General features: G+C 62.3%; 104 protein-coding genes, 1 tRNA gene, 4 pseudogenes and 1 riboswitch (1 of these 110 cut by a window edge). Of the genes and pseudogenes, 54 read left to right on the forward strand and 55 right to left on the reverse strand.

Going from position 1 to position 112,555, the window contains the following annotated elements:
- Positions 1 to 142, forward strand: a pseudogene (locus HEP69_RS01205) (IS5/IS1182 family transposase); the annotation flags it as partial.
- 104 nt (positions 143 to 246) lie between these two features.
- A complete protein-coding gene (locus HEP69_RS01210; protein ID WP_290556693.1) occupies positions 247 to 423 on the forward strand; it encodes a hypothetical protein in 177 nt (58 codons plus the stop codon).
- Here the strand turns inward: HEP69_RS01210 and HEP69_RS01215 are convergent.
- Both HEP69_RS01215 and HEP69_RS01220 read right to left on the reverse strand, forming a co-directional pair.
- Positions 408 to 1,136, reverse strand: coding sequence for an RlmE family RNA methyltransferase (locus HEP69_RS01215; protein WP_290556694.1), 729 nt, complete (start codon positions 1,134 to 1,136; stop codon positions 408 to 410). The genes HEP69_RS01210 and HEP69_RS01215 overlap by 16 nt on opposite strands.
- 69 nt (positions 1,137 to 1,205) lie before the next feature.
- Positions 1,206 to 2,318, reverse strand: coding sequence for a Ppx/GppA phosphatase family protein (locus HEP69_RS01220; RefSeq protein ID WP_290556695.1), 1,113 nt, complete (start codon positions 2,316 to 2,318; stop codon positions 1,206 to 1,208).
- A gap of 244 nt (positions 2,319 to 2,562) precedes the next feature.
- Between HEP69_RS01220 and HEP69_RS01225 the strand changes: the two genes are divergently transcribed.
- The 4 genes from HEP69_RS01225 (at position 2,563) to HEP69_RS01240 (ending at position 5,623) form a co-directional block, all read left to right on the forward strand.
- Positions 2,563 to 2,865, forward strand: a complete 303-nt coding sequence (locus HEP69_RS01225; protein ID WP_290556696.1) for a virulence factor — start codon at positions 2,563 to 2,565, stop codon at positions 2,863 to 2,865.
- Positions 2,866 to 2,913: 48 nt separating this feature from the next.
- Positions 2,914 to 3,858 (forward strand): methylenetetrahydrofolate reductase, encoded by a 945-nt coding sequence (locus HEP69_RS01230; RefSeq protein ID WP_290556910.1) that lies wholly within the window; start codon positions 2,914 to 2,916, stop codon positions 3,856 to 3,858.
- On the forward strand, positions 3,855 to 4,916 hold the full coding sequence (locus HEP69_RS01235; protein WP_290556697.1) for a methyltetrahydrofolate cobalamin methyltransferase: 1,062 nt from the start codon (positions 3,855 to 3,857) through the stop codon (positions 4,914 to 4,916). The genes HEP69_RS01230 and HEP69_RS01235 overlap by 4 nt, the downstream gene beginning before the upstream one ends.
- Positions 4,917 to 5,272: 356 nt before the next feature.
- Positions 5,273 to 5,623, forward strand: a complete 351-nt coding sequence (locus HEP69_RS01240; protein ID WP_290556698.1) for a hypothetical protein — start codon at positions 5,273 to 5,275, stop codon at positions 5,621 to 5,623.
- Positions 5,624 to 5,973: 350 nt separating this feature from the next.
- Here HEP69_RS01240 and HEP69_RS01245 read toward each other — a convergent pair whose 3' ends face one another.
- Both HEP69_RS01245 and HEP69_RS01250 read right to left on the reverse strand, forming a co-directional pair.
- Positions 5,974 to 7,437 carry a M81 family metallopeptidase gene (locus HEP69_RS01245; protein WP_290556699.1) on the reverse strand — a complete coding sequence of 488 codons (1,464 nt, stop codon included), beginning with the start codon at positions 7,435 to 7,437 and terminating at the stop codon, positions 5,974 to 5,976.
- Positions 7,434 to 9,053 carry an amidohydrolase gene (locus HEP69_RS01250; protein WP_290556700.1) on the reverse strand — a complete coding sequence of 540 codons (1,620 nt, stop codon included), beginning with the start codon at positions 9,051 to 9,053 and terminating at the stop codon, positions 7,434 to 7,436. The genes HEP69_RS01245 and HEP69_RS01250 overlap by 4 nt, the downstream gene beginning before the upstream one ends.
- A gap of 152 nt (positions 9,054 to 9,205) precedes the next feature.
- Between HEP69_RS01250 and HEP69_RS01255 the strand changes: the two genes are divergently transcribed.
- The 13 genes from HEP69_RS01255 (at position 9,206) to HEP69_RS01315 (ending at position 24,855) form a co-directional block, all read left to right on the forward strand.
- Entirely contained in the window at positions 9,206 to 10,792 is a 1,587-nt protein-coding gene (locus tag HEP69_RS01255) for an ABC transporter substrate-binding protein (protein WP_290556701.1), read from the forward strand.
- A 74-nt stretch (positions 10,793 to 10,866) separates the two neighbouring features.
- Positions 10,867 to 11,811, forward strand: coding sequence for an ABC transporter permease (locus HEP69_RS01260; RefSeq protein ID WP_290556702.1), 945 nt, complete (start codon positions 10,867 to 10,869; stop codon positions 11,809 to 11,811).
- Positions 11,811 to 12,692: an ABC transporter permease gene (locus HEP69_RS01265; protein WP_290556703.1), complete on the forward strand. Its 882-nt coding sequence runs from the start codon at positions 11,811 to 11,813 to the stop codon at positions 12,690 to 12,692. Before HEP69_RS01260 ends, HEP69_RS01265 begins: the two co-directional genes overlap by 1 nt.
- Entirely contained in the window at positions 12,692 to 14,293 is a 1,602-nt protein-coding gene (locus HEP69_RS01270) for an ABC transporter ATP-binding protein (RefSeq protein ID WP_290556704.1), read from the forward strand. Before HEP69_RS01265 ends, HEP69_RS01270 begins: the two co-directional genes overlap by 1 nt.
- Positions 14,294 to 14,652: 359 nt before the next feature.
- The gene (locus HEP69_RS01275) at positions 14,653 to 14,985 is read left to right on the forward strand and encodes a hypothetical protein (protein WP_290556705.1); all 333 of its coding nucleotides are present in this window, start codon (positions 14,653 to 14,655) and stop codon (positions 14,983 to 14,985) included.
- Between the two features lie 281 nt (positions 14,986 to 15,266).
- Positions 15,267 to 17,069 carry a methyl-accepting chemotaxis protein gene (locus HEP69_RS01280; RefSeq protein WP_290556706.1) on the forward strand — a complete coding sequence of 601 codons (1,803 nt, stop codon included), beginning with the start codon at positions 15,267 to 15,269 and terminating at the stop codon, positions 17,067 to 17,069.
- A gap of 499 nt (positions 17,070 to 17,568) precedes the next feature.
- Entirely contained in the window at positions 17,569 to 17,760 is a 192-nt protein-coding gene (locus tag HEP69_RS01285) for a hypothetical protein (RefSeq protein ID WP_290556707.1), read from the forward strand.
- Between the two features lie 583 nt (positions 17,761 to 18,343).
- Positions 18,344 to 19,105 carry an SDR family NAD(P)-dependent oxidoreductase gene (locus tag HEP69_RS01290; RefSeq protein WP_290556708.1) on the forward strand — a complete coding sequence of 254 codons (762 nt, stop codon included), beginning with the start codon at positions 18,344 to 18,346 and terminating at the stop codon, positions 19,103 to 19,105.
- On the forward strand, positions 19,102 to 20,292 hold the full coding sequence (locus tag HEP69_RS01295) for an acyl-CoA dehydrogenase family protein (RefSeq protein ID WP_290556709.1): 1,191 nt from the start codon (positions 19,102 to 19,104) through the stop codon (positions 20,290 to 20,292). The genes HEP69_RS01290 and HEP69_RS01295 overlap by 4 nt, the downstream gene beginning before the upstream one ends.
- Before the next feature lie 127 nt (positions 20,293 to 20,419).
- A complete protein-coding gene (gene dctP, locus HEP69_RS01300) occupies positions 20,420 to 21,454 on the forward strand; it encodes a TRAP transporter substrate-binding protein DctP (RefSeq protein ID WP_290556710.1) in 1,035 nt (344 codons plus the stop codon).
- A gap of 14 nt (positions 21,455 to 21,468) precedes the next feature.
- Positions 21,469 to 21,987, forward strand: a complete 519-nt coding sequence (locus HEP69_RS01305) for a TRAP transporter small permease (protein WP_290556711.1) — start codon at positions 21,469 to 21,471, stop codon at positions 21,985 to 21,987.
- Between the two features lie 5 nt (positions 21,988 to 21,992).
- The gene (locus tag HEP69_RS01310; protein ID WP_290556712.1) at positions 21,993 to 23,300 is read left to right on the forward strand and encodes a TRAP transporter large permease; all 1,308 of its coding nucleotides are present in this window, start codon (positions 21,993 to 21,995) and stop codon (positions 23,298 to 23,300) included.
- Positions 23,301 to 23,307: 7 nt separating this feature from the next.
- Positions 23,308 to 24,855, forward strand: coding sequence for an AMP-binding protein (locus HEP69_RS01315; protein WP_290556713.1), 1,548 nt, complete (start codon positions 23,308 to 23,310; stop codon positions 24,853 to 24,855).
- 37 nt (positions 24,856 to 24,892) lie between these two features.
- Here the strand turns inward: HEP69_RS01315 and HEP69_RS01320 are convergent, their stop codons facing one another.
- Entirely contained in the window at positions 24,893 to 25,846 is a 954-nt protein-coding gene (locus tag HEP69_RS01320) for a nitronate monooxygenase (RefSeq protein WP_290556714.1), read from the reverse strand.
- 225 nt (positions 25,847 to 26,071) lie between these two features.
- Here HEP69_RS01320 and HEP69_RS01325 point away from each other — a divergent pair, with 225 nt between their 5' ends.
- Entirely contained in the window at positions 26,072 to 27,631 is a 1,560-nt protein-coding gene (locus tag HEP69_RS01325) for an AMP-binding protein (protein WP_290556715.1), read from the forward strand.
- Positions 27,632 to 27,689: 58 nt separating this feature from the next.
- Positions 27,690 to 28,424 carry a hypothetical protein gene (locus HEP69_RS01330; RefSeq protein ID WP_290556716.1) on the forward strand — a complete coding sequence of 245 codons (735 nt, stop codon included), beginning with the start codon at positions 27,690 to 27,692 and terminating at the stop codon, positions 28,422 to 28,424.
- A gap of 40 nt (positions 28,425 to 28,464) precedes the next feature.
- Here HEP69_RS01330 and HEP69_RS01335 read toward each other — a convergent pair whose 3' ends face one another.
- The gene (locus HEP69_RS01335) at positions 28,465 to 29,076 is read right to left on the reverse strand and encodes a TetR/AcrR family transcriptional regulator (protein ID WP_290556717.1); all 612 of its coding nucleotides are present in this window, start codon (positions 29,074 to 29,076) and stop codon (positions 28,465 to 28,467) included.
- Positions 29,077 to 29,181: 105 nt separating this feature from the next.
- Here HEP69_RS01335 and HEP69_RS01340 point away from each other — a divergent pair, with 105 nt between their 5' ends.
- Positions 29,182 to 29,985, forward strand: coding sequence for an enoyl-CoA hydratase/isomerase family protein (locus tag HEP69_RS01340; RefSeq protein ID WP_290556718.1), 804 nt, complete (start codon positions 29,182 to 29,184; stop codon positions 29,983 to 29,985).
- 128 nt (positions 29,986 to 30,113) lie between these two features.
- Here HEP69_RS01340 and HEP69_RS01345 read toward each other — a convergent pair whose 3' ends face one another.
- Genes HEP69_RS01345 through HEP69_RS01355 form a run of 3 tightly spaced genes read right to left on the reverse strand, consistent with a single transcriptional unit; the run spans position 30,114 to position 33,593 of the window.
- Positions 30,114 to 31,370, reverse strand: coding sequence for a thiolase family protein (locus tag HEP69_RS01345; protein ID WP_290556719.1), 1,257 nt, complete (start codon positions 31,368 to 31,370; stop codon positions 30,114 to 30,116).
- Entirely contained in the window at positions 31,363 to 32,355 is a 993-nt protein-coding gene (locus tag HEP69_RS01350; protein ID WP_290556720.1) for a zinc-dependent alcohol dehydrogenase family protein, read from the reverse strand. The genes HEP69_RS01345 and HEP69_RS01350 overlap by 8 nt, the downstream gene beginning before the upstream one ends.
- On the reverse strand, positions 32,352 to 33,593 hold the full coding sequence (locus HEP69_RS01355) for a cytochrome P450 (protein WP_290556721.1): 1,242 nt from the start codon (positions 33,591 to 33,593) through the stop codon (positions 32,352 to 32,354). Before HEP69_RS01355 ends, HEP69_RS01350 begins: the two co-directional genes overlap by 4 nt.
- Positions 33,594 to 33,979: 386 nt before the next feature.
- Here HEP69_RS01355 and HEP69_RS01360 point away from each other — a divergent pair, with 386 nt between their 5' ends.
- On the forward strand, positions 33,980 to 34,939 hold the full coding sequence (locus HEP69_RS01360; RefSeq protein ID WP_290556722.1) for a hypothetical protein: 960 nt from the start codon (positions 33,980 to 33,982) through the stop codon (positions 34,937 to 34,939).
- A 188-nt stretch (positions 34,940 to 35,127) separates the two neighbouring features.
- On the opposite strand, the gene HEP69_RS01365 is transcribed toward HEP69_RS01360, so the two are convergent.
- The gene (locus HEP69_RS01365) at positions 35,128 to 35,694 is read right to left on the reverse strand and encodes a YSC84-related protein (RefSeq protein ID WP_290556723.1); all 567 of its coding nucleotides are present in this window, start codon (positions 35,692 to 35,694) and stop codon (positions 35,128 to 35,130) included.
- A gap of 142 nt (positions 35,695 to 35,836) precedes the next feature.
- Positions 35,837 to 36,838 (reverse strand): porphobilinogen synthase, encoded by a 1,002-nt coding sequence (hemB, locus tag HEP69_RS01370; protein ID WP_290556724.1) that lies wholly within the window; start codon positions 36,836 to 36,838, stop codon positions 35,837 to 35,839.
- Positions 36,839 to 36,956: 118 nt separating this feature from the next.
- On the opposite strand from hemB, the gene HEP69_RS01375 reads away from it, so the two are divergent.
- Positions 36,957 to 37,484 carry a component of SufBCD complex gene (locus tag HEP69_RS01375; RefSeq protein WP_290556911.1) on the forward strand — a complete coding sequence of 176 codons (528 nt, stop codon included), beginning with the start codon at positions 36,957 to 36,959 and terminating at the stop codon, positions 37,482 to 37,484.
- Positions 37,485 to 37,517: 33 nt separating this feature from the next.
- Entirely contained in the window at positions 37,518 to 40,988 is a 3,471-nt protein-coding gene (mfd, locus tag HEP69_RS01380) for a transcription-repair coupling factor (protein ID WP_290556725.1), read from the forward strand.
- 22 nt (positions 40,989 to 41,010) lie between these two features.
- Here mfd and HEP69_RS01385 read toward each other — a convergent pair whose 3' ends face one another.
- From HEP69_RS01385 to HEP69_RS01405, 5 genes are read right to left on the reverse strand one after another with little or no spacing between them, the layout of a single operon-like run.
- Positions 41,011 to 42,675: a hypothetical protein gene (locus HEP69_RS01385; protein ID WP_290556912.1), complete on the reverse strand. Its 1,665-nt coding sequence runs from the start codon at positions 42,673 to 42,675 to the stop codon at positions 41,011 to 41,013.
- 23 nt (positions 42,676 to 42,698) lie between these two features.
- Positions 42,699 to 43,943, reverse strand: a complete 1,245-nt coding sequence (locus tag HEP69_RS01390; RefSeq protein WP_290556726.1) for a multidrug effflux MFS transporter — start codon at positions 43,941 to 43,943, stop codon at positions 42,699 to 42,701.
- A gap of 17 nt (positions 43,944 to 43,960) precedes the next feature.
- On the reverse strand, positions 43,961 to 44,314 hold the full coding sequence (locus HEP69_RS01395) for a potassium channel family protein (RefSeq protein WP_290556727.1): 354 nt from the start codon (positions 44,312 to 44,314) through the stop codon (positions 43,961 to 43,963).
- Positions 44,311 to 44,964 (reverse strand): DsbA family oxidoreductase, encoded by a 654-nt coding sequence (locus tag HEP69_RS01400; RefSeq protein ID WP_290556728.1) that lies wholly within the window; start codon positions 44,962 to 44,964, stop codon positions 44,311 to 44,313. The genes HEP69_RS01395 and HEP69_RS01400 overlap by 4 nt, the downstream gene beginning before the upstream one ends.
- Positions 44,957 to 46,477, reverse strand: coding sequence for a class I adenylate-forming enzyme family protein (locus HEP69_RS01405; RefSeq protein WP_290556729.1), 1,521 nt, complete (start codon positions 46,475 to 46,477; stop codon positions 44,957 to 44,959). The genes HEP69_RS01400 and HEP69_RS01405 overlap by 8 nt, the downstream gene beginning before the upstream one ends.
- Positions 46,478 to 46,541: 64 nt before the next feature.
- Between HEP69_RS01405 and HEP69_RS01410 the strand changes: the two genes are divergently transcribed.
- On the forward strand, positions 46,542 to 47,165 hold the full coding sequence (locus tag HEP69_RS01410) for an XRE family transcriptional regulator (RefSeq protein WP_290556730.1): 624 nt from the start codon (positions 46,542 to 46,544) through the stop codon (positions 47,163 to 47,165).
- Positions 47,166 to 47,212: 47 nt separating this feature from the next.
- Here the strand turns inward: HEP69_RS01410 and HEP69_RS01415 are convergent, their stop codons facing one another.
- From HEP69_RS01415 to HEP69_RS01430, 4 genes are read right to left on the reverse strand one after another with little or no spacing between them, the layout of a single operon-like run.
- The gene (locus tag HEP69_RS01415) at positions 47,213 to 47,875 is read right to left on the reverse strand and encodes an MIP/aquaporin family protein (protein WP_290556731.1); all 663 of its coding nucleotides are present in this window, start codon (positions 47,873 to 47,875) and stop codon (positions 47,213 to 47,215) included.
- The gene (locus tag HEP69_RS01420; RefSeq protein ID WP_290556732.1) at positions 47,872 to 48,354 is read right to left on the reverse strand and encodes an arsenate reductase ArsC; all 483 of its coding nucleotides are present in this window, start codon (positions 48,352 to 48,354) and stop codon (positions 47,872 to 47,874) included. The genes HEP69_RS01415 and HEP69_RS01420 overlap by 4 nt, the downstream gene beginning before the upstream one ends.
- A gap of 27 nt (positions 48,355 to 48,381) precedes the next feature.
- Positions 48,382 to 49,215, reverse strand: coding sequence for a helix-turn-helix domain-containing protein (locus HEP69_RS01425; RefSeq protein WP_290556733.1), 834 nt, complete (start codon positions 49,213 to 49,215; stop codon positions 48,382 to 48,384).
- Between the two features lie 32 nt (positions 49,216 to 49,247).
- Entirely contained in the window at positions 49,248 to 51,026 is a 1,779-nt protein-coding gene (locus HEP69_RS01430; RefSeq protein ID WP_290556913.1) for an extracellular solute-binding protein, read from the reverse strand.
- A 528-nt stretch (positions 51,027 to 51,554) separates the two neighbouring features.
- Between HEP69_RS01430 and HEP69_RS01435 the strand changes: the two genes are divergently transcribed.
- Positions 51,555 to 52,328 (forward strand): 3-hydroxybutyrate dehydrogenase, encoded by a 774-nt coding sequence (locus HEP69_RS01435; protein ID WP_290556734.1) that lies wholly within the window; start codon positions 51,555 to 51,557, stop codon positions 52,326 to 52,328.
- Between the two features lie 44 nt (positions 52,329 to 52,372).
- A complete protein-coding gene (locus HEP69_RS01440; protein WP_290556735.1) occupies positions 52,373 to 53,425 on the forward strand; it encodes a patatin-like phospholipase family protein in 1,053 nt (350 codons plus the stop codon).
- Positions 53,426 to 53,466: 41 nt separating this feature from the next.
- On the opposite strand, the gene HEP69_RS01445 is transcribed toward HEP69_RS01440, so the two are convergent.
- On the reverse strand, positions 53,467 to 54,117 hold the full coding sequence (locus tag HEP69_RS01445) for a PAS domain-containing protein (RefSeq protein ID WP_290556736.1): 651 nt from the start codon (positions 54,115 to 54,117) through the stop codon (positions 53,467 to 53,469).
- A gap of 249 nt (positions 54,118 to 54,366) precedes the next feature.
- Between HEP69_RS01445 and HEP69_RS01450 the strand changes: the two genes are divergently transcribed.
- The 8 genes from HEP69_RS01450 (at position 54,367) to phoU (ending at position 60,292) form a co-directional block, all read left to right on the forward strand.
- A complete protein-coding gene (locus HEP69_RS01450) occupies positions 54,367 to 55,257 on the forward strand; it encodes a YicC/YloC family endoribonuclease (protein WP_290556737.1) in 891 nt (296 codons plus the stop codon).
- 10 nt (positions 55,258 to 55,267) lie between these two features.
- Positions 55,268 to 55,909, forward strand: coding sequence for a guanylate kinase (gene gmk, locus HEP69_RS01455; protein ID WP_290556738.1), 642 nt, complete (start codon positions 55,268 to 55,270; stop codon positions 55,907 to 55,909).
- Positions 55,906 to 56,427: a gamma carbonic anhydrase family protein gene (locus HEP69_RS01460; RefSeq protein ID WP_290556739.1), complete on the forward strand. Its 522-nt coding sequence runs from the start codon at positions 55,906 to 55,908 to the stop codon at positions 56,425 to 56,427. Before gmk ends, HEP69_RS01460 begins: the two co-directional genes overlap by 4 nt.
- Positions 56,428 to 56,430: 3 nt before the next feature.
- Positions 56,431 to 56,754 carry a hypothetical protein gene (locus HEP69_RS01465; RefSeq protein WP_290556740.1) on the forward strand — a complete coding sequence of 108 codons (324 nt, stop codon included), beginning with the start codon at positions 56,431 to 56,433 and terminating at the stop codon, positions 56,752 to 56,754.
- Positions 56,751 to 57,932 (forward strand): PLP-dependent transferase, encoded by a 1,182-nt coding sequence (locus HEP69_RS01470; RefSeq protein WP_290556741.1) that lies wholly within the window; start codon positions 56,751 to 56,753, stop codon positions 57,930 to 57,932. The genes HEP69_RS01465 and HEP69_RS01470 overlap by 4 nt, the downstream gene beginning before the upstream one ends.
- A 4-nt stretch (positions 57,933 to 57,936) precedes the next feature.
- Complete coding sequence (locus HEP69_RS01475) at positions 57,937 to 58,980, forward strand: ATP-binding protein (protein WP_290556742.1); 1,044 nt, start codon at positions 57,937 to 57,939, stop codon at positions 58,978 to 58,980.
- A gap of 77 nt (positions 58,981 to 59,057) precedes the next feature.
- Complete coding sequence (locus HEP69_RS01480) at positions 59,058 to 59,567, forward strand: ATP-binding cassette domain-containing protein (protein WP_290556743.1); 510 nt, start codon at positions 59,058 to 59,060, stop codon at positions 59,565 to 59,567.
- Positions 59,568 to 59,578: 11 nt separating this feature from the next.
- Complete coding sequence (gene phoU, locus HEP69_RS01485) at positions 59,579 to 60,292, forward strand: phosphate signaling complex protein PhoU (protein WP_290556744.1); 714 nt, start codon at positions 59,579 to 59,581, stop codon at positions 60,290 to 60,292.
- Here the strand turns inward: phoU and HEP69_RS01490 are convergent.
- Positions 60,289 to 61,194: a LysR substrate-binding domain-containing protein gene (locus tag HEP69_RS01490; protein ID WP_290556745.1), complete on the reverse strand. Its 906-nt coding sequence runs from the start codon at positions 61,192 to 61,194 to the stop codon at positions 60,289 to 60,291. The genes phoU and HEP69_RS01490 overlap by 4 nt on opposite strands.
- Before the next feature lie 142 nt (positions 61,195 to 61,336).
- On the opposite strand from HEP69_RS01490, the gene HEP69_RS01495 reads away from it, so the two are divergent.
- The 8 genes from HEP69_RS01495 (at position 61,337) to mdoH (ending at position 72,265) form a co-directional block, all read left to right on the forward strand.
- Positions 61,337 to 62,569, forward strand: a complete 1,233-nt coding sequence (locus tag HEP69_RS01495; RefSeq protein ID WP_290556746.1) for an acyl-CoA dehydrogenase — start codon at positions 61,337 to 61,339, stop codon at positions 62,567 to 62,569.
- Positions 62,570 to 62,754: 185 nt separating this feature from the next.
- Complete coding sequence (locus tag HEP69_RS01500) at positions 62,755 to 63,222, forward strand: DUF302 domain-containing protein (protein WP_290556747.1); 468 nt, start codon at positions 62,755 to 62,757, stop codon at positions 63,220 to 63,222.
- A gap of 82 nt (positions 63,223 to 63,304) precedes the next feature.
- Positions 63,305 to 64,918 (forward strand): thiamine pyrophosphate-binding protein, encoded by a 1,614-nt coding sequence (locus HEP69_RS01505; RefSeq protein ID WP_290556748.1) that lies wholly within the window; start codon positions 63,305 to 63,307, stop codon positions 64,916 to 64,918.
- Positions 64,905 to 66,092, forward strand: coding sequence for a CoA transferase (locus HEP69_RS01510; RefSeq protein WP_290556749.1), 1,188 nt, complete (start codon positions 64,905 to 64,907; stop codon positions 66,090 to 66,092). The genes HEP69_RS01505 and HEP69_RS01510 overlap by 14 nt, the downstream gene beginning before the upstream one ends.
- Before the next feature lie 192 nt (positions 66,093 to 66,284).
- Positions 66,285 to 67,655, forward strand: a complete 1,371-nt coding sequence (locus tag HEP69_RS01515; protein WP_290556750.1) for a tetratricopeptide repeat protein — start codon at positions 66,285 to 66,287, stop codon at positions 67,653 to 67,655.
- Between the two features lie 58 nt (positions 67,656 to 67,713).
- Positions 67,714 to 68,916 carry an OpgC domain-containing protein gene (locus HEP69_RS01520; protein ID WP_290556914.1) on the forward strand — a complete coding sequence of 401 codons (1,203 nt, stop codon included), beginning with the start codon at positions 67,714 to 67,716 and terminating at the stop codon, positions 68,914 to 68,916.
- A complete protein-coding gene (locus HEP69_RS01525; RefSeq protein WP_290556751.1) occupies positions 68,913 to 70,418 on the forward strand; it encodes a glucan biosynthesis protein G in 1,506 nt (501 codons plus the stop codon). The genes HEP69_RS01520 and HEP69_RS01525 overlap by 4 nt, the downstream gene beginning before the upstream one ends.
- Positions 70,406 to 72,265 carry a glucans biosynthesis glucosyltransferase MdoH gene (mdoH, locus tag HEP69_RS01530; protein WP_290556752.1) on the forward strand — a complete coding sequence of 620 codons (1,860 nt, stop codon included), beginning with the start codon at positions 70,406 to 70,408 and terminating at the stop codon, positions 72,263 to 72,265. Before HEP69_RS01525 ends, mdoH begins: the two co-directional genes overlap by 13 nt.
- Here mdoH and HEP69_RS01535 read toward each other — a convergent pair whose 3' ends face one another.
- From HEP69_RS01535 to HEP69_RS01550, 4 genes and pseudogenes are all read right to left on the reverse strand, one after another.
- Positions 72,266 to 73,087: a PHB depolymerase family esterase gene (locus tag HEP69_RS01535; RefSeq protein WP_290556753.1), complete on the reverse strand. Its 822-nt coding sequence runs from the start codon at positions 73,085 to 73,087 to the stop codon at positions 72,266 to 72,268.
- Complete coding sequence (locus tag HEP69_RS01540) at positions 73,084 to 73,545, reverse strand: rhodanese-like domain-containing protein (protein ID WP_290556754.1); 462 nt, start codon at positions 73,543 to 73,545, stop codon at positions 73,084 to 73,086. Before HEP69_RS01540 ends, HEP69_RS01535 begins: the two co-directional genes overlap by 4 nt.
- Positions 73,546 to 74,015: 470 nt before the next feature.
- Positions 74,016 to 74,255 (reverse strand): annotated as a pseudogene (locus HEP69_RS01545) (integrase); the annotation flags it as partial.
- A 125-nt stretch (positions 74,256 to 74,380) separates the two neighbouring features.
- Positions 74,381 to 75,595 (reverse strand): MFS transporter, encoded by a 1,215-nt coding sequence (locus tag HEP69_RS01550; protein ID WP_366111290.1) that lies wholly within the window; start codon positions 75,593 to 75,595, stop codon positions 74,381 to 74,383.
- 4 nt (positions 75,596 to 75,599) lie between these two features.
- Positions 75,600 to 75,682: riboswitch (ZMP/ZTP riboswitch) on the reverse strand.
- Between the two features lie 24 nt (positions 75,683 to 75,706).
- On the opposite strand from HEP69_RS01550, the gene HEP69_RS01555 reads away from it, so the two are divergent.
- Positions 75,707 to 76,006: a hypothetical protein gene (locus HEP69_RS01555; RefSeq protein WP_290556755.1), complete on the forward strand. Its 300-nt coding sequence runs from the start codon at positions 75,707 to 75,709 to the stop codon at positions 76,004 to 76,006.
- Between the two features lie 109 nt (positions 76,007 to 76,115).
- Here HEP69_RS01555 and HEP69_RS01560 read toward each other — a convergent pair.
- The 7 genes and pseudogenes from HEP69_RS01560 to HEP69_RS01590 form a co-directional block, all read right to left on the reverse strand.
- Positions 76,116 to 77,315: pseudogene (locus HEP69_RS01560) on the reverse strand (IS91 family transposase).
- A gap of 12 nt (positions 77,316 to 77,327) precedes the next feature.
- Positions 77,328 to 78,215, reverse strand: a complete 888-nt coding sequence (locus tag HEP69_RS01565; protein WP_290556756.1) for a site-specific integrase — start codon at positions 78,213 to 78,215, stop codon at positions 77,328 to 77,330.
- Positions 78,216 to 78,286: 71 nt separating this feature from the next.
- A complete protein-coding gene (locus tag HEP69_RS01570; RefSeq protein ID WP_290556757.1) occupies positions 78,287 to 78,415 on the reverse strand; it encodes a hypothetical protein in 129 nt (42 codons plus the stop codon).
- Positions 78,416 to 78,974: 559 nt separating this feature from the next.
- Positions 78,975 to 79,892 (reverse strand): annotated as a pseudogene (locus HEP69_RS01575) (ISNCY family transposase); the annotation flags it as partial.
- Between the two features lie 178 nt (positions 79,893 to 80,070).
- Complete coding sequence (locus HEP69_RS01580; protein ID WP_290556758.1) at positions 80,071 to 80,844, reverse strand: 5-oxoprolinase subunit PxpA; 774 nt, start codon at positions 80,842 to 80,844, stop codon at positions 80,071 to 80,073.
- Positions 80,841 to 81,866 (reverse strand): biotin-dependent carboxyltransferase family protein, encoded by a 1,026-nt coding sequence (locus HEP69_RS01585; protein ID WP_290556759.1) that lies wholly within the window; start codon positions 81,864 to 81,866, stop codon positions 80,841 to 80,843. The genes HEP69_RS01580 and HEP69_RS01585 overlap by 4 nt, the downstream gene beginning before the upstream one ends.
- Positions 81,863 to 82,606 (reverse strand): allophanate hydrolase subunit 1, encoded by a 744-nt coding sequence (locus HEP69_RS01590; RefSeq protein WP_290556760.1) that lies wholly within the window; start codon positions 82,604 to 82,606, stop codon positions 81,863 to 81,865. Before HEP69_RS01590 ends, HEP69_RS01585 begins: the two co-directional genes overlap by 4 nt.
- A gap of 470 nt (positions 82,607 to 83,076) precedes the next feature.
- Between HEP69_RS01590 and aroQ the strand changes: the two genes are divergently transcribed.
- Positions 83,077 to 83,526, forward strand: a complete 450-nt coding sequence (aroQ, locus tag HEP69_RS01595; RefSeq protein WP_290556761.1) for a type II 3-dehydroquinate dehydratase — start codon at positions 83,077 to 83,079, stop codon at positions 83,524 to 83,526.
- Positions 83,523 to 84,278: a LuxR family transcriptional regulator gene (locus HEP69_RS01600; RefSeq protein WP_290556762.1), complete on the forward strand. Its 756-nt coding sequence runs from the start codon at positions 83,523 to 83,525 to the stop codon at positions 84,276 to 84,278. The genes aroQ and HEP69_RS01600 overlap by 4 nt, the downstream gene beginning before the upstream one ends.
- A 363-nt stretch (positions 84,279 to 84,641) precedes the next feature.
- On the opposite strand, the gene HEP69_RS01605 is transcribed toward HEP69_RS01600, so the two are convergent.
- The 6 genes from HEP69_RS01605 to HEP69_RS01630 form a co-directional block, all read right to left on the reverse strand.
- Positions 84,642 to 84,977, reverse strand: a complete 336-nt coding sequence (locus tag HEP69_RS01605; protein ID WP_290556763.1) for a multidrug efflux SMR transporter — start codon at positions 84,975 to 84,977, stop codon at positions 84,642 to 84,644.
- A gap of 521 nt (positions 84,978 to 85,498) precedes the next feature.
- On the reverse strand, positions 85,499 to 86,374 hold the full coding sequence (tsf, locus tag HEP69_RS01610; protein ID WP_290556764.1) for a translation elongation factor Ts: 876 nt from the start codon (positions 86,372 to 86,374) through the stop codon (positions 85,499 to 85,501).
- 84 nt (positions 86,375 to 86,458) lie between these two features.
- Positions 86,459 to 87,259, reverse strand: coding sequence for a 30S ribosomal protein S2 (gene rpsB, locus HEP69_RS01615; protein ID WP_290556765.1), 801 nt, complete (start codon positions 87,257 to 87,259; stop codon positions 86,459 to 86,461).
- 195 nt (positions 87,260 to 87,454) lie between these two features.
- On the reverse strand, positions 87,455 to 88,330 hold the full coding sequence (locus HEP69_RS01620; protein ID WP_290556766.1) for a lysophospholipid acyltransferase family protein: 876 nt from the start codon (positions 88,328 to 88,330) through the stop codon (positions 87,455 to 87,457).
- Positions 88,327 to 89,088, reverse strand: a complete 762-nt coding sequence (locus tag HEP69_RS01625) for a GNAT family N-acyltransferase (RefSeq protein WP_290556767.1) — start codon at positions 89,086 to 89,088, stop codon at positions 88,327 to 88,329. Before HEP69_RS01625 ends, HEP69_RS01620 begins: the two co-directional genes overlap by 4 nt.
- A 139-nt stretch (positions 89,089 to 89,227) precedes the next feature.
- On the reverse strand, positions 89,228 to 89,410 hold the full coding sequence (locus tag HEP69_RS01630) for a DUF3553 domain-containing protein (protein WP_290556768.1): 183 nt from the start codon (positions 89,408 to 89,410) through the stop codon (positions 89,228 to 89,230).
- 68 nt (positions 89,411 to 89,478) lie between these two features.
- Between HEP69_RS01630 and HEP69_RS01635 the strand changes: the two genes are divergently transcribed.
- Positions 89,479 to 90,078: a histidine phosphotransferase family protein gene (locus HEP69_RS01635; protein WP_290556769.1), complete on the forward strand. Its 600-nt coding sequence runs from the start codon at positions 89,479 to 89,481 to the stop codon at positions 90,076 to 90,078.
- A 290-nt stretch (positions 90,079 to 90,368) separates the two neighbouring features.
- On the opposite strand, the gene HEP69_RS01640 is transcribed toward HEP69_RS01635, so the two are convergent.
- The 10 genes from HEP69_RS01640 to HEP69_RS01685 form a co-directional block, all read right to left on the reverse strand.
- Positions 90,369 to 91,634: a glutamate-5-semialdehyde dehydrogenase gene (locus HEP69_RS01640; RefSeq protein ID WP_290556770.1), complete on the reverse strand. Its 1,266-nt coding sequence runs from the start codon at positions 91,632 to 91,634 to the stop codon at positions 90,369 to 90,371.
- A gap of 68 nt (positions 91,635 to 91,702) precedes the next feature.
- The gene (proB, locus tag HEP69_RS01645) at positions 91,703 to 92,809 is read right to left on the reverse strand and encodes a glutamate 5-kinase (protein ID WP_290556771.1); all 1,107 of its coding nucleotides are present in this window, start codon (positions 92,807 to 92,809) and stop codon (positions 91,703 to 91,705) included.
- A complete protein-coding gene (obgE, locus tag HEP69_RS01650; RefSeq protein WP_290556772.1) occupies positions 92,797 to 93,831 on the reverse strand; it encodes a GTPase ObgE in 1,035 nt (344 codons plus the stop codon). The genes proB and obgE overlap by 13 nt, the downstream gene beginning before the upstream one ends.
- Before the next feature lie 35 nt (positions 93,832 to 93,866).
- The gene (locus HEP69_RS01655) at positions 93,867 to 94,403 is read right to left on the reverse strand and encodes a GNAT family N-acetyltransferase (protein WP_290556773.1); all 537 of its coding nucleotides are present in this window, start codon (positions 94,401 to 94,403) and stop codon (positions 93,867 to 93,869) included.
- A complete protein-coding gene (locus tag HEP69_RS01660) occupies positions 94,400 to 95,008 on the reverse strand; it encodes a LysE family translocator (RefSeq protein ID WP_290556774.1) in 609 nt (202 codons plus the stop codon). The genes HEP69_RS01655 and HEP69_RS01660 overlap by 4 nt, the downstream gene beginning before the upstream one ends.
- Positions 95,005 to 95,505, reverse strand: coding sequence for a GNAT family N-acetyltransferase (locus tag HEP69_RS01665; RefSeq protein WP_290556775.1), 501 nt, complete (start codon positions 95,503 to 95,505; stop codon positions 95,005 to 95,007). Before HEP69_RS01665 ends, HEP69_RS01660 begins: the two co-directional genes overlap by 4 nt.
- Positions 95,506 to 95,586: 81 nt before the next feature.
- Positions 95,587 to 95,856 (reverse strand): 50S ribosomal protein L27, encoded by a 270-nt coding sequence (rpmA, locus tag HEP69_RS01670; protein WP_290556776.1) that lies wholly within the window; start codon positions 95,854 to 95,856, stop codon positions 95,587 to 95,589.
- A 12-nt stretch (positions 95,857 to 95,868) separates the two neighbouring features.
- Positions 95,869 to 96,507: a 50S ribosomal protein L21 gene (locus HEP69_RS01675; protein ID WP_290556777.1), complete on the reverse strand. Its 639-nt coding sequence runs from the start codon at positions 96,505 to 96,507 to the stop codon at positions 95,869 to 95,871.
- A 207-nt stretch (positions 96,508 to 96,714) separates the two neighbouring features.
- Positions 96,715 to 97,548 (reverse strand): DUF2059 domain-containing protein, encoded by an 834-nt coding sequence (locus HEP69_RS01680; protein ID WP_290556778.1) that lies wholly within the window; start codon positions 97,546 to 97,548, stop codon positions 96,715 to 96,717.
- Positions 97,545 to 98,402, reverse strand: a complete 858-nt coding sequence (locus HEP69_RS01685) for a DUF2059 domain-containing protein (RefSeq protein WP_290556779.1) — start codon at positions 98,400 to 98,402, stop codon at positions 97,545 to 97,547. The genes HEP69_RS01680 and HEP69_RS01685 overlap by 4 nt, the downstream gene beginning before the upstream one ends.
- Positions 98,403 to 98,524: 122 nt before the next feature.
- On the opposite strand from HEP69_RS01685, the gene HEP69_RS01690 reads away from it, so the two are divergent.
- Positions 98,525 to 98,614, forward strand: a tRNA-Ser gene (locus HEP69_RS01690).
- Positions 98,615 to 98,754: 140 nt separating this feature from the next.
- On the opposite strand, the gene HEP69_RS01695 is transcribed toward HEP69_RS01690, so the two are convergent.
- The 3 genes from HEP69_RS01695 to HEP69_RS01705 are packed head-to-tail and all read right to left on the reverse strand — an operon-like array spanning position 98,755 to position 103,587.
- Positions 98,755 to 99,882, reverse strand: coding sequence for an ABC transporter permease (locus tag HEP69_RS01695; protein WP_290556780.1), 1,128 nt, complete (start codon positions 99,880 to 99,882; stop codon positions 98,755 to 98,757).
- A 1-nt stretch (position 99,883) separates the two neighbouring features.
- A complete protein-coding gene (gene rbbA / locus HEP69_RS01700; RefSeq protein WP_290556781.1) occupies positions 99,884 to 102,607 on the reverse strand; it encodes a ribosome-associated ATPase/putative transporter RbbA in 2,724 nt (907 codons plus the stop codon).
- On the reverse strand, positions 102,604 to 103,587 hold the full coding sequence (locus HEP69_RS01705; protein WP_290556782.1) for an HlyD family efflux transporter periplasmic adaptor subunit: 984 nt from the start codon (positions 103,585 to 103,587) through the stop codon (positions 102,604 to 102,606). Before HEP69_RS01705 ends, rbbA begins: the two co-directional genes overlap by 4 nt.
- 703 nt (positions 103,588 to 104,290) lie before the next feature.
- Between HEP69_RS01705 and urtA the strand changes: the two genes are divergently transcribed.
- From urtA to urtE, 5 genes are all read left to right on the forward strand, one after another.
- Complete coding sequence (gene urtA / locus HEP69_RS01710; protein ID WP_290556783.1) at positions 104,291 to 105,571, forward strand: urea ABC transporter substrate-binding protein; 1,281 nt, start codon at positions 104,291 to 104,293, stop codon at positions 105,569 to 105,571.
- Positions 105,572 to 105,635: 64 nt separating this feature from the next.
- Positions 105,636 to 107,567, forward strand: a complete 1,932-nt coding sequence (urtB, locus tag HEP69_RS01715) for an urea ABC transporter permease subunit UrtB (RefSeq protein ID WP_290556784.1) — start codon at positions 105,636 to 105,638, stop codon at positions 107,565 to 107,567.
- 3 nt (positions 107,568 to 107,570) lie between these two features.
- Positions 107,571 to 108,734: an urea ABC transporter permease subunit UrtC gene (gene urtC, locus HEP69_RS01720; protein ID WP_290556785.1), complete on the forward strand. Its 1,164-nt coding sequence runs from the start codon at positions 107,571 to 107,573 to the stop codon at positions 108,732 to 108,734.
- Positions 108,734 to 109,483 carry an urea ABC transporter ATP-binding protein UrtD gene (urtD, locus tag HEP69_RS01725; protein ID WP_290556786.1) on the forward strand — a complete coding sequence of 250 codons (750 nt, stop codon included), beginning with the start codon at positions 108,734 to 108,736 and terminating at the stop codon, positions 109,481 to 109,483. Before urtC ends, urtD begins: the two co-directional genes overlap by 1 nt.
- A complete protein-coding gene (gene urtE, locus HEP69_RS01730) occupies positions 109,476 to 110,171 on the forward strand; it encodes an urea ABC transporter ATP-binding subunit UrtE (protein ID WP_290556787.1) in 696 nt (231 codons plus the stop codon). Before urtD ends, urtE begins: the two co-directional genes overlap by 8 nt.
- A 172-nt stretch (positions 110,172 to 110,343) precedes the next feature.
- Here the strand turns inward: urtE and HEP69_RS01735 are convergent, their stop codons facing one another.
- The 3 genes in view from HEP69_RS01735 to HEP69_RS01745 are tightly spaced (at most 11 nt apart) and all read right to left on the reverse strand, a layout consistent with a single transcriptional unit that may run on beyond the window.
- Positions 110,344 to 110,763: a thioesterase family protein gene (locus tag HEP69_RS01735; protein WP_290556788.1), complete on the reverse strand. Its 420-nt coding sequence runs from the start codon at positions 110,761 to 110,763 to the stop codon at positions 110,344 to 110,346.
- An 11-nt stretch (positions 110,764 to 110,774) separates the two neighbouring features.
- A complete protein-coding gene (locus HEP69_RS01740) occupies positions 110,775 to 112,244 on the reverse strand; it encodes a carboxypeptidase M32 (protein WP_290556789.1) in 1,470 nt (489 codons plus the stop codon).
- Between the two features lie 3 nt (positions 112,245 to 112,247).
- Positions 112,248 to 112,555 carry the end of a COX15/CtaA family protein gene (locus HEP69_RS01745; protein WP_290556790.1) on the reverse strand. Its footprint extends 1,015 nt past the window's final position, so only the last 308 of its 1,323 coding nucleotides appear in the window; its start codon lies off the right edge, out of view; its stop codon occupies positions 112,248 to 112,250.

The following is a 112,555-nucleotide window of genomic DNA, read 5'->3' on the forward strand; positions in this document are numbered from 1 at the left end:
AATGTACAAATGGGCGAAATCGGTCGAGAATTTCTTTTGCGATCTGAAAGACTTCCGACGGATCGCCTTGCGAACCGACAAAACCGACCTCAGCTTCGCAGCAATCATCAACGCTTGCGCAGCACTGCTCAACTCAAAGTGAATCTCAACAGACCCTAGGGCGCCATCTGAAAACCGCAGAAAAACCATGTGGGCACCACATTTATCTGCCAGGGTGACACGACCTTCGCGCAGACCGGGCAGTCCATGAGACCCACACCCCCCTATCGCCGCCTCTTTGAACTCTTGCGCCAGCGCAGCTTATCGGACCTGTCGGTCAGTCGAACCGCGCTGGGATTGAGCGACGCCGTTGCGCCCGATGTCGCACGGGACCTCTTGCGGCGCGCGGCGCGCTCCTGGGGCGAGCCCTATTCGGAGGGTTGACCGCGAAACCCGGTTGCGACGACGAATTTCTCGGAGCTGTCGGCACGAGAAGCGGGCGGTTTCATATTGTAGACCTTGGTGAATTTCTGTTTGAGCAGCTTTTGCAGCTCGCCCTCGGCGCCGCCGGCCAGAACCTTGGCGACGAAGGTTCCCCCCTCTTCGAGCACGTCAAAGGCAAAAAAGGCCGCCGCCTCGCACAGCGCGATGATCCGCAAATGGTCGGTCTGTTTATGCCCGGAAGACGCCGCCGCCATATCCGACATCACCACATCGGCCTTGCCGTCCAGCCATTCCTTGATCTGGACATCGGCGTCCTCAGCCATGAAATCGAGTTGATGAAGCTCGACCCCCGCGATCGGCTCGACCTCTTGCAGATCGACACCGATGATACGGCCCTGGGCCTTGCCGGGCCGTTCCGCCAGCGCATTGATCCGCTTGACCGCCACCTGGCACCAGCCTCCTGGTGCACATCCCAGATCGACGACGCGCGCACCGGGGACCAGAAACCGATACTTGTCATCAAGCTCCATGATCTTGAATGCCGCGCGCCCGCGATACCCCTCGGCCTGGGCGCGTTTGACATAAGGGTCGTTCAATTGGCGCTGCAGCCACCGGGTCGAAGACAGCTTGCGCCCGCGCGCGGTCTTGACCTTGACTTTCAGATCGCGCTGCCCGCGTCCGGATGTGTTTTTGCCAGAAGGTGTCTTGGCCATCAGATCTGTTCTTTCATCGTGTCAGATTGGGTGCGGGCCGCGCCCGCAAGGCGAGGGCGGCGAGCGCCGCTAATACGGGCCGCCTTCCAGCACCCCATCCGCCGACATCTGCGCATAAAGAAGCCCTTCGCGCAGCCCCCGGTCCGCAACCGAGAGGCGGTCGGTCGGCCAAAGGCGCATCAGCGCTTGCAGGATCGCGGATCCCGACATGATCAGCGCATGCCGATCTTCGCCGATACGCGGATCGCGGCGCCGGCCGGTCGGTCCCATTGTCAGATAGCGCCGGATCACCGTGTCGATCTGGTCCGTACTCATGCGCAGCCCATCCACCTTGGTGCGGTCATAGCGTTTCAGCCCCAGATGGCTGGCCGCCACCGTGGTCACCGTGCCGGAGGTGCCCACAATCTGAAACCGCTCCTTGCCATGCTCGATCTTGTAGGGTGCGAACTCCGCCAGGTTTTCCTCGAAAAACCAGCTCATCAGGGCAAAGCGGGCGGCGTCGTCCTCCACATCCGAGAACTGATCGCGCAATGTCGCCACGCCCAGTGGCACGGAAATCCAGTCGACGACCTTGGCCGCGGGAAACGGGCTGTCGGTGCTGTGAAACCCCGCATGCAGCCGCATCAGCGCAGGCGGGCGATCCCGGCGCGGCACCGATGACAGATCAATCCACACCAGCTCGGTCGAGCCGCCGCCGATATCGACCACCAGCAACTGCTCGGTCTTGACCGAGACCAGCGGCGCGCAGGAGATCACCGCCAGCCGCGCCTCCTCCTCGGGCTGGATGATGTCGAGCTGCAACCCCGTCTCACGCCGCACATGGTCGACGAAACTGCGCGCGTTGCGTGCCCTGCGACAGGCCTCGGTCGCCACCAGCCGCATGCGCCGCACCTTGTGGCGCTTGAGTTTTTGCTGGCAGATCCGCAGGGCCTGGATCGTGCGCCCCATCGAGGCGCGCGAGAGTTGCCCCGTCCGCTCCAGCCCGGCGCCGAGTTGAACGGATTTCGAGAAACTGTCGACCACGTGAAACCCACCGCCCGAGGGTTGGGCAATGAGCATACGACAGCTATTTGTGCCCAGATCCAGTGCCGCATAGAGATCGGTCGGATCGGACGACTGAGGCGCGGGTGGCTCAACCGCTTTGGGGAACGCGCCCGCACCGTTGGGACGCTTGGGCGCCATCTGTCACGCCCTCCATTTCGAGTTAGCGCTAAGCTAAGCGCTCTGTGGCGTTCACGCAAGGGATCTGTCCATGGCTCCGGCTCATGTTTGACATGAGACTTTCTGGACCGGGTCGCTGTGGCCTCCGCTGATCGCTGCGCCTATGCTCAAGGTCGCTGATTGCGCCTTATCTGTCGAAAACCGGCACCGTCTGGCGCGGTCCGTGGCTTAGAGAGGACGAAACGAAACGTGGGGGGAATCATCCATGCCTGACGTCACAATCGTGTATTGGCGCGACATCCCGGCCCAGGTCATCGTGGGCAAGGGGCGGCGCGGGGCCAAGAAACAACTGACCGAGCGGTTTGAACAGGCCATCGACCGGGCCGCAATGAAGGTCGGCGCGCAGGACACCGACGCCTATCTCGCCGAATGGCGCAAGGCCCCGGCCTATGTCATGGAGGGCGATCCGCACCAGATCGTCGCGGCCGAGGCGACGCGGCTGGAAACCGAATACGACACCGACCGCATCAAGGCCCTGATCGCCAATGATGGGTGGGCCAACGGGTAACGGGCCCGGGGAATGACCTCTGGACCCCGCAAGCTATGGGAGGCCGCGATGGCTTTGCTGAATTTCAAACGGCGCGAGACGCAATCGGCAGGTCTGGTCGACGGGCATGTCGAGGCGTTCCTGGAGAATTACTCGATCGAGGTGATGCCGCGGACCGCCGAAAAGGTCGCGGATTTCCGCGCGCTGCTGCCCGAAGGCACGCGCGTCTACATCGCCCATATAGACGGCACGCCGATCGAGGATATGGTCGCCACCGCGCGCCGCCTGGCCGCTGACGGTTTCCCGGTCATGCCACATTTTCCCGCGCGCATCATTCAGGATGCCAAGACGCTGGAAAACTGGATCGCGATGTATCAGGGCGAGGCGGGCGTCGATCAGGCGCTGTTGCTGGCAGGCGGCGTGGCCAAGCCGCATGGCGATTTCGACAGCTCGATGCAGTTGATGGAGACGGGGCTTTTCGACAAGGCGGGCTTCAAGCGGTTGCATGTGGCAGGCCACCCCGAAGGCAACAGGGATATCGACCCCAAAGGCGGGATGGCCAATGTCGAGGCGGCGCTGCGCTGGAAACAGGCGTTTTCCACCCGCACCGATGCTCAGATGGCGATTGCCACGCAGTTCGCGTTCGAGGCGGATCCCATCATCAAATGGGCGAATGCGCTCAAGGCCGCAGGCATCGACCTGCCCATTCACATCGGCATTGCCGGGCCAGCCAAGCTGCAAACGCTGATCAAATTCGCCATCGCCTGCGGAGTCGGCCCATCGCTGAAAGTGTTGCAAAAGCGCGCCCGCGACGTCTCCAAACTGCTTTTGCCGTTCGAGCCGGTCGATATCATCTCCGAGCTTGCCGCGCACAAGGCCGCCAACCCCGATTTCAACATCACCAATGTGCATTTCTTCCCGCTGGGCGGCATCAAGACCAACGCCACCTGGGCCATTGAGAACGGGGGCGCCTCAGGCCGCCCCGCCAACGCAGACGGAAAGGCCGGTTCATGACCCGCACCATTGTCGAGAGCAAATCCAAGACCGCCATTATCGGCTTTGACCAGCCGTTTTGCGTGATTGGGGAGCGGATCAATCCCACGGGCCGCAAGAAACTGGCCGCCGAGCTGGAGGCGGGCGATTTCTCGACCGTCGAAAAAGATGCGCTGGCGCAGGTGGCGGCGGGGGCCACGGTGCTGGATGTGAACGCAGGCGTTGTCTATAACTCGAACCCCGATCCCAACGAGACCGAGCCGCCGCTGATGCGCAAGGTGATCGAACTGGTGCAGGGGCTGGTCGATGTGCCGCTGTGCATCGACAGCTCGGTGCCCGGCGCGCTGGAGGCGGGACTGGAGGTCTGCGAGGGCCGCCCGCTGCTGAACTCTGTCACCGGGGAAGAAGAGCGCCTGGAGCAGATCCTGCCATTGGTGAAGAAATACAACGTGCCGGTCGTGGCGATCTCGAACGACGACACGGGGATTTCCGAAGACCCCGATGTGCGCTTTGCGGTGGCCAAGAAGATCGTGGAACGCGCCGCCGATTTTGGCATTCCGGCCCATGATATCGTGGTCGATCCGCTGGTGATGCCGATCGGGGCTATGGGCACGGCCGGCTTGCAGGTTTTCACCCTGGTGCGGCGCCTGCGCGAGGAACTGGGCGTGAACACCACCTGCGGCGCATCGAATATCTCGTTCGGGCTGCCCAACCGGCACGGCATCAACAATGCGTTTTTGCCGATGGCGATGGGCGCCGGGATGACCAGCGCGATCATGAACCCCGTCACCTTGCCCATCACGCAAACCAAGATCGCCGAGAAAAAGGCCGAGGTGGAGGCCGCGGGCATCGTGATACCGGCTGATATGGATGACGAGACATTCGTTCAGCTCTTCGGTCTGGGTTCGACCAAGCCGCGCCCGGGCAAGGAGATGGAGGCCATTCGCGCCGCGAATTTCCTGACCGATAACGATCCGCACGGGTCCGAGTGGATCAAGTTCAACAAGGTCGCGCCAAAGGCAGGCCAAGAAGGCCGGGGCCGGGCAGGCCGTTCGGGCGGTCGGCGCAGACGCGCCTGATCCAGCCGTACAGGCGGAGGCGCGCACGCCTGCCGATTGCCAAGAGTGGGGCAGGCCGGTCATCCGGGCCTGCCCCTTCTTTTGCCGCCGACAAGATGACGATTTGGCGCCTGCATAGGTGCGTCTGGGGCCACAAGGCCGGGACAAGAGGGATGCGCATGTGGATCTTCAGCGCTTTCCTACCGGACGGTGCGCCGATACAGCGTTTTTGGGCGCGTTTTGACTGCCGGTCCGATTTGTCCATCCCTGAATGATCAACCAACAGTTGCTGATATAGTGTCGCAGGCAAACATCATTTGGTTGCACGACCATTTCTTTCCGACCAGCTTGGACGCCCGAATAAAGGGGAGTGGAGTATGAGTAAGTTAGCCTTGGTTTTGTCTTGCACCATGGTGCTGGCCGCATGCGCCCAGCAACCGGCTTCAATTCAACCGGTTTCGTTTGCAGGGGCATATGATGAGGTGTCGTGCGCACGCGCGCAAACGCTTCATCAACAGGAGGCCGCCAGGGTACCGGCTCTGGTCGCGAGCCAGAAACAGGCGGTGACGGGGGATGCGGTTGGTGTGCTCCTGCTGGGCGTTCCGATGTCGTCTTTGACCGGTGCGGATCTGGAAGGCGAGATTGCCGCGACAAAAGGCAAGCTGATGGCGCTCGAATCGCGCCTGGACGTGTGCGGGCGCACCACAACGCCCGTCGACTGGGCCTGACAGTGATTCTGGCGCGGCGCGGTCGTCCTTGCAGGGCCGTGCCCTCATCCATAGACCGGCGTTACATTTGGCTGTGCCTTCGCACGAGAGTGTTTTTGTACAGGGCGTGACCTGATCCTCGGGTCAGTTTTGGTGTTTCAGCAAGTGCCCCGCAACCGGGGACCCCTGGTTGCGCCACGGACGCTCTGCGGTAGTGATCCCTGTCACAGCCGACAGAGCATGACGCAGCCGTCATGGATGCCGCCTGGAGTGTTCGCCGGGCGGAGCTGCACAGTGCCCGGACCGCTTCTTGCGCTCAGTTGAGCGAGGCCGTCGTATTGCGATGGCCAGGAGAGCAGGCCGGGTCATCGTCACATGCCGGAGAGAGGTCCGCCCGGCCCAAGACGCACGCCCGGTCGCAACCGCTCATAGGGCAATGCGTCGAAATGGCAGGGATTTGCGCCCGGCGCTTCGGCAAACAGGATCCGATCGCTGATCCGCAGGTAATCGGCCATGAAATGCACCCCGGATTTGACGCACACGATCGCATGATCGGCAGGCTCGATCCCGACCACCCGAAACATCTCCTGATCCGCGTTCTGGCCTCGGCGACTGCCGACCACGACCGTGACGCCGGTGCCGATCAGCCTGAGCCGTGCAACCGGCCCCAGATGCGCCCTGGCGCCGCCGAACATCGGTCCGGTGAAATCGAACACCCCGTCCGAGAGGCGTTCGACCCTGGCGCGCGCGGGCAGGGGGGCGGAATACTGATCAAAGGCGCCGCCCAGGACAATCTCGATTTCGGCCCCTTCGCCCGCCGCATGGGCCGCCGCCGCCGCCTTGGGGTCGTAAAGCATGGAAAGCACCGCGTCCGGCACCTCGTTCTCGATCAGCGCACGCAGCACGCCCGTGGTGTCACCTGTGCCGCCCGCGCCGGGATTGTCCTGGGGGTCGGCGATCACCACCGGCGCCTTGAGGGTGAGGGCGCGCGCCACACAGTCCGAGGCTGCCTCCAGCCGTGCATCGAACTGGTGTTCTGCCGCCATTATTGCGGCAGCGATCCGGTCCACGGCCGCCTGCGCCTTGGCCGGATCGGGATCGTAGGCAAACACACTGGGGCCGCAATCGGGGATATCGGCGGGTGGAAAGCCCATGGCGATATCCGCCGACAGCACGTCCAGCTCGGTCAGGGAGGCGTAGAGATCCTTGGCCGGGGCAAACTCGGTCGATTGCGCGGTGATCGGAACGATCAGGCCAACTTGGGCATAGGCCTTGGCCAGCGGCGTGTGCAGCAGCGTATCCAGCAGCTGCGAGGCGCGCGCCCCGGTATCGGCCAGATCGGTATGCGGATAGGTCCGGTAGAGCGTGACGCCATCGGCGATCTCGGCCACAGCGGGCGAGAGGTTACCGTGCAGATCAAAGCTCGCCACGATGGGCACATCCGGGCCGACAGCGGCGCGCACTCGGGCCAGGATCTCGGCCTCTGCGTCATCATGGGCGCGGGTGACCATGGCGCCATGCAGATCCAGATAGACGGCGTCAGGGTCGCTCTGGGTGATGGTCGAGACGATCTCACCGACGATGCTTTCAAACGCGTCCGGATCGACATAACCGCCCGGTTCCGCGCTGCACCACAGGATCGGGATCATCTCATGGGGGCAGGCGGCCATGAAGCCCGAAAGCGGGATGTTGAGCCCCGCCATCACCTCATGAAGCGCATCCCCGCGCGTGAGTGTCGGCCAGGAGCCGCCGGTTTCGAACAACTCCAACGTGGTCGGAAAGGGGGCAAAGGTATTTGTTTCATGCTGAAAGCCTGCAACGGCGACGCGGGTCATTGCGTGACCTCCCCGCCCAGGACGGTGGCCACGATTTCGATATCGCGCAGGGCCATGGGATCGACGGTCAGAGGGTCTTCCGCCAGCACGCAGAAATCGGCATGTTTGCCGGTCTGGATCGACCCGATTTGATGATCCAGCTTGAGCACATGCGCGGCCCCCAGTGTGATGCAGTGAAGCGCCTGCGGCACGGTGATCTGCTGGCTGGTGCCCAGAACCCGACCGGTTTCGGTCACCCGGTTGACGACGGCCCAGGCGGTGACAAGCGGCGCCATGGGGGTGATCGGTGCGTCGGAATGGATCGCGAACTCATTGTCGAAGATCTCGACCGCGTCGCGGCAGGCGTTCATGCGGCTGGCCCGATCGGGGCCGAGCGTCCTGGTCCAGTGGATATCGCCGAAGTAATGGATGTGATTGCCAAAGATGTTGCAGGTCAGTCCCAGCGCCTTCATGCGTTTGAATTGGTCGCGGGTGGCCAGCTGCACATGTTCCAGTGTGTGGCGCAGATCGGGGTTGGGGTATTTGAGCAAAACCTCTTCATAGACCTCGATGGCCAGTTCCGACGCGGCATCGCCATTGGTATGGATATGCGTCTTGACGCCCGCCTTGTGCAACGCCTCGACCGCGCGCCGATAATAATTCAGGTCCATGTTCCAGATGCCGTGATCCTCGCCGGTGAAATACCCCGGCGCCTTGAGCTTGGCGGTGAACCCCTGGATCGCTCCATCGGTAAAGAGCTTGGCCCGGCCCAGCGACAGCTTGTCGGTCGAGCGCGCGCGCAAGGCAATGGCGCGCGCTGCTTCGTCCTCGGGGTCGCCAACCATGGCGTTCATGATCGGGACATAGCGCGCAGGAAAGGCCGGGTCATGCACGACCCGTTCGATCATCGAGACCTCGTCGTCCTTGAGATCGGAGAGCAGTTCGGCCACCGTGGTCACCCCGCAGAGCCGTGCCACCTGCCCATAGGCACGCAGGCTGGATTCGGTCGCGAGATTCAGGAAATCAAAGCCGGTGGCATCGATCATCGGCTGCATCGCGGCAAATTCCTGCAATTCGCCGTTCAAGCTGCCATCGGCACCCTTCATCACGCCTTCGATATTCGTGCCTGCATCAAACCCGGCCAGCGCAAGCGCGGCCGAATTGACCGTCATCAGGTGAAAGTTGGAATGCGCCACGATCACCGGATGATCCGTCGAGACCTGGTCGAGGTGGTCCTTGTCAAAGCGGCGGCCGTCCAGAAAGTTCGGGTCGAGGCCCCATCCGATTACCGGCTGCCCCTTTGGCGTGTCCTCTGCCACGGCCCGCAAGCGCGCAATAACCGCATCGTAATCCTTGACACCGTCCCACACGTGCCCCTGCGGATCTGTGCGCGCATAGTGGCCGCAATAGGTGAACTCCCAGATTCCCCCCGCCATGACATGGGCATGCGCTTCGATCAGACCGGGCAGGATCACGTTGCCTGAAAAACGATCATCCAACGTCGCAGTGCCCCATCCTTGGGCACAGTCTGCATCGCCAACCGCCAGAACCCGGCCATCGCGCACCGCGACATGGGTCGCTTCGGGGCGATTGGGATCCATTGTGATGATTTTTGCAGCACTGAATACCGTAATCATGGAACGTCCTTTCTCCGGGTATCGGAATGAGGGTTGCCGAGATCTGGACCGATAAAAAGACACGCTCTGCAATTGACATCGTGTCTTTCAACGGGCCTGATCACGCCTGCGTACAGCAAATCGTTAAAAAAGCAACAATAGGGAGTCTTTGCATGCTTGGTTACATAATGCGTCGCAGCCTGCTTGCCGCAGCGCTCGCCGTTCCTTTGGCATTTGGGGCGTTGCCCGGCCTGGCCAAAGCGGAAACAGTCCTGCGGGTGATACCGCACGCGGATCTCAAGAATCTCGATCCGATCTGGACCACGGCCTATATCACACGCAACCATGGCTATATGATCTATGACACACTGTTTGCGATGAATGAGGACTTCAAGCCTCAGCCGCAGATGGTGGATACGTGGTCGACCTCCGAAGACGGTCTGACATGGACATTCGTGCTGCGGGACGGGCTGATGTTCCACGACGGCGCGCCGGTTACGGCCACCGATGTCGTTGCGTCGCTGGAGCGCTGGGGCAAGCGCGACGGTATGGGACAGCAGCTTTTTGCCAATATGGCAAGCCTTGAGGCGCAGGACGACAAGACCGTCGTCATGACACTGGCCAATGAATACGGTCTGGTGCTGGAATCCATCGGCAAGATCTCGTCCAACGTTCCGTTCATCATGCCCGCGCGGGTCGCGGCCACGGACCCTTTCGAGCAGATCACCGATTTCACCGGATCGGGGCCATTTGTATTCCAGGCCGATGAGTGGGTGCCCGGCAGCACGGTCGTCTATACCAAGTTCGACGATTACGTTCCGCGCGACGAGCCTGTCTCGGCGGCGGCCGGCGGAAAGATCGCCAAGGTCGACAAGGTCGTCTGGACCTATTTCCCGGATCAGACAACCGCCATGAACGCTTTGATGGCCGGTGAGGTCGATTTCTTCGAGCAGCCCGCAAACGATCTGGCGCCACTGCTGGAAACCAATCCCGATGTCACGGTCGAGGTGAACGATCCTCTGGGCAATATCGGTTTTGCGCGGTTCAACCACCTGTTGCCGCCCTTCGACAACGCCGATGTGCGCCGCGCGGCGATCAAGGCGATGAAGCAGGAAGATTACATGGCGGCCGCCATTGGCGATCCCAAGTTCTGGAGGACCTGCTATTCGGTCTTCCCCTGTGGCACGCCACTGGACAACGATACCGGGTCAGATGTGATGGCGACCGGCGATGTCGAGGCCGCCAAGGCCGCGCTGGAAGCGGCCGGATATGACGGCACGCCCGTTGTCATCATGCAGCCGACCGATATCCCGGTGCTTTCGGCCTTCTCGCTGGTGACGGCCGAAAAGCTGCGCAATGCGGGTTTCGACGTCGATCTTCAGGCGATGGACTGGTCCACGCTGACCTCGCGCCGCGCCTTGCGGGATCCGGTCTCTGACGGTGGCTGGAACATCTTCCACACCTGGTGGATCGGCGCCGATGTGATCGACCCGATGGCGATCGCGTTCTCGGGCAACCCGGATGCGGGCTGGTTCGGCTGGGCAGAGGATGCCGCCCTGGAAGAGGCCCGCGCGGCCTATGCCGTGGCCTCCACAGCCGAGGAGAAGATGGCCGCGGCCACCATGGCCCAAGACCGTCTGTGGTCGATTGGCGCATCGGCGCAGCTGGGGCAGTTCTTTACCCCGGTGGCCTACCGGAACAATGTGCAGGGCCTGATCAAGTCGCCTGTTCAGTTCTTCTGGAACATCTCGGTCGAGTAATCCGACCCTGGCGCGGCGCGGTCGCCCGACTGCGCCGCCCTTGACCCTGGTCCCCACATCCGCTGGAGGAATTCATGACGCGCTACATCATCATGCGTGTACTCTCGACCATTCCCGTCATGGTTCTCGTGGCGCTTTTTGTCTTCTTGATGTTGCGGCTCGCCCCCGGCGATCCGGCCTCGGTCATCGCGGGCGATTATGCGACCGCCGAAGACGTCGCCCGCATCCGCGAACAGCTGGGCCTTTCGGACCCGATTGTCGTGCAGTTCCTGCGCTGGGTCGCATCGCTGGTGCAGGGCGATCTGGGCACCTCGATCTTTTCCGGCAAGCCGGTGACCGAGCTGATCGGTCAGCGTATTGAGCCGACGCTGATGCTGGCTTTGACCACAATCACCTTCGCTGTGGTTGTCGCCGTTCCGCTGGGCACCCTGGCGGCGTTTCGCGCAGGATCGCTGGTGGATCGTTTTGTCATGCTCTTTTCGGTGGGTGGGTTTTCGGTCCCGGTCTTTGTGTTGGGCTATATCCTGATCTACATCTTCTCGATGACGCTGGGCGTCTTGCCGGTGCAAGGCTACAAGTCCCCCTTTACCGAAGGGATTGGCCCGTTCCTCTACCACATCACCTTGCCAAGTGTGACGCTGTCGGTGATCTTTATCGCGCTGATCGCGCGGATGACCCGTGCCTCGGTCATCGAGGTTCTGGAAGAGGATTACATCCGCACCGCCCGCGCCAAGGGCCAGTCCGAGATGAAGATCCTGACCCGGCACGCGCTGCGCAATGCGGCCGTTCCGGTGGTCACGGTGATCGGTATCGGCATCGCGTTGCTGATCGGCGGAGTGGTCGTTACCGAAAGCGTGTTCAACATCCCCGGTCTGGGCCGGCTGGTGCTGGATGCGGTGCTGGCGCGGGATTACCCGATCATCCAGGGGCTGATCCTGTTCTTCAGCTTTGTCTACATCTTCATCAACCTGATCATCGACCTCAGCTATACGCTGCTCGACCCTAGGATTCGCTACTGATGACCGATCAAGCCACACAGCCCGCGCCCGGAGCGGCGGCGGCGAAAGACATCAGCCTGGCGCGCATCGCGCTGCGCAATCGCGGTGTGTTCTGGGGCGGTGCAGTGCTTTTGGTGATCGCTCTGTTCGCCATCTTCGGTCCGTTCTTTGTGCAGGACCCAACCGCGCTGAACCCGATCAACCGCCTGAAGCCACCCGGAAGCGAGGGGCTTTTCGGGACCGATATGCTGGGGCGTGACGTCTTCTCGCGTGTGATCAACGGCGCGCAGGTATCGCTCGTCGTGGGATTGTTTGTCGCGGTGATTGCGGTGGCGCTTGGCCTCTTTCTGGGGCTGATTGCGGGCTATATCCGGCTGATGGACGCGTTGATCATGCGTTTGATGGACGGGTTGATGTCGATCCCCGCGATCCTTTTGGCGATCGCGATGATCTCGCTTGCCGGGGCCACGCTGACCACGGTCGTGATCGCGATCGTGATCCCGGAAATCCCGCGTGTGGTTCGCCTTGTGCGCTCGGTCGTGCTGACCGTGCGCGAGGAGCCCTATGTGGAGGCCGCGATTTCCGCGGGCACGCGTGTGCCCACGATCCTGGTGCGCCATGTGCTGCCCAATACCATCGCACCCCTGATTGTGCAGGCAACCTATATCTGCGGCTCTGCGATGCTGACGGAATCCATTCTGGGGTTTCTGGGCGCTGGTATCCCGCCCGAGATTCCGTCCTGGGGCAACATCATGTCCGAAGGGCGCACCTTCTTTCAGTTGACCCCTTGGATCATCTTTTTCCCCGGGATCTGCCTGGCCGTGACCGTGCTGGCGGTGAACGTGGTAGGCGACGGCCTGCGCGACACGCTTGATCCCCGGATTGCAAGGAACATGCGCTGATGAGCATTCTTGAAGTCACCAATCTGACCGTCAAGCTGCCTGACGGGGCCGACCGGCCTTTTGCCATCGAAGATGTCACCCTTAAGGTAGAGAAGGGCCAGATCCTCTGCATCGTCGGGGAAAGCGGCTCGGGCAAGTCTGTCACCGCGTTTTCGGTGATGGGCCTGGCCGATCGTCGCGCGCTGACCCCAGTGTCGGGCACGATCAAGCTGGACGGCGAGGATATCCTCGACATCGACGACGCGCGTCTGCGCAAGCTGCGCGGTGAGAAGATGAGCATGATCTTTCAGGAGCCGATGACGGCCCTGAACCCGGTCCTGCGGGTCGGCGACCAGATCTCCGAGATGCTCGAGATCCACACCGATCTGACCCGCTCCCAGCGCAAGACACGGGTGATTGAGGCGATGACCGATGTCCGTCTGCCGGACCCCGAGAAGATGTACCGCTCCTATCCGCATCAGCTCTCCGGGGGTCAACGCCAGCGCATCATGATCGCCATGGCCCTGACGTTGGAGCCGCAGTTGCTGATCGCCGATGAGCCCACGACCGCATTGGACGTCACGACGCAGGCGCAGATCCTCAAACTGATCAAGGACATCCAGCGCCGCAAGGGCATGGGCGTGATGTTCATCACCCATGATTTCGGTGTCGTGGCCGAGATCGCCGATCATGTCGCGGTGATGAAACATGGCCGCATCGTGGAGCAGGGCAGCGTGGCCGAGGTGCTGGGTGCGCCAAAGGACCCTTATACCCAGAAACTGATCGCCGCCGTTCCGTCGATGATCCCGCCCGAGCGCGAGGTGGCCACAGGGCAGATTGCGCTGGAGACGGACGATCTGGTCAAGACCTATGGGCAGGCGGGCCTTCTGGGTCAGGGCCGCGTCGTCAAGGCCGTGCGCGAGGTCGATCTGACGGTGCGCAGGGGCGAGACGCTGGGCATTGTCGGCGAAAGCGGCTCGGGCAAATCCACCGTCGCGCGCTGCATCATGCGCCTTGTCGATCCAACCTCGGGAGAGGTGCTGATCAACGGCGAAAACATCGCCAGCCTGCGCGAAGGTCAGTTGAGATCGCATCGGCGCGATATCCAGATCGTGTTTCAGGATCCGTACCGGTCCCTCAACCCGCGCCGCACCGTCGGGCAGAGCATCGTCGAAGGGCCGGTGAATTTCGGCCTGTCCATGAATGAGGCCAAGGCCCGCGCCGCCGAGCTGATGCAGGTCGTGGGTCTGTCTCCCGATGCGCTGGAACGATTTCCGCATCAGTTCTCGGGCGGGCAACGCCAGCGGATCTGCATCGCTCGCGCACTGGCGATGGAACCGATGATCCTGATCGCGGATGAAGCCGTTTCGGCCCTTGATGTGTCGGTCCAGGCACAGGTTCTCGATCTGCTGGACGATGTACGCAAGCGATTCGATCTGGCGATGTTGTTCATCACCCATGATCTGCGGGTCGCGGCGCAAATCTGCGATCGGATCATGGTGATGAACAAGGGAGAGGTGGTCGAATCCGGCTTTACCTCCACCGTCTATGCCAATCCCCAGCATGATTATACGCGCGCCTTGCTTGCGGCGGCACCGGGGCAGATCGGTCCCGCCGCGTAACGGGGCGGGCAGTCCGGCCCGAAGGGTGCAGCCGGTGCGATGTGATCGCATCGGCTGCCTCGAACAGGCGCGATGGGGTGGGAATTCCCGCCTTGATCCAAGCGATCCCGTTCTGACCCGTGGCTCACAAGAGTGCCCTCAGTCGGGGCCCTCACCATCCCTCGCTCAGCCGTGCCGGCGGGCGCGGCCCGCCTCCCGCGTGCCATTCGCGTGGGCGCCGCTCGCCTCGAAGGGACGTTTCAAGACCTCCTCTGGTGCGGACCGACAGTCGCTCTGATCGGACTGCCGATATCCTCGTGTATTGAAATCAGAACGAGCCTCCCCATGTGTTACTCACAATCCGATAATGGAGCCCGCATATGTTGTTACGTCTTGTCGGTGCCGTTGCCGTTTCGCTTGTCACCAGTGCCGCGTTGGCCGACATCACACCGATTGCTGACGTGAAACGTGGCCAGTCGGTTGTCGTCGAAGGCGTCGTGGATCGCTTCTTTGACACCGATGAGATTCGCCTGCGCGACGACAGCGGAACCCTGCGGGTCTATCTCGGATCCCAAACGCTTCCCCTTCGGTCCGGTGAACGGATTGTGATCGAGGGCATCATGGATGACAGTCTTGTGATGAACGAGCTCTATGCCCGTGAGATCACACGCGAAAACGGCGAGAAAATCAGCGTGTCGAACACCTATGACTAGTCTGCCGGGCGGGTAGGGGATCTTGTTCCTCACCGTCCTGTCCTGGCCCCCGAAACGTCGGTTACATCAACGTCGATGCTCGTGACGGTCGACGGGCTTGCCAGGCTGTGCCGGGTCGGGGCGCTTTATCGGTGATCCGATCACACAGACCGGTAGAACGCGTTCGGCGCTTTCATCTTCATTCAATTGTTCGCAAGTTTTGCCTGTCAGCATTGGCGTTCATAACCGTTTGTTCAGAGACGCTGCCGTAGGCAAGAGCAAAATGACAGATTGGGTGACCCATGAAGAACGCTTTCAACAGACTTGGTTTTCAGATCGGAATGGGCGTCGGACTGCTGTTATGCAGCTTGGCGGCCGCACTCTTTATCGTCTTGTTCAGTCAGTCCAGAGCCGCGCTGATGGATGCTGCCGAGAACCGGCAAGCCATGTCGATGAAGATCCTCGTAAACGAGTTGGCGGGCCTTCAGGACCTCGATGTGACCACCGCAGCGAACGGCGATGTGGTGAGGGTAACGGCCCAGTCCATCGCGGACTTTGAATCCCATGACTTGATCGACACCGTCGGCTCGATTTCCGGCGAAACCGCGACAGTCTTTGTGTGGGATCCTGCATTGCGGGATTTTGTGCGGCGCACGACAAACATCATCAAAGACGATGGTGCCCGCGCGGTCGGCACGGTGTTGGGGCAATCGAACCCGGTCTATTCTGCAATGCTCGAAGGTCAGAAGTTCCGGGGTGAGGCCGTTATTCTGGGCAAGGCGTATTTCACCACCTATGTCCCTGTCGCGACGGCTGCGGGCGATCCAGTGGGGATCCTTTACGTCGGTGTCGCCAAGAAGGCGGTGAATTCGGCGATTACCACGATGTTGATCCAGGGGTTGGCCATGGTGGGCGGCGGGTTGTTGGTTGCACTTGGCCTGACTGTGCTGGCCTTGCGGTTCATGCTGAGGCCGATTCAAACGCTCGAGGTCGCTGTCAATGCCATTCGGGACAAGGAATTTGACACCATTGTGCCCTATACAGCGCGCCCAGACGGCATTGGCAGTTTTGCGCGCAGTGTGGATCAGTTTCGCCAGAAACTGGCTCTTGCGGCAGAGGCCGAGCAGAGCGCGGTGGCACAACGTGCCAGCCAGGACAGGGCGGTTTTGCGGCTACAGGAGGGGCTTGAGCGTCTGGCCAACCGCGATCTCTCCCACCGGATTGGGGAGAACTCGGGCTTTCCGGAGGAGTACGAAGGCCTGAGACGAAACTTCGACGCGGTCGCGCATAACCTGTCCGGCGCAATGGGCGAAATCGTCGGGGTGGCCGGAAACCTGCGCGGATCGGCCAGCGAGGTCGGCACGATTTCGTCGGATCTGTCCAGGCGGGTCGAGTTGCAGGCCGCGACCCTCGAAGAAACCGCCGCCGCACTGGAAGAACTCAATCGCAGCGGTCAAAACGTCTCGGAACGCGTCATCGAAGCCAATCAGCTTGCCACGAAAAGCACAGAGGTATCGCGCCGCAGCGGCCAGGAGCTTGACAAGGCGGTCGCGGCCATCGGCCTGATCGAGAAGGCATCCGAGGAAATTGATAAGATCGTCGATCTGATCGAAGATATCGCGTTTCAGACCAATCTTCTTGCTTTGAATGCCGGGGTCGAAGCTGCGCGCGCAGGGGATGCCGGAAAAGGCTTTGCGGTCGTTGCAACAGAAGTGCGGGGTCTTGCGCAACGTGCATCCGATTCAGTCGCCGAGATCCGCAATCTGACCCAAGGCAATATGCAGCAGGTGTCGGAAGGATCGCGCCTTGTTACCACCACGGGCGAGTCTATCCGCGCGGTGCTGGACCAAATCAATGATCTTGGCACGCTGGTATCCGAGATCACCACCGAGGTTCAAAACCAGACCCAGCGAATGAACGAAATCAACGTGGGCATGCGTGAACTGGATACCGCGACCCAGAAAAACGCCGCTGTCGCAAGCAATGCAGACACAGCAAGCGGTGGGTTGATGATGGAGGCCGAGCGGTTGGCTCAAACCGTTTCCATGTTCGGCATGACGGAGGTAAACGTGATGCCTCCACGTGGTGGCATTGCAGCCGAATAGGTGTGTTCGGGCCGCGGCCCATGCGTCCGCGATGGCCAGCGCGGTCCGTCAGCCCCTGGCTACCATCGCCCCGCGCGGTATTTCCAAGGCTGATGGGCCCTACCGCGCCTGATCCCACGGGCATAGAGACCGGTGATGTTGGAGGTTTGGAAATCAGTTTGTGGCCCGGGACAGGCCGGACAAATGCGCAGAGGTGCTTTGGATCCTCCCAAGACGGTGTCATCAGGCTCATGGACGTCCCAAGACGAGCAAGTCCCCATCAACCGCGTCTTGCGGTGAGGCAGGAGCGCTTGGCTTTCAACCGGCTCTGGCCATTGCCTGTGGACATTCGGCCCTGTTGCCGTCCCGCTCCCTACGCTTGCGGACGGGCGAGATTGGGACAGATGGGTCGTTTGATCCCGACCATGCGAAAGAGGGGGCCGTCCTTTGCGCGGGAGCATGTCCGATACCGAGGAGGCGGCGGCCATTTTGAAACGGTGCTGCTGCGACAACAGGGCTGATGTTCGGTGAACTCCGTCAACTGTCACGCGCTGTTCTGTCCAACGATCCCGCACCGGGCCTGCTCAGTCGTCAGCGCACGCGACTGATCGCGGCGCTGCGTGGCATGGTCGCAGGGTTTGGGGTCGGGTTGCCCGAACTCTGGCGAGGGCCGTCGGTCGGATGGAAAACCGCCAAGCCACGCGCCACGTAGTCTCCCGCATCACCGGAAGGTCCCCGTGCACGCACCGCCGCAAGACTGGGCCTTTGCGACGGTGAGCCGCCGAGACGAAGCCGTCGCTTGTGTCCGGTTTGTGAGGTCGCTTGTGTCCGGTTTGTGAGAAGGTGACCGGGCAGGTGGCTGGTGTGGATCTGGGTGAGCGCCGCACCTCTGCGGTGGCAAAACCACTCTGGACCCTACTGAGTAAGGGCCGCTGACATTGGTTGCGACTCTGATTTACAGCGCCGATGACAGGATTTGCACATCCGTTGCAAAGCCTGGGCAAGGCCCGATGTACCCAATCCGGCACAGGGGCTCCAGGCGTTCCCCTTGCTGGATGGACATCTGCGCATCTCGTCAGCCGCGCCCTGACACCGACCGGCCAAATCTCATCATCGCATATGCCGCCACACAAGAAGCCCGAACGCTGCGGCTTGCCGTGCATCGGGCGGTTCACCCCAATGGTGGGCCCGTGGCAGATGCCGGACGGCCAAACCAAACAATCGTTAGAACAGTGGTTTTGATTTCCCGAAACCCGCGTTAAGACTTTTCGCATTCGACAAATTGGGAGGTCAGAATGCGAATCGAGGGAGCAGCAGCGATTGTCACCGGGGGGGCATCGGGCCTGGGTGGGGCAACCGCCAAGGGTCTGGCAGATGCAGGTGCCAAAGTGGCAGTCTTCGATCTGAACGAAGCACTTGGTGCACCGCTTGCAGAGCAGATCGGCGGGACCTTCCACAAGGTCGACGTCACCGACAGCAGCCAGGTCGAGGAGGCCATTGCCGCCGCAGAAGGGCTGCATGGCGCCGCGCGCATCCTTGTCAATTGCGCCGGCATCGGGCCGCCCGCTAAGGTGGTCGACCGCGACGGGGTCGCGGCTTCGCTCGATGGTTTTAACAAAGTGATCAACATCAATCTGTGTGGCAGCTTCAACGTTCTGTCGAAAGTCGCCGCCGCACTGCACAAGGCCGAGCCCTTGGGTGAGGAGCGCGGTGTGATCATCAATACCGCGTCGGTCGCGGCGTTCGACGGCCAGATCGGGCAGGCGGCCTATGCGGCCTCGAAAGGCGGTGTGGTGGGCATGACGCTGCCCATCGCGCGCGAGCTTGCGCGCCACGGCATCCGGGTGATGACCATTGCGCCGGGGCTCTTCCTGACGCCGCTTCTGGAGTCGCTGCCCGAAGAGGCGCAGGCCTCGCTCGGTGCGCAAGTGCCGTTCCCCAACCGCCTGGGCGATCCGGCCGAGTATGCTCGGATGGTGCGCGCGATCATCGAAAATCCGATGCTGAATGGCGAGACGATCCGGCTCGACGGGGCGATCCGGATGGCGCCGAAATGAGCGCACAGATGGAGCGGGCGGGTCTGTCGGATCGGGCCCTGATGCTGGCCGACAAAGTCGAGGCCTTCGTGCGCGAGACCGTTGTGCCTTATGAAAAGGACCCACGTATGGGCTTTCACGGCCCCTCCGACGAAATGGCGACCGAGCTTAAGGATCTGGCCCGGAAGGCAGGTGTGCTGACACCGCATATCCTGGAGGATGGGGATCACCTGACCCAGCGGGAAACGGCGGCCGTGCTGATCCGGTCAGGCCTGTCGATCCTGGGACCATTGGCCTGCAATACCGCCGCCCCCGACGAGGGGAATATGTTCCTGATTGGCAAGGTCGGCTCGCCCGAGATGAAGGAACGGTTTCTGGATCCGATGATCGCCGGCCACAAACGCTCGGCCTTTTTTATGACCGAACCGGCTGAAGAGGGCGGCGCGGGCTCCGATCCGATGATGATGCAGACGACCTGCGTTCAGGACGGCAACCATTGGGTGATCAACGGGCGCAAGGCCTATATCACCGGGGCCGAAGGGGCCGGAGTGGGCATCGTGATGGCCAAGGCGGAGGAAGGCGCGTGCATGTTCCTTGTCGATCTGCCCGACCCCGCGATCCGGATCGAGCGGGTGATGGACACGATCGACAATTCGATGCCCGGCGGTCATGCGGTGGTCAGCATCGACAACCTGCGCCTGCCCGCCGATCAGATGCTGGGCGAGCCCGGCGAGGGCTTTAGATACGCGCAGGTGCGGCTTTCGCCCGCGCGGCTGTCGCATTGCATGCGCTGGCTCGGGGCGTGCATTCGCGCGCAGGAGATCGCCTCGGACTATGCCAATCGGCGGATGGCCTTTGGCAAGCATCTGATCGACCATGAGGGCGTCGGTTTCATGCTGGCCGAAAACATGATGGACCTCAAACAGGCCGAGCTGATGACCTATTGGTGTGCCGATGTGCTCGATACCGGCGCGCGTGGCACGACCGAAAGCTCCATGACCAAGGTCGCGGTGTCCGAGGCGCTGATGCGGGTCGCGGACCGGGCCGTGCAATGCATGGGCGGGCAGGGTGTCACAGCCGATACGATGGTCGAACAGGTGTTTCGCGAAGTGCGCGCGTTTCGCATCTATGATGGGCCGACCGAAGTGCACAAATGGAGCCTGGCCAAGAAGATCAAACGTGACTGGAGCCGCCAAAACGTCAGCTGAGGAACGGTCCTGTCCCATATGTGTCTATTGACTTTCTACAAAACCAAACGATTGTTAGGTTAGGCTCTGGGGAGGATCGCACAGCGCGGTGGGACAGGGCACCTTGAACTGCAAGAGGGAGGATGGCATGTTCACAACAATCGTTCGGGCGGCAGGCGCCGCAGCAATCGCATTGGCGGCCTATCAAGCCACGGCCGAAGAGTATCCGGAAGTCAGCCTGCGCATGGCGCATCCGCTGCCTGAGACCTGGCCCGCGGTCCAATGGGACAAATGGTGGGCCGAAGAGGTCGAGCGCCGCTCGGGTGGTAAAATCCAGATCGAGATGTTCTGGTCCGGCCAGTTGGGCGGTCTGTTGGAGATCAAGAACCTGGTGTCCTCTGGCGCGGTCGATCTGGGCGTGTTTGCCCAAGCGGTACATGCGTCCGAGATGCCCATGACCTCGGTCGCGGCGGGTCTTTTGAACCGCGTGTCGGCGGATGCCGCAACAGCGCAGAAACTTGCCGGAGAGGTCTATGCCGCCGATGCGACACGGGCCGAACTGGACGCGTTGAACCTGCATCCGATCAAATGGACGGTGACCTCGCCTTATCGGCTGACCTGCAACAAGCAGATCAACCGGATGTCCGACCTTGAAGGGTTGCGGGTCCGCGCCGTGGGCGGGGCCTATGTCCCGATCTGGATGGAGGCCTATGGCATGGTGCCCACCCGCGTTCAGGCGCCGGAAATCCGCGAAGGGCTTCAGCGCGGCACGCTGGATTGCAACTTTGGCCCCATCGAATGGGTGCCGTTCTTCTCGCTGCAATCGGTGGCGCCCTATGTGTCGGATATCAACACCGGCACGTTTACCACGTTCCAGATTTATGCGCCTGCGGACAGATGGAATTCCTGGCCTGAAAACGTGCGCAGCCTGATGACCGAAGTGGCACAAGAGGCGATGGCCAAGGATCTCGAATGGCTCGAAGGGGCCGAGGCAGAAGCCTATGCCGCTGTCGCCGAAGCGGGCGGACAGATGATCGAACTGGCCGATATGGAGGCGTTTATCGCCAAGTCGCCGGACATGATTTCTGTCTGGGAAGAACGGATGACCGAGGCCGGAATGGGCGATGCCATCGCCGGTATCGTACCGCTGCAGCGCGAGGCCGCCCAAAGCTTTGCCCAGTGACGGCAGAGACGAAAATGACAGATGGGGGCGCGCCTGAGGGCGGGCCCCCGTCACTGCGCGTCGCAGGTGCGACACTGGTGGAACGCGTGGCGCTGGGGGTGTGTGCCGTTACACTTTTTGTCGTGATGCTGGTCGGGGCCGCCGATATCGTCTCGGGCGAGGTCTTTGGCACGTTTTTGTCCTTCAAGGTCGACATGTCGGGCACATTGGCCGCGGCAGCCATCTTTCTGGCCTGGCCCTTGGTGCAGCGGCGCCGCGATCATATCCGCGTCGATCTTTTCCTGCCGTTCATGCCGCGCGCCTTGCGTCTGCTCGGCTGGTGGCTCAGCCAGGTCATCGGTTTGGGGGTTTTTGGCCTCATCGCCTATGGCGCGGTTGACATGGCCATCGACAGTGTGGGGATCTGGGAGGCATCGGCCGCGACGCTGGGATATCCGATCTGGCCTGCCAAACTGGCCTGCGCCGTCGGCGCGGCGATCACGATCAGCGTCTTTCTTCTCCAGGCCTGGCGCGGCCCCGGACGGGACGAGTAAGTCAGATGGGCGGATTTGAGCAAGGCGGCGTGGCCTTTGTCATTCTTCTGGTGCTGTTGGCCATCGGTGTGCCTGTGGGTTTTGCGCTGGCCGGGGTCGCGGCGGCGGGGCTTTACTTCAGCGTCGGCCCGTCCTTCCTGCTGACCACCTTCAAGACGACGCCTTACACGCTGGCCAGCGACTATACGTTTGTGGTGGTTCCGATGTTCGTTCTGATGGGGGCGATTGCCGGCCGCGCAGGCATCATCGGCGATCTTTATGCCGCGGCCCAGGCGATGCTCAGCCGGGTGCGCGGCAGCCTTTTTATGGCGACAATCGTCGCGCAGGCGGGCTTTGCCGCGGCTTCCGGCTCGACCGTGGTCGCGTCGGGCGTTTTCACCCGCATGGCATTGCCCGAAATGCTGCGGTTTCGCTATGATCCCGGCGTTTCGGCGGGATGTATCGCGGCGGCCGGCACGCTTGCCGGGCTGATCCCGCCGTCGATTGCGATGGTGCTTTTCGCGCTTTTGACCGGTCAGCCGGTGGGCGCATTGCTGATCGCGGGCATCCTGCCCGGGGTTCTGACGGCTGCTGGCTATATGGTCGGGATCCGGATCTTTCTGCAATTCCGTCCACACTGGGCGCCAGACCTGACCGAACAGCCGACCTGGCCCGACCGGTTCCGCGCGCTCAGCAAGGTATGGAGTGTTCTTTTGCTGATGACGCTTGTGATGGGCGGCATCTATTCGGGTCTTTTCCCACCCTCGGCGGCGGGTGCGGTCGGGGCGGCGGGCGCGCTGCTGATCGCGCTGTCGATGCGGCGGCTTGCAGGGTCGGATCTATGGGAGGCGCTGCTCGAATCCGCCCGGATCACCGCGATGATCTTTCTGATTGTGATCGCGGGCCTGATCTTCAGCCGGTTCCTGCTGATCTCGGGCTTTATCGGCGATCTGCGCAGCCTGGTGCAGGCGGCAGAACTGGGTGTGACCGGGTTTTTGGTGATGACGGTTATCCTCTTCCTGCTGCTGGGGATGTTTCTGGATTCGGTCTCGCTGCTGGTGATCACCATGCCGTTCCTCTTTCCGATCTCGCAGACGCTGGGCATCAATCCGATCTGGTTCGCGGTCATCGTGGTCAAACTGATCGAGATCGCGGCGATCTCTCCGCCCGTGGGGCTGAACTTGTATGCGGTGCTGGCCTCCGCCGATGGGCGGGTCAGGACCGGGCAGCTCTTTCGGGGCGTGACACCGTTTCTGATGATCGAGATGGTGATCCTGGGCCTCTTGCTTGCCTTCCCGGTGATTGCCACGTTCCTGCCCGATACGATGGGATGATCCGGTCATGCGCCTGATCGACTTTTTCGACCGCTCCGCCAGACGCGACCCCGACAGCGTCTTTGTCAAACAAGGGATCGTGACGCGCAGCTATGCCCAGAGCAGGGACGCCACGCACCGGATCGCGGCGGCGCTTGAGCGGGATGGGTTTGGGCCGGGCACGCGGGTGGGTGTCTACCTGCCCAATGACTGGCGCGGGCTTGAGGCGATGTTCGGCCTGTTTCGCGCGGGCTGCGTCATGGTGCCGGTGAATGCGCGTAACGCGGTCGCGCAAAATGTGCAGATCCTGAGGGATAATGGGGTCGCGGTGCTCTTTTATCACTCTGGCTTTGCAGATGAGGTGGCTGAGGTGCGGGCCCATTGCCCCGGGATTGCACGGGCGATCTGCATCGACCGGGACGGCGACGACGATGCGATGGCGCAGTGGATGGCGCCCGAAGGGACCGTCGCCCGCGCCGTGCCGCACACTCCCCAAGACCTCTGGACGCTTTATTCCACCAGCGGCACAACGGGGCGCTCCAAGGGTGTGCGGCATACGCATCTGACCAATTTGATCGCGTCGATGGATATGCTGCATGCCCTTGAGGTGCATGGACCCAAACGCCATCTGGTCGTGGCTCCGATGACCCATTTCGCGGGCACGTTTCTTTTCGCGCTCACCATCACCGGCGGCACGCATATCCTGATGGACAGCACCGAGCCGGAGGATATTCTGGCCGCGATTGAGCGGGAGAGGGCGGAAATCCTGTTTCTTCCCCCGACGTTGATCTACCGGATGCTGGCCGCGCCAACGCGGGAGCAGCACGACTATTCCAGCCTGCACCGGTTTGTCTATGCCGCGGCCCCGATGGCTCCGCAAAAGCTGCGTGAGGCCATTGCCGCGTTCGGTCCGGTGATGAGCAATTTCTACGGTCAGGCCGAGGCTTTGGGCCCGATCGCGTTCCTGCCGCCGCAGGACCATCGCCCCGATGACGGCCCGGAATGGGATCGGCGGCTGATATCCGTCGGACGCCCGTCCCTCCTGCGGCAGGTCGCCGTGCAGGATGAGGCGGGACGCGAACAGCCCGTCGGCACGCCGGGCGAGGTGGCGATTCAAAGCTGGGGCGTGACACCGGGCTATGAGGCCAACCCGCAGGCCACGGCAGGGGCGTTTCGGGACGGGTGGTATCTGACCGGCGATATCGGCGTGGTGGATGCGGGGGGCTATGTCACGCTGGTGGACCGCAAGACGGACATGATCATTTCCGGCGGCTTCAATATCTATCCGGCAGAGGTCGAGCGGGTACTCCTGTCTCACCCGGCTGTGATCGAAGCGGCTGTCATCGGCGTGCCCGATTCCGATTGGGGGGAGGCCGTCAAGGCGCTGGTCGAGCTTTGCGACGATGCCGAGGTCGACGGCGAGGATCTGATCGCGCTCTGCAAATCCCGGCTGGGCAGTCTGCGCGCACCCAAATCGGTGGAGATACGCGAAAGCCTGCCGCGCAACGCCACCGGAAAGGTGCTCAAACGGGTGCTGCGCGCCCCCTATTGGGAGGGTCTGGAGCGCAAGATCTGATCGGGTGCGGCCCGGGCCGGTGGCGTCATCGCCGTCCTCAACTGCCGGGCCGAGCCATGTGCTGGCGCGCCGCGCGCCATTCCGTCAGCAACTGATCGATCCGCTCGGCCGTTCCGCGCACATCATCAACGCCACCGGCTCCGTGGCCCATGCTCCAAACCGATTTCCACGATCCCACATCCAGCGACCCGCGATGCAGCGGCGCGCCGTCCGGCGCGATAATGCCCTCCGCGATCAGGCTTTCACGCGCGAAATTGGCGGGGATCCCCGTGACCAGGTCGCTGAGGGTCACGCCATCGGCATCCGTGCGCGTGACCATGTCCTTGTGGCCAGGCCGGGCCAGGCTTTCATGGGTGGCTATGAAAGGCGTGCCGGCATATCCCAGATCGGCATCCAGCACCTCCAGCGCATGCAGCGCGCGGCCCGACCCGATGGCGCCTGCCACGGCAATCGGCCCGTCGAAGAAGCGCCGCGTTTCGGCGATAAAGGCAAAGGGGTTGAGCCAGCCGGTATTGCCGCCGGCTCCTGCGGTCAGCAACACCAGACCGTCGGCACCCGCCGCGACGGCCTTGCGCGCGTGGCGCAGGCTGGCCACATCGGAAAAGACCAGCCCGCCATAGTCATGCACCGGTCCTGCCACGATATCCGGCGCCCCCACAGAGGCCACGACCAATGGTGCGCGCGCGCGCACCGTCGCGGCCAGATCCTCCTCCAGCCGCGCATTGGACCGGTGCACGATCAGGTTCACGCCCCAGGGGGCGGCCTCGGGCTGCTCGGCGGCCGCGGCGTTGAGCCGGTCGAGCCATGCGTCGAGATCGCGCGGGCTGCGCGCATTCACCGATGGAAACGCCGACAGCGCCCCGGCGCGGGCCGACGCAACGATCAGATCCGGGCCCGAGATCAAAAACATGGGCGCCACGAATAGAGGTAATCGCAGCCGCTCTCTCAGATGCGTGCGCAGGGCGGGTCCATCTGTCTTGTCAGGCCACATGAGGTTTGCCTCCTTCTCACTTCACCAAACAATCGTTTGGCATGTTCCTTCATATAGGTTATTCTCGCCCGCAGGGAGAGAGAAATCGCCATCGCTGTGCGACACCTGTCACATCAGGTGCAATCGGATCGAGGGGGATCCGCTTTCCAGCCGAGACAACAATGCCCGGATCCGGGGGGCACACCCGCGCTGGCCCCGGGTCCCGAACAAGGACGACAGACAGACATGACCGACAGGCTTGACGATCCACAGGTCTACCTTCCCGATCTTTTCGCGACCCATGCCCGGCATTACCCGGATAAGGACGCCATTCTCTGCGGCGATCAGCGGCGCAGCTGGGGCGCGTTTGTCGGCAATATCAACCGGGTCGCGCATGCGCTGATTGACGCGGGCGTGGACAAGGGCGACCGCGTCGCGGTCATGATGGGCAACTCGCCCGAAATGCTGGAATGCCTCTTTGGCGCGGTGCGGGCAGGGGCCTGTGTCGTGCCACTCTCGGGCCTGCTCACAGGCGAACAGCTGGAACATCTGCTGGCCGATTGCGACGCGGTGGCCGCCATCGTCTCGGACGATTTCGCCGAACGGGCGATCCCCCTGCGCGACCGGGTGGACGGGATCGCGACCTGGATCGCACATGGGTTTGCGGCTGAAGGGTGGCGCGATCTCAAGGGGATTTATCAGACCATGCCCGACACTGTGCCCGATATCCGTCACGCGCTGACAGATCCGTTCAACATCATCTATTCCTCGGGTACGACCGGACTGCCCAAAGGCATTCTGCAGACCCACCGTGCGCGCCTGCACTGGGCGTTTTCCAACGCGGTCGAGATGGGCTTTACCTCTGACAGCCGCGCGTTGACCACGACACCGCTTTACTCCAACGGCACCTGGCTGATGATGCTGCCGATCCTGTTTGCGGGCGGTACGCTGCATGTGATGCCCGCCTTTGACGCCGCGCGGTTCCTTGAACTGGTAGAGCGGGAGCGGATCACGCACACCTTCATGGTGCCCGCGCAATACCTTATGGTGCTGGAGCGGCCCGAGCTGGAGGGCGCGGATCTGAGTAGCCTGCGCACTGTGCTGTCGGCCGGTTCTCCGCTGCGGCGCAACACCAAACGTCAGATCATCGAGCGGATTTCCCCCGGTCTTTATGAGCTTTATGGCTTCTCCGAAGGGTTCGCCAGCCTGCTCAAACCGCATCAGCACGCGGCGAAATTCGACACGGTCGGTACCCCCGTTCTGGGCTTTGAGGTGCGGATCCTCGATGAGGACGGCACCGAGCTTGCGCGCGGCGAGGCCGGAGAGATCGCAGGCTATGGCGCCGGCATCATGCAGCAATACAACAAGCGCGACACCCAAACCGCCGCGCTGATCTGGCGCGATGAGCGGGGGCGCAGCTTTATCCGCTCGGGCGATATCGGTCTTTTGGACGAGGACGGGTTTCTCAAGATCATCGACCGCAAGAAGGACATGATCATTTCGGGCGGTTTCAATGTCTTTCCCACCGATGTCGAGGCGATCGTGGGACAGCACCCGGATGTGATGGATGTCACGGTCATCGGGGTCCCGCACGAAAAATGGGGGGAGAGCTGTCTGGCACTGGTCATCCCCGCAGCCGGCGCCGTGCCCGATCCTGAGGCGATCCAGAGCTGGGCCAATGCGCGGCTTGCCAAGACCCAACGTCTGGTCGGGGTCGAACTGCGCGAGGCGTTTCCGCGTAACGCGCTTGGCAAGGTGATCAAAAAAGAGCTTCGCGCCCCCTATTGGGAAAGTGCGGCGACCTGACGGGGCCTTGGCCTGTGCAGGGAAAGGGGCGCGCGCCGCATCAAGGGAGGAGATCTGAATGAAGCGTTTTTCCGCAAAGGTGGCCTGCGCGGCCCTGGTGATATCCGGTTTATCCGCGCCGATGGTCACGGCAGACCAGGTCGCGCCGCCGCCGCCCTATCTGATGACCGGCGCAAATACGGTGACGATCGCCGTCAAATGGGACGCCGCCAGCCTTGACGGCCTGCTGCCGGACGGCGTTGTTGCGGTGGACGGGCTGACCGGGGGGTTGAACGTCTATACCGCCGATGGCGGTTTCGGCCTGTCGCCCTACAGTGCGGCCTATGCCTATGTCGATGTGACGGGATGGGACTCTTCGGTCGGCGCATCCGCGCGCTTTATCCTCGGGGGCTGGTACGGGCCCGATCCCAAGGTCGCCGCCGCGATGCGGACGCATTTCTTCTCGGATGTCGGGACCGGCGACGCCAGTCAGAGCGAAACCGGCGGCACCTGGACCGGAACCGGCGGCACCTGGACCGGAACCGGCGGTGACGACCAAGGTACGATTACCCTCACCGTCAAACCCGGCGGTGACTGTGTCACGGCAGCGGGGTCGCTGAACTATGTCGGCGTTGCGGGTGGCGGAGACGGGCTCGATCTGTTGAAAATCCCGTTTGTCGGCGATTTTTGCCCTGCCGAACCGGTAGCGGTCGAGATTTCTGGTCCGGAGGGTTCAGCGCTCGACCGGATCGAGGTGGCCGAGATGTTGGGAGGGGGACGTCTGCGCGGTGGCGCGTTTGCGTTCACCAAATAGGGCCGTGGCCCTGGAACGGCGCGCGCCGAGGCGCCGTTCCTCAATCCGGCTGGGATCCCTTGCAGATTGAGCGCACAAAGGTCCGGGCAATCTCGTCCGGGCCGGTTGGATGATCGGGATCGTACCAGACCGGCACCCAGTTCAGCGCCCCCAAGAGCTGAAGACGCAACAATCCCCGATCGACCGACGCAGGCAGATCAAGCGCATCAAAAAGCCCTTTGTAGAAACGTTCATAGGCGCGGCGATGCGATTTGAGGATCGTGTTCAGCTCTTCGCGGTCGGCCGGGAAATTGGGCGAGATGATCGAGACCATATTGCCGGCCTCCAACAGCGCCACCAAATGCGCGACCGAGGCTTTTTCCAGACGTTCCCAAGGATCCTCCACACCCTCTATCGCCGCGATGACACGATCTGTCATGTCGGTGACCACACGCTCATGAATGGCGATCAGCATGTCTTCCTTGGAGGGGAAATGATAATAGAGCGACCCCGGCAACATGCCCACCGCCGCCGCGATGTCGCGCATGGATGTGCCATCGAATCCCTGCCGCGCAATGAGTATGGCTGCCTTTTGCAAGACCTCCTCACGTTTGTTGCGGCGGGTGCCCCTGGCCGGGCGGTCGGCTGTGTTGTCTGCCTCAGACGCTCCCACGATGTCGGTCCTCTCGACGACTGCTTTGGCGGGCAGTCTACCGATTGTTTGTTTGAATTTCGACCGGCAAATCCCTAAGCTTTGGCCTTAATCAAGGAGTGTGGCATGAGCAGCGGAACCGTCAGCGTAAAGATGGATGGCGCGGTCGCGCAGATCGTCTTTGCCAATCCCGACGAGGGGTTCATGGACCGTGCGATGGAGGAGGCTTTTCTGGCGGCCATTGGGGAGGTCGAGGCCACCCCCGCGATCCGCGCCTGCGTTCTGTCAGGAGGTACGCCGGGGGTGTTTATCCGGCATTACGATCTCAAGGTTCTGGCGCCGCAAGCCGCGTCGATGGCCGCGCGCGGCATGACATTTACGATGGACAGGCCGGTGCGGGAAGGGACCATTCATCAGACCCTGCGCCAGATGGAAGAGAGCCAAAAAATCTATATCGCCGCCCTGAACGGCACCGCGATGGGGGGCGGGTTCGAGACCGCGATTGCCTGCGATCTGCGCATCGTGGAGGAGGGGGCATATGAGTTTGGATTGCCCGAGATCAACCTGGGTATCCTGCCGGGCGCCGGGGGAACCCAGCGCCTGCCACAGCTTGTCGGTCTGTCTCGCGCATTGCGGATGACCCTGACCGGCGACACGCTTGGCCCGGATGACATGGTCGGTACGGGCCTGGCGATATCCTGTGTTCCGGATGCGCGAGCCGAGGCGCTGGTGCTGGCACATCGGATGGCGGCAAAGCCCGCGCGGGCTGCGGCACATATCAAAAGACTGATCCGCTTGGCCAACGCCGGATCCCAGGACGGCCATGCGCTGGAACGCACGCTGTTTTGCGATCTGATGGTGCAGCAAGACGCCGCGCGATTGCTCGCCCAAGGAGCAGATGGCTCTCGCAGGATCACCGACGACCCATAATCCCTGAAAGGGGGCGGCCGCGCGAATTGCCTGGCATCTCACCTCCGACGGCAAGCGGAAATCCAGTTGTCACAAGGACCGATGTGCAAGGGCCGCACCGGCCCGGTGCGAAGGCAGTGCGATGCGTCTTATTGCCGAGCTTCCAACAGGATGACCGAACAGGCCGCCTCGTCGAACCCGATCACACCGCCGCCGTTTTCGGCCAGAGCAAGACGCGCGGTCCCCGCCTGGCGCGCACCCGCTTCGCCGCGCAGTTGCAATGTCAACTCGTGGATCATCGAGAGGCCCGTCGCCCCCACCGGGTGTCCCTTGGAGACCAGCCCGCCCGAGAGATTGACCGGCAACCGCCCGCCCAGCTTGGTTGCCCCGCTCTCGACCAGCTTTCCGCCCTGTCCGTCCTCGGCAAAGCCCAGCATCTCCAATTGGTAGATTTCACAGAATGAGGTCGCATCATGCACTTCGACAAGGTCGACATCCGCCGGGGACAGACCGGATTTGGCATAGGCTTTTTGCGCCGCGACCCGGCTCAGGCCCGGCTCATGCGGATCGCGGTATTTGCCCCCCGTCAGGACGGATCCGCGCACCTTGACCGCCCGGTCGCGCACCTCCTTTGGCTGACGGTCGAGGACAGCTTGAGACACCAGGATCGCCGCTGCGGCACCGTCCCCAATGGGCGCGGCCATTGAGCGGGTGATGGGATAGGAGACCTCCCGATCCGCCAGCGCCTCCTCGACCGAGACTTCGAACCGGTATTGCGCCAGCGGGTTCATTGAGCCGTGCCAATGGTTCTTGGAGGCGGCAATCGCGATCTGCTCCTGGGTGGTGCCATGGGTTTTCATGTGCCATGCGGCCTGCATTGCATAGGTGTCCATGAACACCGTGCCGCCGCCGCCATTCGGGTCAAAGGGCTTTCCGGCTTCCGCGCCGCGTTTGGCGTAATACGCGTGCCATTCCTGCGGGTCGAGCTGGTCGATCCCGCCTTCGAAAATCTCCAGCGTGCGGGCGGGGTCGCCCTGGACGAAGGTTTTCTCGACCCCAATGGCGAGGGAGACCTCCATATCGCCCGAGGCCACATCCTTCCACGCGCCATGGAACGCCATGGACGCCGTGGCACAGCCGCCCTCGACATTGATCGTGGGCACGCGTTCGGGAAAGAGCCCCTCGCGCACCAGCGGTGTCAGGCAGACCTGCCCGCGGATATTGCGCTGTTCAAAGCTGCCCATGCCGCAATTGCCGAACCAGGCCTGTTCGATGGCGTCGCCGTTTTCCCAGCCGATATCGGCCAGACAGGCCAAATACGCCTCACGCGTGAGGTCCTTGAACCCGTCGCCGGGGCGTTTACCAAAGGCGGTGCAGGACGTGGCGAGTACATAGACGTCACGCATTGTCGTCTCCTGTCAGGATGATCTTGCCGGTGCGACCCGCCCGCGCGGCGTGGGCAACGGCCTCTTTGACGCGGCTGAGGGGATAGCGCGCCTCAACCTCGGAATGGATGGTTCCATCGGCCAGCTTGCGCGCCAGGACCGCATGCAGATCGCGCATGCTCTCGCCGCTTGCGGTGGCGTACCAATCGGCCAGCCAAAAGCCTCGGACCCGGACGTCGCGAAACACCAGATCCCGTGCGCCCACGCGGCTGTCATCGCCCGAAAGCAATCCATAAACCGCAACCACCCCGCGGTTCGCGACAACCCCCGCCAGCGCCGCGGTCGCCTCACCCCCGATTGCGTCGAGGGCGAGTTTCGGTGCGCTTTGCGTGACCTCGGATAGGGTGGCGCCAAGGTCGGTCCGACCCTCATCGACAACCACGACATCCGCGCCATCGGCCTTGAGCATGTCGACCACATCGGCGCGCCGCACAATGTTGATCGTCTTCAACCCCATCTCGCGGGCAAAGCGGATCACCATACGCCCCACGCTGGAATTTGCGGCATTCTGGATCACCCAGTCTCCGGGCTCAAGCGGCACCAGATCGGTGAGCATCAGATAGGCCGAACCCGGATTGGCCCTCATCATTGCCGCCTGTTCGGGATCCGCCCCTTCGGGTGCCCTGGGGGCCATGCGTTCAGGAACGACAACCGTATCGGCCCAAAGACCGCCGCCCACCGGCAGAACCGCATCCCCGACGCTCAGGCCGCGGACACCCTCGCCAACCGCATCGACCAGTCCCCAAGCCCCCACGCCAGGAGTTGCGGGCAGGGTGATGGGATCGGCGCCATAGCGCCCCTCGATCGACAAAAGATCTGCCGGGTTGATCGTCATGACCGCGTTGCGCACCCGCACCTCGCCCGGACCGGGCAGGGGATCAGGCGCCTCGATCAGTTCGATCACGCGCGCGGGATCGCCATGGCGATGAAAGACAGCGCGCTTCATGAGCCAAGCCTCACCGGCAGGCGACGCGTGCCGCGTGGCACCATCGCATCGAGCCATTCCGGCCCCTCGTCGGGGTCCAGCGCCAGATCGGGAAACCGGGTGATCAGCGCCTGCACGGCAACCCGCCCTTCTTCGCGCGCAAGCTTGGCGCCCAGGCACAGGTGAATGCCCTGCCCAAAGGTCAGATGCCGGTTCTGCCGGCGTGTAATGTCAAAGGTATCGGCCTGATCGAACATGCGCGGATCCCGATTGGCGGAGTTCACCATCACAAACACCCGTTCGCCTTCACGCAAATGCTTGCCGTGGAGCTGATGATCCTGGGCAACCGCACGAACGAGCGCGTTCGTGGGGCCATCAAAGCGCAACACCTCTTCGATCACGCGGTCGATCAAGGCGGCGTCGGCGCGCAGGCGGGCCAGTTGATCGGGATGGCGCAGCAGCAAGAGCGTCGCGTTGCCGATCAGATTGGTCGTGGTCTCGTGGCCGGCAAAGAGGATCAGAATGCAGGTCGCCACCAGTTCGTCATCGGTCAGCTTGTCGCCGTCGTCACGGGCATTGATCAGATCCATCAGGAACCCCGGTTTGGGGGTTTTCGTGCGCTCCGCGATCAGCTCGCGGAAATACGATGACATTTTTTGACAGCCGCGCGCGGCCCGCTCGTATTTGTCGCCCGAATTGCGCGCGCCGCCGATAAAGACGGCCATATCGTCGGACCATTCCTTGAACGCATCCAGCATGTCGCGCGGCACGTCCAGAAGATCCATGATCACGAAGGCCGGCAATTGCAGGGCAAATTCGCGGATCAGATCGACTTGATCCGAACCGTTGGCCTCCATCCTGTCCAACAGCATCTCGGTGATGTCCTCGATGTTGGGACGCATGTCCTCAATCGCCTTTGCGGTAAAGGCATGCCGCATGATCCGGCGCAATCGCGTGTGATCTGGCGGATCGCGGAATGCAAGCCAGAGGTTGAGGTAATGGATGATGTCCTTGAGCAACGCCGCCTCCTTGGGGGGCAGGGCGCTATAGAACTGCACCAGACGATTGACCGACAGATGATCCGACAAGAGCATATCGCGCACATCGTGGTAACGGGTGATGATCCAGGACTTGAGCGACGGGCTCCAATGGACCGGATCTTCATCCCGCAGCCGGGCATATACGGGAAACGGATTGGCCATGACGCCGGGATCGGACGGATCATAGATCAGGTCGGGCACGGTCAGCGCGGAGGTCATTGCGGTCTCCTCAGAGGTAGCGGCGTTTTCACAACCAAACGTTCGTTTGTTTTACAACCTAGGGCGCCACAACACAAGAGAAAGGACCGTGCATCTTGATGGATAATCCGCGCGCGCAGGGACATGTCTTTCGAAAGGATGGCACGTGGAACGACATTGGTCTGCCAGTGGTGTTTGGGTCTTTGGTGCGTCTGCCATGCTCTGAAGGCACTGCGTGTCCCGCAGGCACGCCGCGGTGACGACCTGCCAAGAGATCAATCGTCACGATGGATCACCACGCAGATCTGTCTTGATTATACAATCCAAAGTTGTTTTACTCGGAAAATAAATACGCCATATGCTCTGGTACGGGCCGGGTTTCACTTCAAGAAACAAAGGATTTGGGAATGCAGTGGCTTAAGGTCCCCGATGTCGCGATGTATGACAAGGCAGATTGGGCTCTGATGGTCTGCAAGAAATCGGGCATGAGTCTGGAGTCGGCGCAAGCATTTGCTGAAACCCAGGATCAGATTACCTTTTTCTTTTTTGTCACATCGCCGTTCTATCTGGAAACGCACGGACAGTTTAACGCGAATGAGGCGGTTTTCTTTTCCGGCGAGCCCTGGTGGGGTGGCGCGGCGAATTTCGCAGATGGGTATATCAAACCGTCGGCAAAAAACCGATATACCGAGACAGACACACCCATTGGAACAGGCTGGATCAGTTCGGAATCAAAGATACGTGTTCCGCAGGTCAAGTGCCCGGCACCCGGAGTGATTTTTGCCTGGCCAGGCTTGCAACCCGGCGCCGGGCCAACCTATCAACCGATCGGAAACGGCGTTCTGCAACCTGTCCTCACATTCGGTCAGGGACCGTATCCCAACCCCAATCATGTGTCCGCCCCGGCATCCTGGTGGATTTCAGGGCAATATGTTGGATCGAAATTGCTTGGTTCGTGGGTTGGGGGTGACGTCATGGTCGTCGATGCGGGCGATGAGCTTCACAATCTCATCCAATACGACAGCGGCACGCAGATTTGGACCCAGACATCCACCAATCTGTCCAAGCCGGAAACACCGAGCGTGTCCTTTGCCTTGCCCCTGGTCCATGATGGATCAACTCCGCAGGAACAGAACAGGGCCAACTTTTGTCTTGAGAACCCCAGGAACGGATCGCTTACCCAAAGCGTGAGCATCTATGACATCGTGCTAACAACCGACAAGCCCTATCCAGCTTTGGGCGACGACATCAAAGACGAGCCCTTCGTCAGCGGCGTTTCTGTTTCCAAAGGCAATACGGAACTCAGTATCGATAGGATAGTGGTCTATAACCCATTGATAAATCGCAGTGGCAGGACACTTGTCTAGAACTGCCACCTCGACAAACAGGCTCACCTAAGCTGGTTTGTCTCGACCCAGATCGTGCCGAATGACTGGCGCGAACCGTCTGCTGTGACAAAAAACGGGTCGCGGAGATGCAGATACCGATCGAAGGGCGGCGGCTCCTTGGCGGGTCTTGGGCGATGCAAGGACCGACCCCGGAACCCAATTTGCGATCAGGGTATGATCCTGGTGTATTTGGATCCTTCAAGGGTTGCGCCGATCCGCAAGCCCGCCTGGCCAAAGACCGCGGCCAGCACCGGGGACAATGTGGTGGTGGTATCGGCCGACAGGTTTTGCCCTTCGTCGCTGATCACATATTCCAGATCCGCGCCGGCTGCCCAGCCGGAGGATCTGCGAAACTCGCTCAGCGCGTCCTGGGTCATGAAGAAAAGGACATGCGCATATTGCTGGGCACCGATCTGCAATCCGCCGGAACCTTTGACGACCGAATAGTAATCGACCGTCACGTCATTGACCCGAAGCGCGCCGCGGCCAAAGCCGCCACCAAAGCCCAAGCCGGCCTCTGTCACCAAAGGCATCACCAGAAGCCCTGCCGCCTTGCCGGCCAGCTCCCGCGTGTTGGGATAGACACGGTACATCTCCGACAGGGTGGCGTCGACCCGGGCGTCGATGGTGGGCCCGCCGGTCGAGCCGATGCCATTGCCGCACGCCGCCGTAACGGTCACGCCTGCTAGGGCGGCCAGTGTAAAGGCGCGCCGCGAAATCGAGGGGGTGCTCATATGATCTGCCTGTTTGTCTACCTGTGGGTGAAAATGCCGGATCTTTCCGATCTTATGAGCAGATATACGCGTACAGAGCGCGGCTGTCACCTATATCTGGTGGCCACTGGGCAGTTTTTCGCCATCATTTGGCCCGATATCGTCATCCATCGCGCAACAGGCGGGCCACCGCGGGCGCGAAATAGGTCAAGATCCCGTCGCAGCCTGCGCGCTTAAAGGCCATCAGGCTTTCCAACATCGCCTTTTCCCCGTCGATCCACCCGTTTTGGGCGGCTGCCTGGATCATCGCGTATTCGCCCGAGACCTGATACGCAAAGGTCGGCACGCCAAAGCCGTCTTTCACGCGGCGGCAGATATCGAGATAGGGCATGCCGGGTTTGACCATGACCATGTCGGCACCTTCGTTCAGATCACGCTCGATCAGGCGCAGCGCCTCGTCGGTATTGGCCGGGTCCATCTGATAGGTTTTCTTGTCGCCCTTCAGCGCGCCGGACGCCCCCACAGCATCGCGGAACGGCCCGTAAAAGGCGCTGGCATATTTTGCGGCATAGGACATGATCGTCACGTTTTTATGCCCTTCAGCCTCCAGCGCGCGGCGCATCGCACCGATCCGGCCATCCATCATATCCGAAGGCCCGATGATATCGGCCCCGGCCTCGGCCTGTGACAGGGTCTGCTTGACCAGCGCGTCGACGGACCGGTCATTGACGATCACGCCGTCTTCCACAAACCCGTCATGGCCGTTGATGTTGTAGGGATCGAGCGCCACATCCGTCATCACCGCGATACCCGGCACCTGCTCCTTGATCGCGCGGGTGGCCCGGTTCGACAGGTTCTCGGGGTTCCAGGCCTCGGCGCAATCCTCGGTCTTGAGCGCGGGATCGGTATAGGGAAAAAGGCAGATCACGGGAATGCCCAGATCGCGCGCCTCGGCCGCGGCCTCCACGATCTTGTCAACCGACCGGCGCAGGACCCCGGGCATGGAACTGACAGGCTCCTCCATGCCCTCGCCATCGCGCACGAACACCGGCCAGATCAGATCGTCGGATGTCAGCGTGTTTTCACGGACCAGCGCCCGGATTGCGGGCGATTGCCGGGTCCGGCGCATCCGGGTCAGCGGGAACGGGGCGACAGTCGGTTTCATCGCGGCATCTCCTTGCACATTTTGCTATTGGGTGGCATGGATTGGCGCCTGCTACAAGGCCCGGTCCGGCATTGGGATCACGGTCGCAGGCACGTCAATTCAAAGCGGGTTCGTTATTGTGGAATGGTATCAGGGAGTGTTCGAGCTGATCGACATGCGATCGTTCTCGAACCTGTGGTTCTGGATCGCGCTTGCCGTCGTGTGGTCCTCAACCAGCCATTGGGTGCTTGGGGTGCCGTTCGACATGGTCGTCCGGGCGCGCCGCAAGGGTGGTCAGGCCGAAGAGGATCTGGAAACCATCGTCCGGGTCAATGTCAACCGGATGCTGATGATCGCGCGGGTCTCTGGGCTGTGGATCATGGGTCTGGTCAGTTTCGGACTTACCGGGCTGGTGCTCTTGGGCTGGGTCTATGCGCTGGAATTCGCGCAGGCATTGTTTCTGCTGGCCTTTCCGATGACGCTGGTGGCGCTTTTGAGCCTGCGTACCGCCAGCCGGATCGAGCGGGAGATGCCGCGCGGTGAAGTGCTGCGCCAGCGGCTGAGCCGCCACCGCCTGGTGACCCAGCTGATCGGGACCGTGTCCATCTTTGTGACCGCGACCTGGGGCATGTATCAGAACATGACCTTTGGCGCATTGGGCGCTTGACGGAGCGGACAGGCAACCCATCTGGCGCATGATATGACAGATCCCCGACATTTTCTCGTGGGCGGCGCACCCGAAGGGTTTGACGCTCGGCTCATCATAAACGAGGTCGCCCGCGCCACGGGCCCTGTCGTCCACGTTGCGCGCGATGACAAGCGGCTGGCGGCCATGGCAGAGGCGCTGCGGTTTTTCGCCCCCGATCTGCCGGTGCTGACCTTTCCCGGCTGGGACTGCCTGCCCTATGACCGGGTTTCGCCCAATGCCGATATCTCGGCCCGGCGCATGGCGACGCTGGCAGCACTGGCCCATGGCGCGATGCCCGACCGGTTCGTCATTCTGACGACGCTGAGTGCGGCGACCCAGCGCGTGCCGGCCCGCGATGTGCTGCGGGCCGCGGCCTTTACGGCCCGTGTCGGCGCACGCGTGGATGAAGAGGCGCTGCGCCAGTTCCTGGTGCGCATGGGCTTCAGCCAAAGCCCCACGGTAATGGAACCGGGCGATTACGCGATCCGCGGCGGCATCATCGACATCTATCCGCCGGGGGAGGGCGGCCCGGTCCGGCTCGATTTCTTTGGCGATACGCTGGACGGCGCCCGCCGGTTCGATCCGGTGACCCAGCGGACGACCGAAAAGCTGGAGGTTGTCGAGCTGGCGCCTGTCAGCGAAATCATCCTCGACGAGGCGGCGATCACCCGGTTTCGGCAGAACTACCGGCTGGAATTCGGCGCGGCGGGTTCCGATGATCCGCTCTATGAGGCGGTGAGTGCGGGGCGCAAGCATCAGGGGATGGAGCATTGGCTGCCCTTCTTCCATGACACGCTTGAGACGCTCTTTGATTTTCTGCCGGGTGCCACGGTGACGCTGGACGATCAGACCGATGCGGCCCGCATTGCCCGCTGGGACGGGGTGGCCGATCAATATGAGACGCGCAAACTGGCCCTCGACAGCAAATCGCGCCTCGATACGGTTTACAAGCCCATGCCGCCCGGGCTGCTCTATCTGGACGACCCGGCCTGGGAGGCGGCGGTTCGCGATCTGCGCCTGTTGCGGTTTTCGGCCCTTTCACAGGCCAGCGGGCCGGGGGTGATTGATGCGGGCGGGCGGATCGGGCGCAATTTCGCGCCCGAGCGTCAGCAGCAGACCATCAGCCTTTTTGGCGCCTTGGCCGATCACATCAAAATCCGGATGGCACAGGGGCCGGTGGTCATTGCCAGCTATTCCCAAGGCGCGCGCGAACGGCTGTCAGGGCTGATCGAGGATGAGGGTCTGACCGAAACGATCGAGATCCCGAATGGAACCCGGATCGGCAAGAGCGGGCTGCATCTGGCGGTCTGGGCGTTGGAGCATGGGTTTGAGGCGCCCGGCCTGACCGTGATCAGCGAGCAGGACGTGCTGGGCGACAGGCTGATCCGCCAGCCCAAGAAACGCCGCAAAGCCGAGAACTTCCTGACCGAGACGCAATCGCTATCCCCCGGCGATCTGGTGGTGCATGTGGACCACGGCATCGGGCGTTATCGCGGCATGGAGGTGATCACCGCGGCAGGAGCCGCGCATGAGTGCCTGCTTTTGGAATATGCCGAAGCCTCCAAGCTCTACCTGCCCGTGGAAAACATCGAGCTGTTGTCGAAATACGGCCATGAGGAAGGGCTGCTCGACCGTTTGGGCGGCGGCGCCTGGCAGGCCAAGAAAGCCAAGCTGAAAGAACGCATCCGCGAGATGGCCGACCGGTTGATCCGGATCGCGGCCGAGCGCGCCTTGCGCCGCGCGCCGGTGCTGGAGGCTGAACACCATGCGTGGGAAGAGTTCTCGGCCCGCTTTCCCTATCAGGAAACCGATGATCAGCTGCGCGCGATCGGTGATGTGCTTGAGGACATGACCGCCGGTACCCCGATGGACCGGCTGATCTGTGGCGATGTGGGGTTTGGCAAGACCGAAGTCGCGATGCGCGCGGCCTTCGTGGCGGCCATGTCGGGCATGCAGGTCGCGGTGATCGCCCCCACGACCCTGCTGGCGCGCCAGCACTATGCCGGTTTCGCCGAGCGGTTTCGCGGCTTTCCGGTGACGGTGCGGCAGCTCAGCCGGTTCGTGCCGGCAAAGGATGCCGCACTGACCCGCAAGGGCATGGCCGATGGCACGGTCGATATCGTGATCGGGACCCATGCGCTTTTGGCCAAGGGGATCGGCTTCAAATCCCTGGGCCTCTTGATCATCGACGAGGAGCAGCATTTCGGTGTCGCCCACAAGGAACGCCTGAAACAGTTGCGGTCGGACATCCACGTGCTGACGCTGACCGCGACACCCATTCCGCGCACGCTGCAATTGTCGCTCACGGGTGTGCGGGATCTGTCGATCATCGGCACGCCGCCTGTCGACCGGCTGGCGATCCGCACCTATGTCAGCCCGTTCGATGCGGTGACCATCCGCGAGGCGCTTCTGCGCGAACACTTCCGCGGCGGGCAGAGCTTTTATGTGGTGCCCCGGATCAGCGATCTGCCCGATATCGAGGAGTTCCTGCGCGAGCAAGTGCCCGAGGTCAGCGTGATCACGGCCCACGGCCAGATGGCCGCCGGTGAACTCGACGACCGGATGAACGCGTTTTATGACGGCAAATACGATGTGTTGCTGGCCACCACAATCGTGGAATCGGGTCTCGATATTCCCACGGCGAACACGATGGTGATCCACCGCGCAGATATGTTCGGTCTGTCGCAACTCTATCAGATCAGGGGGCGGGTGGGCCGGTCCAAGACCCGGGCCTATGCCTATCTGACCACCAAACCACGGGTCAAGCTGACGCCTGCTGCCGAAAAGCGCCTGCGCGTTCTGGGCTCTCTCGATACGCTGGGGGCGGGCTTTACGCTGGCCTCACAAGACCTCGACATTCGCGGTGCGGGCAATCTGCTGGGCGAGGAGCAGTCGGGCCAGATGCGCGATGTGGGCTATGAGCTTTATCAGTCGATGCTGGAGGAGGCGATTGCCAAGATCAAGGCGGGCGAGATGGAGGGGCTGTCGGAGGCTGACGATCAATGGGCCCCACAGATCAATCTGGGCGTGCCGGTGCTGATCCCCGAAGGCTATGTGCCCGATCTCGATGTGCGTCTGGGCCTTTACCGGCGGCTCAGCAATCTCACCACGAAGGTTGAGCTTGAAGGGTTCGCCGCCGAGCTGATCGACCGGTTCGGCAAGCTGCCACGCGAGGTCAATACGCTTCTTCTGGTGGTGCGGATCAAGGCCATGTGCAAACGCGCGGGCATCGCCAAGCTGGATGGCGGGCCGAAGGGCGCAACGCTGCAGTTCCACAATGACAAATTCGCTTCACCGCAGGGTCTGGTGGAGTTCATTCAGGATCAGCGCGGCATGGCCAAGGTCAAGGACAACAAGATCGTGGTGCGGCGCGACTGGCGCAATGATGCGGACAAGATCAAAGGTGCCTTCGCCATCGCGCGCGATCTGGCCGAAAAGGTCATCGCCGAGAAGAAAAAGACCAAACAGGCCTCCAAAGCGTGACAAGAGGTTTCGCCGAAACCTCTTAGCCCGTGCTTTGCATGGCCGCCCGCGCACAAAAACAGGATGCGTTCACAGCACGATCCGCCCGCGCCAACGCCAGATCGAGCCGCTGCTTGATCTGCGCGATTTCCACCGTCTCTGCCCGTGCCTTGAGACAGTCATAGAGACCGCGCAGGGCCCACAGATTGTCCGGATGCACCGTGGCCCGGCTCAATTGCCCGCCAAGCCCGAGGTCCTCGCGGTAGACCTCCTCGGCCTCCGCGACCCGGCCCTGCTCGAACAAAAGCGCTCCCAGCGCGTGGCGGCTGGGCTGCATCCAGCCCCAGGGCTCATCGTAAGGCAGGGTGTCTTCCAGATGGACGGCCTTGCGCAAATGCGCGAAGGCTTGGTCATATGCGCCTTTGCGATACGCGATCTCACCGCGCACCATCTGGGTCGCGATCTCCAGAAGATCCCGCACGGTGTTGTTGTGCAAAAGCCGCGTCTCGGGCACCCGCGCCTTGGCTTGCAGAAACACCTGTTCTTCCGCTTCGGCTTCGGCCACCCGTCCCAGCGCCGCAAAGGCCACGGCGCGCGCATAGTGTATATTGGCGGTAAGCGTCGCGTAGAGCACCGGGTCGGCGGGCGGCGCCAGCGCGATCAGCTCCTCCCAGCGTCCAAAGCGCACGAGGATATGCGGTTCCATCGCCAGATAGCTCTCGAAATAATCTGCCATCGGCGGGGAAGGGATGCGCAGCATCTCCTCCGGCGTGGTCTCGGCCATGCCGCGCACGGCCTCCAGCGCGGGCGCGATCTGGCCCAGAAACATCGCGCCATACATCACGAAATGATAATTGTGCTGGCGATACCCGGTGTAGAGGCTGAAGGCGCCCTCGCGGGCATAGTATTTCAGGTCCGCCTCAACGGCTTTCTGGTTCCAGTGGACGACATCGTGATACTGACCGCAAAGCACGTCGATATGGGTGGGCATATGCACCAGATGCCCGGCATCGGGGCAGAGCGTGCGCAGCACGTCACCGGCCTTGAGCGCCTTTTGCGGGGTTGGCGACATCTCCATCAGATGCACGTATAGGTGCAAGAGACCGGGATGGCGCATCGCACCGGGCAGGGTGTCGAGCGCGTATTCCAACGCCTCTTGCGCCTCAACCGTCGCAGCTCCGGGGGCAGGCCGGCCCGAGGCCAGGTCCCACATGTTCCAGGGGCTGAGATTCAAGAGCGCCTCGGCATGGATCGCACGCAGGTCCAGATGGTCGGGATGCGCCGCCAGCGCGGCCCGCATCGCATCGGCGAAATCGTGGTTCCAGGGCTGCATGTCCGGGGCCGGATCGCGCTGAGGATAGCGTGCGGGCAAAGCGCGGATGAGAGCGGCTTCAGGCTCGGTCACGCCCTCCAGCAGGCCCAGCGCCTTTTGCGTGGCATCATAGGATGCGGCCAGTGCCCGTGCGCGGCTTGCCGCGTCAAAGATCTCCCAGGGCATGTTGTAATTGGGCCCCGAGGCATAGGCGACGCCCCACCACGCCATGGCACAGTCCGGATCGGCCTCCGCCGCGCGGGTGAAACAGGCCACGGCCTCCTGATGGTTATAGCCGTAGGTCCAGATCAATCCGCGATCGAACCAGATCTGCGCCTTGGCCACGCGGGTCGTGACAGGGCAGGAATGGTCCCCCAGATCGTAATAATCATCCATCATGCGCGCCTTTTTGCCATGGATCAGGGGAGCACGCGTGCCTCGACCCGTGCCATGCCCAGCATCAAAAGAAAGCCCAAACCTGACAAGCAGAATATGCCCAGTGACAGCGGCAGGATCGAGCCGTTGAACATCAGCCCGATTGGGGCCGCGATCACCACCGCCGCAATCGTGGCGATGCCCGAAATGGTCGACGCCGCCATGCCCGCGATATGGCCCATCGGCTCCATCGCGATCGCGTTGAGATTGCCCATCGTGGTCCCTGCCATGAAGAACACGTAAGCCTGCCAAAAGAGGAAAAGCCCAAAGAGCCAGTCATTTGGCAACCCGGCCATCCCGATAGGCACCATCGCGCCTGCCATCACGATCTGTGCGCCCAGCGACCAGGTCACCATGCGCCGCATCCCGATGCGCACCACGAGGGCGGCGTTGACCAGGCTGCCGGAGCCCGACACCAAAGCCACCGCACCGAACCAGTACGGAAAGCTCTCGGCCCGGTCAAAGACGACCTCATAGATCGGGTGCACCATGGACAGCATGGAAAACAGGATGCCCAGGCACAGCGATTGCACCACAATCGACAGCCGAACCGCCGGATGGGCGAACATCTCGCGCACCGCATGCACAAGGAGCGGCGCCCGGAACGGGCGGCGATCCTCGACCGCCAGGGATTCGGGCAGGCGCAGCCACATCCAACCGACCGAGACGATCGAAAACAGGATGAAGGCCAGAAAGATCGACCGCCAGCCCGCAAGTGCGATGACACCTGCCCCGATCAACGGCGCAAAGGCGGGAAAGATCGTAAAGATCATCATCGCGACCGAGACGATCCGCGCCATCTCGCGCCCCGAATAAAGATCGCGCACCACCGCCAGCGACACGATGCGCGGGGCTGCGGCGCCCAGACCTTGCAGGACGCGCGCCGCCAGCACCACCTCCAGCGAGGTGCTGAAATAGGCAAGCGCGGCCGCACCGACATAAAGAACCGATCCCCAGACGATCACCCGACGCCTGCCGAACGCATCCGAGAGCGGACCGGTAAAGAACGTGCCCACCCCGATCCCCAGAACAAAGGAGGTCAGGATCAGTTGCGCACGGTTCGGCGCATCCGGGCTCAGCTCGCTGCCAATCTCGGGCAGGGCGGGCAACATGGCGTCGATGGAAAAGGCGATGGTGGCGAACATCATCGCGATCAGGGCGATGAACTCCGCACGGGATAGGGGAGATTTCATGCGCGCCAAATTGACCTTGTTCGCGGTGCGCGGCAAGCGCTGTTGCCGCGTGGTCAGGTTTTTTCTTCGTCCGGTGCGGCATCGCGGTTGGCAACACCCTCGGGCTTGCCCAGCGTACCGACAAGCTGTTCGGTATGGGCTTCGCGTTTGCGCAGGGCGTAATAGCCGAATTGCTGGATGGCCACGGCAAAGACGCCCAGACCCACAAAGATCAGAACCGTGGTGCCGATCTTGCCCAGCGCCGTAGCGGGCACCAGCGAGCCGTAGCCCACCGTAGACAGCGTCACCACGGTAAAGAAATAGGCGTCAAGCCAACTCCACCCCTCGACAAACCGATAAAACACCGTGCCAGCCCCGATGATCGAGGCCAGCGCAAAGGCGATGGTGGCGATCCGGTAGGAGATCATGCGTCAAGCTGCTCCTTCAACTCTCCGATCACCTTGAGCCAAAGCTCGGGCGGTTGTGCGCCGGGCACGGCATGTTTGCCCGCCACGATGAACGTGGGGACCGAGTTCACACCCATCTGCCGGCTATGGGCATCGCGTTTGCGGATCTCTTCGCGGTCGCTGTCGGATGACAAAAGCCGCAGGACAACAGACGCATCCATGCCGACACCATCGGCGATATCGGCCAGCACCTCATGGGATCCGATATCGCGTGCCTCTACGAAATAGGCCTGAAACAGCGCGTCGACCGCGGCAATCTGTTTGTGCTCGATGCCCGCCCAGTGGATCAGGCGGTGCGCATCGAGCGTATTGGGCGTGCGCTCCATCCCCTCGAAATTGATGGTGAGACCGGCGGCACTGGCCTGCTCGAGCACCGGGGCATAGGCCTTGGCCGCGGCCTCCTTGCCGCCGAACTTGCCTTCGAGATAGGCGCGCCGGTCCATGCCGCCCTCGGGCATATCGGGGTTGAGCTGAAACGGATGCCATTCGATCACAAAGGGATGATCCGGCACCTGGGCCAGCGCGCGGTCGAGCTGTGTCTTGCCGATATAGCACCAGGGGCAGATCGGATCGGACAGAATGTCGAGCTTGATGTGGTCGGCCTCAGCCATGGATCAGGTCCTTTGCAAGCGGTTTCAGGGCCCGGCGCAGCAACTTGCCATTCGGGCCGACGGGAAGATCGTCGAGGTAGAGATAGGCGCGCGGTTGTTTGTAACGCGCCAACCGTTCTGCTGCAAACCGCTCCAGCAGCCTGTCGGGCAGAGGCTGCGACCCGGTATAGAACGCCGCGATCACCCGGACATCGGGTTTGACCTCGATATCTGTGACGCCGATCGCCTCGACACCCGGGCAGTGCGCCAAGGCCTGTTCAACCTCCAGCGGTGACACCCGGTAGCCACCGGCATTCATCATGTCGTCGGCCCGACCCAGATAGTGGATCTGTCCGTCGGCGGCCATCACACCCTGATCGCCGGTCAGGAACCAGTCGCCCTGAAACCGCGCGGCGGTCTCTTGGGGTGCGTCGCGGTATCCCAGCATCAGCCCCGGGTCACTGCGATGCACGGCGATTACGCCTTCGGTGCCGCGCGGGACCGGTCCATCGGCGCCCAGTATCGCGATCCGGCGGCCGGGCTGGGGTTGGCCAAGGGCGCCGTCGCGGGCCGGATGATCGGGCGAAGCAGAGATGAACGTGGAGCATTCCGACATCCCATAGGCCTCCAACACCGGGCGGCCCGTGGCCCGTTGCCAGCCTTCGCGCAGCGCGGTGGAGAGTTTTTCGCCAGCCGCCAGCCCATGGCGGAGATCCGGTAGAGCGCATCGGTCCATCGTTTGCAGCATCTTGCGAAAGACGCCCGGTGCGGCTGCAAAAAGCGTGGCACGATGCGTGGCCAGCAGGCCCGGCAAATCCTTGGGGTCCGTTCCGGGCTCTGGGATCAACGCGGTGGCGCCCATTGTCCAGGGATCCATCACGCCGGTGCCCAGCGTATAGGTCCAGTTGAACGCCCCGGCGTGCAAGAGCCGGTCCTGGGCGGTCAGACCATACCAGCCATCCATCATCATCCGACGTGCCCAGATCGCGCGATGCGCATGGAGCACCGCACGCGGTATGCCGGAGGTGCCGGAGGTATAAACGATATAGGCAGGCCGGTTGGGATCGCCCCGATCAAACGATGCGGGCGGCAGATGCCGCATCTGCTCAAGCGCGCCGACGTCCAGGCGCGCGGGGTGCGCGGGGCAAGGCACGCCGGGTTGATGCAGGATCAAGCCGGGCGACAAATCGCGGATGATCACCGATGTCTCCGCTACGGTCAGCTGCGCCGAACTGGGCACGGGGATCAGGCCCGCTGCGATGGCGCCCAGATAGGCCAACGGAAAATCGGGCGTGTTGCCCAGCCGCAAAAGAACGATATCGCCCGGGCAAAGCCCGCGTTGCAAAAGGCCCGTGGCGATGCCGCGCACCGCCTTGGCAATCGCATCATAGCTCCAGTCGGTCGCGCCGTCTGGCCCAAGAACGCTCAGCGCCGTCTTGTCGGGCAGTTCGCGCGCGCGGGCCAGCACATACTCGGCCATGTTAAAGGGGGTTGGGCAGGGCGCGGGCGGCCCTTGATCGAATACAGACAACATGGTGTATCGCTAGCCGTCCGGGCGGACCGTTGCAAGGCGCGTGCCCTGGCCCTATAGCTGTGCCATGAGTACAAAAGACCCCCGTTCGCTGATCCGCATCGCCCGCGCCACGGGTGAAGACGCGCTGGCCGAACCCCTCGATCTGGGTGCGCGGGTGCGTGAGCTGCGCAAGGCGCGCGACTGGACGCTGGAACAGGCGGCCGGTCAGGCCGGGCTGGCGCGCTCCACCCTGTCGAAGATCGAGAATGGGCAGATGTCGCCCACCTACGACGCGCTCAAGAAGCTGGCTGTGGGGCTGGAGATTTCGGTGCCCCAGCTCTTTACGCCGCCGCAGGCCGAGAAGGTCAACGGTCGCATCGCGTTCACCAAATCGGGCGAAGGCTCGGCCCATGCCACGGCGACCTATGAGCATGAGCTGCTGGCCGACACGCTGACCAAAAAGCAGATGCTGCCCTACCGCGCAAGGGTGCGGGCCCGGTCGATGGACGAATTCGACGGCTGGGTGCGCCATGACGGAGAGGAGTTTCTCTATATCCTGACCGGGGTGGCCAAGCTCTATACCGAGTTCTATGAGCCCATCGAGATGCGCCGGGGCGACAGCGCCTATTACGACGCCACGATGGGCCATAATGTCGTCTCGGTCAGCGACGAAGATGCCACGATCCTGTGGGTTACGTCTTTGGCCTGAAGCGGAAGGAACAGCGCCGCGCGGCCAGGTGAGACCCATCTGGCCGATCAGGGCCTTTGCGGGGCAAAGAGCCGTCTGAGCGCCACATGGGCCACAAACACGGTGGCAATCTGCACCAGAACGAACCCGTTGATATGGCCCGGGAAAATACCCGCGAACGTGTCCGTGAACCCGCGCGCGATGGTCACTGCGGGGTTGGCGAAACTGGTCGAGGCCGTGAACCAGTAGGCGCCGGTGATATAGACCGCGACAAGCGTCGGGACCGCCTCCGGCCTGCTGCGCAACCCGCCAAAGATCACGAAGAGCAGACCGAAGGTGGCGACGCTTTCGGCGATCCATTGCGCGCCGCCGGTGCGGTGCAGCGTGGCGGAGCTTTGCAGGACTGGCAGGTCGAACATCAGATGGGTGATCCAGACACCCAGGATACCGCCGCCGATCTGCACGGCAATATAGCCCAAGGCGAGTGTTCCGGGGATCCGGCCGCGCAGCAGAAAGGCCAGTGTCACGGCAGGGTTGAAATGCGCCCCGGAAATGGGGCCCAGCACCGTGATGATCGCATAGAGCATGCACCCCGTCGCGATCGCATTGGCCAGAAGCGCCAGACCGATCAGATCCCCCGACAGGTTCTGCGCCATGATGCCCGAGCCGACGACGCTGATCAGCAGAAGGCCGGTTCCCAGCGCTTCGGCAGAGAGTTTCTGGATACTCATGACAGGGCTCCGATCCGGATGAGTTCGCGTTGCAGGGTTGCGCCGTCCTGCCCAAGATCGTGCAGCGGCAGGCTCAGCAGCGCCCGTGCCCGGCGCGACAGAATTGCATAGGCATCCGCAAAGGCGCGTGGCTGATCCTCGACCGGGGCGGCGGCGGGATCCTCCACCCCCCAATGGGCACGCACCGGCGCGCCGGGCCAGATCGGGCAGGTCTCTGTCGCGGCACTGCCGCAGACGGTGATCACCACATCCATAACCGGGGCGGTGTCGACGGCAAATTCATCCCAGCTTTTGGAACGGGCGCCAGCGGTGTCGATCCGCTCCTGCGCCAGCAATCGCAGGGCCTGGGGGTGGACCTGACCGGCAGGCTGGCTGCCGGCCGAATAGGCGGTCACGGTCTCGCCGCCGGCATGGTTCAACAGATGTTCAAGCAGGATAGAGCGCGCCGAGTTGCCGGTGCAAAGCACGAGAATGTTCATGGCAGCCTTCAGGATGGGGGATGGGGATCAGCCACCGGTCGGATCGGCCTGGCCGATCTCGTCCAGCGCATGTTGCAGGGAAAGGCGGTTCAGCGTGTCGAGGGGCAAGCTGGTAAAGGCGCGGATCCGGTTACGCAAGAGACCATAGGCCTGATGCAGCGCCAGCTCGCGTTCGGCCTCGGTACCCGTCGCCTTGATCGGGTCCGGCAAACCCCAATGCGCGGTCATCGGTTGGCCGGGCCAAACCGGGCACTCCTCATTGGCCGCATGATCGCAGACGGTAAAGACGAAATCGAGCGCGGGGGCGGTTTCACCGGAAAAGCGGTCTATGGTCTTGGAGCGAAGCCTGCCGATGTCATGGCCCTTGGCCGCAAGCAGATCCAGAACGCGGGGGTTGGGGGCGTCGCTTGGTGCGGTTCCCGCCGAATAGGCGCGAAAGACGCCCTGTCCCTCACTGTTGAGCAAGGCTTCGGCCATGATGGATCGCGCGGTGTTGGCCGTGCAGATGAACAGCACCGTCAAAGGCGTCCCGTTGCCTTGGTCCCGCGCGCCGTCGGGCAGCAGGTCGAGGCACAGGTCGGCCCGTCCGCGACAGCAATCCTGCGTCAGATAGCTGAGCAGACCCCGCATCTGTCCCATCGCCACCCGGTATTTCAAGGATGTGCCGATACGGTCCTGTTCGATCAGCCCGGCTTGTCGCAGCGATGCCAGATAGGTCGAGGTGGTGTTGGCGCGGGCGCCGATCGCGGCCGCGATCTCTCCGGCCGGGACAGCCTGGGGATACCGCCGCATCAGCAGGCGAAAGATGGCAAGGCGGTTTTCATGGGCCAGGCTGGAGAGTTGCTCGATCACTAATTCCATATTTCTGGAAATATCGAATTAGTAGCAATCGGTCAATCGCCTTCTGCGCTTCGCGACCACCAGACATGTGGCATCCATTCCACCCCATCGCCATAGATCGGCACCCGGTCGGGAAAGGTCAGGTCTGCGGAATGAGCGATGCGCCCCACATCGAAATGCCAGATCGGGATGACATAACGTCCCGCCATCAGAACCCGGTCGAGCGCGCGCACCGCAGCCTGGAACTCCACGCTGTCCCGGGCCGTCACCATGGTGTCGATCATCGCATCCACAGCGGGGGAGGCGACCCCCATCAAATTGCGTGTCCCCTCGACATAGGCGCCTTCCGAGCCCCAGTAGAGCCACTGTTCATTGCCCGGAGACAGCGACAGATCGCGGCGGAAATCGGTCATGTCGAAATCCAGAGTCACAAGGCGCGCATTATACTGTGCGTCGTCGACGACCGAGAACCGCATCTCGATCCCCAGCCGCTTCAGCGCCTGCGCATATATGTTGATCATCGTCTGAAGATCCCCGGCGCCTTGCCTCAGAAGGATCTCGAACTCGAATGGCGCGCCCTGTGCATCGCGCAGCACGCCGTTCTGAACGGTCCAGCCGGCCTCGGCCAAAAGCCGCGTGGCGACCCGCAGATTCTGACGGTTGCGCGCACTTCCGTCGCTTTGGGGCAACGCATAGCCCTCGATTGCGCCGGGGGGCAGGATGTCGGCAAACGGCTCCAGCAGCGCCAGCACAGGGCCTTCGGCAGGGCCGGGGCGCATCGCCAGGTCGGAATTTGAGAAATAAGAGGTGATGCGCGGCTGCGCACCGCCGGTCATTGCGTCATTGATGAACTCGAAATTATAGGCATGGATCATTGCCGCGCGCACCCGCCAGTCATCGAAAGGCGGACGGCGGGTGTTCATCACAAACCCGGTGATGCCCGAGGGTTTGCTATGCGGGATCTCTGATTTGATCACGGCACCGGTGCTGATCGTGGGAAAATCATAGCCTGTGGCCCATTTTTCGGCGTTGAATTCCCGCACCGCGCTGAGCTCGCCGGCCTTGAATGCTTCGAACAGCACGGTCTGATCCCCAAAGAACTCGATCCGCACGGTATCGAGGTTCTGCGTGCCGCGCCGGAACGGCAGATCGGCGCCCCAGTAATCTGGGTTGCGGGTCAGTTCCAGAAACCGGCCGGCCTCGAAATCGCCGGGCACATAGGCGCCAGTGCCAATGGGAACGGTACGCAAACCGGAACCGGCGAAATCCGCACCGTCCCACTGCGCCTTTTTCAGGATCGGACGCAGACCGGCGGTCAGGGCCAACTCACGATTGGCCTCGTTGAAGGTCAGCCGGACCGATCGGGGGCCGGTTTGTTCAATCGTCTCGATCCGCGACATCAGCCCGCGATAGCGCAGGTGCCCGACGGTGCCGAGCGTGTCATAGGACCAGATCACATCCTCGACCGTGACGGGCGTGCCGTCCCAGAATCGCGCCTCCGGCCGCAGGGTAAATTCGACCCAGGAGCGGTCTTCCGCTGTGCGAATCGATTCCGCCAACAGGCCGTATAACGTGAACGGTTCGTCCCAGGACCGACCCATCAGCGCCTCATAGCTGAGAAATCTTAACTGCCAGGGGGGCGTGCCTTTGGTGACGAACGGGTTGAGGCTGTCAAAGCCGCCTGTGTTGCCAAAGACCACGCGCCCGCCTTTGGGGGCATCCGGATTGGCATAGGGGAGTGACACAAAATCCGGTGGTAGAGCAGGTGTCCCATACATAGCTATGCCATGCTGCGAATCTGCACGCGCCTGAAACGCGGCCAGAATCACCATAACTGCGCACGCAAACCGCACACGCAGGAAGAAAAAAACTGATGTCACTTCGGCAACAATCCTGCTCGGCCCCTATTTTATTAACCATGAAACGTACCCGCGGAGGTGAGGGTTTTCAAACTTTTAGCTTGGATGCCGGCGGGAAATTGCATATAACGAGGGCACTGCTCGATAGGTTTCTTGCCTGTATGAAACCTGCCTCAATAACTTAACGCCCGCTTCGTGCGGGCGTTTTTTTTGCGTGATACAGGGGACATAACCCGTCGCATTTAGGGCGAGTTTTCCGGATCTTGTGCTGGATCGGTCGGTTCCCGCCTGGGTGCCGCGATCCGTCGGCCTCGCGGCACGCATGTTCCGAGAGATCTGGGCAGACCCGTTCCGCCCACCGATCTGCCAAAATACCCGCCACAAGGGCCGGTCAACAGCGAAAGCCGCAGTGCAGCGAACCGAAAGGCCGGCGGGGCGGTTTTCTTTGCACGTGCAGCATGGCAGGGTGGCGCCGAAGACACTGTTCAAAATGGAGCCGTCATGTCGCTGACAGGAAAAACCGCCGTGATCACGGGATCGAACTCCGGCATTGGGCTGGGCATGGCGTGGGAGCTTGCCCGGGCCGGGGCCAATGTCGTCCTCAATTCTTTTACCGACACGTCCGAGGATCACGCGCTCGCCCAGGAGATCGCCGACAAGACCGGCGTCACCGCGCGCTACATCCAGGCCGACATGTCCGATGGTGCCGCGTGTCGCGCCCTGATCGACACCTCGGGCGCGTGCGATATTCTGATCAACAATGCGGGCATTCAGCATGTGTGCCCGATCGACGAGTTTCCAGCCGACAAATGGAACGCGATCATCGCGATCAACCTCAATTCGGCCTTTCACACCACCGCCGCCGCGCTGCCGATGATGCGGGCGGCTGGCTGGGGGCGGGTGATCAATGTCGCCTCGGCGCATGGGTTGACCGCATCGCCCTATAAGTCGGCCTATGTGGCGGCCAAACACGGCATTGTCGGCATGACCAAGACCGTCGCGCTGGAGACCGCGCGCGATCCAATCACCGCCAATGCGATCTGCCCCGGATATGTGCTGACCCCGTTGGTCGAGGCGCAAATCCCCGACACCATGGCCAAATATGACATGGGCCGGGACGAGGTGATCGAAAAGGTCATGCTGGAACGGCAGCCCTCCAAGGAATTCGCAACGGTCGAGCAACTGGGCGGCACGGCTGTGTTTTTGTGCTCGGATGCGGCGGCGCAGATCACCGGCACGACACTCAGCGTCGATGGCGGTTGGACAGCCCTTTAGGGCAACGCGCGGGCGGTGACGCATCTGGCGAGAGTGAGGGACCCATGACCAAAAAGACCCAAGGCGGCGCCCCCAAGCGCATCAACCTCGCGCTGCAAGGCGGCGGCGCGCATGGCGCGTTCACCTGGGGCGTGCTCGATCGGCTGCTGCAAGCCGAAGAGATCGAGATTGCCGGAATATCGGGCACCTCTGCCGGGGCGCTGAACGGGGCGGCGCTGAAATCGGGTCTGCTGGCGGGCGGGCGCGACGGGGCCAGGGCCAATCTGGACTGGCTCTGGGGACAGGTCGGTGCGGCCGATGACAGTCGGCTGACGGGCTGGATGCGCGGGGTCGAGCCGTCGGTGATGGCCCAGGCGATCGAGTATTCGCTGCCCTTCTCGCTGGCCGATACCTGGTCTCGGATGGTGTCGCCCTACAGCTATGGACCGTTTTACCGCAATCCGCTGAAATCCATCGTCGACCGGTTCGATTTCGACCGGGTCTGTGCGGATCAGGGTCCGGCGCTTTTCATCTGCGCCACACGGGTGCGGACTGGCAAGATCCGGGTCTTTAAGGGTGACGAGATCTCGACCGACTCAATTCTTGCGTCCGCCTGTCTGCCGACGCTGTTTCAGGCGGTCCAGATTGACGACCCCGAGACCGGCCAGCGCGAAGCCTATTGGGATGGCGGATACACCGGCAACCCCGCGTTGTTTCCGCTTTTTGGATCCGGGATGTCGCGCGACATCGTGATCGTGAACATCAACCCGCTGGAACGCGATCAGATCCCCGTCACATCGCAGCAGATCCAGAACCGGATTAACGAGATCAGTTTCAACTCGTCGCTGTTTCGGGAGTTACGGGCCATTTCATTTGTGCAACGCCTGCTCGACAGTGGCCGTCTGCAGGGGTCGGAGATGGCGCGGATCTATATTCACATGATTGCCGACGACGCACTGATGAACGATCTTTCGGTGGCAACCAAGCTGGTGCCGACAGCGCCGGTATTGCAGCGGCTCAAGGCCGCGGGACAGGCGGCGGCCGAGCAGTTTCTGGCCAATGACGCGGATCGGCTGGGAGAAGAGAGCACGGTGGATCTCAGGGCGATGTTCGACTGAGATACATGGTGTCTGTGTCGCCGCTTGGGGTATTGCGCGGCTCAGTCGCTGGAATGCACGAGTTCCAGCCGGGGTGGGGCGGGCGTGAACGGTATCGCGGACTCGGCGGCGCCGCTGATCGGCTCGGATACCTGCCCTGGTTCGCCATAGACCGGCTTGGCGATGTGACGCTCCATATCCAGCCGGTAGGCATCGGCACATACTACGCCATTCAGTACCAGCGCCCCCAGGATCCGGCTGGTTCGGCCCAGATCGCAGCGCATCGGAAGCAGGATCAGGGATCCATCCAGGGCCGGCCCCCGCTGCAACGGTTTGGCATGAACGCGCGTCTCTACGACGGCGGGGGTGTCAAAGCATTGCGCCAACGCTGCCGATACGTCGCGCCGGGCCGAGGTGTGGAACAGCGACGAGATCGGCATCCCGCGGACTTCCATGCCTGCGACCATCCCGATCTGCGACCCTGCGATCCGGAACCGCGCGACACCCGGCGCCACCCGTTCCAGGATAAACACATGCTCCAATACGCTTTCCAGCCCGCGCGGATCTATCTGAGTGCGGCGGGGCAGCTCACCGCCTTCGCGCAGGGCCGACCAATAGCCCTCCACGATGCGCACTGGATTACCTGAGGGACGATTGCGAAACTTGCTGATCGGTACGATCTTGTCGCTCTGCGACAGAGGAGGAAATGTCATGGCACGGGCTCCCACTTGGCTCGGTGTGTCCCCGGTCGGCGGTGCTGCGGGCTCCTCGCAGCAGACCTGAACCTAGGTAACGGCAAAAATGATTACTCAGTCGTTAACATGCACAATTTTAACAAAAGGCGTGAGGATATTCAGAAGCATTGGTTAACAACCCGTTCAGGGTCCGGCTTCGGGGCCGGGGGTTGCCCTGACGCGGCCATTGGCATTAGGTGCGCACACCATCACCCCTGGGGGACGTGAATGATCAAATCAATGACAGGCTTTGCCTCGGCCAAGGGCGCGCTGGCGCCGTTCAACTGGGGCTGGGAGCTGCGCGCGGTCAATGCCAAAGGGCTGGATCTGCGACTGCGCGTGCCGGACTGGATCCCCGGTCTGGAGGCGGGGTTGCGCGCACAGCTTGGCGGCGCCCTTCAGCGCGGCAGCGTCACGCTGTCGTTGCGCGTCACGAGAGAGGAAACCGGGGCCGACCTGGTGCTGAACCGGGCCACGCTGAAAGCGGTTCTCGGCGCTTTGGCGCAGGTGGAGGGCGCGGCGCAGGCCCATGGTGTGGCGCTGGCCCCCTCCAGGGGGTCCGATCTGCTGGCCTTGCGCGGTGTGTTGGAAGCAGGCACCTCCGATGACGACACCACGGGCCTTGCCCGGACGCTGCTTGCCGAGGCCCAAGACCTGATCGCCGCCTTTGTTGCAATGCGGGCCGATGAGGGGCGTGCGCTGGACGCCATTCTGCGCGGCCAGATCGATCGGATCGCCGCGCTCGCCGACGAGGCCGCCGCCCTTGCCAAGGCCCGCAAAGACGACATGGCCGCATCCCTTGCTGCCAATCTGGCGCGGGTTATGGACAACACCGATGGCGCCGACCCCCAGCGTGTGGCCCAGGAACTGGCGATGATCGCGGTCAAGGCCGACATCACCGAGGAGATCGACCGGCTGCGCGCCCATGTGACGGCTGCGCGCGCTTTGCTGGAGGATGAGGGTGCCGTTGGCCGCAAGCTCGATTTCCTGATGCAGGAGTTCAACCGCGAGGCCAACACGCTGTGTTCCAAGTCGCAATCGACCGCGCTGACGGCGGTGGGTCTGTCGCTCAAAGCAGCGATTGACCAGATGCGCGAACAGGTTCAGAACGTCGAGTAACGAGGGCACAATGGCACATCGGCGCGGATTACTGATCATTCTCAGCTCGCCTTCCGGGGCGGGTAAATCCACCCTGGCAACCCGGCTGCGCGTCTGGGATCCGTCGATCTGCTTCTCCGTCTCCGCCACCACCCGGCCTGCGCGACCGGGAGAGACGGACGGCCAGCATTACCGCTTTACCACCGAGGCCGCGTTCAAAGCGATGGTCGCCGACGGGGATATGCTGGAGCATGCCCATGTGTTCGGAAATTTCTATGGCTCGCCCATGGCCCCGGTGCTGAGCGCGATAGAGGCCGGTCAGGACGTGCTCTTTGACATCGACTGGCAGGGCGCGCAGCAGATCCGCAATTCGGCCCTTGGCCCGCATACGCTGTCGATCTTTCTGCTGCCCCCGTCGATCGCCGAATTGCGCCGCCGGTTGGAGGGGCGCGGACAGGACGATGCCGACACCATTGCCAAGCGCATGCGCAAAAGCTGGGACGAGATCAGCCGCTGGGACGCCTATGATTTCGTTCTGGTCAACGAGGATCTGGACGCCACCGAGGCGGATCTGAAAACCATCATCACCGCCACCCGCCTGCGCCGGATCCAGCAGCCGGATCTGACCGATCACGTGCGCGCCCTTCAAGCCGAGTTCGAGGACATGTCATGACCATCTACGCCCTGGGAAACAAAACCCCGCAAATCCATCCCGATACATGGGTCGCCCCCGATGCCAACCTGATCGGGCAGGTGGTGCTGGAGGAGGGCGCCTCGGTCTGGTTCGGCGCCACGATCCGGGCCGATCACGAAGAGATCCGCATCGGGCGCGGATCGAACGTGCAGGAAAACACGGTGATGCATATCGATGCGGGCTTTCCCCTGACCATCGGTGAAGGCTGCACCATCGGGCACAAGGTCATGCTGCATGGCTGCACGATCGGGGATAACTCCCTGATCGGGATGGGCGCCACGGTGCTGAACGGCGCCCGGATCGGCAAGAACTGTCTGATCGGCGCGGGCGCCCTGATCACCGAAAACAAGGTCATCCCCGATGGCAGCCTGGTGATGGGCGCACCGGGCAAGGTGGTCCGCGAACTGGATGAGAAAGCCTTTGCCATGCTCAAGGCCAGCGCGCAGCATTATCAGGAGAATATGCGCACCTTCCGCGACGGGCTGACGGAGGTCTGACAGATGCCGCATGCCGAACTGAAATACTCCGCCGATCTTGATATCGACCCCAAGGCGCTTCTCATGGGGATCGAGGCGATCCTCCAAAGGCACGACCCAGGCTCTGGCGATTGCAAGGGCCGGGCGTATCCTGCACCCGTCAGCCATCACGCGAACATGATCGTCGAGATTTCCCTGTTGCCCAAAGCGCACCGGGATGAGGCGTTCATGACTGCCTTGCGGGAGGATCTGGCGGCCTACCTGCGAGAGGTTTTGCCAAACGGCATTTGGATGTCGCTGCACATCCGGTTCAGCACACTGCACTACGTAACCGAGGTTCTGGAATGAAGAATGACCGCGGCTCGCTGATCCGCCCCGATCCTTTACCGGACAGTGCCAGCGCGCCGGTCGTCACGCCACTGTCGCCTTCGGTCGTCTATTCCAGCGACACGCCCGATGCGCTGGACGCGCAGTATGAAGGGCGCGTGCAGGGGTATACCTATGCCCGCGAAGGCCACCCCAATGCCGATGTTGTCGCCCGCCGGATGGATAGGCTCGAAGGGGTCGAGGGCGGCATCGTCACAGGCTCCGGCATGGCCGCTGTCAGTGCGGTTCTGCTGGGTCTTTTGAAGACCGGAGATCACGTGATCGGCGGCAATCAGCTTTACGGCCGCTCCCTGCGGCTGATGGCCGAGGATCTGCCCCGGATGGGGATCACCACGACGCTGGCCGATCCCGGTGATATGGCCGCCGTGGCCGCCGCGATCCGGCCCGAGACGCGGATGATCTTGATGGAGGTCGTGTCGAACCCGACCCTGCGGCTGGCCGACATCGCGGGGATCGCGGCTCTGTCGCGCGACAAGGATCTGCTTTTCGTCGTCGACAACACCTTTACCACGCCGCGCGGGTTCCGCCCGATGGAGTGGGGGGCCGATATCGTGATCCAGTCGCTGACCAAACTGCTGGCCGGGCATTCCGACGTCACGCTGGGCTATGTCGCGGCGCGCGATCCCGCACTCAATGACCGGATGCGGGTCTTCGCTGTGACCACGGGCCTCACGCCCAGCCCGTTCGATTGCTGGCTGGCCGAGCGTGGCATGCTGACCTTTGAGCTGCGATATGATCGCGCGCAGGCGACCGCGGCGGTGCTGGCCGATCATCTGGCGGGGCTGCCGGGTGTGAACCAGGTGCTCTATCCTGGGCGGGACGATCATCCCGATCACGCGCTGGCCAGCACCCTGCTGGGACCGAACCCGGGCAATATGGTCAGTTTCGTTCTGAACGGGGATCGGGCGCAGGCCAATGCCTTTACCCGCGCCGCGCGCGGTCTCAGCTTTGCGCCGACACTGGGCGATGTGGGCACCACCCTGTCGCACCCCGCCTCATCGTCGCACCGTGCGCTCAGCGCACAGGCGCGGGCGGATCTTGGTATCACCGAAGGGTTCTTTCGCGTCTCGGTCGGGCTGGAGGATCCGCAGACCCTGACGGAGGTCTTTGGCGCCGCCGTGGCAGAGGCAACCGGATAGCCCGATGAGCGATCTGATCGATGCCGCCCTCAGCGCCGTACCGCTGCCTGCGCTGTTGGTTGATCAGACCCAACGCATCGTGGCCGCCAATGCGGATGCGCAAACCCTGCTGGGCCCGCAGATCGAGACCCGGCATTTCGCCACCATCCTGCGCCAGCCCCCGATCCTGGAGACAATTGAGCAATGCCTGGGCGACCGATTGCCGCGCAACTCGCAATACCTGGCCAATGACGGCGCGCAGGATATCACCTTTGATGTGGCCTGCCGGTTCGTGCCGGGGGTGGGCGCACGCGAGGCAGGCGGCGTTCTGATCAGCTTTCTGGACGTCACCCATGTGGAGCAGGCCGGCCAGATGCGCCGCGATTTCGTGGCCAATGTCAGCCATGAATTGCGCACCCCCCTGACCGCGCTGATGGGCTTTATCGAGACATTGCGCGGCCCGGCCCGCGATGATCCGGAAGCCCGCGCGCGGTTCTTGAACATCATGGAGGGCGAGGCCAGCCGGATGAACCGTCTGGTGGGCGATCTGCTCTCGCTCAGCCGTGTCGAAGGCGACGAGCGTGTCCGGCCCAAGGGCAAGGTCGATCTGATGGCGCATCTGCGCTCGACCTTGCATTCGCTGCGCCCCCTGGCGGATGAGGCCGGGGTGGCGATGATCCTGCCCGAGGAGGACCGTCCGGTGATGATCCCCGGCGATGGTGATCAGCTCCAGCAGGTTTTTACGAACCTGGTCGAAAACGCGATCAAATACGGCAATCGCGGTGGCGAGGTGCGCCTGACCCTGTCGGAGTTCGACCGCGACGGGGCGTTGCGTGGCCCGTCTGTGCGGGTGCAGGTCACCGATGACGGGCCGGGCATCGACCCGGTGCATCTGCCGCGCCTGACCGAGCGGTTCTATCGCGCCGACAGCCACCGCTCGCGCGAGCTGGGCGGAACCGGGCTGGGCCTGGCGATTGTCAAACATATCGTGAACCGGCATCGGGGTCGGCTTCGGGTCAGCAGCGAGCTGGGCGAAGGGTCAACCTTTACCGTCATACTGCCGAAGTAATGCCGCTCTATTAGGCTTGGAAGATCCCGGCCGGACCCTTAGGTTGGTACGACGCCGGAGCATGAGGGAGAACTGGCATGGATGCCGCGCGACAGATCGATGAACATACCGCGCAGGCCGAGGTCAAGGTCAGCGCCCGCGATGTTCAGGTGTATTACGGCGCGACCCATGCCATCAAGGATGTGAGCGTCGACATCGCCGATAAGACGGTGACGGCCTTCATTGGTCCTTCGGGCTGCGGCAAGTCGACTTTCCTGCGCTGTATCAACAGGATGAATGACACAATTGATGTTGCCCGGATCGAAGGGGACATCCTGCTGGACGGCGAGGATATCTACGACCCCGCCGTCGATCCGGTGCAGCTGCGCGCCCGCGTCGGCATGGTCTTTCAGAAACCCAACCCGTTTCCGAAATCCAAAAAAAAATGGCCCCCCCGCACAACATTCTTTTTGCAGGGCGCACGGGTGTCGCAGAAAACCGCGTTCTTCCATCTGGGCAATCTGGTGGAATATGGTGATACCGGTCAGATCTTCACAAACCCCCAGGACCCGCGCACCGAAAGCTATATCACCGGGCGGATCGGATAGGAGACTGAACAATGCCGGATCAACATATCCAATCCGCCTTTGACCGCGATCTCGAAGATATCCAGGCCAATATCATGAAAATGGGCGGTTTGGTCGAAGAGGCCATCCGCCAGGGCGCGCTGTCACTCGCGACGCGGGACGAGGATCTGGCCGAGACCGTGCGCCGCGGCGACGAGGCCATCGACACGCTGGAGGATCTCATCAACGAGGACGCCGCCCGTGTGATTGCGCTGCGCGCGCCCACCGCGGTGGATCTGAGACTGGTGCTGAGCGTGATGAAGATCAGCGGCAATCTGGAACGCATCGGCGACTATGCCAAGAATATGGCCAAGCGTACCACGGTCCTGGCTCAAATGCGGCCTGTGGACGAAAACGCCATTGCTCTCAAAAGGATGGCGCGAGAAGTTGAACTGATGCTTAAAGATGCGCTGGATGCCTATGTGCAGCGGGATGCGGATTTCGCCGAAGATATCATCGAACGCGATCGCGAAGTCGATCAGATGTACAACGCTCTGTTCCGCGAATACCTCACCTTCATGATGGAGGATCCGCGCAACATCACCGCCTGCATGCATCTGCATTTCATTGCCAAGAATATCGAGCGGATGGGCGATCACGTCACCTCCATCGCCGAACAGGTGGTCTATCTGGTCACCGGTGAGCGGCCCGATGAAAACCGACCCAAGGCAGACCGCACCTCGACCGAGCGGGTGCGCAAGATCTAGCGGGGCAAAGGGTCTTCGGGCTGGGCCTGTCCGGCCAACCAGTCGCGAAAGGCGCGCAGGGCTAGATCGGCGCCGCGTTCGCGGGGCCAGACCAGGTAATAGGCGCCGCGCGCCTCGGCGCCCGGCCCGAACGGGGCGGCGAGCCGTCCGGTCGCCAGGTCCTGCTCGGCCAGGTAATCGGGCAGAAGAGCCACGCCCAGCCCGTGCAGCGCCGCCTGCACAATTGTTGAGTATTGATCATAGATGGTGCCCGACAGGGGCAGGTCCGCCGTGACCTCTTGCGCCGCCAGCCAATCGGCCCAGGCGTCGGGGCGCGTCTGGATATGCATCAACGGAAATGCCAGCACTTCGGCCGCTTCCGCCGCTTCGCTGCGCAGGTCCGGGGCGCAGACCGGGATCATCCGTTCATGACGCAAGAGCAGCCTGTCCGTGCCGGGCCACTCCGCATCGCCATAATGCAATGCGGCATCATAGCTGTGCGAGGCGAAATTGAACGGTACGAGCTCGGTGCCCATATTTACGGTGATATCCGGGTGTTGCCGCGCGAAATCCGGCAGTCGCGGCATCAGCCAGCGCATCCCGAACGCAGGCAATATGGCAAGGTTCAGCCTGCCGCCCGCAGGCCGGGCTTGCAGCCGCAGCGACGCCTGGGCGATCTGGTGCAGGGCCTGCCGGATCTCGGCGGCATAGGCGCGCGCGGGGTCCGACAGGGCCAGACGTTTGCTGTCGCGCAGCACCATGGGCGTGCCCATCTGCCGCTCCAGCGCCTGCAACTGTCGGCTCACCGCGCCTTGGGTCAGCGACAGCTCCTGTGCGGCGGCAGAGGCGCTGCCCAAACGGTCCAGCGCTTCGAGCGCGCGCAAGGACGCGATGGAGGGAAGGAAGCGGCGCGGCGTCATCATCTATGCGCTTTTGTCATAGGTGGGCGAGAAAGTCTCGGTGTTTTTTGGGAGGAGGTTGATATATGCAAGAACGCAAATGTCCGTGTTGCCCCTCCGGTCTGGACTGGTGCGGCACAAACAACCCCACAGGAGGGAGCGAGAGATGAACATTCAGTCAACGCCCAAACCCGCGCTCAAACCCAAGGACGCGCCCGATCTGGGCCGGTTCGATTGGGAGGATGCGCTGCGCCTTGGCGATCAGCTGAGCGAGGACGAGCGCATGATGGCGCAAAGCGCCAACGCCTTTGCCCAGGAAAAGCTGCAACCCCGGGTCACGGCGGCCTTTGCCAACGAGGAAACCGACGCCGGGATCTTCCGCGAAATGGGTGAGATGGGCCTTTTGGGCGTGACCATCCCCGAGGAATATGGCGGGCTGGGCTCGTCCTATGTCTCCTACGGGCTGGTCGCGCGCGAGATCGAGCGGGTCGATAGTGGCTACCGGTCGATGATGTCGGTGCAAAGCTCTTTGGTTATGTACCCGATCTATGCCTATGGCAGCGAGGAACAGCGCAAGAAATACCTGCCGGGCCTGTCCTCGGGGGAGTTGATTGGCTGTTTCGGTCTGACGGAACCGGATGCGGGCAGCGATCCAGCAGGCATGAAGACCCGCGCCGAAAAGACCGCCACGGGCTACAAGCTGACCGGCTCGAAAATGTGGATCTCGAACGCGCCGATTGCGGATGTTTTCGTGGTCTGGGCCAAATCGGACGAACACGGCGGTCGTATCCGGGGCTTTGTTCTGGACAAGGGGATGGCTGGCCTCTCCGCTCCCAAGATCGAGAACAAGCTGAGCCTGCGCGCCTCGATCACCGGCGAGATCGTGATGGACGGTGTCGAGGTGGGCGAGGACGCGCTCTTGCCGCATGTGGAAGGGCTCAAAGGTCCGTTCGGCTGTCTCAACCGCGCGCGTTATGGCATCAGTTGGGGTGTGCTGGGCGCGGCGGAATTCTGCTGGCACGCGGCGCGGCAATACGGGCTGGACCGGCATCAGTTCAACCGCCCGCTGGCACAGACGCAGCTTTTCCAGAAAAAGCTTGCCGATATGCAGACCGAGATCGTTCTGGGCCTGCAAGCCAGCCTGCAAGTGGGCCGTCTGATGGATGCCGCCAATGCAGCGCCCGAGATGATCTCCATCGTCAAACGGAACAATTGCGGCAAGGCGCTGGATATCGCGCGGATGTCGCGGGACATGCATGGCGGCAACGGCATCAGCCTCGAATTTCAGGTGATCCGACATATGGTGAACCTGGAGACGGTAAACACCTATGAAGGCACTCATGACGTGCACGCGCTGATCCTGGGCCGCGCCCAGACCGGATTGCAGGCGTTTTTCTGATCCCTGACACGCGTTTGAAAACCGGGTCTCTGTTCGAGGCCCGGTTTTTTTCGTGGGCGATCCGTGCGCACCGGTTTTACACCGCTTAGCAATGCGTCGCGCGCTCACGCCCCATGCCGAAAGCGTGATTTGTTTGCCCGGTGCCGATGCCGCTAGCGTCCCGTCAGATCAACCGGAGACCGATCATGCGTATTCTCGCCGCTCTTGCCTTTTCTCTGACCGCCAGCCTGGCCCAGGCCCAGACGATGGAACCGCGCGAGGGCTGGACGGTGATCGCGACCCAAAAGCCCTATCAGCAGCTCATCGACGATGTGAAATCCGCGACCAAGGCCAACAAAATGGGGGTCGTGACCGAAGCCGGCCCGACCCAAGCGGCGGCCAAGCGCGGCGTGACCATTCCGGGCAACCGGGTGATCGGGGTCTTCAACAACGCCTTCGCGGTCGATATCCTCGCGCTTTCCACGGCAGCGATGATCGAGGCGCCCCTCCGGTTTTATGTGACCGAAAGCGCGGGCGGGCAGGCGACACTGGCCTGGAAACATCCAACCGCTGTCTTTGCGCCTTACCTGGACGAGGGCGGCGAGGCGCTGCGCGATTTGGCGGCAGAACTGGATGACAGATTTGCGGCAATCGCTGACATGGCCGTGAACTGAGCATCACGGCTGAGTGATCCGGCTTGCGGGAATGCAGGGCGCGCGCGATAGGGGACATACCCCTATCCGGAGACAAGACCCCATGACCACGCCAGCGCGCGCCGCCGATATCCTAGCCCAGCGGCTTTACGAGGCCGGGTGCCGCCACGCCTTTGGCATGCCCGGGGGCGAGGTGCTGACTTTGGTCGATGCGCTGGAACGGGCGGGCATCACCTTTCATCTGGCCAAACATGAGAATGCCGCAGGTTTCATGGCCGAGGGGGTGCATCACGTGGATGGCGCGCCCGCCATTCTGGTGGCCACCGTGGGGCCGGGTGCGATGAACGGCGTCAATGTGGTGGCCAATGCCTTGCAGGACCGGGTGCCGCTGATGGTGCTCACCGGTTGCGTCGATGCGGACGAGGCGCTGAGCTATACCCATCAGGTGCTGGATCACGCCGCGGTGTTCGCGCCGCTGACCAAGGGCCGCTTTCGCCTGACGCCCGGCGGCGCGGGCACGATTGCCGACAAGGCGGTGTCGCTGGCCATGGCCCCACGGCAGGGACCTGTGCATATCGACGTGCCGATTTCGGTGGCCGATGCGCCCGCGCAACCCTCGGTGCGCAGGCTCAAACCGGCCAGTGTCACCGCGCCCGCAGGCGCCGATCTGGCCCGCGCGCAGGCCTGGCTGGCCGAGGCGCAGCGACCCGTTGCGATCCTGGGCCTCGATATCCTGCGCGACAGATCCGCTTGCGTGGTGCAGGCCTTTCTCGAGCATTTCGGCATCCCCTTCGTGACCACCTACAAGGCCAAGGGCGTGGTGGATGAGAGCCATGCGCTGTGCTTGGGCGGGGCGGGCCTCTCGCCTCTGGCCGACAGGCATCTCTTGCCCTTTATCCAGGGCGCGGATCTGGTGCTCTGCATCGGCTATGACCCGATCGAGATGCGCACCGGCTGGCGCGAGGTCTGGGATCCCGACCGCCAGCGCGTGATCGACATCGCCGCAGTGCCCAACGATCACTATATGCATCAGGCCGGGCTGAACATCGTGGCCGATACCGGTGCGGCGCTGGAGGCGCTCGCACAGGGCGCACGAGGCGGTCAGACCTGGACGGGCGGCGAGGTGGCGGTGCTGAAATCTGCTCTGGCCGCAGCCTTCCCCGCCGATGAGGACTGGGGCCCCTCCGCTGTCATCGCCGAGACACGCGCGGCGCTGCCTCAGGGCACGCGGGCCACCGCCGATAGCGGCGCACACCGGATCCTTCTGTCGCAAATGTGGCCATGCGAGGCGCCCAAGGCGCTGGTCCAATCCTCAGCACTTTGCACGATGGGCTGTGCGGTGCCCTTGGCCATCGGGCTGAAACTGGCCGATCCCGCACGGCCTGTGGTGTCGTTTTCCGGCGATGCGGGGTTCCTGATGGTCGCCGGAGAGCTGGCCACCGCGCTGGAGCTGGGCACGCCGGTGATCTTCGTCGTCTTCGTCGATGCCAGCCTGGCCCTGATCGAGCTGAAACAGCGCCAGCGCCAGATGACCAATCGCGGCGTTGATTTCGACCGGCATGACTATGCGGCGATGGGGCGCGCCTTTGGCGGCCACGGCCACCGCGTGACCAACCGGGCCGAGCTGCGCGCCGCATTGGAGGCCGCGCAAAGCGAGGATCGCTTTACCGTGATTGCGGCGGAGATCGACAGGGAGGCGTATGATGGCCGCATCTGAGGGGCCTTTGTCGGGCGTCAAGGTTCTGGATCTGTCGCGGATCCTGGCCGGTCCCACCTGCACCCAGCTTCTGGGCGATCTGGGAGCCCGCGTTCTGAAAATCGAAAACCCCGCCACCGGGGGCGATGACACCCGGTCCTGGGGGCCGCCTTTCGCCCGCGATGCCGACGGGGCCGATACGGATCTGTCGGCCTATTTCCTGTCCTCGAACCGCAACAAACGCTCGGTCGCGGTCGATATCGCCGCGCCCGAGGGTCAGGCCGCGATCCGCAGGTTGGCCAGTCACGCCGATATCGTGATCGAGAATTTCAAGCCGGGGGGGCTGGCGCAATACGGGCTCGATTATGACAGCCTCGCAGAGGCGCTGCCGGGGCTGGTCTATTGTTCGATCTCGGGGTTCGGCCAGACCGGCCCGAACCGCGATAAGCCCGGCTATGACCTGATGGCGCAGGGCTTTGGCGGGATCATGTCGCTGACCGGCGCGCCGGAGGGGCCGCCGATGAAAGTGGGCGTGGGCATCGCGGATGTGATGTGCGGCATGTATGCGACGGTCGGTATCCTGGCGGCCCTGCGGCACCGGGACCGGACCGGGCAGGGGCAACGGATCGAGCTGGCGCTGGTCGATACCCAGATCGCCTGGCTGATCAACGAAGGGGTGAACTATCTCACCTCCGGGGCGCCGCCCGAACGGCGCGGCAATGCGCATCCCAATATCGTGCCCTATGACACCCTTGCCACCGCCGACGGGCATGTGGTGATCGCGGTCGGCAATGACGCGCAGTTCGCGCGGTTCTGTCAGGTGCTCGATCTGCCCGATCTGCCGCGCGATCCGCGCTTTGCCACCAACCCCGCGCGGCTGGAACACCGTGCCGCGCTGATGCGCCGTATCGAGCCCGCGCTGGCCGCACGGCCGACAGCCGTGGTCATGTCGGGCCTCGAAGCGGTCAAGGTGCCTGTCGGACCCGTTCAAACCCTCGATCAGGTCTTTGCCTCGCCTCAGGTGGCCGCGCGCGAGATGCAGATCGACATGGGCCGCGAAGGGGCGGATCCGCTGCGGCTGATCGGCAATCCGCTGAAATTCTCCGCCACGCCGGTCAGCTATCGCCGGACGCCGCCGCATTTCGGCGCTGACACTGAAACAGTTCTGAACGCCGACGATCCTTTTGCCGAATAAATCGGCGGAATCGCGGGCCCAACTGGCCGATTGCCGCCTGATTTCGCAAGGATTCTCACGAAATGGTGCCGTCTGCTCACACGTGATGTCACTTAGCCGTGACAGCGGCGCGCGGGACGTTCGCGCCGCGCCGCGAGGTTGCTATCGATACCCCATGGACAATCCGTCCTTGTTCAGAATCGGAGTGCATTCATGGGTCACGATTGCTTTGGCCAGCCCACGAGCCTGGAAACCGACATTGCCTGTCGGGCCTGGGATCAGACCCAGCTTGCGTTTCTGGCCCACGGGGCAGAGACCCCCATCCATCTGGGCAAGGTGTTGCAGGCCGAGCCACAGTTTGCCCTGGGCCATGCGGTCAAGGGTCTGTTCTATCTGCTGCTGGGACGGCGGGAGCTTTACCCAACCGCGACCCAGGCGCTGTCGGCAGCCAAGGCAGCGGCACGAAAGGGTCAGATCAGCGCGCGTGAACGTGGCTTTGTCGACGCGCTGGAGGCCTATCTCCACGGCAAACCCTCCCAATCCGTGCGCCATCTGGAAGGTGTGCTGCGCGCCCATCCCGACGATCCGCTGGCCATGAAGCTCAGCCACGCGATCCGCTTTGTTCTGGGCGATGGCGCGGGCATGCGCCGATCTGTCGAGCGGGTGCTGCCGTCCTATGCGCCGGATCACAAGGCGCGCGGCTACCTTCTGGGCTGTCATTCCTTTGCGCTGGAAGAGACCGGCGATTACGCCAAGGCCGAGATCGCCGGGCGTCAGGCCTTGTGGATGGCGCCGGATGACGCCTGGGGGCTGCATGCGGTGGCCCATGTCTATGATATGACCGGCGATGCCGCGGGCGGGATCGACTGGCTTACCGGGCGCGAGGCCGCCTGGTCCCATTGCAACAACTTCCGGTATCACGTGTGGTGGCACAAAGCGCTGATGCATCTCGATCTGGGTCAGATCGACACGGTGTTTGATCTCTACGATGCACAGATCCGGGCCGATCAGACCGACGATTACCGCGATATCTCGAACGCGACGTCGCTGCTGTCGCGGCTGGAACTGAACGGTGTCGATGTCGGCGACCGATGGGAGGAACTGGCGGATATCAGCGCCAAAAGGACTGAGGATGGCTGTCTGATCTTTGCCGATTTGCACTATCTTCTGGCGCTGATCGGCGGCGAACGGGATGAGGCGATTGCCCGCATGATGGCCCGGATGCAGGCCGACGCTTCGGGGATGCAAGACGACCTGACGCAGCGCATCGCGGATCCCGGTATCGCGGCGTCTCAGGGGCTGCATGCCTTTGGCGAAGGCGATTACGCAGGCGCGTTCCGACATCTTTGCGACGCGCGCCCGACGATGCGGCGGGCCGGCGGCAGCCATGCGCAACGCGACGTCTTTGAACGGCTCACCATCGACGCGGGCCTGCGCGCGGGCCGGATCGACGCCGCCGAACGCATCCTGGAAGATCGCAAGGCGCTGCGTGACGGTCATGAGGATGGCTATACTGCCGCCCGGCGCGAGTTGATCGCCGCGGCACGCGGAGCGGCCAGCAGTCAGCAGATTCCGGCGCAATGAGCCCGCTTGGGTCTTTGAAGAAACGGCAGTAGACACCATGGCGACCACCACACCCTCAATGGATTTCGCCCGACCCATGCAGGCCACAGCCACCCCAGCCGCGACAACACGGGATCCACGCCTCGATTTCTTTCGCGGGATCGCGATGTATATCATTCTCGTGGCCCACATCCCGGGCAACATGTGGACGGGATGGATCCCCGCACGGTTCGGCTTTTCGGACGCCACAGAGATCTTTGTCTTTTGCTCGGGCATGGCCTCGGCCATCGCCTTTGGCGGCTCATTCGCGCGGCGCGGCTGGTGGATCGGATCGGCGCGCGTGGTGTTCCGCGTCTGGCAGGTCTATTGGGCGCATATTGCGCTGTTTTTCTTTATCGCGATGTATCTGGCCGCGCTCGACGTCTATGGCGATTTCGAAAAGACCTATATCAACACCCTGAATTTAGGCCATTTTTTCAAGGATCCGGCAACCAATATCGTCGGTCTTTTTACACTCACCTATGTGCCGAACTATTTTGACATCCTGCCGATGTATCTGGTGATCCTGGCAATGATGCCGGTGGTGATGGCCCTGGCAGGCGTCAATCTGTGGCTGACCGGTGGGGCCTCGGTCGCGCTGTGGGCGGTGGCCAATCTGGGCCTGCTGCCGCTCCCGGCCGAGCCATGGTCGGAGCGGGAGTGGTTCTTTAACCCCTTTGGCTGGCAGCTTTTGTTCTTTACAGGATTTGCCTTCATGCGCGGCTGGTTGCCTGCACCCCCCGTGTCGCGGGCGCTGATCTGGATCGCACTGGCCTTTGTCGTGCTGTCGGCCCCGTTTGGATCATGGAAGGTGTTCTTGTGGCTCAACGCCGCCTGGCCCGAGCTGGGCGCGCTGATCCGCCCGGTCTGGAGCGTCTCGGGTGAGCTGCGCGACAAGACCGAATTCGGGATCTTGCGCTATCTGCATTTTCTGTCGCTGGCCTATCTCGCCTGGGTCGCGGTGGGCGCCGGAGGCGTGCGGCTGATTGCGACCGGCACCGGGCTGGCCTCCGATCTTTGGCGACTGGCACTGCGGGTGATCACCAAGGTGGGACAGCAATCGCTTGCGGTGTTCGTGTTCTCCATGGCGCTGGCCAGGCTGATCGGCTTTGCCTTCGATCAGTTCGGGCGCGATGTCGTGACGGTCAGCCTGGGCAATCTGATCGGGTTTGCGATCATCACGCTGGTGGCCTATGCCGCGGGCTGGTTCAAGTCCGCGCCCTGGCGGAGAGCACCGGCATGATCTCGCGCCGCGCGTTTCTGGCCGGCTTGGGTGTGCTGCCGATACCCCTCGCGCTTGCGGGCGCCAGCGTGGCGGACACGCCCTTCAGCCACGACACCGTCATTGAGCGGGCCCGGGCGCTGGCTCAGGGCAGCTACACACCCCGCGCCACGGTGCCCGAGGATTGGATCAACCTGACCTATGACCAGTATCGCAAGATCTGGTTTCGCAATGCAGACGCGCTTTGGTCGGGGACCGACCGGCCTTACAACGTCGATTTCTTTCATCCCGGCCTCTATTTCCCGCGGCCGGTCGAGGTGAATACGGTCACCGATGGGATGGCAGAGGTTTTTCCGTTTGATTACAGCCTCTTTGACACAACAGATAAAGTGCCCCCGCTGACCGTTGATGACAGCCTTGGCTATTCCGGTCTGCGCCTGCGGACCCAGATGGGCCAACCCGGCATCAAGGAGGAATTCGCGGTCTTTCAGGGTGCAAGTTACTTCCGCGCGATCGGGGCCGGCCAGATCTATGGCCTGTCCGCACGGGGTCTGGCGCTGAAGACAGCAGAGCCCTCGGGTGAGGAGTTTCCCGATTTCGTCGCCTTCTGGCTGGAGGCGCCCGCGCCTGAGCAGCGCCATTTCGTGCTTCATGCGCTGCTCGACAGTCCCAGCGTCACTGGCGCCTACCGGTTCACGATCACGCCTGGGGCGGACTGTGTGATGGACGTAGAGGCAACGCTCTTTGCGCGGGAAGATCTGACACATGTGGGCCTTGCTCCGCTGACCTCCATGTTCAAGTTCGATGAGACCAACCGCCAGCGGTTCAATGATTTCCGTCCCGCGGTGCATGACACGGACGGGCTGATGATCCTGAATGGTGCGGGAGAGGTTCTGTGGCGGCCGCTGGCCAATCCCAGACATCTGCAAATCTCAGGCTTTGTGGATCAGTCCCCGCGCGGCTTCGGCCTGATGCAGCGGGCGCGCAGGCAATCGCATTTCGCCGATCTCGAAGCGCTCTATCATCGTCGTCCGGGCCTTTGGGTGGAGCCCAAGGGCGATTGGGGCAGGGGGTCTGTCACCCTGGTCGAGATTCCGACCGACAAGGAGATCTACGACAATATCGTGGCCTATTGGCGCCCGGCCGAACCGGTTCCGGCGGGCGATGCGATGCGTCTGGCCTATCGGCTGACCTGGGGCGCCGAGGCGCCGGTTGAGACCGGGCTGCCACGTGTCATCAATACGCGGATGGGCAATGACGCATTCAACCCAGGGATCATTGCCGCGATTGACTTCGAAGCGCATCCGCTGTTTGACGAGGGCCCCGAAGGGCTGAGCCTGCATATCCAATCGGCGCAGGCCGACACCACCCCGGGTATCTTGCAACGCAACCCCGAGACAGGCGGCCTGCGTCTGAGCTTTCGGTTCGATCCGGGCGACGCGTCGGTGGTGGAGCTGCGCGCACAGCTGCGCAAGACCGGCGCTATGGCGTCGGAAGTCTGGCTCTACCGATGGACCGCATGACCTTCATGCCGCCCCGGGCGCCGCTGGAAATGCCGGTGCAGGATCTGGGCCGCGCCCATAAGGACGCGGCGGCTCCGGGGACGGCAGGGACCGACACCGCTTTGCTGTGGCGGATCGCGGCATTCGGACCGGCGGTCCTGACCACCGGGGTGCTGATCCGGGTGATGTGGGGCTGGTTCGACAGGGATGGATTCAGCGCCTTGGAAGCAACGCTGATCACATTGATATCGTTTAACTTCTTCTGGATCAGCCTGACGCTCTTTACGGTTTTGGGTGGCATGTTTGCATTGGCCCGCACAGCCCGGCCCACCCGGGTTGCACGACCCGACCCCTTGAGGGTCGCCCTGCTGGTGCCCGTCCATAACGAGCTGCCCTGGTATGTTCTGGGCAATGCCTGCGCGATGCTTGAGGAGCTGCGCGATCAGGGCGGGGTGCATGACTATGACCTCTTTATCCTGTCCGATACCACCGACGACGCGGTCGCCAAGGACGAGGAACGCGCCGTTCTGGCGTTGCGCGCAAGCCTGTCTCCGGGGCTCACGCTCTATTATCGGCGCCGCGCCGAGAATACCGAGCGCAAGGTTGGCAATATCGCCGATTGGCTGCGCAATTGGGGGGCCGACTATCCCGCGATGCTGGTTCTGGACGCAGACAGCCTGATGACCGGCAAGGCGATCGCGCGCCTGGCCGATGCGCTGGCGCGCGATCCCTCTGCCGGGCTGATCCAGAGCTATCCGCACTTGATCGGCGCGCAGTCGGTCTTTGCCCGCGCGCAGCAGTTCGCCAACGGTGTCTACGGCATGGCCTTGGCCGAAGGGCTGGCGCGCTGGTCAGGGCAGGAAGGCAATTACTGGGGCCACAACGCGATCCTGCGCACCCGCGCCTTTGCCGCCTGCGCGGGGCTGCCGCACTTGCGCCATTGGTCGGGCCGCGAGAGCCTGATCATGAGCCATGACTTTGTCGAGGCGTCGCTCTTGCGCCGGGCGGGCTGGGGCGTGCGTTTCCTGCCGCGCATTCGGGGCAGCTATGAAGAGACGCCCACCACCCTGACAGATCACATCAAACGGGATCGCCGATGGTGTCACGGCAATCTGCAACATCTGGGGCTTTTGCGGTCCAAGGGTCTGCACGCGATGAGCCGCTTTCATCTGTTCCACGGCGCGATGGGCTATCTGCTGTCGCCGCTCTGGTTTGTGCTCTTGGTGATCTGGGCGCTGATCGGGAATGGAGAACAGGGCAGTGTGCTGACCTATTTCTCGCCCGAGAACCCGCTGATGCCGACCTGGCCGGACATGACCGAAGGGCGGCATTTGCTGGTGCTGTTGGTGATGTATGCGATGCTGCTGGCACCTAAGGTGCTGGGCGTTCTGGCCCTGCCGCTGACCGGCACGCGGTATCGCGACCTGGGCGGGGTGGGGCGCGTGGCCCTCTCAGCGGTGATCGAGATCGTGCTATCCGTCCTTTATGCCCCGATCCTGATGGTACAACAGATGATCGCGGTCTTTCGCAGCCTGGCGGGCCTGCAAAGCGGCTGGGCCCCGCAGGCGCGCGCGGGTGGACGATACCCTTTGCGTGCACTTGTTCTGGCCCATGCGCTGGAGACCGTGGCGGGCGTGTTGCTGGTGGCGGGGATCGCGGGAGGTCTGGTCACGCCTTGGCTGATGCCCATCGCGATCAGCCTGGCTTTGGCGGTTCCGCTCTCGGCACTCAGCGGCTATCGCTTCAAAGGCAGGCAGCTTGGCACCGCGGCGACCTGTGCCGAACCGCAGATCATCCATGCAGCCCGGCATTACCGCGCCCAGCTTCGCGATCACCTGGACGGGTCGGCGCAGGCCCCCGCGGAATAGTCAGGGCAACTGCGCCTCGAACCAGTCCAGAACCATGTCCACCCAGCCGGATGGAAGCGTATGCCCGCCGGGGTGCAGCGCCAGTTCCAGCGCGCTGCCATCGGCACAATCGGTCCAGGCCCTGCGCCAGAAAATACCTGTTTCGTCAAAGGCATCCGGGGCCATGTTCGGGCAATCATTGGCGCGCCGCCAGATCTCAAGACTGGCAAAGACATCCCCTTGCAGCCATGCGCCACCGCGCAGCGGGCGCCCTTCCAGCGGCACTGTTCGGTCGCGCCAGCCATGGGTTTGGAACAGCTTGACCGGACCCCGGCAAGACGCGGGATGGGGCTGCCAAAACGCCCCGGCCAGCGGCGCGTAGGCGGCAAAGCTTTCGGGCGCTTCGCAAGCCAGATAGCTGACCATGAAAGCGCCTGCCGAAAACCCCGTCAGCAGAACCCGGCTGTCGCTCAGACCGTGGGCTTGCGCGGCATCCCAAACCACCCGGCGCAGAAACGCGGCCTCGTCGCGACCCTCCCAGTCCGGCAGGAAGGTCCACACCCCGCCAGACGCACCGGCCCGGCGCGGCAGAGCCGAGGGGGCCAGCACCGCATAGCCGCGTGCCACAAACCGCTGGACCAGGGCGGTGTTGCCGATCACCGCGGCACCGCTGCTGCCTGCGCCGTGTAAGAAGACGACCACAGGCGCGGCCTGCGGCGCGTCGGGCAGGGCAAGGTGATAGGCACCATCGGCAACCTGACACGGCGCAGGATCCTCGGCACAGCCCGCGATTGCCGACGGGGCGAGCATCGTCAACGCCAGCGCCGTCGCAACCACCTTCATGGGGCGGCCAAGACAGGCAGGCCCTTGGCCAGCCATCCCGGTCCCGCGCCCGATCCCTGCATCCCTTCCGGCACGTCGATGGTATTGGTAAAGCCTGCCTGTGCCAGCCGGTTGGTCAGCCGCGCCGAGCGTACGCCGCGCGCGCAGATCAACGCCACCGCCCGCGTCGGATCGCCCGCTGCGATGCGATCCAGCGCCGCGATGAAGTCCGGGCGGCGCATATCAAGGGGCAGGGCGCCCACCCCAATACCGGTGCGCGCCCATTCATCGGGCCTGCGAATGTCGATAAGAAGGATTCTGCCTTCCAGGGCCGCGCGATGCGCCTCCTGCACGCTCAGCACCGGTGTCCCGTTGGCGGGCTGAGGATGGGTGTAAACCCAGGCGCCGTAGGTCGACCCCACCACCAGCGCGCCGATGCAGAACAGCAGACCGCGCCGCGTGGGACTGAAATCTGTCATGGGAAATGGATCCGTCACTCTGTGCGCAGCCTACACGCACGGCGCGCGAAAACCAGTAAACTCCCGGTGATCCTTGCCCGGCACACACGGCGCATGGCCGTCGATATGGCGCCGCCGATACAGCTCCGGCAACCATCCAGAGATGTCACGGGTTCTGCAAAGCAGGCATGTCGCCCAGAGCGCTGACGGCAGCAAAGCCTGACAGGGTGGAGACCTCACATATCCCAACCCTGGCTGGCTTTGCAGGGAAGAAACCGCGGGGTCTGGGTACCTTCTATGGGTAAAGAGCGGGGTTGGCGGTGTCTTTGATCGTCACGGACCCGCCAGTTCGGGGGTTTAAGTCGGCGGTCTCCAAGTTTTGCCGGAGGATTTGATCAGGATTTACTGAGGATAGATGGCCTTTTGCACCGTTTTTGCGGCGTATCGGGGCGCTGCGGACAAGATGGCTTGGCCGGTGTTGCCGAAGCAACCGGTCCGGGTGCCGCCAGAACCGCCGCAATCTCCTCGATGCTCAGCACAATCGGCAGCTTGCGCGGCTCGGTGCGGAACTGCATGTACTTCTTCATGTCCTCTCGATCACACGGTATGCCGAAGAAGAACCGCAGCGCCGTGATCCGGGCATTTTAGACCGACGGCGTGACCTCGGTGTCGGTTATGTGAAGCTGATAGGCGCGCAACTCATCCGGTGTCGCTGTATCCGGCGCGCGCCCGTCGCAACGCAAAATGCGCCGTGTACGTGATAGGGGCCTTACGTCAGCCACACGCGCCATTGCCGCGAGAGCGGCTTCGTCCTCGAGCGCAGTTTGCAGATTGCTGCGGCAAGCGCGCATGTCGGCTATCGGGGAGTCCGATCTTCCGCGGCGTTTCGGCTTAACAGAGCGATGCCAACTACGGCGAGTATTCCCAAGATCGCAACAATGGTGGAGGCATGGCGCAAACTGGTAACGTCCGAAAGCAAGCCATAGATGATCGTGCCAAGCGCCGTTGACCCCAGGCCCATCATGATCCACAGGCCCATGACCCGACCGTGGAAACCGTCCGGGATCGACAGCTGTATTTTCGATTGAGTTGCGACACCAACAATGGATGCCGAGCAGCCCAGCATTGCCGCACACGCTAAACCCACCGACCAATTCTGCGTTCGCGACATGGCCCAGAGAGCCGCAAAACCGGCAATCGCGAGACATATTTCGATGTCTTTTGGAAGGTTCTTGCGAAGCGCCAAGATTGCGGCGGCACAGACCGCACCCAGCCCCGCCGCCGAGAGCAAAAGCCCGGCCCCGTCTGCACCGCGATCAAAGGCAGTCGCCGCAAAAAGTGGGAACAGGTCTACTGCTGCGCGCCCTCCCGACCCAAAAACGCCTGTCAGAAGAAACGCCGCTTGGACTTCCCGGCTTTCTCGAATGACGGACCAGCCATCTTGCAGTTGAGAAAGGAAACCACCGCTTGATTGCACATGGCTCGTCACTTCCTTTCTCAGTGACCAAACGACCAAAGCAAGCACCAGGTTTCCGATTGCGCCGACGAAGATAACCATAGGGACACCGGTCGATGCTATGAGGAACCCTGCCAACGCCGGGCCAATCATTCGGGTCAGATTGAAGACCATGGAGTCAAGGGAAATGGCTCGTGACATCAATGATTTGGGAACGAGTGCCGGAACCAACGCCATACGCAACGGTTGATGCGCCGAGACCGTGATGCCGATCAGGCATTCAAAGGTGATGAGCATGGCGATGCTCGCCATATCGGCTGCTGCGATTAAGAAAAGTATTGTTGTCAAGCTCGCCAAGATGAGCTGCACTTTGATCATTGCGCTGGCGATTGGCACTCTGTCGGCCATCGCTCCGAAGAGCGGCCCTGCGACGATGGTCGGAACAAGCTGTGCAGCGACGACAATGCTTGTCCACAAACTCGACTCTGAAATCTCCCAAGCGAGCCAAATTACGCCAACACGCTGCATCCAAATGCAGGTCAAAGCCACGCTGTTTCCAGCACAGTAACGCAAGTAGGATGAGAAACCGTTTCGGTCCATGTAGGCACTCCACATAACAGGTGAATGCCCAGGCGAACGGCTATTTTGACCTACGCTTCCCGATGGTGACCCATCTATATCTCGCCAGTCACATAGATGGCCCCGGATATCAGGGCGTCACTCGTGATGCAACGTGCGTTAGACGGCGATTCTCAAAAGCAGACTTTGGATGAGGAGCAACGAATGGACGTCCGTCCTGAAGGTTTTTCGATGCGGGCCGGGGTGCACCATTTCCTTCTCGCGGGGCGTGCGGCCCGCGTTGACAAACCTCGGAAGGAGGAAGCCGCGGGGGGTCTGGGATCGAGCTATGGGGAAAGAGCACCGACGGGTGAGGCTGACGTTTGCACGGGCGCGCGGTTGACTGTGTTGGATGCCTTTGATGCATTTGCTTTCGGCAACCCTGGTCGTAAGTATTTCACCGGTTGAGGACGCATGATGCGTTTTATGCCGTCATTTCGAATGATGGTCGCAAGCGGTTTCGACCGATCATCCAAGGATAGCCGGCTGTTGTCGCGTTGGTTGAACAGGTCTGGTGTCATGCGGCCTGCTCCTTGGGTGGCGCGCGCGACATTGGTCTTTGGCCGCGCCGGAAGATCTCGATGATGCGCATGTCGCCACCACAGCATGGGCAAGGTTCGCGCAAAGTGAGAGGGGTAGTCTCGGGTTCTAGCTCTGGTTCAGTGGTTTGTTCGGCGCGTTGAACACCGAGCAATGCTCGGATCGTTCTGATGTTGGTTTTGCGTGCTGAGCTGGCCAACAGGCCGTAGTGGCGGATGCGATGGAACCCATCGGGAAGAACGTGGATCAGGAAGCGGCGGATGAACTCGAGCGTTGCCAAACGCATGACCTTTTGGCGATCACCGCGCTTGATCCTGTAATCCTTCCAGCGGAACGCGACGGTGTCGGCATCGGCGCTGACGAGGCGATGGTTTGAGATCGCGACCCGGTGGGTGTATCGGCTCAGATATGCCAGCACCGCCTCGGACCCTCCAAAGGGCGGTTTGGCATAGACCACTCAGTCGGATTTACGGAACGGGGCGAGCCATTGCGCGAACGTGTCCGCCTGTGCCAGGCTATTGAGGTCGCCGAAGAAGGTGAGCTGACCTGCGCGGTGCAGATCCATGAGCCCTTCCAGGAACAGGCGGCGGAACAGCCGCGCCAATATCCGCACATGCAGAAAGAACCCCGGTCTGCAGGCGACCCACCTCGTGCCGTCGTGTGACAGGCCGCCACCGGGGACAATCATGTGGATGTGGGGATGGTGTGTCAGCGCCGATCCCCAGGTGTGCAGGACACTGGTCATGCCGACCTTTGCTCCGAGGCGTTTGGGGTCAGCCGCGATGGTCATCACGGTTTGCGCAGATGCGCGGAACAGCAGACCGTAGACCGCCTTCTGGTTCCAATAGGCGATACGGGTGATCTCGGCAGGCAAAGTGAAGACAACGTGGAAGTACTCGACCGGCAGCAAATCCTCTGCGCGCGCCTCCATCCAGTCGCGAGCGGCAGGTCCCTGGCATTTGGGACAGTGCCGGTTCTTGCAGCTGTTGTACGCAATGTGGTGATGGTCGCATTTGGTGCAAGCGGCCACGTGGCCGCCGAGCGCCTCGGTTCGGCAAGCCTCTATCGCCGACATTACCTTCAGTTGACCGAGACTGACATGACCCGCATTGGCCCGCCGATATTTGGGTCCATACTTCCGAAAGATGTCAGCAATCTCCAGCCGGGGGCGCGGCAACTGCCTGAGCCGCTACTCCAGTCCCCGCCTGACGGTGTGGTCCTGCAGCTTCTCCAACATCTCGTACGGGCTGACAGTGCCGCGGATGGTCTTGGTCGCGACATGCGTGTAGCGCGCTGTCGTGCTGAGCTTGGAATGTCCCAAGAGCACCTGGATCACCCGCACGTCCGTTCCAGCCTCGAGCAGATGCGTGGCAAAGCTGTGGCGCAAGGTGTGCAGCGTGGCGGGTTTGTTGATCCCAGCCATGTGCTTGGCCGAGGTGAACGCGCGGTTCAACTGGCGCGGTGAAAGCGCCATGATCTTTGGCTTGCCCGGAAACAGCCAGCCCTCGGGCCGCGCTTCCCGCCAATAATCACGGAGCAGATCGAGCAGGGCGGGTGACAACATTGCCTTGCGGTCCTTGTCATTCTTGCCTTCATCCACATGGATCAGCATCCGGTCGCTGTCGATATCCGACACCTTGAGATTGCAGACTTCAGATGCGCGCAGCCCGGCACCATAGCTGATCCCCAAGGCCGCACGATACTTCAGCCCCGGTCCGGGAACTGCCGCCAGCAGATCGCCAACCTCTTCGACGCTCAAAACAACGGGCAGCTTCTTCGCCTTGCGCCGGAACTGCATGTAACGCTTCATCTCTTCGCGCCCGCAGGTCATCCCGAAGAAGAACCGCAGCGACACGATCCTCGCGTTAAATACACCGGTCGAGACGCCGCTATCTGTCATGTGAAGCTGGTACGCGCGCAGCTCATCCGGTGTCGCTGTATCGGGTGAGCGCCCGATGAACTCGGCAAAGTACCTGACCGCCCTGATATGGCCTTGCTGGGTCTTCGGGGACATTCCACGGATGCGCATGTCTTCGATCATCCGCTCGCGCAGCGGTGTGGTCTTCTCCTCCTTCATGGGATCCTCCTGTCATCAGATTGAGAAACCTCAATCGTCAGACAGGTCAGCCAGATCACAAAACGGCTGGATCAGCGCTCAACACTGGCCACACGCACCATTGCCGCGAAAGCGGCTTCGTCCTTCCAAGGTTTGTGGGAGATCGGCCGACGGGCGGGCTGGGGCAGGGGCTCCATCACATCCAGCTTTGTATCGGCCATGTCCGTTCCCCTTGCTTTTCAGCAAAACAGGGAAGTCGCAACCCAGTTTAGAATGTGCCCGGCTACACCCCTGTTGCAACCAAGTAGAAATGTCACCGGGTTTGCAAAGCAGAAGTGTCACCATAGAACGCGACGGGATCAATGCCTGGCAGGGTGGAGGCCTCAAATATCGCAGCCCTGGCTGGCTTTGCGCATGATGGTTGAACGATCTGCTGACGTTTGGATGATCTTCAAAACGAAAAGGCCGATGGCAACGGCTACGCCGACACCGAGGCGAATACCCAAACCGGCAAATTATTCGAACTTCTCGGGTTGTTTTTTGGCTGCCCATGAAAGCCCGATTGCAACTCCAAGACCCCCTGCAATTGGGGTCAATATCAGGTCAATGAATGCTGCGGTCGTCATATGATCAACCTAACATTCACATGACCGGAATACTAGCTTTGCATGCTGGCTAGATATTTGGTTCCGCTTTCGTCCCGGCTGCACGCTCAGCCCGCCTGCGCTCGCAATACGCTTCCATCTTTGACGGTCGCCCCGGCGGGCGGCGTCCGGTCTTTTTGTAACCGTTCTTGGCGCTGACAGGTTTGACCTTTGGCTTGGCAAACTTGGCGTTGTAGCGGTTCACGAAACCCTCAAGGAACGCGTTTCCGTCTTCCATATTTGAGATGCCTGCGATGCGCAGTTCTTTGACCAGCCGATCTTGCAAAGTGTGGTTTGCCCGTTCGACGCGGCCTTTGGCTTGGGAAGAATTGGCGCAGATGATCTCAATGTTCAGCTCCGCCAGGGCACGCCCGAATTGCGTCATGTCCGTCATATGTTCATTGGGTTTTGGAAAGCGAAAGACGGTATGCTTGTCACTGTAAAACGCAACAGGGCGACCATGTTTGAGCAGATAGCTTTCCAGGGCCTCGAAATAGCTGAACGTGCTTTCCGTCTTTACGAACCGCAGTTCCATCAGCGTGCTGGTCGCGTCATCGATGAAGACGAGCAGGGTGCAGGGATCGCCCCGATCTTCGAACCATCTGTGATCAGAGCCGTCGATCTGGATCAGTTCGCCAAAACACTCCCGACGCAAGCGTGGTTGGTGGAATGTGCGGCGTTGTTTGCGTGACAGCCAAATCCCATCTTCTTGCATCCATTTGCGGATCGTCTCGCGCGATACTTTGAACCCGTGATGTTCGGCCAGCATCTCAGCCGCCAAGGTCGGACCGAAATCCGCGTAGCTTTCCCTGATCACCGACATAGCATAATCGAGTTTGGCATGATGAATGCGATTGTTCGGAGGCTTGCCGCGCGCCTTGTGTCTGATCGCCGACGCGCCGTCCTGGCGGTACCGCTTCAAAAGCCGAAAGATTTGCCGTCGTGTTAGGTCCAACATGTGCGCCGCGTTGTCGACGCTCAGCCGCCCATCATCGACCTGCGCCAAAACCTCCACACGGTTAAACTCGCGCTCGCTCATAGCCACCCATCCCATGTCCGCTCACCTCATTGATTTTGAGGGCAGAGTGACATTCCTGAATTGCTCATGGGTGACAATTTAGCTTTGCGGTTACAAACCCAAAAATCGCATAATCAACATTATGTTAAATTTATGCGATGTGGATTTCGATAGTCCACTCGGTGATTAAGGGGTTCGCAGTCACATCCGCCGTTCAGCCACGACGATCCCCAAACACCTTGAGGCCTACGCCTGCGGCTTCGAGCTCTGATCGAACGGATCTGGCGATGCCCAGCGCGGTTGGCGTGTCTCCGTGCAGACAAATCGTGTCGATGTTTGCATCTATGCGCGTCCCGCTCTCGGCAATGATCGCTCCGGCCTTGACCATCTCGACAACCCGGCGGCTCGCTTGGGTCGGATCATGGATCACCGCACCGGGCTTGGCGCGATCCACAAGCGTCGCGTCGTCATTATATGCACGGTCGGCGAAAATCTCGCCGGCCCATGCGCAGCCCAGTTCGCGCACCGCACGTTCCTGGGCCGTGCCCGCCAACACCATGATGATGGCCTCAGGCGCAACCGACATCGCCGCGTCGTAACAAACGCGCGCCATATGCTGGTCTTCGGAGGCCATATTGCTCATCGCGCCGTGCAGCTTGATATGGCGCACCTGAGCGCCCAGGCTGCGTGCCATGCCCAGCGATGCACCGACCTGATACCGCACCAGATTGGCCAGCGTCGCGTCGGGCAGCGTGATCCGGCGCCGACCAAAGCCTTGCAGATCCTGAAAGCCCGGATGCGCGCCGATACCCACGCCCTTGTCCCGCGCCAGTGTCATGGTCGTGGCCATCACATCCGGATCACCGGCATGAAAACCGCATGCGATATTGGCCGAGGTGATCACGTCCAGAATCGCCGCATCCTGACCCATCACCCAGGGACCAAAGCTTTCGCCCATATCGGCATTGAGATCGACAGTCAGGCTCATCGGTTTTCCTCCTCTGGTGCGACACCTGAAGTTGCGCCGCTAATCAATTGAAATTCTGCAAGGTTCTGGAGATCCGCAGGCTCTCGCAAGAGCGGCTTGACGCGACCGGGCGCCCGCCGGAGATCGGTCTGATCGCGCCTGTGGATGTCAACCGCCTCCTCAAGGCTCACGAAACGGAACCGGATCTTGGCGCCAACCGGGGCCTGGGCCGCCCTGGCAAGATCGGGCGGGATAACGGTCGCAATTCGCGGATAGCCGCCGGTTGTCTGACTCTCGGCGATCAGGACAAACGGCGTGCCATCACCGGTGACCTGAATATCACCCGGCACGATGATTTCCGACAGGACCTGCAAGCCGCCGGGGATGTGGAAGCCCTGCCCCGGCATGGCCATCTTAACGCCCATGCGATTGGCGCGCGGGTCCCGGGTAAATTCAGTGTTTTCAAAGCGTTCAAGCGTCTCGCGCGGGAACGTGTCCGTTTGAAGACTGGCGGTGACGCGCAGTTCGCCACCGGCAAAGCGCGGGGCGACGTCCAGGGTCATGCCAACTGCATCCCCCGGATCGATCCCAACCGGAAGAACCGTGCCCGCCACGATCGCTTGACCCAGGCCCGCCGTAAGATGCGTCGATCTGGCGCCCAGAACAAGGGGGCTTGCCACCCCACCACCGAGATGGAGATAGCCATAGCTTCCGGCGGTCACGGCGCCCAGGCTCAGACGGGCGTGCGCCGACAACAGGTGCGAGGCATTCCAACGCACGCTCCGGCCATCAATCTGGGCCACCATAGGGGCGCCTGTGAGGGCAATCCGCATGTCCTGTGTGGGTTCAAAGACGCCGCCAAACCCTGCCAGTTCCAAGGCGGCGTAGTCCGGCGGCTGCCCCAACAGAGCAGCCCCCTCATAAAGCGCCTGCCGGTCGGCCGCACCGCCGCGTGACAGGCCAAGGGCCAGGGTTCCCGACCGACCCAGATCCTGGACCGTGACACCGGGTCCGGCGCTGTGACAGATCAAGGCGCGGGTCATGCCAAACACTCCTGAGTGATCCCGCCATTGGAGGTACCTGTCAAAATAACGTCGTATTCTTCACGGGTTATGGCATGGAATTGAACTTCGTCACCGGGGCGCAGCAAGAAGGGTGTGTCGCTCTGAGGCCGGAACAGACGGCAGGCGGTTTGACCGATATGACGCCAGCCGGTCGGGGCGGTGACGGAGAAAAGCACCAACTGCCGAATTGCGACAACCAGCGCGCCTTCGGTCACGCGCGGGGTCAAGTCCTGCTGACGCGGGATATTCCAGGCGTCGGGCAGCGTACCAAGATACGGCTGTCCAGGCGCAAATCCAATGGTCTGGACCCGCACCCTGTTCGCGGTGATAGAGGCGATGGCCTCTGTCTCGCTCAGCCCGGCTGCTTGCGCGGCCTCTGACAGTTGCGGCGCAAGATCGGTGCCAAACACCGTCGGGATATGGAAAAGGCGCCGCCCCCGGGGCAAATCGGCCGCATACCAGTTCATGGCGCCCAAAAGCCGATGGAGACGCTCTCTGAGCGTGTCGTGGCGCAGAATGAGGGGATCGAAGCGCACGAATGTCGAGGCGAGCGAGGTGGCCGTTTCCTCGACCCCATCCCAGGCCTCGCGATCCACCGCCGCGCGAAAGGCCAGAGCCGCGCGATTGGCCTCTTCACGCAATGTGTCGCCAAAGCTGACGAGCATCCCGTCTATGCCAACGGTGCGAATGCGGGGCCAGGAAGGATCGGATGCGGTCATGGGGCGGGTCTGTCGGGCCATGGAGTGAGGTCAGGGGGAGTTTGACAGCAGCCAGAGACCACACGCAAGGGGCAGTTGAGCTTTTGTGGGCCGATGCCTGGCAGTCGCGGTCCGACCCAGAACTGTGCCACGTCGTAACCGCGGATCTTCCCTTCATGACATTCTAGTTATCAAGCAGATAGTGGCCATATCTCATGTAGATCGAGAGGGCGGCCTTGCGCGCGGCACGCTTAAGAAAAGGGGTCCTATCTGCGTGATCGCCCGACTGGCCTTGTCGACGAAACTCACAGGCCCAAGACGATACCGCGGCGCCGGTGTGGGCGGGTCCTTGCCAATGTAAATCCTCCGTCCCGGGGTTCATGGAAATGACACAATCCATCGGTGAATGGGCCGCAACGCCAGGTCGGCTCTCTGGACAGCGCGGGCCATGCCAGTCTAACACAGTGGGATAACAAAACATTGGCAACGCAATGACGTCGGTTCTGCTCTTGAACGGTCCCAATCTCAACCTCCTTGGCACACGCCAGCCGGAGGTCTATGGCACGACCACCCTGCCCCAGATCGAGGCCATGTGCGAGGCGCATGCAACCCCCTGGGGATGGCGGCTGGCGTCGCTGCAATCCAATCACGAAGGGGTGCTGATCGACGCGCTGCACGATGCGCAGGGTGTTCACGATGGGATCATCCTGAATGCGGGCGGATATACGCACACGTCGATTGCCCTGATGGACGCGATCAGTTCGGTCGGGCTACCAGTGGTCGAAGTGCACCTCAGCGATATCCACGCGCGCGAACCCTTTCGTCAGATCTCCTATATTTCAAGGGTGGCGATCGCGCAGATCTGCGGACAGGGTCCCCAGGGCTATCTTCAGGCGCTTGACACATTGAGAGTACATTTTAAGGCGGAACACCCATCATGACATTGCGGCCATATCTGCATTTCGTATCCAACGCCAAGTCGCTCGAAGAGCTTTGGACCGCGCATACCGAAAAGATGGCGGAATACGGATTTGACCGCCTGCTTTACGGGTTCACCCGCTATCGCACCGATACCTCGCTGGGTGACCCGGAAGACTTCACGATCCTGACCAATCACGATCCCGAATACACCCGGGTGTTTTTGGGAGAAGGCCTCTATTTCCACGCCCCTATGACCCGCTGGGCACTCGATAATGAGGGGGCGGGCAGTTGGCGGCTGGTCGGCGATATGTTCGATTTGCACAACCTCACACCGATTGAACAAAAGGTCGTCTCGTTCAATCTGCGCATGAAGGTCACGGCCGGGTACACGGTGAGCTTCAAATCCGTGTCCATCCGCTCGAAAGGCGCGATTGCACTGACCGCCCGCGCGGGCATGAGCCAGGACGAGGTCGATGCGATCTGGGCAGAGCATGGCCGGGACATCCATTTGATGAACAACGTGGCGCATCTCAAGATCCTGACCCTGCCCTATACCGGGCCGAACCGCGCGTTAACACGGCGCCAGCGCGAGGCGCTGGAATGGGTGGGCGACGGCAAGACCACGCAGGACATTGCGCTCTTGATGGGGCTAACCGCGGCGACCGTGGAAAAACACCTCCGTCTGGCACGCGAAGCCCTGTCGGTCGAGACGACGGCCCAAGCTGTCCTTAAGGCCGCGATGCAGAACCAGATGTTTGTTCTGGAAACCTGAGCGGTCCGGCAACACCTTGTTCTGGAAGAGGAATACCGCCCTATCACCGGGCGTGTCCCAAGGTAAGGAATACATGACTATCGGACGGGCCGCGAAAAACGCATCCTGATCCTGTTCCGTGAGTGGAGGCTTTAGCCAAAGGAACATGCAAGCTGGACCCTTGTGATTTCAGGGCTCTCCGGTTTGTCCGGTTCTACCGGAACCCGGCCTGGCCGTATATTGATCTGCGGCCAGGTCGGACCTTGACAGGCCTAACCATCCCCATTGCAAGGGCCGTCGAAAAGAGGGGTCGCGCGCAAGCGCGGCCCCGCCACCACTTGCGATGGCAGAGCCAGGGCTCTCCTGCTCCCGGGTGTTGCACCGTCAATGCACCGAGAAGTCGGACAGCACATTTATGATACCCATTCCGGCAATGATCAGCGCCAGACCGATCACCGCAGCCAGATCCAGCCGCTGCCCGAAAACGACAACGCCCACCAGCGCCACGGCGACAATACCAAGCCCGGAAGCCAGTGCGTAGGTAATCCCCAGCGGCATGTATTTGAGCGTGAGCGTGAGGAAATAGAACGACCCTCCCATTCCGAGGATCACCAAAAGCGAGGGCCAGAATTTTGTGAATTGCGCGCTGGCGTTCAGCGCGGAATACCCGATTGTTTCGGCTATGACAGAGGCGGTCAGATAGATGTAATGCGTCGGCAAGGCGTTTTCCTTTTCTGGGGTGATCCGACCTTGGGCTAATTCGCAAATGGCGTTCGCGAAACAGCATTGGCACCAACGACATACAGAAAGTCGCGAACAGCACCGTCTCGAGGGTCACGCTGTCCGGGGCAGGCCCGTTTCCGAAGCGCGGGGTGTTTGGACCAGGGCGTGCCCGCGTCTCGGGGATGGCAGGTTCGTTCCGGAGATATGACAGGCTGCGCTGTGGAAACCGGTTCGCATCCTGACGTGTCATGGCAATGACAGCCCCTTGCGGATAGGCTCTTGTCCGACGTCACGGGATGGCAGGACGACGGAAATCGGCCATGTCGGGGCCCTGAACGTCGGCATGGGCGCCCAAGGGCTGCAGCGTCCCGGTATCTGCCTGGCGTGCCTTGCGTCATCAGCCCCCGCACCGACAGGACCGCGCCCGCGACAACCTGACCGTCGTCATGCGGCTGGCCCTGAAACGAAAAAGGCGCGCCACCCAGGCGCGCCTTTTCCATGTAATGATGTCGGCGGGATCAGCCTTGCGCAGCTTTTGCCACCTCTGCCGCGAAGTCTTCTTTTTCGACGACGATCCCCTCGCCCACTTCCAGGCGCAGAAATCCTGTGATGGTGGCGCCGGCCTCGGCGGCGGCGGCGCCAACGGTCAGATCCGGGTTAACGACGAATTGCTGGTTCAGCAGCGTGGATTCGCCCACGAATTTCTTCATCCGGCCCACGATCATCTTTTCGATGACCTGTTCGGGCTTGCCGCTTTCGCGGGCAATATCCATCTGAACCTGCTTTTCCTTCTCGACAACAGCCGGGTCCAGATCATCTTCGGACAGCGCAGCTGGGTTCACAGCCGCGATATGCATCGCAACCTGCTTGCCGAACGCCTCGTCGCCGCCATCCATGGCCACCAGAACGCCAATCTTGCCCATTCCGGCGGTTGCCGCGTTGTGGATATAGGAGATGACCTGGGTGCCCGAGATCGATGCCATGCGGCGCACGGACATGTTCTCGCCAATGGTGGCAATCTTGTCGGTCAGCGTGTCGGCGACAGTCTTGCCGCCCATATCGGCGGATTTGAGCGCCTCGATATCGTCCACACCCAGAGCGGCCTGTGCGATGCCTGCGACCATCTCCTGGAACTCGGCGTTCTTGCCAACGAAATCGGTTTCGGAGTTAACCTCGACCGCGACACCCTTGGCGCCGTCCACGACGACGGCCACCAGGCCTTCGGCTGCGGTCCGGCCCGATTTCTTGGCCGCCTTGGCCAGACCCTTGGTGCGCAGCCAGTCAACGGCGGCGTCCATGTCGCCATCGGTTTCGGTCAGCGCCTTTTTGGCGTCCATCATGCCCGCGCCCGTGCTGTCGCGCAGTTCTTTTACCTGTGCAGCTGTGATTGCCATCTGTTGGCTCTCCTCAAATCAAATAGCGGATTGGGACAGGCTTGCTTAGCCTGCCCCCGATGTCAGTTTGGTGACAGGTACGCCTCAGCTTGCCGCGGGCGCATCCTCGGCCGGAGCTTCGGCTGCCGCCTCGACAGCGACGACCTCTTCAACGGGCGCCTCTTCCATGGCGCCCAGATCGACACCGGCGGCACCCAGCTGCGCGCTCATCCCGTCAAGCGCCGCACGCGACGCCAGATCGCAGTAAAGCGAGATCGCGCGGGCCGCGTCGTCATTGCCCGGAATGATATAGTCGATGCCATCGGGCGAGCAGTTGGTATCCACCACCGCAACAACCGGAATACCCAGCTTGTTGGCCTCCGCGATGGCCAGCGCCTCTTTCTTGACGTCAATGACGAACAGAAGGTCCGGCACACCGCCCATTTCGCGGATCCCGCCAAGGCTCGCCTGCAGTTTGCCCTGGTCGCGTTCCATGCCCAAACGCTCTTTCTTGGTCAGGCCCTCGGCACCGTCGACCATCGCCTCGTCGATCTGCTTGAGGCGCGAGATCGAGTTCGACACGGTCTGCCAGTTGGTCAGCGTGCCGCCCAGCCAGCGGTGGTTCATGTAATATTGTGCGCATTTCTCGGCCGCCTCGGCGATCGGCTGCGCGGCCTGACGCTTGGTGCCCACGAACAGAACCCGGCCGTTCTTGGCCACGGTTTCACGGATCACGTTGAGAGCGGCGTCCAGCATAGGAACGGTCTGTGTCAGGTCGAGGATATGGATGCCATTGCGCGCGCCATAGATGAACTCGCCCATGCGGGGGTTCCAACGCTGTGTCTGGTGGCCAAAATGTACGCCAGCTTCCAAAAGCTGACGCATGGTGAACTCAGGAAGAGCCATGCGGTTTTACCTTTCCGGTTTCATGCCTTGGCGGGGGTCTTGAGACGGGATGTCTCCAACCGGCGGACCTTTTGGGGATGTCTCCCCCAATCGGCCCAACCCCGCCTGCGGGATTTAGTGGCGCGCGTATATGCGAGGTTTGCAGGCGGCGCAAGCCCTTTGCGGGTCACATATGTCCGGCATCCCGCAAGCCTGTCAGTCTGTGCCGCCGGGTCGGGCTTCTGTCTGCCCAACGGTGCGCCCCGAAGGCAAGGCCTCCGCATGCCCTTTGCGGATGACTGTCTCGACATGTGCAGCCAGCGCTTTGCGGCTGGTGAAATCGGCCACCCGGACAGGCTGATGATAGATCAGCTCGACCGCGCCCTGACGACGGGCGGCCAGCGTCTTGAGCAAATGCGGGCCAAACTCCATGTCGCCCCACCAGCCATAAAAGCGGTCCGGCTGCCCGACCGGTGCGCGGTAAACCACCGTGACCGGTTGGATGTGCATGTCATCGCGCAAGGCCTCGGAATAAAAGGCCGCAAACAGCGTGGTCTTGAACGGCAAAACCCGCAGACCGTCGGTTGACGTGCCTTCGGGAAAAAACAGCAGCTTGTGCCCGGCCATCAGGCGGGCCTCGAACAGAGCGGTCTGCTCACGCGCCTGTTTGGGGTCGCGGTCGATAAAGACAGTGCCCGTGGCCCGTGCCAGCCAACCGATCCCCGGCCATCCCGCGACTTCGGATTTTGACACGAAATAGATCCGCTTGCGCGCGTTCAGCGCAAAAATGTCGAGCCAGGAGCTGTGATTTGCCACCACCGCTCCGCGCGCGCGCATCAGAGCGCCCTTGGTCGAGAACCCCAGTCCCAGAACGCGGAACGCGGTGCGGCATACGCTCTGCGTGATAAAGGGTGTGACAGGACGGTCAAGCCCGCAGAACGGACGCTCGATCAGCCGCACCAAGAGAAGGATCACAAGACCGCCGAACACCAGAACGCCCAGGACCCCGCCGCGCAGGATCACCAGACCCCATCCCAAGGGTCCGATATGCACCGGATCGGGCGCGTCGTCGCTGTCCCAGGTTTGGCTCACGCGGCACGGCCTGTATAACGCTTGCGCTGTCGCTCGTTCATCCGCGCGGTATCAAGGATCAGGCTGACATCGGTGGTGTTGAAGGCATGATCGACAAAGGCGCCCTCCCCCACAAATCCGCCCAGCCGCAGATAGGCCTTGATCAGGCTGGGCACCTGCACCATTGCCCGCCGGCGGTCGATCTGATCGATGGGGAGCCGGTCCATCGGCTGAAAATGTGCAGATTGGGCGCGCAGACGCAGATCGGGCGGCGCCAGATACTGATGGTGCAAGAGCGATAGCGGCTGCGCAAGCGCCTCAGGGTCGGTCCCGTGGAAACTCGCAACCCCAAAGAGAACCTCGATCCTGTGCGCCTGCACATACTCGGCAAGCCCGGTCCACAGATGATGCATGGCAAGGCCACCGCGATAGTCGGGGTGCAGGCAGGATCGGCCAAGTTCCAGCAGGCGGCGACCGCTGCGCCGCAAGGGGGTCAGGTCGTACTCATCTTCGGAATAGAACTGGCCGGCCGCACGTGCCTGGCTGTCGCGCAACAGCCGGTAAACGCCCACGACCTGCCCGTTTGCCGTATCGCTCACGATCATGTGATCAAAGAACGGGTCGAACCGATCCCGCTCTAGCCCGGCATCGTGATCCACCAGCGGACCACCGCCCCCAAGTTCGCGCACGAACACATCGTATCGGAGGGCCTGCGCCGCGCGCAGCTCGGCCTCGGTCTCGGCAATCTTGACGGAAAAGGGAGGGCCAGGATCGGTCATGGACAGTGGTCGGGCTCGCATCGGTCAGGGCCCGCGTTTGGCGGGAGAGTGCACGGGAGATAGCGCAATCGGCCCTGGGAGGGCAACCGGTGTGGCCTTGGTTTGCGCTTGAACGGAGTTAACCAATCATAAAGCCTCGTCAGGCATCAAAGACCGGTAACAGAGCAACGCGGGTGCCGTCGATGACAATCTTGCCTTGGTCCGGGAAATTGACCGTGATGCGTCCACCGATGTTCGATTGGACCTGCCCCACCCCCCATTCAGGACAGTCAGGATGACGCACAAGCATGCCCGGTGTGAAGATTGAGTTGAGATCGTTCATTTCACTCCTAGTTTCTAGTGCTGACGTCGCCGGAGCACATTCTTTGTATTTTTGATGAGCTGGCTTTTATGGAACAAAAATCGATAGCACCTTTGACCTCTCTCATAGGGTCCCGTATTTGTCACGATCTGATCAGCCCAATTGGGGCGATCACGAATGGGCTGGAACTTCTGGAGATGGCGGGCACCGGCCACGGGCCGGAACTGTCTCTGATCGGGGAGAGTGTTCAGAACGCAGCGGCGCGGATCCGGTTTTTCCGCGTGGCCTATGGCATCGCGGGCACCGAGGCGCTGGCGCGCGGAGAGGTCGCGGGAATCCTGCATGGCATCGACAATGGCGGGCGCGTGCGCCTGCACTGGGATGTGGCCGGAGATACCCCGCGCAAGGAAGTACGGCTGGCCTTTCTGGCGCTGCAATGTCTGGAAACGGCGCTCGCCTATGGTGGCACGATCCGCCTGTCCAAAACCCAAGGGCACTGGCTTGTGATCGGGACCGCGCCACGCCTCAAGCTGGATCCAGAGCTTTGGGCCGATCTATCCCGACCGATCAAGTCTGTCGAGATTACCCCCGCCCTGGTGCAGTTCGCGCTGCTGCCCGATGTCGCGGCCGAGGCGGGACGAAGCCTGAACGTCACGCTGGGCCGGGATGAAATCGCGATCAGCTTCTGAGCTTTCGGCAGCTTCGGTGCCGCCCCGGAGCCACTGCCCGGGCCCGGCCCGCTTTTCCTGGGATCGGGACGCGTGTTGAGGTCGCCCCCGTGCAGGCAAGCCCCCAACGGTTCATCAACCTGTGACCGGAGCTGGATCGCGCCGGGTGCAGAAGCACTATTGTCGCTGGCGGCTGAATGATATCCCCGCAGCGAGGTTCAACCCATTGATACTGTTTGAGAAATGCCAAACCGGCCGCACCTCTGCCGCCCTGCCTCAGCCGGATACCGGGCGGCGGCTGCCGGACCCGATCAGGTCCGAACGGCCCCCTCACCGGTCACAAGATACTTGAAACTGGTCAGTTCCGTGGCGCCCACCGGTCCGCGCGCATGCATTTTACCAGTGGCAATGCCGATCTCGGCGCCCATGCCGAACTCCCCGCCATCGGCAAACTGGGTGGAGGCGTTGTGCATCAGAATGGCGCTGTCGAGCCGTTCAAAGAAACGGTCACGGGCGGCGATATCCTCGGTCAGGATGCAATCGGTATGGTTCGAGCCGAATTGCCGGATATGCGCGATGGCCGCGTCGATATCGCTCACGGCCCGCGCGGCAATAACCATGTCGAGGTATTCGCGGCCCCAATCCTCGTCGCGGGCCTGAGTTGTGCCAGGGACATGGCGCAACGCATCGTCGGCACGCACCTCTACGCCCGCATCGATCAGCGCGCGGATCACGCCCTGCCCGATTGTGTGCACCACGTCGCGGTGGATCAGCAAGCATTCGGCGGCCCCGCAAATGCCCGTGCGTCGGGTCTTGGCGTTCAGCACCACCTTGAGCGCGGTTTCGGGGTCTGCGGATTTGTCGATATAGATATGCACGATGCCTTCGAGATGCGCAAAGACCGGAACACGCGCCTCGCGCTGAACCAGACCGACCAGGCCCTTGCCGCCGCGCGGCACGATCACGTCGATATGATCGGTCATCGTCAGCATTTCTGACACCGCCGCGCGGTCACGGGTCGGCACCAGCTGGATCGCATCCTCGGGCAGATCCGCGGCTTTGAGCCCCTCGAGCAGGCAGGCATGGATCGCACGGGAGGAGTGGAAGCTTTCCGACCCGCCGCGCAGGATCACCGCGTTGCCGGCCTTGAGGCAGAGCGCTCCGGCATCCGCGGTCACGTTGGGGCGGCTTTCATAGATCACGCCGATCACCCCAAGCGGGGTGCGCACCCGCTGGATATGCAGCCCGTTGGGCCGGTCCCACGCCGCGATCACCTGGCCCACCGGATCGGGCTGATCGGCAACCGCGCGCAGACCGTCCACGATGCCCTGAATGCGGGCGTCATCCAGCATCAGCCGGTCCATCATGGCATCCGATAACCCTTTGTCCCGGCCATATGCCAGATCGTCCTTGTTGGCCGCGATGATGGTGGTTCGCGCGCCCCAGACCGCGTCAGCCGCCGCCATGAGCGCGGCGCGCTTACGCTCAGCCGGGCTGAAGGCAAGCGCATGCGATGCCGCGCGTGCGCGCGCGCCGATATCGGCCATCAGGGCGGGGATCGTGTCGAGGTCTTTCATCTTTTGTCGTCCTTGGGCCGTTGGGCAGGCGGGGGGTTGCCGTATTTGTGAAAGAGAAGAAGATGCGGTCAGAGTGCCATATCATCGCGATGGATCAAAGCGGCACGGCCCGGATAGCCCAGAATGCCCTCGATATCCGCCGATTGGCACCCCTGAATGGCGCGCGCCTCCTGGGCGGTGTAGCGGGACAGGCCTTGACCCAGGGTGCGATTGTCCACGTCCAGAATGGCGACGGGATCGCCGCGCCCGAACTGGCCTGACACCGCGTGGATCCCCGCGGGAAGCAGGCTCTTGCCGGATTTCAGCGCGCGCGCGGCGCCCGGGTCGATGGTAATCTCGCCGGACGGTTTCATCGCCGCGATCCAGCGTTTGCGCGCGGCCTGCGGATCAAGCTGCGGTGTGAACCACGTGGCGGGCGCGCCGTTCTCAAGCGCGCGCAAGGGGTTGGCTCGCGACCCTTCGGTGATCGCCATGGCGCACCCCGCCGCCACAGCCGTCTTGGCGGCCAACAGCTTGGTCTTCATGCCCCCTTTCGAGAGGCCCGAACCCGCGTCACCGGCCATCTCTTCGATCCTTGGGGTGATCTCGTCAATGGTGTCAAAGCGGGTGGCGTTGAGATCCAGTGCAGGGTTGGCGGTGTAAAACCCGTCGACATCCGACAACAGGATCAACTGATCCGCCCCCACGGTGACCGCGACCTGGGCCGCCAACCGGTCATTGTCGCCATAGCGGATCTCGTCCGTGGCCACGGTGTCGTTTTCGTTCACGATGGGAATGGCGCCCAGGCCCAACAGCGTCCCCATCGTAGCGCGGGAATTCAGATAGCGGCGCCTGTCGCGGCTGTCCTCAAGCGTGACAAGGATCTGTGCGGTCAAGAGACCGTGCGGCGCCAGCGCCTCCTCATAGGCGCGCGCGAGGCGGATCTGGCCAACAGCGGCGGCGGCCTGGGATTGTTCAAGTGCGAGATCGGTCCGGCCAAGGCGCAGCACACCGCGCCCCAGCGCGATGGACCCCGAGGACACCAGGATCATATCCGTGCCGCGCGCCTTGAGATCGGCCACATCCTGGGCCAGGGACCGCAGCCAATCCTCGCGCAGCGCACCAGTCGCGCCATCGACCAAAAGGGCCGAGCCGATCTTGACCACGACGCGGCGGGCGTCTTTCAGGGATGCCATGGCTCTGCCTCATCGCCCGACTTGAGGCGCAGGCGGTCTTCGTCAATCTCGGAGCGGAGCGCGCGCAGAACCTCTGTCAGCCCCTCGCGGGAGACACCAGACATCATCATAACCGGCCCGCCCGACGCGGCCTCAAGCTCGGCCTTGGCCTCTGCGCGTTCATCCTCATCCAGCGCGTCGATCTTGTTGAGCGCGGTGATACGTGGCTTGTCGGCCAGATGACCGCCATAGGCCTCAAGCTCGTGAAGAATCGTATGATAATCGTCTACGATCGTCTGGGAGGTTCCGTCGACCAGATGCAACAGCACCGCGCAGCGTTCGACATGACCCAGAAACCGGTCGCCGATCCCCCTGCCCTCATGCGCCCCGGCGATCAGGCCGGGAATGTCAGCCACCACGAATTCCACATCATCGACGCCCACGACCCCCAGATTGGGATGCAACGTGGTAAACGGGTAATCGGCAATCTTGGGCCGCGCGTTCGAGGTGGCGGCGAGGAAGGTCGATTTGCCCGCATTGGGCATGCCCAGAAGCCCCGCATCCGCAATCAGCTTGAGCCGGAGCCAGAGCGTGCGCTCCACCCCCGGCTGGCCCGGATTGGCCCGGCGCGGCGCCTGATTGGTGGAGGTCTTGAAATGCAGGTTGCCCCAGCCGCCATTGCCGCCGCGCGCCAGTTCGACCTCATCGCCCACGGTTGCCAGATCGGCAATGACCGTCTCCTGATCCTCGTCCAGGATTTCAGTGCCTTCCGGCACCCGCAGCACAATGTCGTCGCCATCCTTGCCAGTGCGTTGCTTGCCCATGCCGGGTTGGCCGTTCTTGGCAAAGAAATGCTGCTGATAGCGGAAATCGATCAGCGTGTTGAGGCCATCAACGGCCACCGCGCGAACCGACCCGCCGCCGCCGCCATCGCCGCCATCGGGGCCGCCATATTCGATATACTTCTCGCGCCGGAAGCTGATGCACCCCGACCCGCCCGCACCGGACCGAATATAGACCTTGGCCAGATCAAGAAATTTCATGGCCCCCTCCTATCGGACAGCCCGGCGCCTCACAATCACAGTTTTCGGCTGTAGGTCCATGTGGGCACGGTGGCATCGCGGGCCACGCAAAAACTCTCGGCATCGCCCAGATATTCAAATCCGCAATGGGTCAACACCCGGGCCGAGGCCGGGTTGTCCTGAAAGACGCTGCCGAACATCGTGCTGTTGTTCAGGGGGTTGGCTTGCACCAGCGCCTCGACCGCCTCGGATGCAAGGCCGGTGTTCCAGGCGGGCGGTGCCACCCAATAACCAACCTCGGATTGATTGCGATCCATGCGCTCCAGACTGATCACGCCCATCAGCTCGGCGCCGCCGGATTTGCTGGCATCCATGGCCCACACATCCTCCTCGCGGGCCTCCGCCATGGCGCGGGAGATAAACGCCTCCGCCATCCCGGGTGGAATGGGATGCGGGATCGATGTCGTCATGCGCGCCACGCGCTCATCCCCGGCGTAAAGTTCGATCAGGCCCAGATCGGACCGGCGCAATGGGCGCAAGTCGAACCGTTCGGTCGTGATTGTGGGTTGGTCCACGATGTAATCCAATTTCATTGCGCTCCCCCTCCTCCGATAAGCACATAGAGAACGGACGCCGCCGTCAGCGCGGCGAGTGTCCACATCAGGTATTGTTCCGCGGGCCGCCCTGCAACCGTCGCCGCGATCCGATCGCCCGCAAAGGTCCAAATCGGATGCAGCACCACCTGACAGGCGAGCAATACCGCCGCAATGGTTGCCGTTGCCTGAAGGACGCCAGTCCCGGGCCCGACAAATCCGGTAAATCCGGCGGTAATCATCGCCCAGGCCTTGGGGTTGAGCGGGTGCACGATCAGCCCGGCCAGAAATCCAGGCACGCGCGCCTCGGCATCGGGCGTTCCCAGGCGCAGATGTGCAACCCGCCAGGCCAGCCACAGGATATAGGCGGCAGAGGCCCATTTGAGCGCGACAAAGACACCCGGATAGCGCTCGGCCAGTTCCATCAGGCCAAAGCCCATCGGCCAGATGATCAGCTGTTTGCCCAACGCGACCCCGGCCACGAACGGCAGGGCCGCGCGAAACCCGAACCGTGCACCGGTGGCCATCATGGCCATATTGGCAGGCCCGGGCGTGCCCACCTGGCTGATCGCGAAAACTGCAAAGGATGACAGCGCGACACTCATTGCAGGCCCTCCCACCGGGTGCGGGTCAGTACCATATCCTGAAGCAGGACCTCACGATGTTGGGCCTTGGAATACGCATTTCGGAGGTCAGTAGGCACAAATCCCAGCTTTTCGAGGACATGCCTAGAACCTGCGTTTCCCAGATGGTAGCCGGATGTCAGATCTTGAGAGGGGCCCATAAAATACTCTGCCACAACGGCAGATGCCGCCTCGGTCGCAAAGCCCTGCCCCCAATGCGGCTCGGCATACCAATACCCCAACTGGTCTGCGATCGCGACACAGCCAATCAGCGCCCCGTCGCGGCAAACGGCATAGGTCGCGCCTTGGGATGCAAGGCTGGTTATAAAGAACCCTGCATCGGCCATGGTGTAGGGATGCGGCACGATCGTCAGCCATTTCGAGACGTTCAGGTTGCCAATCAGCCGCACCAGATCGTCGGCATCGTCCATCACGAACGGCCGCAGGGTCAGGCGTTGGGTTGTCAGGGTCTGTCTCATAGGAGGGACCACTCGGGAAACGAAAAAGGGGACCGGCCCGCGCCGATCCCCCAAGATGTCTAAACCTTTTCGGTCGGGCTTTTACTCGGCGGCCTCCGCCACTGGCAGGACCGAAATAAAGGTGCGGCCCTTGAGGCCCTTGTGAAACTTCACAGCACCGTCGGCGGTCGCAAAGATGGTATGATCCTTGCCCATGCCCACGCCCTCGCCCGGCCAGAACTTGGTGCCGCGCTGGCGCACGATGATATTGCCGGGGATGGCCGCCTGGCCACCATAGAGTTTCACGCCAAGGCGGCGGCCCGCGGAATCGCGACCGTTTCTGGATGAACCGCCTGCTTTTTTATGTGCCATTGGTGTCTCTCCTTAGCCTTTTGCCAGTTCTTTGGCCTGTTCGATCCAGCCTTCACGCTCGATCCGGCCCTTGAAGTTCAGCTTTTCGTCGAACGCGGCGACATCCTCTTCGGTCCAGGCCGCAATCTGGGCAAACGAAGTCACGCCGCCCTCAATGAGTTTTTTCTCAAGTGCCGGACCAACACCGGAAAGCTGTTTGAGATCGTCCGCACCGGCCGACACCTCATTGGCAGCGTCCGCCTTGGGGGCCGCTGCCTTTGAAGGTGCGGCAGCGGTTACAGCAGCCGCGCTGACCGATCCCGCGCCAACCGCGGCTTTCACACCGGATGTATCGGCGCCCGACGCCAGGATCTCGGTGATCTTGACCAGGGTCAGCTGCTGACGGTGTCCCTTGGTGCGCTTGGACGAATGCTTGCGGCGGCGGCGCACGAAATGGATGAGCTTCTCACCCTTGATCTGGTCGATCACTTCGGCCTGCACACCGGCCCCGTCAACCATAGGTGCGCCGACAACGGGGCTGTCCCCGCCCAGCATCAGCACATCGTTGAACTGAATGGTTTCTCCTGCATCGGCAGCCAGCTTCTCGACGCGCAACGTATCGCCCGCCTGAACCTTGTATTGCTTGCCGCCTGTCTTCATGACCGCGAACATGGGTCTCTTCCTTTTTCAATTGCCGCGTCCTGTGGTCCCCGTAAGGGCGTTTTTGGCCGATGCCACCGCGAACAGCGCGCCCCCGTCGGGGCGGTATGACGATAAGACCCGGCACGAGGGAAACCCCGGCCGGGACGCTGGCTTATCCCCGCAAAGCCGGGCCAAGTCAACAGGGTTTCGCCGGTTTTTCGGGGCCCTGATCCGGCCTCAGAGATCGCTGCTGAGCATCGCCTGTGCGGCCGCCAGACCCAGACCATACGAGATGTCGCGGTAGACCGCCTCGAACCCGTCAAAGAGCGCCCCGTTCAACGCCCGTCCCGCAGAGGTTTCGGAAAACGCGATATAGGCCTGCATCGTATCATCGCTGAGCGGCTGATAGGCCATCATCAAAAAAGCATAAAGCCATTCTTCGGTATCGGTGCGGATCTCGGTCTCCTGTGACCAGACATCGGCGATGATGTCCTGTTCGCTCATCGTCATGGCGCCGCCATCCACCAGCCCGCGAAAGAATTGGAAATTCGAGCTCAGCGCGCCGGCCACATTGCGTTCCACCAGATCATTGGCCGACACAAAACGGTCAATCATCTCGATCCGGTCGTCCCCCGCCTCGCGTGCGTCTGCATAGGCGGCGCGCGCAACCTCCTCGATATCGCTGTCCGCCATGGCCGCCCGCGCGGCGTTCTCAAGGGTGAGGATCGACTGGCCCTGTTCGGTCCCGAAAAAGGCTTCCGCTGCCGCGATCTGCTCGTGTTCCATATCGCGCGCCAGTGCGGCTTCCAGCCCCGTGCGCATCGTTCCCTGATCGTAAAGGCGCTCAACCGTCCGATCCCAAAGCTGACCACCGCGCCCGGGCAGCATATCGCGCTCGATACTGGCTGCGTAGTCCATCCCTTCCGCATGAAGGATCCCCACGATCTCATCGAGCTTGAGCGTCCGTGACAGATCGGCGGCGGTCGATCCGGCCCAGCTTGGCAACGCCAGTGTCAGGGTCATTACCAGCCACAGCACGGGCGCCATGGCGGTCCGGTGCAACCCGGTCACAGCTCTTGGCCCGGTTGCAGATCCTTCATCCGGGCGGCCAGCACCTCGAACCGGTTGGCCATCACCTCGTATTGCACGGCATTCATCAAAACATAGACCTCCTGCATCTGTGGATGTTCGAGCGCCTGGGCATAGGCCTCCAGATCGGTATCCGATACCGTCTCATAGGTGAACGCCGCCCCTGCCAACGCGGATTCGCGGATCGCCTGACGCATGCGCGGTGCGTCCTGGGCCAGCATCTCGCGCAGATCTTGCGGATCCATCCGCAGCTCCAGAATACCCGCCGCACTGGCCGCGATCAGGAACCGGAACTGGATCTCCTGCACCGCGCGCAACCCGGCATCATCCGAACTGACGGCCGCATTCATGCGGTTGAGAAGCTCAAGCCGCGGATCGCCCTCCTGCACCATTTGCCCAATCAGGGTCCGGCCCCGCTCTGACTTGGCATCGTCGTCCTCAAAAAGATGCGAGGCATTCTCGACCGCGACAAGCCGCTGGCCCAGATCGCTTGCATAGAACTCAGCCGCATGGGCCAAAAGCGGGTCACTCAGCGTCTCCGACAGGATATCGAGAGCCATATCATGCATGGTTGGCACATCGAAAACCTCGGCGCTCATCCGGGTCCATTCCGACCCGAAGATGCCGGGATCGACCCCCAGCATCCCCGGCGCGGCCCCGGCCGAAAGCTTGATGCTTTCCAGCGCCACATCAAACCCCGTCACCTCCAGGAAGGCTTCGAGCCTGTCCCGGTCGGCCGCCCGCACCGGGGCAAACGAGGTCACCAGGATCAGCAGCGCCAGCATCAGACCGGGCAGCAACAAATGAACAGAGCGGGGCGGGACGATATGGGTCATGACAGTGAAGGTGACCCGTTTTGGCGGTGCAGACAATGAAATTCACGCGAATGTCATCCTGGGCAAAAACTTGCCTTGCCAGCCTTGGGCAGACGCAGTAAACGCAATCTCCAGACCCCCGCGGAGAGGTGCCGGAGTGGTCGAACGGGGCGGTCTCGAAAACCGTTGTGGGTGCAAGCCTACCCAGGGTTCGAATCCCTGTCTCTCCGCCACTTTTCTCATCATGGCTTGGGTTTCGTCCTAGAGTTTGAAACATATCGCGCTTTTCGCCGATTGACACCTTCGGCTCCAAGTGAAGGCGGACATCCGAGTATGGCTTACCGTATGGGTAAGACTTGCCGTCTGCGGCACCTTAGTGTGCGCCGGCCATTGTCAGCCGAAAACGCCTGAGCGCGATGATGAAAAACGCAGCACTCAGTCCCGCCATCTGTAGCATGTCGGGCCACACTGTCCCCAACCCGGCATCTCGGTACAGGATCGCCTGCGAGAACGACACAAAATGGGTGGAGGGCGCTGCCTGCATGGCGAATTGCAACCATTCCGGCATGTTTTCCATGGGTGTGGTGCTGCCCGACAGAAGGATCATGATGATCAGCACCGGGATGGCCAGCAGCCCGAACTGCGGCATCGACGTGGTGAAGGTCGCCAGCAAAATGCCCAACCCGGTCACCGACACCAGATAGATCAGCGTACCGAAGATAAAGAGCGGCACCGATCCGGCCACCGGCACGCCCAGCATTATCTGCACCACCAGCCAGAGCGACAGCATGGCGGCCACCACAACCGCAAGCCCGTTGGCCCAGATCTTGGCCGCCATGATCTCGGACGGCGTGACCGGCATGACCAGCAAATGCTCGATCGTGCCGTGTTCGCGTTCACGGATCAAAGCAGCGCCGGTCAGAAGGATCGACAGGATGGTGATGTTGTTGATCACCTGCATGATCGACGAGAACCACACCGATTCAAGGTTCGGGTTGAACATGGCCCGAACCGTCAGAGCGATGGGAAGGGTGGAGGCTTCATCCTGTCTGGCAACGAACCTTGCGACTTCGGTGTTGATGATCTGCTGAAGAAAGACCGCGCCGTTCCCGGCGGTCGACATGGCGGTGGCATCGACATTCAGCAGGATTTCGGCACCACGGCCCGAGAGGACATCGGCCTCAAGCCGGGGCGGGATGTCGAGCACGAAGACAAAGCGCCCGCTTTGCATGTACTTGTCGACCTGATCTGCCGTGATCTGCTGCGGCGTATGGAATTGCGGAGGCAGGATCGCCTCCACGATGCGTCCGCTCAGCGCGGACCGGTCGTGATCGACATAGGCCACAGCGGCATTCGCAACTTCCAGCTTTGCCCCTGTCGCCACGGAATAGACGCCCAAACTGAAGACATAAACGATCAGCACGATCAGAACCGGATCGGCACGCAGGCTGCTGAGTTCCTTCAATCCCAGTCGCCAGACATTCGAGATCCATTGCCGCATGTCAGATCTCCTGTTTGCGAAGTGCGAGAACGGACAGGCCGACAAACAGGATCGCAAATCCCGCAAGGGCCAGATGGTTGGGCCAGAGCGTGCTGAAATCGAGCCCCTTGGTGAAGGCCCCGACACTGATCTGCTGATACCAGCCGGACGGAAAGCTCAACCCGATCAACTGTCCGCTTCCCGACAGCGATGAAACGGGCACCAAGAGCCCTGAAAAATTCACCGCAGGAATGATGGACAGGACGGCCGCGGCAAATGTTGCTGCCACCTGGGTTTTTGTGAAGCTGGAAATCAGAACACCGAACCCGGTGGTTGCCAGCACGTACAGCACGGTGCCCGTGATCAGCGCGATAACCGATCCCTTGATCGGCACGCCAAAGATCCCATAGGCCGCCGCGACCAGGGTAGCGAAACTGACAAGAGCGATCGCGGCATAGGGCAATTGCTTGCCCAGAATAAACTCGGTGCGGGTCACAGGCGTGGCGCGAAAATTGGCGATTGAGCCGGTTTCCTTCTCCCTTACGATCCCCATGGCGGTCATCATCGCGGGGATCAGGACCAGCATCAGCATGATCACCGAAGGCACCATCGCAAAGACGCTTTTGAACGCCTGATTGTAACGAAACCGGGTTTCCACGGTGACAGGAGACAGCGCCACAGAGCGTCCGAAACTGCGTTCGGTCTGGTCGGCGAAATAGGATTGCGCCACACCTTGCAAATAGCCGCGAATGGTTTCGGCCCGGAACGGCATGGCCCCGTCCACAAGGGCCTGAACCTCCGGCGTCTGATCCAGGAGAAGCGATCTGCCAAAACCCGGCGGAACTTCGATGGCCAACGCCAACTCGCCCCGACGCAGGCGGGCTTGAAGTTCCCTGGCACTGTGTGCCGGGGGTCTTTCATCGAAGTAATTCGACCCCGCAAAGCCTTCCAACAGGGCGCGGCTTTCTGCGCTCTGGTCGCGATCCAGCACCGCAAAACGCAGATTCTGGACATCGAGCGAGATGCCATAGCCGAATGTCAGCATCAGGATCATCGGCCCAAGCAAGGCGAAGGCCAGGCGCATCGGATCACGCCAGATTTCCATCATCTCGCGCCGCGCAAAGGCCCAGAGGCGGAAGGGATCGAACGCCCGATGTTGGGCAACCGGGCGCGAGACGGCCTCAACGGGCTGGGCCGGGGCAACGGGTGGCCGGTCAGCCACGGCGTCTTTGAGATAGCTGACAAAGGCGGCATTCAGATCATCCGTAGCTTTCGCCCGGGCCAGATCTGCCGGGGTGCCGACCGCCAGAACGCGCCCGGCATGCATCAGCGATATCCGGTCGCAACGTTCGGCTTCGTTCATGAAATGGGTGGACACAAAGATCGTCACCCCATCATCGCGCGACAGCTTGACCAGGTGGTGCCAGAACCCATCCCGCGCCACTGGATCAACGCCGGATGTCGGCTCATCCAGGATCAGCAACTCAGGCGAATGAATGACCGCGACGGCCAGTTGCAAGCGTTGTCGTATCCCCAGCGGCAGGCTGCGCGGCAGGGTATCGGCGACCTCGGTCAGATCGAACGTGTCCAGCATCTCGGTAATGCGGGCCGCACGGCGCTCCATAGGCAGTCGGTAAAGATCGGCGTGCAGTTTCAGGTTTTCCCGCACCGTCAGCTCGCTGTAGAGCGAAAAGGATTGAGACATGTACCCAACGCGTTGGCGTGTGTCCCTGTCACGTGCGCCAAGCGGCTCGCCAAAAAGCAGCGCGCGGCCTTCGCTGGCGGGCAACAGGCCGGTCAGTATCTTCATGGTCGTTGTCTTGCCGCAGCCGTTGGAGCCCAGAAATCCGAAAATCTCGCCCCGTCCAATCTGGAAATCCACCCGATCGACGGCGGTGAAATCGCCGAACCGGCGGGTCACGCCCTGTGCCTCGATGGCGGGCGGCCCATCCGAGACGTCGCGCGGCGGCACGATGACCTCACTGTGGCCGCGTCGCTCGGCCTCTGGCAGCATCGCGATGAACGCCTGTTCCAGCGTTGGCTGCCCGGCATGGCGGCGAATGTCGTCGGGGGTACCGGTCGCGATGATGCGGCCGTTGTTCATGGCCGCCAGCCAGTCGAACCGCTCGGCCTCCTCCATATAGGCTGTGGCGACGATGATGCTCATCTCGGGACGTTGCGCGCGGATTTTGTCGATCAGATCCCAGAACTGCTGCCGCGAGAGCGGATCGACACCGGTGGTGGGTTCATCAAGGATCACCAGATCCGGATCATGGATCAGTGCCGAGCACAGCGACAGTTTTTGCTTCATCCCGCCCGACAGCTTGCCTGCGGGCCGATCCGGGAACGGATCGAGCCCGGTGGCGCGCAACAGATCCTCGATCCGGGCGCGGCGCTCCTCGGCGGGCTGACCGAAAAGCCGGCCGAAGAAATCCAAATTCTCGTAGATCGACAGCGTCGGATAGAGGTTTCGGCCCAACCCCTGCGGCATGTAGGCGATGCGGTGATTGCAGGCCCGCAGATGGGCGCGATCCCGGATATCGCCGTCCAGAACGGACATGTCGCCGGTCTGCAATCTGCGCACACCAGCCAGCAAGGCCAGCAAGGTCGACTTGCCCACGCCGTCCGGCCCGATCAGCCCCGCCATACACCCCCCCGGAATATCGAGCGTCACGTCATCGAGTGCCGCCGTCGCGCCGTAGCGGTGCGTGACCTGCGACACCTGTGCAACCGGCAGGCGCGTCATTGCGGCAGCTTGACCTCAAGCGTCGGAGGCCAGGCCACCGCGTCATCCACCCTGACATAGCCGATCCCGGCAATGCCCGCTTTGGCGCGGTCCTGATACGCGGCCAGCAAGTCCGGCGCGATGGTCAGTTTGACCCGGAACATCAGCTGATCGCGTTCCTCATCCGTCTCAACGGATTTTGGCGTGAACTGTGCGGTGCTGGCCACAAAAGTGACGGTCGCGGGGATCACATATTCCGGGATCGGGTCAAGGACGATCCGCGCCTGGGCCCCGATCGGCAGCCGCCCTGCATCCCGCGCGGGCAGGAACACGGTCATATAGACATCGGACAGATCGGTGAGGGTCACAACCCGGCCACCTGCGGCCACGACCTCGCCGGGTTTGGCAAGGATGTATTGCACACGCCCCGACCGTGGCGCCGTCAGCGTGGCGTCGTCAATCAGACTGGCCAGCCGGTCGACCGAAGCCTCCGCCGCGGCGATCGATGCCCTGGCAAGCGCGATGCTGGCCTCGGCCGCGGCCACGCCGGCTTGGGCTGTGACAAGCATTGTGCGGCGCTGGTCCAGCCGTTCCTGCGCGGCAAAGCCATCGGTCGCCAGCCTCTCGACCCGCGAGAGCTCCACTTTCGCAAGGTCCAGTTCGGAGAGGCGCTGAAGCATCAGGGCGTGCGCCTGCCCTTCCTGCTGCTCGGCCTGAACGACCCTCGCCTGTGCCTGCCGCAGCTCCGCTTGGAGTTCTGCCGTGTCGATGCGGGCCACAAGATCATCCGCCTTGACCCATTGACCCTCGGCAACCATGACTTCGGCCACGCGCCCGGGCATCTTACTTGCGACATCAATCCGCTCGGCTTCGATCCGGCCATTGGTGCGCGTGATACCCTCGGGCAAGGCCGATCCGGTAACGGTCTGCCAATAGACGTACCCAACCACAGCCAACGCCGCAGCGAAAAACACCGCTGCAAGCCATTGTTTCCAGGTCATTTTCACCTCTTCTTCTTCGCATGATATCGAATCGCCAAAGCAGCCCGATATCTTGGCTGGTGCGACCGTAGAGCCGGTGCCGCAGGTGCAAACTGATCTGCGTCAATTCTCAGGCAGAACACAGTGGCGGACCATATGAGGTCGGCAACAGCGATCCCCGCCGTCTTCTTCGGAAGGGCGGGAGGCGCAGAGGTTTGCGGGCAAGTGAGGACATCCGGCATTTGCTTGCAGGGCTGGGATATCACCGCGTTTGCCGTTGGCGCATGTTATGGCAACGATGTCCGAATGCCCAAGGATCAGGCACCTATCTTCGTCATCGGGTGCGCGCAGGTCTCTGGGGCCACGTGTCGACGGCATCGGCGCTGCCTTGCTGCCCACTGGCCAAAGCCTGTCGCCTATCGGCTGGCTTCGCCTTGCGATCAGTTTTTGTGCAATTCGCCCAAAAGGAGTCAATTTGGCGTGCGTTACAACGACCGATAGCGCTTATCGCGCTAAACAAGTGGTTGATCCGCGCGACCTGGGCCCTACTCGGATCGCCCGCTTTGGGCGCGAACGCCCCGCAGAGGACCATCCTGGCAGATAGCTCCCCCTGCGAGACGACAACATCACTGCTGTCGGACTCAGATATGTCTCTTGAGCCACACTTAAAGTGCAGCTGCTGCACTTTCCGAGGAAGACAGCGCAGTATTGGAACGCACTTCTTATGGTAAAATCCCTCCCCCTTTCTTCCCTCGTAACGGCCGGTGTGCTGGCCGCCGCCAGCGCATATGCCTGCGACGCGCCGATCAAGGTCGGTGTGCTGCATTCGCTGTCCGGCACGATGGCAATCTCCGAAACCACGCTCAAAGACACGATGCTGTTGCTGATCGATGAGCAAAACGCAGCCGGCGGTGTGCTGGATTGCGAGATCGAAGCGGTCGTGGTCGATCCGGCATCCGACTGGCCGCTTTTTGCGGAAAAAGCGCGCGAGTTGCTGACCGTGCATGACGTGGACGTCATCTTTGGCAACTGGACATCCGTGTCCCGCAAATCCGTGCTGCCCGTTATCGAAGAATTGAACGGGCTTCTGTTTTATCCGGTTCAGTATGAAGGGGAAGAAAGCTCCAAAAACGTCTTTTACACGGGCGCTGCCCCCAATCAGCAGGCAATCCCGGCCACGGATTATTTCCTGGAAGAGCTGGGTGTCGAGAAATTCGCGCTTTTGGGCACCGACTATGTTTATCCGCGCACGACGAACAACATCCTGGAAAGCTATCTCAAGTCCAATGGCATCGCCGAGGAAGACATCTTCGTCAATTATACGCCCTTCGGCCATTCCGACTGGGCGACCATCGTGGCCGATGTCGTGGCTTTGGGCGCGGATGGCAAGCAGGTGGGCGTGATCTCCACCATCAACGGCGACGCCAATATCGGCTTTTACAAGGAATTGGCCGCCGCCGGTATCTCGGCCGATGACATTCCCGTTGTTGCGTTTTCGGTCGGTGAAGAAGAGCTGTCAGGTCTCGATACATCGAACCTGGTGGGGCACCTTGCCGCCTGGAACTATTTCCAATCAGCCGAATCCGAGGCCAATGACGCCTGGGTTGCCGCGTGGAAAGCCAAGATGGGCGAAGACCGCGTCACCAACGATCCGATGGAGGCGCATTACATCGGGTTCAATATGTGGGTGAATGCCGTGACCGAAGCTGGCACCACCGACGTCGATGCGGTACGCACGGCGATGTATGGCCAGGAGTTTCCGAACCTGACCGGAGGCACTGCCGTGATGCTGCCGAACCATCACCTGGCCAAACCGGTGTTGATCGGTGAGATCACCGCTGATGGGCAGTTCGATATCATCAGCCAGACCGAAGAGGTGCCGGGCGATGCCTGGACGGACTTCCTGCCTGAGTCCGCCGTTCTGAAATCGGATTGGCAGACGCTGGGATGCGGCATGTACAATACCGAAACCGAGACCTGCATCCAGCTCACCTCGAACTACTGAAACAGATCGGGATGTGTGCGGCGTCGTGCACATCCCTCCCCCTGATTGAACGGCCCTTACCCATATGATCCGCCTGCTTTTTCTGGCTGCAGCACTTTGCCTGACGCTGCCGGGGCCCTCGCATGCCCAATCCCTCCAGAACCTGCTGCAAACCCATGCAGACGAGGTTCTAAAACCCGGCCGCCGCTCGGTCGGGGTGGTTCTGGACGATCTGGTGTCCAGCGGTCTGCCGCAGGCCGTCCCGTTTCTGGAAGCCTGGCGCGACCGCGAGATTGTCCAGCGCGACGCAGATGGCCGGTTTTTTCGATCTGCTGACGATACCCTTTTCGATCTGGAGACCGGAGAGGTTCTGGGCCCGGCCGAGAGTGACGCCTTGACCCAGTCGCGCCCGAATGGCGGTGTGCGCCGCGCTATCGGCGATGCTTTGGTGCAGTTCCAGCTTTCAGATCCCGATATCACCAAGCGCCGCGCCGCGGTCGATGCCATCGCCCGCAGTATGGACGCAAGCCAGCTCACCCCCCTCAGGATGTCCATCGAAGCGGAGCCTGACACGGCGCTCAAGGCCACCAAGACCCGTCTCGCCGGTATGCTCGCGGCCCGTTTCGGCAAGACGCCAGAGGCGCGGATCGACGCGATAGGCGGGCTTGCCGGGGATCTGTCGGTGGACGTCCGCGCGGTGCTCAACACAATCCTCGCCACCACCGGGGACGTCGCCGAAACCCTGCCTGATGATGTCAATCTCGCACGCCTTCTGCAGCCGGGCATCGATCTGACCGAGGCCGAGGCCTATCGTCAGCTGGTGGCCAACGACCTTGCCCCGCCCCCGATCCCCGCACATGCCATTCGCGCGGCCCTGTCTTCGAACATTGTCGATGGGTTCGTGGGAGGGCTTGCCGTCCACACCCTGGACACCGACGAAAACCGCATGACCGCGTACCGGGCTTTGGCGCAGGCCGGAGAGGTGCCGCCGCTTGTCACCGCCCAGGACCAAGCCGCAGCACTCGCGTCGCATGTCTTCTACCAAGCCTATGACGAGCCTGACATCCGTATCACCGACGCGGCGCGCGCCGCGCTCGACGCCATCGAGACGCGGGTCGCTTTTTCCCAGGCGGCCGATCTCGCGCTCGACGCGCTGTCGCTCGCGTCGATCTATTTCCTGGCGGCGATCGGCCTGGCGATCACCTTTGGCGTGATGGGCGTGATCAACATGGCGCATGGTGAATTCATCATGATGGGGGCCTATACCGGCTTTGTCGTTCAGCTGTTTGTACCCGATTACACCCTGTCGATCCTGATCGCGCTGCCACTGGCATTCGCAGTGACGTTCGGCGCTGGCGTGGCGATGGAGCGGCTCGTCATCCGGCACCTCTATCACCGCCCGCTCGAGACGTTGCTGGCCACATTCGGATTATCCATCGCCCTACAGCAACTGGCCAAGAATATCTTTGGAACGCAGGCGCGACCGCTGACATCGCCCGGGTGGCTGGACGGGGCATTGGTGTTCAATGACGTGATCGCGATCAGCTATATCCGCATTGCCATCTTTGTTCTGGCGCTGATCTTTCTGGGGGTGATCCTCTATGTGCTCAAACGCACCCGCCTGGGGCTTGAGGTGCGTGCCGTCACCCAGAACCCCGGCATGGCCGCCTCGATGGGGATCAACCCCGACCGCATCAACATGCTGACCTTCGGGCTGGGCTCGGGCATCGCCGGGATCGCTGGCGTGGCGATCGGGCTTTACGCCAAGGTCACGTCCGAAATGGGCGCGGATTACATCGTGCAAAGCTTCATGACCGTGGTCGTTGGCGGTGTGGGCAATGTCTGGGGCACGCTGGCGGGCGCATCGTTGATCGGGTTCTTGCAAAAAGGGATCGAGTGGCTGAACCCGTCCAACACCCTGGCGGCACAAACCTACATGATCCTGTTTATCATCCTTTTCATCCAATTCCGGCCCAAGGGGATCGTTGCCCTCAAGGGCCGTGCCGCGGCGGACTGACCCATGAGACATTCCTTCATCGCCCAAAACCCGTCGGTGCTATGGTTTCTTCTGGCACTGTCCCTCTTTACGCTGGGCGTCACGGTATTGTCCGAAGCCGCCGGCGTTGCGGTGATTTCCACAAGCTTTGTCAAAACCCTGGGCAAGACGCTGTGCCTGTGCCTGATCGCGGTCGCGATGGATGTCGTCTGGGGCTATTGCGGTATCCTCAGCCTGGGACATTTCGCGTTCTTCGGGCTGGGCGGCTATGCCATCGGCATGTGGCTGATGTATGCACGCACCGAAGCCATTGTGCTTGATGCGCTGGCGCAGCAGCCGCTCCCGCCGACGCCGCAGGAGGTGTCCGATGCCATCGGAAACCAGATATTCGGGGTCGTGGGCAGCTCTGAGTTTCCGTGGATCTGGGCCTTTGCCGACACCCTTTATCTGCAACTGCTGATGATCGTCGTCATTCCCGGGTTGCTCGCTCTTGTCTTTGGTTGGCTGGCTTTCCGCTCGCGGGTCACTGGCGTCTATCTGTCGATCCTGACACAGGCCATGACCCTCGCGCTGTCGCTCTATCTGTTCCAGAACGACAGCGGCTTGCGCGGCAATAACGGCCTTTCGGGGCTGCAGAATATCCCCGGCTACGAGGACACGTCTCAGGCGGTGATCTCCATCGTCTTTCTCTGGGCGTCTGCGCTTGCTTTGGGTGCAGGCTATGTCTTTTTCGCCTGGGTGGTGTCGGGGAAGATGGGCAGTGTGATCAAAGGGATCCGCGACAATGAGGCCCGCGTGCGGTTTCTGGGCTACCGGGTAGAAAGCTATAAGCTGTTCATCTTCACGATCACCGCGATTGTCTCGGCCATCGCGGGGGCGCTCTATTATCCGCAGGCGGGTATCATCAACCCCGGCGAAATCGCCCCGATCGCCTCGATCTATCTGGCGGTCTGGGTGGCCATCGGCGGACGCGGGCGGCTTTATGGCGCGGTGATCGGGGCGGCTTTCGTGTCGCTTTTGTCCAGCTGGTTCACTGGCGGCGGCGCGCCTGCGGTCCCGTTGGGGTTCTACACCATTCAATGGACCGACTGGTGGCTGGTGCTGCTGGGTTTGTCCTTTGTGGCGGTAACACTCTTTTTCCCCAAAGGGATCGGCGGACTCTTTGATTATCTGGTGAGGAAGCCATGATGAACACGCTTTTGGAAGTTTCCGGCGTTTCGGTCACCTTTGACGGGTTTCGTGCGATCAACAACCTGTCGATCCAGTTCGCCGAGGCGGAATTGCGCGCCATTATCGGCCCGAACGGAGCGGGCAAGACGACCTTTATGGATATCGTTACAGGCAAAACCAAGCCCGACGAAGGGCGCGTGATCTGGGGGGAGCGGAACATCTCGCTTCTGGGCCTGTCCGAGAGCGACATCGCCATCCAGGGGATCGGGCGCAAATTCCAGAAACCCACGGTGTTCGAGGCGCAAACGGTGCGGCAAAACCTGGCCATGGCGTTGAAGAACCCGCGCAGCCCCTTTGCGGTCCTGATGCACAAAAGAACGCAGGCAAATGCCGCCCGTATCGACGCAATCGCTGAGCAGATCGGCCTGCTGGACAGTCTGACGCGCATCGCCGGTGAGCTGAGCCACGGCCAGAAACAATGGCTTGAGATCGGCATGTTGCTGGCACAGGAGCCGCGATTGCTGCTGATCGACGAACCGGCCGCCGGAATGACGGCGGAGGAACGCGAAAAGACAACCGACATCCTGCGCGAGGCCGCGCGAACCCGTGCGGTGGTCGTCGTCGAGCACGACATGGAGTTTGTCCGGCGCCTGGGCTGCAAAGTGACCGTGCTGCACGAGGGCGCCGTTCTGGCCGAAGGCAGCCTCGACAGCGTCACCGCCAATCAAAAGGTCATCGACGTGTATCTGGGGCGCGAGCATGCTTGAAGTGAGATCGCTGAGCCTGAATTACGGCCAGAGCCAGATCCTGTTCGATCTTTCGCTTGACGCCGCGGTCGGCGAAATCACCGCCGTCATGGGCAATAACGGTGTGGGCAAGACCAGCCTGCTCAAAGCGGTTGGCGGACGGCATCCGTTTGCTCGGGGCACACTCCGCGCCGACGGCCGCGCGCTCAACCGACCGACCGCATTCACTGCCGCCCGCGCCGGCATCGCCTACGTGCCGCAGGGGCGCGAGATCTTCCCGATGATGAGCGTGTTGGAGAACCTTGAAACCGGGTTTGCCTGTCTTCCACAATCCGACCACGCCATACCGGACAGTGTCTTCGAGCTTTTCCCGGTGTTGCAGGAGATGCGGGCCCGCCGTGGCGGTGATCTGTCGGGGGGGCAACAGCAACAGCTTGCCATCGCCCGGGCGCTGATCACGCGCCCAAAGGTTCTTTTGCTGGATGAACCAACCGAAGGGATACAGCCGAATGTGATCCAACAGATTGGCAATGCCCTGGAAACCTTGAGAAAAGCCGGCACTATGGCAATCGTGCTGGTTGAACAGAACGCCGATTTCGCGTTTCGCCTGGCGGACCGGATTTACGTCATGGAACGCGGTCGCATAAAACGGGGTGTCGCCAAAAGCGCATATTCCAAAGCGGAACTGCTTGAGGACCTGTCACTCTGAGCCGAAAGCAGACCGCCAATCGCACAATGCAAACGAGGGCCGCGCGCAAAGACAGGCCAGCACCGGCGGAAACGCTGCGGGCAGCCTCCGGGGCCAGAACCTGGGTCAACACCGACAGATCAAAGCGGCCCATTCCGATCCTGGGACCAGCCGGTGCGGTCGGCACCGCAAATCAGTCCGGAGGCCGGACCAGCGCCTCAAGCGCGGCTTTCACATCCTCGGGCCAAGGAATGGAGACATGCTTGTCCAGATCCGAGGCCGCCAGAACCTGCGTGCTGGCCCATCGCTTTTGTCCCTTGCAGCTGATCTCATGACGCAGCGTGACCGAAGAGCGGCCGACCTTCAGAACGGTGACGGCGAATTCCAGCTCTTCGCCGAAAAAGGACGGGCTGGAAAAGTCGCTGGAGATATGGACCGTGGGCGTCCCCCAGCGCTCCTCCCAGATGATCTTGTGCCAGGGCCAGCCCAGGTGCAGCCAGAACTCCTCGTTTACACCGTTGAGGATATTGAGATAGCTGGGGAAATAGGCGGTGCCCGAGATGTCGCAATCGCCGAAATTCAGCATACGCTTGGTGCGAAAAGGAATGTCCATGTACAGGGCCTTCAAAGGGTGTAGAGCGCGCCGAATTTGGCTTCGAGATAGTCGAGAAGCGGCGCCTCGGCCGGGGCGATGCCGCTGGCTTTCTCAATGATTTCACGCGGGGCATAAAGCCCGCCATGGCGTTGCAGGTTCACCCGCAGCCACCCGGTTGCATTCTCCAGCACCCCTTGCGCCAGTTGCGCATCAAGATCGGGCAACGCCGTGCGCAACGCACGGTTCAGGCACCCGGCATAGACATTGCCCAGGCTATAGGTCGGGAAATAGCCGAAAAGCCCCACCGACCAATGCACATCCTGCAACACCCCGTTGGAGGGCTTGTCCACCGCATAGCCGAAATCGGCGGCAAATCGGTCGTTCCAGGCGGTTTGCAGATCGGACACGTCCAGATCACCCGCCATCAGAGCGCGCTCCAGATCGAAGCGCAGCATGATGTGCAGGTTATACTGCACCTCATCGGCCTCGGTGCGGATATAGCCGTTTTGTACGCGGTTCACGGCGGCATAGAACGCATCGGGGCTGGCAACCCCGATATCGCCGAACATCCCCGTCATCTGGTCAAAGAGCCATCCGGTAAAGGCCCGGCTGCGACCCAGCTGGTTCTCATAGATCCGGCTTTGGCTTTCATGCACGCCCATCGAGACGCCCTGCCCCAGCGGGGTCAACGCGTAAGCCGGATCGATCCCCTGTTCATAGGCCGCGTGACCCACCTCATGGATGGTCGAGTAAATGCAGTTGAACGGGTCCTCCTCGCTGGTGCGGGTGGTGATGCGCACATCCGCGCCCGAGCCTGAGCTGAACGGATGCACCGCCTTGTCCACCCGGCCCCGGCCCATGTCATAGCCAAAGACCCGCGCCAGGTGCCGCGTCAGCTTCATCTGCTTGCCCGCCGGAAAACTGCCCGAAAGGCCCGCCGGTTGCGGCTGGTCGAGGATCGCCGCGCGCAAGGCAACCAGCCGGGGGCGCATCGCGTCAAAGATCGCGGCGATCTCGGCGGCGGTGGTGCCCGGCTCGTAATCGGCCAGCATCGCGTCATAGATATCGCCGCCACCCGCCAGCGCCGCCCCCTCCTCGCGTTTGAGCGAGACGATCTCCTCAAGGACCGGTGCAAAGGCGTCCCAATCCTCATCCGCGCGGGCCGCGGCCCAGTGGCCCTGCGCCTCGGAGGTGCGCTGCGCCAGCTTGGTCGCAAGCGCCTCGGGCACCTTGCTGGCCCGCTCAAAGCTGCGGCGGATTTCGCGGATCTGCGCGCGGGCCACCTCATCTTGGGGCTTTGCGGCCTCCAGCCAGTCGCCTACGCGCGGGTCGGTGCGACGCGCATGCAGGATCGCGGCCATGGCGGCCATCTCCTCACCCCGCTGGGCGGCGGCGCCGCGCGGCATCATGGTTTCCTGGTCCCAGCCCAACCGACCCGAGATCTGGGCAAGGGCTTCGGTCTGGCGCTGATACGCCATCAGGTCGTCATAGGCTGTCATGTCTCAGGCGTCCTTGATCGAGGTGGCAATGGGATAGGCCGACAAAAACCGCGCGCGCAGGATCAACACCCACAGGAGCACGGCCAAGAGCTGATGCAGGATCGCGATCTGCCACGGCGCGGCATAGAGCACCGTAACAATACCCAGCACGATCTGGAGCGCCAGCGCACACATCACCGCGTCAAAGGCAAAGCGCGTCCTGGGATGAGCCGATCTGCGCCCCCTGAGCCAGACGATGATGCCAAAGACCAGCAGCAGATACCCGGCAACACGGTGAATGAACTGCACCAGCCCTGGGCTTTCGAACACAT

It is taken from the genome of Aestuariivita sp., assembly GCF_021404545.1.
GTDB lineage: Bacteria > Pseudomonadota > Alphaproteobacteria > Rhodobacterales > Rhodobacteraceae > Aestuariivita.

What these genes read in the sequence shown, in the direction of transcription:
- HEP69_RS01210 (WP_290556693.1), top strand. Translation starts at nt 247, where the DNA reads ATGAGACCCACACCCCCCTATCGCCGCCTCTTTGAACTCTTGCGCCAG.
- HEP69_RS01215 (WP_290556694.1), bottom strand. Translation starts at nt 1,136, where the DNA reads ATGGCCAAGACACCTTCTGGCAAAAACACATCCGGACGCGGGCAGCGC.
- HEP69_RS01220 (WP_290556695.1), bottom strand. Translation starts at nt 2,318, where the DNA reads ATGGCGCCCAAGCGTCCCAACGGTGCGGGCGCGTTCCCCAAAGCGGTT.
- HEP69_RS01225 (WP_290556696.1), top strand. Translation starts at nt 2,563, where the DNA reads ATGCCTGACGTCACAATCGTGTATTGGCGCGACATCCCGGCCCAGGTC.
- HEP69_RS01230 (WP_290556910.1), top strand. Translation starts at nt 2,914, where the DNA reads ATGGCTTTGCTGAATTTCAAACGGCGCGAGACGCAATCGGCAGGTCTG.
- HEP69_RS01235 (WP_290556697.1), top strand. Translation starts at nt 3,855, where the DNA reads ATGACCCGCACCATTGTCGAGAGCAAATCCAAGACCGCCATTATCGGC.
- HEP69_RS01240 (WP_290556698.1), top strand. Translation starts at nt 5,273, where the DNA reads ATGAGTAAGTTAGCCTTGGTTTTGTCTTGCACCATGGTGCTGGCCGCA.
- HEP69_RS01245 (WP_290556699.1), bottom strand. Translation starts at nt 7,437, where the DNA reads ATGACCCGCGTCGCCGTTGCAGGCTTTCAGCATGAAACAAATACCTTT.
- HEP69_RS01250 (WP_290556700.1), bottom strand. Translation starts at nt 9,053, where the DNA reads ATGATTACGGTATTCAGTGCTGCAAAAATCATCACAATGGATCCCAAT.
- HEP69_RS01255 (WP_290556701.1), top strand. Translation starts at nt 9,206, where the DNA reads ATGCTTGGTTACATAATGCGTCGCAGCCTGCTTGCCGCAGCGCTCGCC.
- HEP69_RS01260 (WP_290556702.1), top strand. Translation starts at nt 10,867, where the DNA reads ATGACGCGCTACATCATCATGCGTGTACTCTCGACCATTCCCGTCATG.
- HEP69_RS01265 (WP_290556703.1), top strand. Translation starts at nt 11,811, where the DNA reads ATGACCGATCAAGCCACACAGCCCGCGCCCGGAGCGGCGGCGGCGAAA.
- HEP69_RS01270 (WP_290556704.1), top strand. Translation starts at nt 12,692, where the DNA reads ATGAGCATTCTTGAAGTCACCAATCTGACCGTCAAGCTGCCTGACGGG.
- HEP69_RS01275 (WP_290556705.1), top strand. Translation starts at nt 14,653, where the DNA reads ATGTTGTTACGTCTTGTCGGTGCCGTTGCCGTTTCGCTTGTCACCAGT.
- HEP69_RS01280 (WP_290556706.1), top strand. Translation starts at nt 15,267, where the DNA reads ATGAAGAACGCTTTCAACAGACTTGGTTTTCAGATCGGAATGGGCGTC.
- HEP69_RS01285 (WP_290556707.1), top strand. Translation starts at nt 17,569, where the DNA reads ATGTTCGGTGAACTCCGTCAACTGTCACGCGCTGTTCTGTCCAACGAT.
- HEP69_RS01290 (WP_290556708.1), top strand. Translation starts at nt 18,344, where the DNA reads ATGCGAATCGAGGGAGCAGCAGCGATTGTCACCGGGGGGGCATCGGGC.
- HEP69_RS01295 (WP_290556709.1), top strand. Translation starts at nt 19,102, where the DNA reads ATGAGCGCACAGATGGAGCGGGCGGGTCTGTCGGATCGGGCCCTGATG.
- dctP (WP_290556710.1), top strand. Translation starts at nt 20,420, where the DNA reads ATGTTCACAACAATCGTTCGGGCGGCAGGCGCCGCAGCAATCGCATTG.
- HEP69_RS01305 (WP_290556711.1), top strand. Translation starts at nt 21,469, where the DNA reads ATGACAGATGGGGGCGCGCCTGAGGGCGGGCCCCCGTCACTGCGCGTC.
- HEP69_RS01310 (WP_290556712.1), top strand. Translation starts at nt 21,993, where the DNA reads ATGGGCGGATTTGAGCAAGGCGGCGTGGCCTTTGTCATTCTTCTGGTG.
- HEP69_RS01315 (WP_290556713.1), top strand. Translation starts at nt 23,308, where the DNA reads ATGCGCCTGATCGACTTTTTCGACCGCTCCGCCAGACGCGACCCCGAC.
- HEP69_RS01320 (WP_290556714.1), bottom strand. Translation starts at nt 25,846, where the DNA reads ATGTGGCCTGACAAGACAGATGGACCCGCCCTGCGCACGCATCTGAGA.
- HEP69_RS01325 (WP_290556715.1), top strand. Translation starts at nt 26,072, where the DNA reads ATGACCGACAGGCTTGACGATCCACAGGTCTACCTTCCCGATCTTTTC.
- HEP69_RS01330 (WP_290556716.1), top strand. Translation starts at nt 27,690, where the DNA reads ATGAAGCGTTTTTCCGCAAAGGTGGCCTGCGCGGCCCTGGTGATATCC.
- HEP69_RS01340 (WP_290556718.1), top strand. Translation starts at nt 29,182, where the DNA reads ATGAGCAGCGGAACCGTCAGCGTAAAGATGGATGGCGCGGTCGCGCAG.
- HEP69_RS01345 (WP_290556719.1), bottom strand. Translation starts at nt 31,370, where the DNA reads ATGCGTGACGTCTATGTACTCGCCACGTCCTGCACCGCCTTTGGTAAA.
- HEP69_RS01350 (WP_290556720.1), bottom strand. Translation starts at nt 32,355, where the DNA reads ATGAAGCGCGCTGTCTTTCATCGCCATGGCGATCCCGCGCGCGTGATC.
- HEP69_RS01355 (WP_290556721.1), bottom strand. Translation starts at nt 33,593, where the DNA reads ATGACCTCCGCGCTGACCGTGCCCGACCTGATCTATGATCCGTCCGAT.
- HEP69_RS01360 (WP_290556722.1), top strand. Translation starts at nt 33,980, where the DNA reads ATGCAGTGGCTTAAGGTCCCCGATGTCGCGATGTATGACAAGGCAGAT.
- HEP69_RS01365 (WP_290556723.1), bottom strand. Translation starts at nt 35,694, where the DNA reads ATGAGCACCCCCTCGATTTCGCGGCGCGCCTTTACACTGGCCGCCCTA.
- hemB (WP_290556724.1), bottom strand. Translation starts at nt 36,838, where the DNA reads ATGAAACCGACTGTCGCCCCGTTCCCGCTGACCCGGATGCGCCGGACC.
- mfd (WP_290556725.1), top strand. Translation starts at nt 37,518, where the DNA reads ATGACAGATCCCCGACATTTTCTCGTGGGCGGCGCACCCGAAGGGTTT.
- HEP69_RS01385 (WP_290556912.1), bottom strand. Translation starts at nt 42,675, where the DNA reads ATGGATGATTATTACGATCTGGGGGACCATTCCTGCCCTGTCACGACC.
- HEP69_RS01395 (WP_290556727.1), bottom strand. Translation starts at nt 44,314, where the DNA reads ATGATCTCCTACCGGATCGCCACCATCGCCTTTGCGCTGGCCTCGATC.
- HEP69_RS01400 (WP_290556728.1), bottom strand. Translation starts at nt 44,964, where the DNA reads ATGGCTGAGGCCGACCACATCAAGCTCGACATTCTGTCCGATCCGATC.
- HEP69_RS01405 (WP_290556729.1), bottom strand. Translation starts at nt 46,477, where the DNA reads ATGTTGTCTGTATTCGATCAAGGGCCGCCCGCGCCCTGCCCAACCCCC.
- HEP69_RS01410 (WP_290556730.1), top strand. Translation starts at nt 46,542, where the DNA reads ATGAGTACAAAAGACCCCCGTTCGCTGATCCGCATCGCCCGCGCCACG.
- HEP69_RS01415 (WP_290556731.1), bottom strand. Translation starts at nt 47,875, where the DNA reads ATGAGTATCCAGAAACTCTCTGCCGAAGCGCTGGGAACCGGCCTTCTG.
- HEP69_RS01420 (WP_290556732.1), bottom strand. Translation starts at nt 48,354, where the DNA reads ATGAACATTCTCGTGCTTTGCACCGGCAACTCGGCGCGCTCTATCCTG.
- HEP69_RS01425 (WP_290556733.1), bottom strand. Translation starts at nt 49,215, where the DNA reads ATGGAATTAGTGATCGAGCAACTCTCCAGCCTGGCCCATGAAAACCGC.
- HEP69_RS01430 (WP_290556913.1), bottom strand. Translation starts at nt 51,026, where the DNA reads ATGGTGATTCTGGCCGCGTTTCAGGCGCGTGCAGATTCGCAGCATGGC.
- HEP69_RS01435 (WP_290556734.1), top strand. Translation starts at nt 51,555, where the DNA reads ATGTCGCTGACAGGAAAAACCGCCGTGATCACGGGATCGAACTCCGGC.
- HEP69_RS01440 (WP_290556735.1), top strand. Translation starts at nt 52,373, where the DNA reads ATGACCAAAAAGACCCAAGGCGGCGCCCCCAAGCGCATCAACCTCGCG.
- HEP69_RS01445 (WP_290556736.1), bottom strand. Translation starts at nt 54,117, where the DNA reads ATGACATTTCCTCCTCTGTCGCAGAGCGACAAGATCGTACCGATCAGC.
- HEP69_RS01450 (WP_290556737.1), top strand. Translation starts at nt 54,367, where the DNA reads ATGATCAAATCAATGACAGGCTTTGCCTCGGCCAAGGGCGCGCTGGCG.
- gmk (WP_290556738.1), top strand. Translation starts at nt 55,268, where the DNA reads ATGGCACATCGGCGCGGATTACTGATCATTCTCAGCTCGCCTTCCGGG.
- HEP69_RS01460 (WP_290556739.1), top strand. Translation starts at nt 55,906, where the DNA reads ATGACCATCTACGCCCTGGGAAACAAAACCCCGCAAATCCATCCCGAT.
- HEP69_RS01465 (WP_290556740.1), top strand. Translation starts at nt 56,431, where the DNA reads ATGCCGCATGCCGAACTGAAATACTCCGCCGATCTTGATATCGACCCC.
- HEP69_RS01470 (WP_290556741.1), top strand. Translation starts at nt 56,751, where the DNA reads ATGAAGAATGACCGCGGCTCGCTGATCCGCCCCGATCCTTTACCGGAC.
- HEP69_RS01475 (WP_290556742.1), top strand. Translation starts at nt 57,937, where the DNA reads ATGAGCGATCTGATCGATGCCGCCCTCAGCGCCGTACCGCTGCCTGCG.
- HEP69_RS01480 (WP_290556743.1), top strand. Translation starts at nt 59,058, where the DNA reads ATGGATGCCGCGCGACAGATCGATGAACATACCGCGCAGGCCGAGGTC.
- phoU (WP_290556744.1), top strand. Translation starts at nt 59,579, where the DNA reads ATGCCGGATCAACATATCCAATCCGCCTTTGACCGCGATCTCGAAGAT.
- HEP69_RS01490 (WP_290556745.1), bottom strand. Translation starts at nt 61,194, where the DNA reads ATGATGACGCCGCGCCGCTTCCTTCCCTCCATCGCGTCCTTGCGCGCG.
- HEP69_RS01495 (WP_290556746.1), top strand. Translation starts at nt 61,337, where the DNA reads ATGAACATTCAGTCAACGCCCAAACCCGCGCTCAAACCCAAGGACGCG.
- HEP69_RS01500 (WP_290556747.1), top strand. Translation starts at nt 62,755, where the DNA reads ATGCGTATTCTCGCCGCTCTTGCCTTTTCTCTGACCGCCAGCCTGGCC.
- HEP69_RS01505 (WP_290556748.1), top strand. Translation starts at nt 63,305, where the DNA reads ATGACCACGCCAGCGCGCGCCGCCGATATCCTAGCCCAGCGGCTTTAC.
- HEP69_RS01510 (WP_290556749.1), top strand. Translation starts at nt 64,905, where the DNA reads ATGGCCGCATCTGAGGGGCCTTTGTCGGGCGTCAAGGTTCTGGATCTG.
- HEP69_RS01515 (WP_290556750.1), top strand. Translation starts at nt 66,285, where the DNA reads ATGGGTCACGATTGCTTTGGCCAGCCCACGAGCCTGGAAACCGACATT.
- HEP69_RS01520 (WP_290556914.1), top strand. Translation starts at nt 67,714, where the DNA reads ATGGATTTCGCCCGACCCATGCAGGCCACAGCCACCCCAGCCGCGACA.
- HEP69_RS01525 (WP_290556751.1), top strand. Translation starts at nt 68,913, where the DNA reads ATGATCTCGCGCCGCGCGTTTCTGGCCGGCTTGGGTGTGCTGCCGATA.
- mdoH (WP_290556752.1), top strand. Translation starts at nt 70,406, where the DNA reads ATGGACCGCATGACCTTCATGCCGCCCCGGGCGCCGCTGGAAATGCCG.
- HEP69_RS01535 (WP_290556753.1), bottom strand. Translation starts at nt 73,087, where the DNA reads ATGAAGGTGGTTGCGACGGCGCTGGCGTTGACGATGCTCGCCCCGTCG.
- HEP69_RS01540 (WP_290556754.1), bottom strand. Translation starts at nt 73,545, where the DNA reads ATGACAGATTTCAGTCCCACGCGGCGCGGTCTGCTGTTCTGCATCGGC.
- HEP69_RS01550 (WP_366111290.1), bottom strand. Translation starts at nt 75,595, where the DNA reads ATGTGGAGTGCCTACATGGACCGAAACGGTTTCTCATCCTACTTGCGT.
- HEP69_RS01555 (WP_290556755.1), top strand. Translation starts at nt 75,707, where the DNA reads ATGCAACGTGCGTTAGACGGCGATTCTCAAAAGCAGACTTTGGATGAG.
- HEP69_RS01565 (WP_290556756.1), bottom strand. Translation starts at nt 78,215, where the DNA reads ATGAAGGAGGAGAAGACCACACCGCTGCGCGAGCGGATGATCGAAGAC.
- HEP69_RS01570 (WP_290556757.1), bottom strand. Translation starts at nt 78,415, where the DNA reads ATGGCCGATACAAAGCTGGATGTGATGGAGCCCCTGCCCCAGCCCGCC.
- HEP69_RS01580 (WP_290556758.1), bottom strand. Translation starts at nt 80,844, where the DNA reads ATGAGCCTGACTGTCGATCTCAATGCCGATATGGGCGAAAGCTTTGGT.
- HEP69_RS01585 (WP_290556759.1), bottom strand. Translation starts at nt 81,866, where the DNA reads ATGACCCGCGCCTTGATCTGTCACAGCGCCGGACCCGGTGTCACGGTC.
- HEP69_RS01590 (WP_290556760.1), bottom strand. Translation starts at nt 82,606, where the DNA reads ATGACCGCATCCGATCCTTCCTGGCCCCGCATTCGCACCGTTGGCATA.
- aroQ (WP_290556761.1), top strand. Translation starts at nt 83,077, where the DNA reads ATGACGTCGGTTCTGCTCTTGAACGGTCCCAATCTCAACCTCCTTGGC.
- HEP69_RS01600 (WP_290556762.1), top strand. Translation starts at nt 83,523, where the DNA reads ATGACATTGCGGCCATATCTGCATTTCGTATCCAACGCCAAGTCGCTC.
- tsf (WP_290556764.1), bottom strand. Translation starts at nt 86,374, where the DNA reads ATGGCAATCACAGCTGCACAGGTAAAAGAACTGCGCGACAGCACGGGC.
- rpsB (WP_290556765.1), bottom strand. Translation starts at nt 87,259, where the DNA reads ATGGCTCTTCCTGAGTTCACCATGCGTCAGCTTTTGGAAGCTGGCGTA.
- HEP69_RS01625 (WP_290556767.1), bottom strand. Translation starts at nt 89,088, where the DNA reads ATGACCGATCCTGGCCCTCCCTTTTCCGTCAAGATTGCCGAGACCGAG.
- HEP69_RS01630 (WP_290556768.1), bottom strand. Translation starts at nt 89,410, where the DNA reads ATGAACGATCTCAACTCAATCTTCACACCGGGCATGCTTGTGCGTCAT.
- HEP69_RS01635 (WP_290556769.1), top strand. Translation starts at nt 89,479, where the DNA reads ATGGAACAAAAATCGATAGCACCTTTGACCTCTCTCATAGGGTCCCGT.
- HEP69_RS01640 (WP_290556770.1), bottom strand. Translation starts at nt 91,634, where the DNA reads ATGAAAGACCTCGACACGATCCCCGCCCTGATGGCCGATATCGGCGCG.
- proB (WP_290556771.1), bottom strand. Translation starts at nt 92,809, where the DNA reads ATGGCATCCCTGAAAGACGCCCGCCGCGTCGTGGTCAAGATCGGCTCG.
- obgE (WP_290556772.1), bottom strand. Translation starts at nt 93,831, where the DNA reads ATGAAATTTCTTGATCTGGCCAAGGTCTATATTCGGTCCGGTGCGGGC.
- HEP69_RS01655 (WP_290556773.1), bottom strand. Translation starts at nt 94,403, where the DNA reads ATGAAATTGGATTACATCGTGGACCAACCCACAATCACGACCGAACGG.
- HEP69_RS01660 (WP_290556774.1), bottom strand. Translation starts at nt 95,008, where the DNA reads ATGAGTGTCGCGCTGTCATCCTTTGCAGTTTTCGCGATCAGCCAGGTG.
- HEP69_RS01665 (WP_290556775.1), bottom strand. Translation starts at nt 95,505, where the DNA reads ATGAGACAGACCCTGACAACCCAACGCCTGACCCTGCGGCCGTTCGTG.
- rpmA (WP_290556776.1), bottom strand. Translation starts at nt 95,856, where the DNA reads ATGGCACATAAAAAAGCAGGCGGTTCATCCAGAAACGGTCGCGATTCC.
- HEP69_RS01675 (WP_290556777.1), bottom strand. Translation starts at nt 96,507, where the DNA reads ATGTTCGCGGTCATGAAGACAGGCGGCAAGCAATACAAGGTTCAGGCG.
- HEP69_RS01685 (WP_290556779.1), bottom strand. Translation starts at nt 98,402, where the DNA reads ATGACCCATATCGTCCCGCCCCGCTCTGTTCATTTGTTGCTGCCCGGT.
- HEP69_RS01695 (WP_290556780.1), bottom strand. Translation starts at nt 99,882, where the DNA reads ATGCGGCAATGGATCTCGAATGTCTGGCGACTGGGATTGAAGGAACTC.
- rbbA (WP_290556781.1), bottom strand. Translation starts at nt 102,607, where the DNA reads ATGACGCGCCTGCCGGTTGCACAGGTGTCGCAGGTCACGCACCGCTAC.
- HEP69_RS01705 (WP_290556782.1), bottom strand. Translation starts at nt 103,587, where the DNA reads ATGACCTGGAAACAATGGCTTGCAGCGGTGTTTTTCGCTGCGGCGTTG.
- urtA (WP_290556783.1), top strand. Translation starts at nt 104,291, where the DNA reads ATGGTAAAATCCCTCCCCCTTTCTTCCCTCGTAACGGCCGGTGTGCTG.
- urtB (WP_290556784.1), top strand. Translation starts at nt 105,636, where the DNA reads ATGATCCGCCTGCTTTTTCTGGCTGCAGCACTTTGCCTGACGCTGCCG.
- urtC (WP_290556785.1), top strand. Translation starts at nt 107,571, where the DNA reads ATGAGACATTCCTTCATCGCCCAAAACCCGTCGGTGCTATGGTTTCTT.
- urtD (WP_290556786.1), top strand. Translation starts at nt 108,734, where the DNA reads ATGAACACGCTTTTGGAAGTTTCCGGCGTTTCGGTCACCTTTGACGGG.
- urtE (WP_290556787.1), top strand. Translation starts at nt 109,476, where the DNA reads ATGCTTGAAGTGAGATCGCTGAGCCTGAATTACGGCCAGAGCCAGATC.
- HEP69_RS01735 (WP_290556788.1), bottom strand. Translation starts at nt 110,763, where the DNA reads ATGGACATTCCTTTTCGCACCAAGCGTATGCTGAATTTCGGCGATTGC.
- HEP69_RS01740 (WP_290556789.1), bottom strand. Translation starts at nt 112,244, where the DNA reads ATGACAGCCTATGACGACCTGATGGCGTATCAGCGCCAGACCGAAGCC.